At 72.6% G+C, this 112,952-nt stretch carries 104 protein-coding genes (1 of these 104 running past the window's edge); 46 read left to right on the top strand and 58 right to left on the bottom strand.

The genetic code is table 11. The annotated features are described in order from the left end of the window. The 4 genes from AB0C78_RS12370 to AB0C78_RS12355 form a co-directional block, all read right to left on the bottom strand. Window positions 1-605 carry the 5' end (the start) of a polysaccharide deacetylase family protein gene (locus AB0C78_RS12370; RefSeq protein ID WP_360745843.1) on the bottom strand. The gene continues 934 nt to the left of window position 1, outside the view, so the window shows 605 of its 1,539 coding nt (coding positions 1-605); it begins with the start codon at window positions 603-605; the stop codon falls past the left edge of the window. After that, complete coding sequence (locus tag AB0C78_RS12365; RefSeq protein ID WP_360745840.1) at window positions 598-1,956, bottom strand: glycosyltransferase; 1,359 nt, start codon at window positions 1,954-1,956, stop codon at window positions 598-600. The genes AB0C78_RS12370 and AB0C78_RS12365 overlap by 8 nt, the downstream gene beginning before the upstream one ends. Then, window positions 1,953-3,239: a nucleotide sugar dehydrogenase gene (locus tag AB0C78_RS12360; protein WP_360745837.1), complete on the bottom strand. Its 1,287-nt coding sequence runs from the start codon at window positions 3,237-3,239 to the stop codon at window positions 1,953-1,955. Before AB0C78_RS12360 ends, AB0C78_RS12365 begins: the two co-directional genes overlap by 4 nt. A 243-nt stretch (window positions 3,240-3,482) precedes the next feature. Then, a complete protein-coding gene (locus AB0C78_RS12355) occupies window positions 3,483-3,617 on the bottom strand; it encodes a hypothetical protein (protein ID WP_360745834.1) in 135 nt (44 codons plus the stop codon). A 210-nt stretch (window positions 3,618-3,827) separates the two neighbouring features. On the opposite strand from AB0C78_RS12355, the gene AB0C78_RS12350 reads away from it, so the two are divergent. Then, on the top strand, window positions 3,828-4,355 hold the full coding sequence (locus AB0C78_RS12350) for an NADAR family protein (RefSeq protein ID WP_360745831.1): 528 nt from the start codon (window positions 3,828-3,830) through the stop codon (window positions 4,353-4,355). Here the strand turns inward: AB0C78_RS12350 and AB0C78_RS12345 are convergent. Both AB0C78_RS12345 and AB0C78_RS12340 read right to left on the bottom strand, forming a co-directional pair. Beyond that, the gene (locus AB0C78_RS12345; protein WP_360745828.1) at window positions 4,345-6,459 is read right to left on the bottom strand and encodes a DUF1990 family protein; all 2,115 of its coding nucleotides are present in this window, start codon (window positions 6,457-6,459) and stop codon (window positions 4,345-4,347) included. The genes AB0C78_RS12350 and AB0C78_RS12345 overlap by 11 nt on opposite strands. An 84-nt stretch (window positions 6,460-6,543) precedes the next feature. Beyond that, window positions 6,544-7,326, bottom strand: coding sequence for an amidohydrolase family protein (locus AB0C78_RS12340; RefSeq protein WP_360745825.1), 783 nt, complete (start codon window positions 7,324-7,326; stop codon window positions 6,544-6,546). A 76-nt stretch (window positions 7,327-7,402) separates the two neighbouring features. Here AB0C78_RS12340 and AB0C78_RS12335 point away from each other — a divergent pair, with 76 nt between their 5' ends. After that, on the top strand, window positions 7,403-7,774 hold the full coding sequence (locus AB0C78_RS12335; protein ID WP_360745822.1) for a MerR family transcriptional regulator: 372 nt from the start codon (window positions 7,403-7,405) through the stop codon (window positions 7,772-7,774). 65 nt (window positions 7,775-7,839) lie between these two features. Then, on the top strand, window positions 7,840-8,244 hold the full coding sequence (locus tag AB0C78_RS12330; RefSeq protein ID WP_360745819.1) for a hypothetical protein: 405 nt from the start codon (window positions 7,840-7,842) through the stop codon (window positions 8,242-8,244). A gap of 132 nt (window positions 8,245-8,376) precedes the next feature. Here the strand turns inward: AB0C78_RS12330 and AB0C78_RS12325 are convergent, their stop codons facing one another. Beyond that, window positions 8,377-10,503, bottom strand: a complete 2,127-nt coding sequence (locus AB0C78_RS12325) for a germacradienol/geosmin synthase (RefSeq protein ID WP_360745816.1) — start codon at window positions 10,501-10,503, stop codon at window positions 8,377-8,379. A gap of 117 nt (window positions 10,504-10,620) precedes the next feature. On the opposite strand from AB0C78_RS12325, the gene AB0C78_RS12320 reads away from it, so the two are divergent. Both AB0C78_RS12320 and AB0C78_RS12315 read left to right on the top strand, forming a co-directional pair. Further along, window positions 10,621-10,995: a phage holin family protein gene (locus AB0C78_RS12320; RefSeq protein WP_151545085.1), complete on the top strand. Its 375-nt coding sequence runs from the start codon at window positions 10,621-10,623 to the stop codon at window positions 10,993-10,995. A gap of 31 nt (window positions 10,996-11,026) precedes the next feature. Then, window positions 11,027-11,908 carry a hypothetical protein gene (locus AB0C78_RS12315; protein WP_360745812.1) on the top strand — a complete coding sequence of 294 codons (882 nt, stop codon included), beginning with the start codon at window positions 11,027-11,029 and terminating at the stop codon, window positions 11,906-11,908. Between the two features lie 23 nt (window positions 11,909-11,931). Here the strand turns inward: AB0C78_RS12315 and AB0C78_RS12310 are convergent, their stop codons facing one another. Beyond that, window positions 11,932-12,648 (bottom strand): DUF2993 domain-containing protein, encoded by a 717-nt coding sequence (locus AB0C78_RS12310; protein WP_360745809.1) that lies wholly within the window; start codon window positions 12,646-12,648, stop codon window positions 11,932-11,934. 113 nt (window positions 12,649-12,761) lie between these two features. Here AB0C78_RS12310 and AB0C78_RS12305 point away from each other — a divergent pair, with 113 nt between their 5' ends. The 6 genes from AB0C78_RS12305 to AB0C78_RS12280 all read left to right on the top strand — a co-directional run bounded on the left by AB0C78_RS12305 (window position 12,762) and on the right by AB0C78_RS12280 (window position 21,237). Next, the gene (locus AB0C78_RS12305) at window positions 12,762-15,266 is read left to right on the top strand and encodes an FHA domain-containing protein (protein ID WP_360745806.1); all 2,505 of its coding nucleotides are present in this window, start codon (window positions 12,762-12,764) and stop codon (window positions 15,264-15,266) included. Between the two features lie 54 nt (window positions 15,267-15,320). Further along, window positions 15,321-15,833, top strand: a complete 513-nt coding sequence (locus tag AB0C78_RS12300; RefSeq protein ID WP_360745803.1) for a VOC family protein — start codon at window positions 15,321-15,323, stop codon at window positions 15,831-15,833. A 42-nt stretch (window positions 15,834-15,875) separates the two neighbouring features. Further along, window positions 15,876-16,427, top strand: coding sequence for a 2Fe-2S iron-sulfur cluster-binding protein (locus AB0C78_RS12295; RefSeq protein ID WP_360745800.1), 552 nt, complete (start codon window positions 15,876-15,878; stop codon window positions 16,425-16,427). Further along, on the top strand, window positions 16,424-17,398 hold the full coding sequence (locus AB0C78_RS12290) for a xanthine dehydrogenase family protein subunit M (RefSeq protein WP_360745797.1): 975 nt from the start codon (window positions 16,424-16,426) through the stop codon (window positions 17,396-17,398). The genes AB0C78_RS12295 and AB0C78_RS12290 overlap by 4 nt, the downstream gene beginning before the upstream one ends. Beyond that, window positions 17,395-19,452, top strand: a complete 2,058-nt coding sequence (locus AB0C78_RS12285) for a xanthine dehydrogenase family protein molybdopterin-binding subunit (RefSeq protein WP_360745794.1) — start codon at window positions 17,395-17,397, stop codon at window positions 19,450-19,452. The genes AB0C78_RS12290 and AB0C78_RS12285 overlap by 4 nt, the downstream gene beginning before the upstream one ends. 126 nt (window positions 19,453-19,578) lie before the next feature. Further along, window positions 19,579-21,237 (top strand): L-lactate permease, encoded by a 1,659-nt coding sequence (locus AB0C78_RS12280; protein WP_360745791.1) that lies wholly within the window; start codon window positions 19,579-19,581, stop codon window positions 21,235-21,237. A 6-nt stretch (window positions 21,238-21,243) separates the two neighbouring features. Here the strand turns inward: AB0C78_RS12280 and AB0C78_RS12275 are convergent, their stop codons facing one another. Further along, window positions 21,244-21,489 carry a DUF2630 family protein gene (locus AB0C78_RS12275; protein ID WP_360745788.1) on the bottom strand — a complete coding sequence of 82 codons (246 nt, stop codon included), beginning with the start codon at window positions 21,487-21,489 and terminating at the stop codon, window positions 21,244-21,246. A gap of 64 nt (window positions 21,490-21,553) precedes the next feature. Between AB0C78_RS12275 and AB0C78_RS12270 the strand changes: the two genes are divergently transcribed. Next, window positions 21,554-22,033 (top strand): STAS domain-containing protein, encoded by a 480-nt coding sequence (locus AB0C78_RS12270; RefSeq protein ID WP_360745785.1) that lies wholly within the window; start codon window positions 21,554-21,556, stop codon window positions 22,031-22,033. Between the two features lie 16 nt (window positions 22,034-22,049). On the opposite strand, the gene AB0C78_RS12265 is transcribed toward AB0C78_RS12270, so the two are convergent. The 5 genes from AB0C78_RS12265 to AB0C78_RS12245 form a co-directional block, all read right to left on the bottom strand. Further along, window positions 22,050-22,793 (bottom strand): arginase family protein, encoded by a 744-nt coding sequence (locus AB0C78_RS12265; protein WP_360745782.1) that lies wholly within the window; start codon window positions 22,791-22,793, stop codon window positions 22,050-22,052. Between the two features lie 61 nt (window positions 22,794-22,854). Beyond that, window positions 22,855-23,607, bottom strand: coding sequence for a succinate dehydrogenase/fumarate reductase iron-sulfur subunit (locus tag AB0C78_RS12260; protein WP_360745779.1), 753 nt, complete (start codon window positions 23,605-23,607; stop codon window positions 22,855-22,857). 2 nt (window positions 23,608-23,609) lie between these two features. Further along, complete coding sequence (locus AB0C78_RS12255) at window positions 23,610-25,547, bottom strand: fumarate reductase/succinate dehydrogenase flavoprotein subunit (protein WP_360745776.1); 1,938 nt, start codon at window positions 25,545-25,547, stop codon at window positions 23,610-23,612. A gap of 1 nt (window position 25,548) precedes the next feature. Further along, entirely contained in the window at window positions 25,549-26,238 is a 690-nt protein-coding gene (locus AB0C78_RS12250; RefSeq protein WP_360745773.1) for a succinate dehydrogenase cytochrome b subunit, read from the bottom strand. Between the two features lie 224 nt (window positions 26,239-26,462). Next, window positions 26,463-27,683 carry a SpoIIE family protein phosphatase gene (locus tag AB0C78_RS12245; protein ID WP_360745771.1) on the bottom strand — a complete coding sequence of 407 codons (1,221 nt, stop codon included), beginning with the start codon at window positions 27,681-27,683 and terminating at the stop codon, window positions 26,463-26,465. Between the two features lie 340 nt (window positions 27,684-28,023). Here AB0C78_RS12245 and AB0C78_RS12240 point away from each other — a divergent pair, with 340 nt between their 5' ends. After that, a complete protein-coding gene (locus tag AB0C78_RS12240) occupies window positions 28,024-29,715 on the top strand; it encodes an ABC transporter ATP-binding protein (protein WP_360745768.1) in 1,692 nt (563 codons plus the stop codon). A 57-nt stretch (window positions 29,716-29,772) separates the two neighbouring features. Continuing rightward, entirely contained in the window at window positions 29,773-31,500 is a 1,728-nt protein-coding gene (locus AB0C78_RS12235) for an ABC transporter ATP-binding protein (RefSeq protein ID WP_360745764.1), read from the top strand. A gap of 60 nt (window positions 31,501-31,560) precedes the next feature. Here AB0C78_RS12235 and AB0C78_RS12230 read toward each other — a convergent pair whose 3' ends face one another. Next, a complete protein-coding gene (locus tag AB0C78_RS12230) occupies window positions 31,561-33,642 on the bottom strand; it encodes a prolyl oligopeptidase family serine peptidase (RefSeq protein ID WP_360745761.1) in 2,082 nt (693 codons plus the stop codon). Between the two features lie 175 nt (window positions 33,643-33,817). Here AB0C78_RS12230 and AB0C78_RS12225 point away from each other — a divergent pair, with 175 nt between their 5' ends. From AB0C78_RS12225 to AB0C78_RS12210, 4 genes are all read left to right on the top strand, one after another. Continuing rightward, window positions 33,818-35,260: a protein kinase gene (locus AB0C78_RS12225; protein WP_360745758.1), complete on the top strand. Its 1,443-nt coding sequence runs from the start codon at window positions 33,818-33,820 to the stop codon at window positions 35,258-35,260. 82 nt (window positions 35,261-35,342) lie between these two features. Continuing rightward, complete coding sequence (gene mshB, locus AB0C78_RS12220; RefSeq protein ID WP_360745755.1) at window positions 35,343-36,242, top strand: N-acetyl-1-D-myo-inositol-2-amino-2-deoxy-alpha-D-glucopyranoside deacetylase; 900 nt, start codon at window positions 35,343-35,345, stop codon at window positions 36,240-36,242. Between the two features lie 21 nt (window positions 36,243-36,263). Then, window positions 36,264-36,770, top strand: coding sequence for a DUF6113 family protein (locus tag AB0C78_RS12215; protein WP_151541529.1), 507 nt, complete (start codon window positions 36,264-36,266; stop codon window positions 36,768-36,770). Between the two features lie 24 nt (window positions 36,771-36,794). Beyond that, window positions 36,795-37,307, top strand: coding sequence for a flavin reductase family protein (locus tag AB0C78_RS12210; protein ID WP_360745751.1), 513 nt, complete (start codon window positions 36,795-36,797; stop codon window positions 37,305-37,307). Between the two features lie 67 nt (window positions 37,308-37,374). On the opposite strand, the gene AB0C78_RS12205 is transcribed toward AB0C78_RS12210, so the two are convergent. From AB0C78_RS12205 to rocD, 4 genes are all read right to left on the bottom strand, one after another. Continuing rightward, window positions 37,375-38,991: a DHA2 family efflux MFS transporter permease subunit gene (locus AB0C78_RS12205; RefSeq protein ID WP_360745748.1), complete on the bottom strand. Its 1,617-nt coding sequence runs from the start codon at window positions 38,989-38,991 to the stop codon at window positions 37,375-37,377. Further along, window positions 38,988-39,638 (bottom strand): PadR family transcriptional regulator, encoded by a 651-nt coding sequence (locus AB0C78_RS12200; RefSeq protein ID WP_360745745.1) that lies wholly within the window; start codon window positions 39,636-39,638, stop codon window positions 38,988-38,990. Before AB0C78_RS12200 ends, AB0C78_RS12205 begins: the two co-directional genes overlap by 4 nt. Window positions 39,639-39,749: 111 nt before the next feature. After that, window positions 39,750-40,760, bottom strand: a complete 1,011-nt coding sequence (locus tag AB0C78_RS12195; RefSeq protein WP_360745743.1) for an LCP family protein — start codon at window positions 40,758-40,760, stop codon at window positions 39,750-39,752. Between the two features lie 76 nt (window positions 40,761-40,836). Next, window positions 40,837-42,030 carry an ornithine--oxo-acid transaminase gene (gene rocD, locus AB0C78_RS12190; protein ID WP_360745740.1) on the bottom strand — a complete coding sequence of 398 codons (1,194 nt, stop codon included), beginning with the start codon at window positions 42,028-42,030 and terminating at the stop codon, window positions 40,837-40,839. Between the two features lie 182 nt (window positions 42,031-42,212). Here rocD and AB0C78_RS12185 point away from each other — a divergent pair, with 182 nt between their 5' ends. The 4 genes from AB0C78_RS12185 (at window position 42,213) to AB0C78_RS12170 (ending at window position 46,791) form a co-directional block, all read left to right on the top strand. Continuing rightward, window positions 42,213-42,692 carry an Lrp/AsnC family transcriptional regulator gene (locus tag AB0C78_RS12185; RefSeq protein WP_151541524.1) on the top strand — a complete coding sequence of 160 codons (480 nt, stop codon included), beginning with the start codon at window positions 42,213-42,215 and terminating at the stop codon, window positions 42,690-42,692. A gap of 10 nt (window positions 42,693-42,702) precedes the next feature. Continuing rightward, entirely contained in the window at window positions 42,703-43,182 is a 480-nt protein-coding gene (rraA, locus tag AB0C78_RS12180; protein ID WP_360745738.1) for a ribonuclease E activity regulator RraA, read from the top strand. A gap of 155 nt (window positions 43,183-43,337) precedes the next feature. Further along, entirely contained in the window at window positions 43,338-45,401 is a 2,064-nt protein-coding gene (locus AB0C78_RS12175) for a M6 family metalloprotease domain-containing protein (RefSeq protein WP_360745735.1), read from the top strand. Between the two features lie 163 nt (window positions 45,402-45,564). Then, window positions 45,565-46,791 carry a hypothetical protein gene (locus tag AB0C78_RS12170; RefSeq protein WP_360745732.1) on the top strand — a complete coding sequence of 409 codons (1,227 nt, stop codon included), beginning with the start codon at window positions 45,565-45,567 and terminating at the stop codon, window positions 46,789-46,791. Window positions 46,792-46,847: 56 nt separating this feature from the next. On the opposite strand, the gene AB0C78_RS12165 is transcribed toward AB0C78_RS12170, so the two are convergent. From AB0C78_RS12165 to AB0C78_RS12140, 6 genes are all read right to left on the bottom strand, one after another. Further along, window positions 46,848-48,029, bottom strand: a complete 1,182-nt coding sequence (locus AB0C78_RS12165) for a Cmx/CmrA family chloramphenicol efflux MFS transporter (protein WP_360745729.1) — start codon at window positions 48,027-48,029, stop codon at window positions 46,848-46,850. Window positions 48,030-48,101: 72 nt separating this feature from the next. Then, on the bottom strand, window positions 48,102-48,677 hold the full coding sequence (locus AB0C78_RS12160) for a TetR/AcrR family transcriptional regulator (RefSeq protein ID WP_360745726.1): 576 nt from the start codon (window positions 48,675-48,677) through the stop codon (window positions 48,102-48,104). Between the two features lie 44 nt (window positions 48,678-48,721). Then, the gene (locus AB0C78_RS12155; protein WP_360745723.1) at window positions 48,722-52,741 is read right to left on the bottom strand and encodes an SAV_2336 N-terminal domain-related protein; all 4,020 of its coding nucleotides are present in this window, start codon (window positions 52,739-52,741) and stop codon (window positions 48,722-48,724) included. Next, a complete protein-coding gene (locus tag AB0C78_RS12150) occupies window positions 52,734-53,708 on the bottom strand; it encodes a MoxR family ATPase (protein ID WP_360745720.1) in 975 nt (324 codons plus the stop codon). The genes AB0C78_RS12155 and AB0C78_RS12150 overlap by 8 nt, the downstream gene beginning before the upstream one ends. Beyond that, window positions 53,708-55,378: a trypsin-like peptidase domain-containing protein gene (locus tag AB0C78_RS12145; RefSeq protein WP_360745717.1), complete on the bottom strand. Its 1,671-nt coding sequence runs from the start codon at window positions 55,376-55,378 to the stop codon at window positions 53,708-53,710. Before AB0C78_RS12145 ends, AB0C78_RS12150 begins: the two co-directional genes overlap by 1 nt. Further along, a complete protein-coding gene (locus AB0C78_RS12140; protein WP_360745714.1) occupies window positions 55,379-55,714 on the bottom strand; it encodes a CU044_2847 family protein in 336 nt (111 codons plus the stop codon). A gap of 112 nt (window positions 55,715-55,826) precedes the next feature. On the opposite strand from AB0C78_RS12140, the gene AB0C78_RS12135 reads away from it, so the two are divergent. After that, window positions 55,827-56,168, top strand: coding sequence for an MmcQ/YjbR family DNA-binding protein (locus AB0C78_RS12135; protein ID WP_360745711.1), 342 nt, complete (start codon window positions 55,827-55,829; stop codon window positions 56,166-56,168). Here the strand turns inward: AB0C78_RS12135 and AB0C78_RS12130 are convergent. After that, the gene (locus AB0C78_RS12130) at window positions 56,163-57,122 is read right to left on the bottom strand and encodes an alpha/beta hydrolase (RefSeq protein ID WP_360745708.1); all 960 of its coding nucleotides are present in this window, start codon (window positions 57,120-57,122) and stop codon (window positions 56,163-56,165) included. The two genes, AB0C78_RS12135 and AB0C78_RS12130, sit on opposite strands and share 6 nt — an antisense overlap. A gap of 86 nt (window positions 57,123-57,208) precedes the next feature. On the opposite strand from AB0C78_RS12130, the gene AB0C78_RS12125 reads away from it, so the two are divergent. Next, the gene (locus AB0C78_RS12125; protein WP_360745705.1) at window positions 57,209-57,754 is read left to right on the top strand and encodes a PadR family transcriptional regulator; all 546 of its coding nucleotides are present in this window, start codon (window positions 57,209-57,211) and stop codon (window positions 57,752-57,754) included. 14 nt (window positions 57,755-57,768) lie between these two features. Here the strand turns inward: AB0C78_RS12125 and AB0C78_RS12120 are convergent, their stop codons facing one another. From AB0C78_RS12120 to AB0C78_RS12100, 5 genes are all read right to left on the bottom strand, one after another. Beyond that, window positions 57,769-59,628 (bottom strand): endonuclease/exonuclease/phosphatase family protein, encoded by a 1,860-nt coding sequence (locus tag AB0C78_RS12120; protein ID WP_360745702.1) that lies wholly within the window; start codon window positions 59,626-59,628, stop codon window positions 57,769-57,771. Between the two features lie 84 nt (window positions 59,629-59,712). Further along, window positions 59,713-61,209, bottom strand: a complete 1,497-nt coding sequence (locus AB0C78_RS12115; protein ID WP_360745699.1) for a hypothetical protein — start codon at window positions 61,207-61,209, stop codon at window positions 59,713-59,715. 216 nt (window positions 61,210-61,425) lie between these two features. Next, complete coding sequence (locus tag AB0C78_RS12110; RefSeq protein WP_360745696.1) at window positions 61,426-63,204, bottom strand: serine/threonine-protein kinase; 1,779 nt, start codon at window positions 63,202-63,204, stop codon at window positions 61,426-61,428. Continuing rightward, window positions 63,201-63,596, bottom strand: coding sequence for a hypothetical protein (locus tag AB0C78_RS12105; RefSeq protein ID WP_360745693.1), 396 nt, complete (start codon window positions 63,594-63,596; stop codon window positions 63,201-63,203). The genes AB0C78_RS12110 and AB0C78_RS12105 overlap by 4 nt, the downstream gene beginning before the upstream one ends. A 428-nt stretch (window positions 63,597-64,024) precedes the next feature. After that, complete coding sequence (locus AB0C78_RS12100; protein ID WP_360745690.1) at window positions 64,025-64,615, bottom strand: hypothetical protein; 591 nt, start codon at window positions 64,613-64,615, stop codon at window positions 64,025-64,027. A 153-nt stretch (window positions 64,616-64,768) separates the two neighbouring features. Between AB0C78_RS12100 and AB0C78_RS12095 the strand changes: the two genes are divergently transcribed. Continuing rightward, complete coding sequence (locus AB0C78_RS12095) at window positions 64,769-65,722, top strand: zinc-binding dehydrogenase (protein WP_360745687.1); 954 nt, start codon at window positions 64,769-64,771, stop codon at window positions 65,720-65,722. On the opposite strand, the gene AB0C78_RS12090 is transcribed toward AB0C78_RS12095, so the two are convergent. After that, window positions 65,709-66,887 (bottom strand): alpha/beta fold hydrolase, encoded by a 1,179-nt coding sequence (locus tag AB0C78_RS12090; RefSeq protein ID WP_360745684.1) that lies wholly within the window; start codon window positions 66,885-66,887, stop codon window positions 65,709-65,711. The genes AB0C78_RS12095 and AB0C78_RS12090 overlap by 14 nt on opposite strands. Window positions 66,888-67,040: 153 nt before the next feature. On the opposite strand from AB0C78_RS12090, the gene AB0C78_RS12085 reads away from it, so the two are divergent. Next, the gene (locus AB0C78_RS12085) at window positions 67,041-68,945 is read left to right on the top strand and encodes a TNT domain-containing protein (protein ID WP_360745681.1); all 1,905 of its coding nucleotides are present in this window, start codon (window positions 67,041-67,043) and stop codon (window positions 68,943-68,945) included. A 13-nt stretch (window positions 68,946-68,958) separates the two neighbouring features. On the opposite strand, the gene AB0C78_RS12080 is transcribed toward AB0C78_RS12085, so the two are convergent. Both AB0C78_RS12080 and AB0C78_RS12075 read right to left on the bottom strand, forming a co-directional pair. Beyond that, entirely contained in the window at window positions 68,959-69,654 is a 696-nt protein-coding gene (locus tag AB0C78_RS12080) for a hypothetical protein (protein ID WP_360745678.1), read from the bottom strand. Between the two features lie 64 nt (window positions 69,655-69,718). Next, complete coding sequence (locus AB0C78_RS12075) at window positions 69,719-70,645, bottom strand: methyltransferase domain-containing protein (RefSeq protein WP_360745675.1); 927 nt, start codon at window positions 70,643-70,645, stop codon at window positions 69,719-69,721. Window positions 70,646-70,760: 115 nt separating this feature from the next. Here AB0C78_RS12075 and AB0C78_RS12070 point away from each other — a divergent pair, with 115 nt between their 5' ends. Beyond that, on the top strand, window positions 70,761-71,105 hold the full coding sequence (locus tag AB0C78_RS12070; protein WP_360745672.1) for a hypothetical protein: 345 nt from the start codon (window positions 70,761-70,763) through the stop codon (window positions 71,103-71,105). A gap of 64 nt (window positions 71,106-71,169) precedes the next feature. Then, window positions 71,170-72,042, top strand: coding sequence for a crotonase/enoyl-CoA hydratase family protein (locus tag AB0C78_RS12065; protein ID WP_360745669.1), 873 nt, complete (start codon window positions 71,170-71,172; stop codon window positions 72,040-72,042). Window positions 72,043-72,088: 46 nt separating this feature from the next. On the opposite strand, the gene AB0C78_RS12060 is transcribed toward AB0C78_RS12065, so the two are convergent. Together AB0C78_RS12060 and AB0C78_RS12055 are read right to left on the bottom strand one after the other, a co-directional pair. Beyond that, on the bottom strand, window positions 72,089-73,087 hold the full coding sequence (locus AB0C78_RS12060; RefSeq protein WP_360745666.1) for a CU044_5270 family protein: 999 nt from the start codon (window positions 73,085-73,087) through the stop codon (window positions 72,089-72,091). Then, window positions 73,084-73,704: an RNA polymerase sigma factor gene (locus AB0C78_RS12055; RefSeq protein WP_360745663.1), complete on the bottom strand. Its 621-nt coding sequence runs from the start codon at window positions 73,702-73,704 to the stop codon at window positions 73,084-73,086. Before AB0C78_RS12055 ends, AB0C78_RS12060 begins: the two co-directional genes overlap by 4 nt. A 291-nt stretch (window positions 73,705-73,995) precedes the next feature. Between AB0C78_RS12055 and AB0C78_RS12050 the strand changes: the two genes are divergently transcribed. Further along, window positions 73,996-74,880: a polysaccharide deacetylase family protein gene (locus AB0C78_RS12050; protein ID WP_360745660.1), complete on the top strand. Its 885-nt coding sequence runs from the start codon at window positions 73,996-73,998 to the stop codon at window positions 74,878-74,880. Window positions 74,881-74,911: 31 nt separating this feature from the next. Here AB0C78_RS12050 and AB0C78_RS12045 read toward each other — a convergent pair whose 3' ends face one another. After that, window positions 74,912-75,052 (bottom strand): hypothetical protein, encoded by a 141-nt coding sequence (locus tag AB0C78_RS12045; protein ID WP_360745657.1) that lies wholly within the window; start codon window positions 75,050-75,052, stop codon window positions 74,912-74,914. Between the two features lie 220 nt (window positions 75,053-75,272). On the opposite strand from AB0C78_RS12045, the gene fdxA reads away from it, so the two are divergent. The 7 genes from fdxA (at window position 75,273) to AB0C78_RS12010 (ending at window position 80,885) form a co-directional block, all read left to right on the top strand. Continuing rightward, entirely contained in the window at window positions 75,273-75,599 is a 327-nt protein-coding gene (gene fdxA / locus AB0C78_RS12040; protein ID WP_151545573.1) for a ferredoxin, read from the top strand. Between the two features lie 167 nt (window positions 75,600-75,766). After that, window positions 75,767-76,852: a succinyldiaminopimelate transaminase gene (gene dapC, locus AB0C78_RS12035; RefSeq protein ID WP_360745653.1), complete on the top strand. Its 1,086-nt coding sequence runs from the start codon at window positions 75,767-75,769 to the stop codon at window positions 76,850-76,852. A 269-nt stretch (window positions 76,853-77,121) separates the two neighbouring features. Continuing rightward, the gene (locus AB0C78_RS12030) at window positions 77,122-77,742 is read left to right on the top strand and encodes a DUF4178 domain-containing protein (protein ID WP_360745650.1); all 621 of its coding nucleotides are present in this window, start codon (window positions 77,122-77,124) and stop codon (window positions 77,740-77,742) included. Further along, complete coding sequence (locus AB0C78_RS12025; protein WP_151545570.1) at window positions 77,743-78,294, top strand: DUF2617 family protein; 552 nt, start codon at window positions 77,743-77,745, stop codon at window positions 78,292-78,294. Next, the gene (locus AB0C78_RS12020; protein ID WP_360745646.1) at window positions 78,291-78,725 is read left to right on the top strand and encodes a DUF4247 domain-containing protein; all 435 of its coding nucleotides are present in this window, start codon (window positions 78,291-78,293) and stop codon (window positions 78,723-78,725) included. The genes AB0C78_RS12025 and AB0C78_RS12020 overlap by 4 nt, the downstream gene beginning before the upstream one ends. Window positions 78,726-78,735: 10 nt before the next feature. Next, window positions 78,736-79,161 carry a DUF350 domain-containing protein gene (locus AB0C78_RS12015; protein ID WP_151545568.1) on the top strand — a complete coding sequence of 142 codons (426 nt, stop codon included), beginning with the start codon at window positions 78,736-78,738 and terminating at the stop codon, window positions 79,159-79,161. 197 nt (window positions 79,162-79,358) lie between these two features. Continuing rightward, window positions 79,359-80,885 (top strand): polyamine aminopropyltransferase, encoded by a 1,527-nt coding sequence (locus AB0C78_RS12010; RefSeq protein WP_360745643.1) that lies wholly within the window; start codon window positions 79,359-79,361, stop codon window positions 80,883-80,885. 9 nt (window positions 80,886-80,894) lie between these two features. Here AB0C78_RS12010 and AB0C78_RS12005 read toward each other — a convergent pair whose 3' ends face one another. After that, complete coding sequence (locus tag AB0C78_RS12005; RefSeq protein WP_360745640.1) at window positions 80,895-81,596, bottom strand: MerR family transcriptional regulator; 702 nt, start codon at window positions 81,594-81,596, stop codon at window positions 80,895-80,897. A 77-nt stretch (window positions 81,597-81,673) separates the two neighbouring features. Between AB0C78_RS12005 and AB0C78_RS12000 the strand changes: the two genes are divergently transcribed. Continuing rightward, window positions 81,674-82,816 (top strand): acyl-CoA dehydrogenase family protein, encoded by a 1,143-nt coding sequence (locus AB0C78_RS12000; protein WP_151545565.1) that lies wholly within the window; start codon window positions 81,674-81,676, stop codon window positions 82,814-82,816. A 108-nt stretch (window positions 82,817-82,924) separates the two neighbouring features. Here AB0C78_RS12000 and AB0C78_RS11995 read toward each other — a convergent pair whose 3' ends face one another. Continuing rightward, the gene (locus tag AB0C78_RS11995) at window positions 82,925-85,003 is read right to left on the bottom strand and encodes a restriction endonuclease (protein WP_360745636.1); all 2,079 of its coding nucleotides are present in this window, start codon (window positions 85,001-85,003) and stop codon (window positions 82,925-82,927) included. Between the two features lie 254 nt (window positions 85,004-85,257). Here AB0C78_RS11995 and AB0C78_RS11990 point away from each other — a divergent pair, with 254 nt between their 5' ends. Continuing rightward, entirely contained in the window at window positions 85,258-86,850 is a 1,593-nt protein-coding gene (locus AB0C78_RS11990) for a protein kinase (protein WP_360745633.1), read from the top strand. 15 nt (window positions 86,851-86,865) lie between these two features. On the opposite strand, the gene AB0C78_RS11985 is transcribed toward AB0C78_RS11990, so the two are convergent. Then, window positions 86,866-88,053, bottom strand: coding sequence for a family 1 glycosylhydrolase (locus AB0C78_RS11985; RefSeq protein ID WP_360745630.1), 1,188 nt, complete (start codon window positions 88,051-88,053; stop codon window positions 86,866-86,868). A gap of 101 nt (window positions 88,054-88,154) precedes the next feature. Between AB0C78_RS11985 and AB0C78_RS11980 the strand changes: the two genes are divergently transcribed. Both AB0C78_RS11980 and AB0C78_RS11975 read left to right on the top strand, forming a co-directional pair. Further along, window positions 88,155-89,678, top strand: a complete 1,524-nt coding sequence (locus AB0C78_RS11980) for a family 20 glycosylhydrolase (RefSeq protein WP_360745627.1) — start codon at window positions 88,155-88,157, stop codon at window positions 89,676-89,678. A gap of 19 nt (window positions 89,679-89,697) precedes the next feature. After that, window positions 89,698-90,270 carry a TetR/AcrR family transcriptional regulator gene (locus AB0C78_RS11975; protein WP_360745624.1) on the top strand — a complete coding sequence of 191 codons (573 nt, stop codon included), beginning with the start codon at window positions 89,698-89,700 and terminating at the stop codon, window positions 90,268-90,270. Window positions 90,271-90,284: 14 nt separating this feature from the next. Here the strand turns inward: AB0C78_RS11975 and AB0C78_RS11970 are convergent, their stop codons facing one another. Next, on the bottom strand, window positions 90,285-90,728 hold the full coding sequence (locus tag AB0C78_RS11970) for a YbaB/EbfC family nucleoid-associated protein (RefSeq protein WP_360745621.1): 444 nt from the start codon (window positions 90,726-90,728) through the stop codon (window positions 90,285-90,287). Between the two features lie 171 nt (window positions 90,729-90,899). On the opposite strand from AB0C78_RS11970, the gene AB0C78_RS11965 reads away from it, so the two are divergent. Further along, window positions 90,900-91,262, top strand: coding sequence for a hypothetical protein (locus AB0C78_RS11965; protein WP_151545558.1), 363 nt, complete (start codon window positions 90,900-90,902; stop codon window positions 91,260-91,262). Between the two features lie 39 nt (window positions 91,263-91,301). Further along, window positions 91,302-92,273 carry a hypothetical protein gene (locus AB0C78_RS11960; protein ID WP_360745617.1) on the top strand — a complete coding sequence of 324 codons (972 nt, stop codon included), beginning with the start codon at window positions 91,302-91,304 and terminating at the stop codon, window positions 92,271-92,273. 61 nt (window positions 92,274-92,334) lie between these two features. On the opposite strand, the gene AB0C78_RS11955 is transcribed toward AB0C78_RS11960, so the two are convergent. The 6 genes from AB0C78_RS11955 to AB0C78_RS11930 form a co-directional block, all read right to left on the bottom strand. Continuing rightward, window positions 92,335-92,718, bottom strand: coding sequence for a hypothetical protein (locus tag AB0C78_RS11955; RefSeq protein ID WP_360745614.1), 384 nt, complete (start codon window positions 92,716-92,718; stop codon window positions 92,335-92,337). A gap of 281 nt (window positions 92,719-92,999) precedes the next feature. Continuing rightward, window positions 93,000-93,530 (bottom strand): hypothetical protein, encoded by a 531-nt coding sequence (locus AB0C78_RS11950; RefSeq protein ID WP_360745611.1) that lies wholly within the window; start codon window positions 93,528-93,530, stop codon window positions 93,000-93,002. Between the two features lie 134 nt (window positions 93,531-93,664). Continuing rightward, window positions 93,665-94,372 (bottom strand): MBL fold metallo-hydrolase, encoded by a 708-nt coding sequence (locus AB0C78_RS11945; RefSeq protein WP_360745608.1) that lies wholly within the window; start codon window positions 94,370-94,372, stop codon window positions 93,665-93,667. Between the two features lie 110 nt (window positions 94,373-94,482). Continuing rightward, window positions 94,483-94,638 carry a hypothetical protein gene (locus AB0C78_RS11940; RefSeq protein WP_360745605.1) on the bottom strand — a complete coding sequence of 52 codons (156 nt, stop codon included), beginning with the start codon at window positions 94,636-94,638 and terminating at the stop codon, window positions 94,483-94,485. A gap of 180 nt (window positions 94,639-94,818) precedes the next feature. Next, window positions 94,819-95,703 carry a GPR1/FUN34/YaaH family transporter gene (locus tag AB0C78_RS11935; RefSeq protein WP_360745602.1) on the bottom strand — a complete coding sequence of 295 codons (885 nt, stop codon included), beginning with the start codon at window positions 95,701-95,703 and terminating at the stop codon, window positions 94,819-94,821. A 167-nt stretch (window positions 95,704-95,870) separates the two neighbouring features. Next, on the bottom strand, window positions 95,871-96,632 hold the full coding sequence (locus AB0C78_RS11930; RefSeq protein ID WP_360745599.1) for a polysaccharide deacetylase family protein: 762 nt from the start codon (window positions 96,630-96,632) through the stop codon (window positions 95,871-95,873). 64 nt (window positions 96,633-96,696) lie between these two features. On the opposite strand from AB0C78_RS11930, the gene AB0C78_RS11925 reads away from it, so the two are divergent. Then, the gene (locus AB0C78_RS11925; protein ID WP_360745596.1) at window positions 96,697-97,761 is read left to right on the top strand and encodes a hypothetical protein; all 1,065 of its coding nucleotides are present in this window, start codon (window positions 96,697-96,699) and stop codon (window positions 97,759-97,761) included. Here AB0C78_RS11925 and AB0C78_RS11920 read toward each other — a convergent pair. Further along, window positions 97,715-98,611, bottom strand: coding sequence for a DMT family transporter (locus tag AB0C78_RS11920; protein WP_360745593.1), 897 nt, complete (start codon window positions 98,609-98,611; stop codon window positions 97,715-97,717). The genes AB0C78_RS11925 and AB0C78_RS11920 overlap by 47 nt on opposite strands. After that, window positions 98,611-99,486 (bottom strand): DMT family transporter, encoded by an 876-nt coding sequence (locus tag AB0C78_RS11915; protein ID WP_360745590.1) that lies wholly within the window; start codon window positions 99,484-99,486, stop codon window positions 98,611-98,613. The genes AB0C78_RS11920 and AB0C78_RS11915 overlap by 1 nt, the downstream gene beginning before the upstream one ends. 261 nt (window positions 99,487-99,747) lie before the next feature. Here AB0C78_RS11915 and AB0C78_RS11910 point away from each other — a divergent pair, with 261 nt between their 5' ends. Further along, a complete protein-coding gene (locus tag AB0C78_RS11910; RefSeq protein ID WP_360745587.1) occupies window positions 99,748-101,100 on the top strand; it encodes a hypothetical protein in 1,353 nt (450 codons plus the stop codon). Between the two features lie 71 nt (window positions 101,101-101,171). Here AB0C78_RS11910 and sigJ read toward each other — a convergent pair whose 3' ends face one another. After that, entirely contained in the window at window positions 101,172-102,080 is a 909-nt protein-coding gene (gene sigJ, locus AB0C78_RS11905) for an RNA polymerase sigma factor SigJ (protein ID WP_360745584.1), read from the bottom strand. A 179-nt stretch (window positions 102,081-102,259) separates the two neighbouring features. On the opposite strand from sigJ, the gene AB0C78_RS11900 reads away from it, so the two are divergent. Both AB0C78_RS11900 and AB0C78_RS11895 read left to right on the top strand, forming a co-directional pair. Then, window positions 102,260-102,922 carry a hemerythrin domain-containing protein gene (locus AB0C78_RS11900; protein ID WP_360745581.1) on the top strand — a complete coding sequence of 221 codons (663 nt, stop codon included), beginning with the start codon at window positions 102,260-102,262 and terminating at the stop codon, window positions 102,920-102,922. 15 nt (window positions 102,923-102,937) lie between these two features. Next, entirely contained in the window at window positions 102,938-104,410 is a 1,473-nt protein-coding gene (locus AB0C78_RS11895; RefSeq protein WP_360745578.1) for an MFS transporter, read from the top strand. Here the strand turns inward: AB0C78_RS11895 and AB0C78_RS11890 are convergent. The 8 genes from AB0C78_RS11890 to AB0C78_RS11855 all read right to left on the bottom strand — a co-directional run bounded on the left by AB0C78_RS11890 (window position 104,403) and on the right by AB0C78_RS11855 (window position 112,834). After that, window positions 104,403-105,692: an MFS transporter gene (locus AB0C78_RS11890; protein WP_360745575.1), complete on the bottom strand. Its 1,290-nt coding sequence runs from the start codon at window positions 105,690-105,692 to the stop codon at window positions 104,403-104,405. The genes AB0C78_RS11895 and AB0C78_RS11890 overlap by 8 nt on opposite strands. Next, entirely contained in the window at window positions 105,671-106,849 is a 1,179-nt protein-coding gene (locus tag AB0C78_RS11885) for a glycosyltransferase family 4 protein (protein WP_360745572.1), read from the bottom strand. The genes AB0C78_RS11890 and AB0C78_RS11885 overlap by 22 nt, the downstream gene beginning before the upstream one ends. Before the next feature lie 347 nt (window positions 106,850-107,196). Continuing rightward, the gene (locus AB0C78_RS11880; RefSeq protein WP_360745569.1) at window positions 107,197-107,751 is read right to left on the bottom strand and encodes a hypothetical protein; all 555 of its coding nucleotides are present in this window, start codon (window positions 107,749-107,751) and stop codon (window positions 107,197-107,199) included. A 29-nt stretch (window positions 107,752-107,780) separates the two neighbouring features. Next, on the bottom strand, window positions 107,781-108,473 hold the full coding sequence (locus tag AB0C78_RS11875; RefSeq protein WP_360745566.1) for a hypothetical protein: 693 nt from the start codon (window positions 108,471-108,473) through the stop codon (window positions 107,781-107,783). Then, entirely contained in the window at window positions 108,470-108,796 is a 327-nt protein-coding gene (locus tag AB0C78_RS11870; RefSeq protein ID WP_360745564.1) for a hypothetical protein, read from the bottom strand. Before AB0C78_RS11870 ends, AB0C78_RS11875 begins: the two co-directional genes overlap by 4 nt. A gap of 335 nt (window positions 108,797-109,131) precedes the next feature. After that, the gene (locus tag AB0C78_RS11865) at window positions 109,132-109,722 is read right to left on the bottom strand and encodes a YbaB/EbfC family nucleoid-associated protein (protein ID WP_360745561.1); all 591 of its coding nucleotides are present in this window, start codon (window positions 109,720-109,722) and stop codon (window positions 109,132-109,134) included. Window positions 109,723-109,771: 49 nt separating this feature from the next. After that, window positions 109,772-110,950 carry a S8 family serine peptidase gene (locus AB0C78_RS11860; RefSeq protein ID WP_360745558.1) on the bottom strand — a complete coding sequence of 393 codons (1,179 nt, stop codon included), beginning with the start codon at window positions 110,948-110,950 and terminating at the stop codon, window positions 109,772-109,774. Window positions 110,951-112,390: 1,440 nt separating this feature from the next. Then, a complete protein-coding gene (locus AB0C78_RS11855) occupies window positions 112,391-112,834 on the bottom strand; it encodes a hypothetical protein (protein ID WP_360745555.1) in 444 nt (147 codons plus the stop codon). Window positions 112,835-112,952: the final 118 nt, after the last annotated feature.

Raw genomic sequence — 112,952 nt, 5'->3', positions numbered from 1 at the left:
CTGTGCGAGCCGAACTCCCAGCGCCCGGTCGCGGCGAGGTCGCGGACCTGCCGGGTGGACAGGTAGTACGACGGCGTCCCCGGCTGGACGATCTTGCCGGTGGTGAGGAACCCGGCCGCGGTGAAGCCGTGCGCCTTCAGCACCGGGTCGGCGGTCGTCCAGTCGGTGAGCTGCCCGTCGTCGAAGGTGATGAGCAGGGCGCGCCGCGGGAGGCGGACCGTCCGGTGCGCGAGCAGGTCCTCCACGTCCCGCAGCCGGACGGTCCGGAACCCGGCCGCCGCGAGCGCCGCCATGTGCTCGCCGAACAGCCGGCGCGTCAGCGTGCTGCCGGAGTGGTCGGTGTCGGACACCCCGTGGTAGGTCAGGACGAGCACCGACCCCGGGTACCGGGGGAGGCCCGCCGCCGTCCGGGCCGCCGCCGGGTCCAGCCGGACGGCGGGAGCCGCCTTCTGCCCCGGGTCGAACGGCCGGCTCAGCGTCACCCACGTCGTGAGCGCGAGGGCCAGCGCGCACAGGAACACCAGGCCGGTGAACGCCCGGAAGGCCCGGGTGGACCGGCCGGGCGGCGGCCGTTCCCAGGGCGCGGGCTCCTCCCGGTCAGCCATCGCTCGCCGCCGCGCTGTAGACGTGGATCGGGCGCGGCGCCGACGGGGGCGGCGACGCGTCCCGCGTACCCCACTTCCCGTCCCGGATCCGCGCCACCGCCCACAGCAGCTGCGGGGAGAACGCGACGTAGAAGAACGTCCCGACGAACGCGTAGATCCACATGCCGTCGTCGCGCAGCATCCGGTACGTCAGCGCGTACCCCATCGACACCAGGTACAGGCCGAGGAAGTAGATCATCGGGAAGCGGCCGCCCGCGAGCGGGACCGCCAGGCTGTACAGCACCACGATCGGGCTGAGCAGGCCCGCGATGGTCTGGACGGCGATGGACGGCAGCGCCCGCGCCCGGCTCCGCCACACGTGCGCGAGCAGCAGCGGCCCCTCCCGGCTCCACGACTTCTTCCACCGCAGCTGCTGCCGGAAGAACTTGCGGTACCGGTCGGGGGCGTCCGTCCACGCCTCCGCACGGGCGTCGTAGCGGGTCGTCCAGCCGGACTTGATGACCCGGTTGGTGAGCGCGCGGTCGTCGCCGTAGGTGCACTCGACGCCGAGGAACCGCTGGTGCTCCCAGGCGTCCAGCAGCGGCGCGATCGCCGCCCGCCGGTACGCGGCGAAGCAGCCCGAGCAGCAGGTGACCGCGCCCAGCACCGACTCGGCGCTCTTGAGCAGCTGGAACGACACGTAGTACCGGGCCGCCTGCATCCGCGTCAGCACGTTGCTCTCGGCGTTGCGGACGTAGGTGAGGCCGGAGATCGCGCCGACCTTCGGGTCCGCGAACCCCTGCACGAGCAGCCGGACGGAGCCGGGCGCCGGCATCGAGTCGGAGTCGACGAACACCAGGATCTCCGCGGACGTCGCCCGGATCCCGGCCGCCATCGCCGCGCGCTTGCCCTTGTTGGCGCCGAGGTCGACGCAGCGGACCCGGCCCTTCGGGTAGCGCGCGGCGGCCTCCCGCATGTGGTCCCAGGTGTCGTCGGTGGACCCGTCGTTCACCACGACGATCTCCAGCTTGCCGGCCGGGTAGTCCAGCCCGAGGCAGGAGTGGATCGTCCGGGCGACGGCCTCGCCCTCGTTGTAGGCGGGCACCACGATCGCGACGGACGGGGCGATGCCCGCGTCCCGCGGCGGCCGGTAGAACGCCGCGAGCACGAACCGGCTGATCACGTAGCTGCTGACCAGCACCGTGTAGGTGGGGAGGAGCAGGTCGCCGCGCATGTACGCGACCTTCACCCCGACGTGCCAGACGATGACGCCGCAGATCACGGCGACGCCGGCGAGGGCCCCGAGCGAGACCAGGCGGGCCCGCCAGGGCAGGCCGCCGAAGGGGACCGGCGACCCGCGGTGACGGCTCACAGCGCCACGCGCCGGGCCGGACCGGAGAAGCGGTACGTCGCGTCCAGCAGCAGCTGGTCCGCGCGCAGCCAGCCCAGGTCCAGGCCCTGGTGCGGGGTGTGCGCGATCACCAGGTCGGCGGGGCCGGGCTCGGCGCTCGCCAGCTTCGTCCCGCCCTCGGTGACCAGCTCGGGGACGCGCGGGTCGTGGTAGCGGACGGCGGCGCCCGCCGCCAGCAGCCCGTCGATGATCTCCAAGGCGGGCGACTCGCGCAGGTCCTCGACGTCCGGCTTGTACGCGACGCCGAGGACCAGCACGTCCGCGCCGGACAGGCCGCGTCCCTGGTCCGATAAGACCTGCCGGGCCCGCTCCACCACCTGCCCGGGCCGCATCGCGATCGCGTTCATCGCCGCCGACACCAGCGGCGTGTGCAGCCGGTCCCGCTTCAGCTGCCACAGCAGGTAGTGCGGGTCGCAGGGGATGCAGTGCCCGCCGGCCCCGGGGCCGGGGAAGAACGGCATGAAGCCGTACGGCTTCGTCGCGGCCGCCTCGATGACCTCCATCACGTCCAGCTCCAGCAGCCGGCTCGCGTCCGCGAACTCGTTGACCAGCGCGATGTTGACCGCCCGGAACGTGTTCTCCAGCAGTTTGGTCATCTCGGCCGCCTCCGCCGACGAGACGCCGTGCAGGTCGCCCGCGTACCGGCCGAGCAGCGCCATGGCCCGCGCCGCGCAGCGCGGCGTCACGCCCCCGACCACCCGCGGCACGTCCTCGTGCGGGTGCCGGTCGTTGCCCGGGTCGATGCGCTCCGGGCTGAACGCGACGAAGACGTCCGTCCCCACCCGGAGGCCGCGCGCCGACAGCGGCCGCACGAGCAGCTCCCGCGTCGACCCGACGTAGCTGGTCGAGGTGAGCACGATGGTCTGCCCGGCCCGCGCGTGCGCGGCGGCCGTGGCGCACGCCTCCGTCAGGGCGCCGAGGTCGGGGACGAGGTGCCGGTCGACGGGCGTCGGCACGCAGATGATCAGAGCGTCGGCGCGGGCCGCGTCGGCCGGGTCGGCGGTCACTGCGAGGCCGTCGCGCGCCGCCCGCAGCCGGCGGTGGTCGCTGTCCAGCAGGTCCACGCGGCCGGCGCGGATGGCCTCCAGCCGCCCGGGGTCCCGGTCGACGCCGAGCACCCGCAGCCCGGCGGCGTGGAAGGCGAGGGCGGTGGGCAGCCCGACGTAGCCGAGCCCGATGACGGCGACGTCGTAGGCGGATGAATCCGTGCGCCGGGCCCCGATGGGCGAAGCAGCGGAGGACATGGCTCAGTGATCTCCCCGTGTGAGCTCCGGTCCGATGGCCGGAGTCCATCAGCCGATGGCAAAGACGGGGTAAAGCGTCAACGGCAGGCGATTGACGAGGGACCGCACTTCAGCGGAGGTAATGTACGCCCGATGGCGGATGACGTCTCTCCACCAGTTAACGATCATGCGTGTGAGCAGGTGAAAAGAGCAGGACCCGCCCGGAACGCCGGGCGGGTCCTGGTCGCGGCCGAAACCGGCCGGTCAACGTGCGGCGAGGTCGTCCTCCGGGGCGCCCGTCTCCGCGTCCAGGGGGCGCTCGGAGTCGGTGTCCGCCGGGCGCCGCTCCGGCCACGAGTTGATCCGGGTGCGACGAGGGTTCGCCAGGGCGTTGTCCATTTCTACTGCTGTCCTCCCGTTGACGACGGCCCGCGATTCTCGGCATCCGGGCCGACCGAAATAAGGAGATCTTCCCCGATGACCCACCTGGTTTAGCAAAATGGTCTAGACCGCGAGGCCTGCACCCGCATAACGCTCCGCCCCGGTGCCGCATTCCGCCCGCCCGGAACCGGATGGCGCCCGGGGCCGGGCCCTGCCACCATCGTCGGCATGGACGTCCAGCAGCTCATCCGCCTCCACGACGAGGGCGCGCCGCCGAAGTACCTGTTCTTCTGGGGCCACCGGACGCCCGGTCCCGGCTACCTCAGCCAATGGTGGCCGTCGCCTTTCACCGTCGGCGGAGTGACGTATGCCACGGCGGAGCATTACATGATGGCGGAGAAGGCCCGCCTGTTCTCCGACGAGGAAACGGCCGCCGCCGTCATCGCGGCGCCCCACCCGGGCGCCGCCAAGGACCTCGGCCGCCGCGTCCGCGGCTTCGACGAGGACGCCTGGGTGGCCCGCCGTACGTCCATCGTCGTCGCCGGGAACCGGGCGAAGTTCGCGCAGAACGCCGAGCTGCGCGACTTCCTCGCCGGGACCCGCAACCGCGTCCTCGTGGAGGCCAGCCCCCTCGACCGCGTCTGGGGGATCGGCCTCGCCGCCGACGACCCGCGGGCGCAGAACCCCGCCGAATGGCAGGGCCAGAACCTGCTGGGCTTCGCGCTGATGACCGTCCGCGACTCCCTCACCGGCTGACGCCGGCGTCCGCGGTCCGCGCGCGCCCCCGCGCGGCGAGGGCCGCCCGGGTGAGGTCCGACATGCGGCGGCACGCCCGCCGCTGGTACTTGAGCTGGGTGGCCCGGCCGAACAGGACGAAGCCGAGGCGGACGAACGGGTCGCGGATCGCGGCGCGGTGCGAGAAGGCGCGCAGGCGGAACTCGACCTCCCCGGTGTCGAGCCACTTGCGCACCTCCTGGTCCATCTGGCCGCGCTCCAGGTGCCCTTCGAGCGTCCGGTAGTTCCAGCCCCACACGCGCACCTGCCGGCCGTCCTCCTCGACGACCGCGTCGACGACGTCGCCGACCCGGACGCCGAGGTGGAAGCGCAGCCCGAAGAACCTCGCCTCCAGCAGCATGTCGGCGCCGGGCTCGGGCGCGCCCGTCCGGTAGGCGCTGCGGATGATCCGCGGATCGGCGAACTCGTAGTCCCGGACGAGGCGCCGCGCGATCTCCCAGCTCCCGTCCGGCTCCGGCGGACCGGGGCGCTCCGGCGGGAGCGGCCGGCGGTGATCGTCGATGTGCCAGCCGGCGGGCCCGGCGTTCTCCGGCCGTTCCCGGGGCTCGAAGTTCACCGTCCGGTCCCGCAGCCCCTCGTAGCGCCGCTGGAGCCGGCGGTGTGCGCGCGGGCCTCTGCGCCGGGCGGTGTCCTTCCGGCGGCCCGTCTTCCTCACGCCCGCGCCACCGTCGATGTCGTGGACGGCGTCATAGGCGCGCCCCCGCACCTGCTGGAGGGGACCGGCGGGCCGCAGCCCCGGGATCGGGTGCCGCACCGGGTTGAAACGCACCGGCTCCCGGTCGTCGGTGCGCGCGGGCCCGGTCAGGACCAACTCCCCGAACCGCTCCCAAGGCCCGAGGCCCGTGGCCACGACCAGATCCAGCGTGATCGGGCCCTCCCCGGCGGCACGGGCCAGCGCCGCCGGGTCCGCCGGGACGGCGCGCCGGGCGAACGCGCCCAGCAGGACGTACCGGTCGCCCGCCGTGTACGGCAGCAGCGAACCGTAGAAGCCCGGCCCCCAGTGGTTCGCCGGACGGAGCAGGTGGCGGCCGGCCCGCCCGTGGCCCGTCGTGGCGAGCAGCAGCTCGGCGGTCGCCGGGTCGCCGTCCTCCGAGGGCTGCCGCCACCGCAACGCCAGCCCGAGGACGTCGGGGTACGGCGCCGGCAGGCCGATCGACCGCGACAGGCGCGCCAGGCCCCGCAGCTCCACCGCGTCGTCCAGCAGCGGTACGCCCCAGAAGCGCGAGGTGCCGGACAACCGCAGGACGGCGTCGAGGACGACCCCGCGCGGATGCAGCGGCCGGCCCCCGCGCGCCTTCGCCAGCGCCGTGAACGTCCGGGCGAGCGCGGCGGCCGCCGGCCGGGCCAGGTGGCGCCCGTCGACCCGGGAGTCCCCGGCGATCTCGGTGCGCTCGGTGAGGACTTCGACGTCCCCCGCCGTCCGGCCCCCGGCCATCTCGGCCACCCGGCGGCAGAAATGGGTCCACATGTGGAGCTGCATCTCCTTCGCCATGCCGACCCGGTCGTAGAGGACGTCCGCCAGCCGGTCGCCGCTCCGCGTCCACGACTCGATGGTGAACCACAGCCCGCCGTCCTCGGCGTCGCGCGCCCGGAACTCGATCTCGCCGGCCTCGACGTGCCCGCTCAGCGTCGCGAGCCGGAACGACCGCGGCGTGCGCTCCACCACCCGCACCGGGCAGTTCCACGGCCCCGGCATGTGGACGTCGTACTCGTCCCCGAGGTCGAGCCGGGGCGAGGCCCCGGAGATCTTGTCGAAGACCGCGAACTCGACCGGCGACGCGGCGTTGACGTCCGCGCGCAGCCGTTCCATCAGCCCGGACGCGTCCAGGTCGCCGCCCTCGATCCGGACCGTGTAGCGGCGCTGGTAGACGGGCCCGACCCCTTGCCGCAGCCCCTGGATGCGGTCTCCGCCGCGCGGCGGGATCCGCGCGGGGTCGAAGCCCGGCTCCGTCCGGAGCCGTTCCCGCTTCGCGGTGCGGGCCGTCCGGAGCCAGCGCCAGGCCGCGATGCCCGCCCCCGCCGGCCAGCGCGCCGTCCGCGCGCGCTGCCGCCATCGTCGCCGCACGGCGCCCCCCGGATGACTCGCGCCTCACCGTGTCTTCGCAGGTCACGCCCTACCCTCGGGGTCGCCGCCCAACCGGCTCCCGGCTCAGAGGCCGAGCAGCTCGGCGAGGGTGCCGCCGAGGACCCGGTCGCGGGTCTCGCCGGGCGGCGTGACGCGCTCGACGGTCATGCGCGCGAGCACGGGGTCGCCGTAGGGGGCGTCCGAGCCGAACAGGGTGCGGTCGGGGATCTCCGCGATCGCCACCCGCACCGCGAAGACGATGGGCGCCGTGGACAGCTCCAGGTACATGTTCGGCGTGTCGCGGACGAGCTCGATCGCGCGCATCCAGTGCGCCCCGCCGAGCTGGCTCACGACCAGCGGGACGCCCGGGTACCGGCAGGCGAGCCCCGCGAGCGTCTCCAGGTCGTCCGCCGTCGTCGGCGCCGAGCCGTGCACCACGACGGGCAGGCGATGGTCGCGGGCGGCCCGCAGCACCGGCTCGACGAGCGCCGCCCGTCCCGGCGGCGGCGTCAGCTCGCCGATGCCGTGCAGGCCGGCCGCCGCCACGTCCCGTTCCACCATCGCGGCGATCTCCTCGCCGCTCATGTCGAGCGGGACCGACAGGAACCCGATGAAGCGGTCCGGGTACGCCGCGAGGGCGGCGGCGTGCTCCGCCCACGCGACCTCGTACGACCCCAGCGCGTTCGCCTGCCCGCCGAGGCTCCTGCTCAGGACGTCCATCTCCCTCTGCAGCGACGCCAGGTCGGCGGCCCGCTCGGGATGCGGGCGCGTCGCGAACAGCACCGCCCGCCCGGCGCCGGCCTCGTCCAGCAGGGCGATGTGGTCCTCCACCGGATCGTGGACGTGCCCGTGCGCATCGATGATCATCTTTTCCTCCCGTGCGGAATAGGGCCCCACTGTCGGCCCTTGACACCGTTGGAAGGTCAAGACGAGGAGGTCGTCCGTGCTGATCGGAGAGCTGGCCCGGCGCACCGGGGTGAGCGAGCGGCTGATCCGCTACTACGAGGACCAGGGCCTGCTGGAGTCGCGGCGCCGCGCCAACGGCTACCGCGAGTACGGCGACGACGCCGAGCTGACGGTGGCCCGGATCCGCGCGTTCCTCGCCGCCGGCCTGCCCACCCGGTCGATCGCGCGCCTCCTGCCCTGCGCCGCCGGCGTCGACGCGCTGCGCCCCTGCCCCGGCACCCTGGAGGTGCTGCACGAGCGCCTCGAAGAACTGGACCGCCGCGCCGCCGAGATAGCCGAAGCCCGCGCCCTCCTCACCCGCACCATAACCCGCACCAAAGCCACCACCCCCGCCCCCGAAACCACCTGACAACACCCTCGACCGCCTCCGGTCACTCCCGAACACCCAGGCCTCCGATGCCTGATCGTGGTGCTGTGCCGAACTGGAGAGACCGCTATACGGCGAGCCCACTGTGGGTGTACGCGTTGACGACCGCCTTCTCACTGTCGGCGTACTTCGGGGTGATCGCCCTCGCCGCGGGCGAGTCCCTGCGGAAGTCGCTTGATCTCGCGCTGGTGGGCTGCGTCTTCGCGGCCATGCTGACCGCCGTCGCGGGGGCCGGCAGAGGGTGGGAGCGCCGGGTCGTCGGCAGGCGTCCCCGGGAGGCGCGGGTCTCCATGGCCGCCGCGTTCCGCACCGGGGAACTCCCGGACGACCCGGCGTTGCACGGGCCGCTCCTCGCGCTCATCGAGAGCCGGAGGGCGGCCTGGGAGCGGACGCGCCGGTGGTGGCCCGCGGTCCTGGTCCTCCTGCCCGCGGTGATCACGGCGGGTCTCTAGCTGAAAGCGTTCCAGCTGGGGGCGCTGCTCGTGATCCTGGTGCTGATCGTGTTCGTGACCCTGCCTCAGGAGCGGCGCCGGCGGAGGGCTAGGCGGAGGTTGGAGAGGGCGATCCGTGTGCGGGGGGGCGGGTCAGCCGGTGGTCGTCTCGAAGAGACAGAAGGCGGAGCCCCCTAGCGGGCGGGTGGGGGTGCGTTCGTTGTAGCGGGTCGTTTCGTGGTGCCATTTGAGGATGCCGGCCATCCAGTCGCGGAGTTCGGTGACGTAGGCGTCGAGGGCGGTGCGGGCCGCGTCGTCGAGGCCCAGGTCGGCGGCCAGCGCGGGCAGTTCGGCGGCGAGCTGCTCGAACTGGCGGCGGCGCGACGAAATGAGGTCGCTGACGATGGGGACGGCTTGGTCGCGGCCGCAGTCGAGGAAATGCTGCACGGCGAGGACGCCGTTGTTCAGCTCGCCCTCGTACTCGATCTCCTTCTGGTAGGAGAAGACGTCGTTGAGGAGGCAGGCGCAGTCCATCGCGGACGCGTCGAGTTCCTGGAGGGTGCGGGTCGCGAAGACCTCGGCGGGGATCTCGCGGGAAAGGCCGATGCGGGACAGCGCCATGGTGAGCTCGGAGCCGAAGGTGCGGCGGCGCATCTCGATGTAGTCGACGGGGTCGGGGATGCGGGACTGGACGTGGTTGTGCAGTTCCCACAGCCAGCTTTCGACCATGTCGTCAATGGTGGCGCGGAATTCGCAGCGGCCCGTGCGGGACATGGGCGACGCGGTGCGGTGCCACAAATCGGCGAGGCCGGTCTCGAACGGGTTCTCCGGGACGGGCGTCGGCCCGCAGTCCAGCGGCATGAAGCCGGGGATGCGGGCGCGGAACCGCTTCGCGCCCGCGAGGTCGCGGTCGCGGTTGAAGACGGCGGGGAAGTAGTCGTCGCCGAAGGTGCCCCAGGCCAGCCACTGGGTGGCGAGATCCAGGGACTCGGGCGGCGAGTCGGGGGCGAGGGACGCCGCGCAGACCGCGAAGTCGAAACCGGCGAGCTTCTCGGCCGTCCAGAGCGGGGCGGGATGCCGGGGGAGCGGGCCGAGCATGCCCATGGCGGCGCACCACGCGAGGACGTTCTCGCGGGCCCTTTCCCGGTGCGGGTTCACGCGGGCCTCGTACGGCAGGTCGAATTCCGGGAGGGGCGTCGGCCCGACCTTCTGGAACGGGACGTGAGGGCGGCTGAGCCGGACCGACTTGAGGAGGGCGGGGACGCGCGAGGCCGACGTTCCGCGGGACTTCTCGTTCATGTAGCGGCTCGACCGCAGGTGCCATTCGTGGCCGCCGGACTGCCAGTCCTGGAGGCCCTTGGCGTAGGCGGTGACGGCGGCCCTTTCGGCGGGGGTGAGCGCGTGCTCCTCGTAGAGCGGGGGCAGTTCGGTGAGGGCGGTGTTCTCGAACTGGCGCAGCCGCGAGGTCAGCAGGTCGTTGACGGTGTCGGCGGCCTGCTGCGCGCCGACGCCGAGGAAGTGCTCGACGACCAGGACGCAGTTGTTGATCTCGCCTTCGCGCTCCGTCTCGCGCTGGTAGGAGAAGATGTCGTTGCGCAGGTGGACGCCGTCGGCGAAGGCGTCCTTCAGCACCCGCAGCGGGCGGGTGCCGACGACGCGGGCGGGGACCTCCACGCCGGCGGCGTGCTCGACGAGGTCCGCCGACCAGGGGGCGCCGCCGACCTTGCGGCGCATCTGGACGTACTCGACGGGGTTCGGGACGCGTCCCGTGCTGATGTTGGACAGCTCCCACAGCGACTCGCGCAGCAGCGCGCCGGTGCTCTCGGCGAACCGGCACCGCCAGGCGACGGACCGGGCGGGGACGGTGCGGGCCCACAGGTCGATGAGGCCGCGCTCGACGGCGTTCTCCGGCTCGGGCGGGTCGAGCGACATGAAGGCGGGGAGCCGGTCGAGGTAGGCGCGGGCGCCGGCCTGGTCCTGCGGCTTCTTGAACACCTCGAGGAAGTGGTCGTCGAAGTAGAAGACCCAGACGTACCAGTCGGTGACGAGGTCGAGTTCGGCGCCGTCGCAGTCGGGGTGGGTGTAGGCGCACAGGAGGGCGTAGTCCATGGCGTCGAGCGCGGCCTCGTCCCAGATGTCGGGGGTGCCGGGGTCGCGGGCGTCGTCGAGCATGCCCATCTCGCGGGCCCAGGCGGTGCTGTGCGCGCGCGCCCGTTGCAGATGCGGGTTCAGCCGGGCCGGGTACGGGACGTAGAAGTCGGGCAGCTCGAACGGTTGCATCGTCCGGACACGCCTTCCTGCTCGGGGACGCTCCGCAACTTACAGCACGCATAAAGTTACTTACAGTGATAGTTTGCTCCCCGGAATCCTTCGCAACGCAACGGGTAAGCCGGGGTCATGGCAAAGTCGCGAGCCGCGGCGAAGATCGAGGACGATCCGGTGGAGCAGAACCTGGCGCTCGTCCGGCAGGTGATCGACGCCGCGCACCAGGAGATGCTGACCAAGGCGCGCAAGCGCGTGCCCGCGCTGCGGTTCGGCGCGCTCGCGGGGACGCTCGGCGTCCTCGCGACCGCGGCGACGTACCGGATGAACGTGCTGCTGCTGGAGAAGAAGCTGCCGCCGGAGCTGGCGTCGTTCGTCGCGGCGCTGGCGTACGGGGGCGGCGCGGGCGCCGCCGCGGTGGCGGCGTCGCGCAAGTGGAAGGGGCTGCCCGCGCCGCTGCCGACGGAGACGGCCCGGCAGGTCGCGGAGATCATCACCGACTCCGGCTGAGCGCCGCGCGGTCCCCGATTGACAGCGCGCCGTGATCGTCAGCAGACTCGGCGGAGTGCGCATCGGCGAGCTGACGGAGGTGCGGGCCGCGCGGCCGGAGGCGGTCGCCGAGGCGGCGGCGCGCCGGGTGCGGCTCCCGGCCCTGCCGGACCGTCCGGTGATCATCGCGGCGGACCATCCGGCCCGCGGCGCGCTCGCGGCGGGCGGCGACCCGGTCGCGATGGCCGACCGGCGCGACCTGCTGGAGCGGCTCTGCACGGCGCTGGAGCGCCCCGGCGTCGACGGCGTGCTCGGCACGCCCGACGTCATCGAGGACCTGACGCTGCTGGGCGTCCTCGACGGCAAGCTCGCGATCGGCTCGATGAACCGGGGCGGGCTCGCCGGGACGGCGTTCGAGATCGACGACCGGTTCACCGCCTACGACGCGGACGCGGTCGCGGCGTCCCGGCTGGACGGCGGCAAGATGCTGCTGCGGATCGACGACGGCGACCCGGCGACGGCGCGGACGCTGGAGGCGTGCGGGCGCGCGGTCACGGGCCTGGCGGGGCACCGGCTGATGGCGATGGTGGAGCCGTTCGTCGCGCACCGCGTCGACGGTCGCGTCCGCAACCTGCTGACGCCGGAGGCGATGATCCGCGCGGTGTCGGTCGCGTCCGGGCTCGGCGCCACGTCGGCGTACACGTGGCTGAAGGTGCCGGTCGTGCCGGGGATGGAGCGGGTCGTGGCGGCGACGACGCTGCCGCTGCTGCTGCTCGGCGGCGACATCGGCGACGACCCGCGCGCGGTCCTGGACGGGTGGCGCCGCGCGCTGCGGCTGCCCGGCGTGCGGGGCCTGGTCGCCGGCCGTTCCCTGCTCTACCCGCCGGACGGCGACGTCCGCGCCGCCGTCGACGCCGCCGTCGCCCTCCTCTGACGGCCGGCCGCCCTTCCTGCGGGTCAGGAGTCGCTGAACTTCACGTTGCGGCCGACCACGTGGAGGCCCACGCCGTTCGACGAGACCGTGACGCTCTGGAACGACAGGCCCATCGGCAGGCCGCTCACGGGGACGGTGAAGTCGAGGTCGTCGCCGATGTCCGAGCGCGAGAAGCCCTCGATCGACTGCGTCTTCACGACGATGCTGTTGCCCTGCTTGGTGACGGTCGCGGTCGCGGTGGCCTCGGTGATGCCGAGGTCCATCTTGGCCTTGACGAGGTTCTTCCCGGCGGCGGTCAGCACGAGGTCGGGGTTGTCGCTCGCGCTCGCGAGGTCCTTGAAGCTGACGAACGCCGTGCCGTCCACGGTGCCGAGCGTCCCGCTGCTGAATCCCGAATCGACCCGGACGTCCCGCGCGCGCACTTTGAGGTTCGTGATGCGCAAGGGGCCCTCGGTTATTCTGCTCGCCTCGAGCCGCACATCGCCGAAGTGACGGGACACGACCTGGGTGAGGAACGGGAATCCCTTGATCGTCACTTTCGGCGTCGCCGGGAATCCCTCCTTTTTGATCTGCACGGCCATCTCGTGCTGCGCGAACACCACGCCGCCGCGGTCCGCCGCCACGAGGAGCAGCGCGATCAGCAGAACGGCGCAGATCAGGACGGTCAGCCACCGTGGCCGCCCGCGCCGCGGAAGGCGTTCGACACGGGTGACGGCAGCCGCGCCCGGCGGATTCGCCATGGCGCTCACTCAATTCCGTCGCCCGGGCCGTGTCAATGGGACCGGTGTCCCGCCGGTACCGGGTCCGGAAAACGGGCCGCGACATTTCCGGGGCGAGGACTTACACTCCCCGCATGACGGCCGGTCCTTCCGCCGAATCGCTCGCCGCGCCCGTTCTCGTCGTCCGCACGCGGGACCGGGTGCACCGGCTGCGTCCCGGGGGCTCCTACCGCATCGGCCGCGACCCCGCGTCCGACATCGCGCTGGCGGACCCGCGCGTGTCCTGGTGGCACGCGGTGCTGCGGACGGGCCCGGACGGCTGGCTGATCGAGGACGTCGGCAGCAGCAACGGCACGTTCTGCCAGGGCGGACGCATCGAGCGGATGGAGATCGGCGGGCACCGGGAGTTCCTGCTCGGGCACTCCACCGAGGGCGAGAGCCTGGCCTGCTTCCCGGAGAGCCCGCCGCCGAGCCGCCGCCAGGTGTACCCGCCGCCCGCCGGGCGCGGGGCGCCGCCCGTCCAGTCGCCGGCGCCGCCCGGCCGCGGGCCGGGGAACGCGCCGGGGAGCCCGCGGCCGCCGTCGGGCACGGCGCCGCCGGTCCCGCAGCGCCCGCCGCTGCCCCGCACGGTGCCGCCGCCGCGGCCGGAACCGGCCGCGGCGTTCCGGCCGAGCGTCGACCGGCACCCGAGCCAGATCATCCGGGTCGCGCCGAAGACGCTGCGGATCGGCCGCGCCGCCGACAACGACATCGTCGTCCCGGACCTGGTGGTGTCGCGGCACCACGCGGAGCTGCGCAGCCTCGGCCCGGGACGGCACCGGATCGTCGACCTCGGCAGCCACAACGGCACCTACGTCAACGGCACCCGGGTCGAGTCGGCGGAGTTCACCGAGAGCGACCTGCTCGGCATCGGGCACGCGACGTTCCAGCTGGTCGGCGAGGAGCTGCGGGAGTACGTCGACACCGGCGACGTGTCGCTGTCGGTGGAGGACCTGATCGTCCGGACACCCGAGGGCAAGGTGATCCTCGACGGGGTCGGGTTCCCGATCCCGGAGCGGTCGCTGGTCGGGGTGATCGGGCCGTCCGGCGCGGGCAAGTCGACGCTGCTCGGCGCGGTCACCGGCACGCGCCCGGCGACGGAGGGCACCGTCCGCTACGACGGCCGCGACCTGTACGCCGACTACGACGAGCTGCGGCACCGCATCGGGCTCGTCCCGCAGGAGGACATCCTGCACACCCAGCTCGACACCCGCCAGGCGCTGCTGTTCGCAGCCGAGCTGCGGTTCCCCGGCGACACCCGCAAACGGGAGCGCGAGCAGCGGGTGGACGAGGTGCTCGGCGAGCTGGGCCTGACCGCGCACGCCTCGACCCGCATCGACCGGCTGTCGGGCGGGCAGCGCAAGCGGGTCAGCGTCGCGCTGGAGCTGCTGACCAAGCCGTCGCTGCTGTTCCTGGACGAGCCGACGTCCGGCCTCGACCCGGGCCTGGACAAGACGGTCATGGAGATGCTGGCGGAGCTGGCGCACGACGGCCGGACGGTCATCGTCGTCACGCACAGCGTCGCGAACCTGGACGCCTGCGACCGGCTGCTCGTGCTGGTCCCGGGCGGGCGCCTCGCCTACTACGGGCCGCCCGCCGAGGGGCTGGAGCACTTCGGGAAGAAGTCGTGGGCGGAGGTGTTCCAGGCGTTCGACCGGGAGCCGGGCCGGGACTGGGCGACCGAGTTCCGCGCCTCGCCGCGGCACGCCCGGTACGTGGAGAGCGGGCGGCAGGGCGGCGCCGTGCAGGCCGACACGTCGGTGCCCGCGCCGCCGCCGCGGCAGCAGTCCCGGTTCGCGCAGCTCAGCACGTTGTGCCGGCGCTACCTCGCGGTGATCGCGTCCGACCGCAGCTACCTGGTGCTGCTCGGGGTGATGCCGCTGATCCTCGGCGGGCTGAGCGCCGCGATCCCGGCGCCGAAGGGGCTGACGGGGCCGTCGCCGAACACCGACGCCGCGTCCAAGCTGATGGTGCTGGCGTTCGCGGCGTGCTTCGCGGGCACCGGCAACGCCGTCCGGGAGCTGGTCAAGGAGCGGACGATCTACAGCCGGGAGCGCGCGGCGGGGCTGTCGGCGGGCGTGTACCTGATGTCGAAGCTGCTGGTGCTCGGGGTGATCACGGCGCTGCAGGCGGTGGTGCTGGCACTGATCGGGACGATCGGGGTGAAGCTGCCGTCCTCCGGGACGTTCGCGCCGGTGCTGCCGGAGCTGATGCTGGCGATGGCGCTGCTCGGCGTGGTGTCGATGACGCTGGGGCTGCTGGTGTCGTCGTCGGTGAACAGCTCGGAGAAGACGCTGCCGCTGCTGATCGTGCTGTCGATGGGGCAGCTGGTGCTGTCCGGCGGGCTGGTGCGGCTGGCGGGCAAGCCGGGGCTGGAGCAGCTGGCGTGGCTGTCGCCGTCCCGCTGGGGGTTCGGCGCGGCCGCGGCGACCATCGACCTCGACTCGATCATGCCGCACGCGGGCGCCGCCGACCCGGCGTGGAAGCACACGGTGACCGCCTGGGGGATGGACCTCGGCATCGCGGCGGGTCTCGGCGTGCTGTTCTCCCTGCTGGCCTGGTACCGGCTGTACCGGCTGCGTCCCCGCCGACGCCGCTGATCACGTGACCGCCGCCACGGGTTGGGCCTGGTGGGGCGGGGCATTTCGAGCGGTATGAGCGTGAGGGGGATCGATCATGTCGGGGTGACCGTCCCGGACCTGGAGGCGGCCACCGCGTTCTTCGGCGCCGTGCTGGGGGCGCGGCCGCTGTACGACACGCTGCGCAGGGAGGACGGGCCGGTCGCCGGGCCGGAGACCGAGCGGCGCCTCGGCGTGCCGGCGGGCACCGAGGAGGTCGCGATGCGGATGCTGCGGCTGCCGAACGGCCCGGGCCTGGAGCTGTTCGAGTTCCGCGGCACCGAGCGCCGCCCGCCGGCGCTGCCGAGCGACTTCGGCTGGCAGCACGTCGCCTTCTACGTGGACGATCTGGACGAGGCGGCGCGCGGCGTGGCGGACGCCGGCGGGGTCCTGCTCGGCGAGCCGCAGCGGCTGCCCGGCCCCGAGGCCGGCGACCGCAACCGCTTCCAGTACGCGCGGACGCCGTGGGGCAGCACCTTCGAGCTGCTCACCTATCCCGATCCGCAGCCGTACGAGAAGGACGCCGGACAGCGTCGCTGGACCCCCTGACCGCCGCGACTGCCTGCGCGGATCCGGGGTAGGCCCCCGGGCATGGACAGCGAAGTCACCCCGGTACACACCGAGATCACGCTGGTCGTGAACGGGACCGAGCACCGGCTGCGCGTCGACACGCGCGCGTCGCTGCTGGACACCCTGCGCGAGGATCTCGGGCTGACCGGCTCGAAGAAGGGCTGCGACCACGGGCAGTGCGGGGCGTGCACCGTCCTGCTGGACGGCCGCCGGGCGAACGCGTGCCTGGCCCTCGCCGTCGCGCACGACGGCGCGGAGGTCGTCACCGTCGAGGGGCTCGCGCGGGACGGCCGGCTCAGCGCGCTCCAGGAGGCGTTCATCGAGCAGGACGGGTTCCAGTGCGGGTACTGCACGCCCGGGCAGCTCTGCTCGGCGACGGCCGTCCTCGACGAGGCGGACCGGGGCTGGCCCAGCGCGGTGACCGAGGACCTCAGCGCCGACCCCGTCCTCGACGACGACGAGATACGCGAGCGCATGAGCGGCAACCTGTGCCGGTGCGGCGCGTACATGGGCATCGTCAAGGCCGTCCGGGAGGCGGCGCGCAAGACCGAGACGGAAGAGGCCAGGGCATGAGGCCGTTCGTGTACGAGCGCGCCACGAGCGCCGACGAAGCCCTGCGGCTGCACGAGGACGGCGCCTTCTACCTGGGCGGCGGCACCAACCTCGTCGACCTGATGAGGCTCGGCGTCGAGGAGCCGGCGCGGCTCGTCGACGTGTCCCGCCTCCCGAACGGCGAGATCGAGCTGCGGCCCGACGGGAGCCTGCTCATCGGCGCCGCCGTCAGCAACAGCGACCTCGCCGCCGACCGGACGGTCCGCGAGAGCCATCCCATGCTGGCGCAGGCCGTGCTGGCGGGGGCGTCCGGGCAGATCCGCAACCTCGCGACGGTCGGCGGCAACCTGCTGCAGCGCACGCGCTGCTCCTACTTCCAGGACGCCGACAAACCGTGCAACAAGCGCAACCCGGGCAGCGGCTGCCCGGCCCGTGAGGGCGAGCACCACAACCTCGCGATCCTCGGCCATTCCGAGGCCTGCGTCGCCACGCACCCGTCCGACATGGCGGTGGCCCTCGCCGCGCTCGACGCCACCGTCCACGTCCAGGGCCGCGCCGGCGAGCGGACGATCCCGCTCCGCGAGCTGCACCGGCTGCCCGGCAACGAGCCGCAGCGCGACACCGTCCTGGAGAGCGGCGACCTCATCACGGCCGTGGAGGTGCCGCCGCTGGACATCCCGTCCCGGTACCGCAAGGTCCGCGAGCGCGCGTCGTTCGCGTTCGCGCTGGTGTCGATCGCGGCGGCGCTCGACGTCGAGGGCGGCACCGTCCGGGACGTGCGGATCGCGCTCGGCGGCGTCGCGCACAAGCCGTGGCGGGCGCTGCGCGCCGAGGAGGCGCTGCGCGGCGCCCCGGCGATCGGCGAGGAGTTCCAGCGCGCCGCCGAGGCCGAGCTGGACCTCGCCGAGCCGCTGCGCGACAACGCCTACAAGGTGCCGCTCGCGCGCAACCTGATCGTCCGGACGCTGACCGAGCTGGGGGAGCAGTCATGACCGACCGGCTGGAGAGCCGCGAGAAGGTCACCGGGGCGGCCCGCTACGCCTACGAGTACCCGCTGGAGAACCCGGCCTACGCCGCGGCCGTGCAGTCGACCATCGCCAAGGGCGAGATCACGGAGGTGCACGCGGACGCCGCGCTGCGGATCCCGGGCGTCCTGGCCGTCCTGTCCTGCGAGAACGCGCCGCACCTGCACGAGGTGCCGGACGCGGAGCTGGCGCTGTTCCAGTCCCGGACGGTCGCGTACCGGGGCCAGTTCGTCGCCGCCGTCATCGCCGAGACGCTCGACATCGCGCGGGAGGCGGCGCGGCACGTCCGCGTCGACTACGTGTCCGAACCGTTCGACGTGCGGCTCAGCGCGGACGACCCGCGCCTCTACAAGCCCGACAAGGTGAACCCGGTGTTCCCCGCCGACACCGAGCAGGGCGACCCGGAGGAGGCGTTCACCAACTCGGCCGTCCGGGTGGACGCGACGTACACGACCCCCGCCGAGCACAACAACCCGATGGAGCCGCACACGACCGCGGCCCAGTGGAACGACGACGGCACCCTCACGCTCTACGACTCCACGCAGGGCTCCTCGCCGACGCAGGAGACGATCGCGCAGGTGTTCGGCCTCGACCGGACGCACGTGCGCGTCATCGCCCCGCACGTCGGCGGCGGGTTCGGGTCCAAGGGCACGCCGCGCCCCAACGTCGTGCTCGCGGCGATGGCGGCGGGCGCGGTGGGCCGTCCGGTGAAGTTCGCGGTGCCGCGCCAGCAGATGTTCGCCACCACCGGCTACCGGACCCCGACGATCCAGCGGTTCCGGCTCGGCGCCGACGCCGACGGCACGCTGAACGCGATCGTCCACGAGGTGTTCGAGCAGTCCTCGACCGTCACCGAGTTCGCCGAGCAGACCGCCACCCCGACCCGCGTCGTGTACCGGGCGGCGAACCGCCGCACCTCGCACCGGCTCGCCCGCCTCGACGTCCCGACGCCGTCGTGGATGCGGGCGCCCGGCGAGACGCCCGGCATGTTCGCGCAGGAGTCGGCGATGGACGAGCTGGCGTTCGCGGCCGGCGTCGACCCCGTCGAGCTGCGGATCCGCAACGACACCGACACCGAGCCGGAGAGCGGGCTGCCGTTCAGCTCCCGCAACCTCGTCGCGTGCCTGCGCGAGGGCGCCGACCGGTTCGGCTGGGAGCACCGCGACCCCGCGCCCGGCGTCCGCTGGGAGGGCCGCAAGCTCGTCGGGATGGGCGTCGCCGCGTCCACGTACCCCGCCTACATGCGTCCCAACAAGGCGACGGCGCGCGCCGAGGAGGACGGCACGTTCACCGTCCGGATCGCCGCCGCCGACATCGGCACCGGCGCCCGCACCGCCCTCACGCTGATCGCCGCCGAGGCGCTCAAGGCCGACGCCGACCGGGTGACCGTCGAGATCGGCGACAGCGCGCTGCCGCAGGCGACCGTCGCGGGCGGCTCCGCCGGCACCGCGAGCTGGGGCACCGCCGTCGTCCGCGCGTGCGAGTCGCTGCGCGGCAAGATGAACGGCTCCGTCCCGCCCGGCGGGCTGGAGGCGTCCGCGGACACCGCCGCCGAGCTGGAGGGCCGCGACGCGTACGCCCGGCACGCCTTCGGCGCGCAGTTCAGCGAGGTCGAGGTGGACGCCGACACCGGCGAGGTCCGGGTCCGCCGGATGCTCGGCGTGTTCGCCGCCGGCCGGATCATCAACCCGAAGACCGCGCGGTCGCAGTTCATCGGCGGCATGACGATGGGCATCGGGATGGCGCTGATGGAGGAGAGCGTCATGGACCCGCGGTTCGGCGACTACGTCAACCGCGACCTCGCCCAGTACCACGTCCCGGCCTGCGCGGACGTCCGCGACATCGACGCGGCGTGGGTGGAGGAGGCCGACCCGCACCTGAACCCGATGGGGTCCAAGGGCATCGGCGAGATCGGCATCGTCGGCGCCGCCGCGTCCGTCGCGAACGCCGTGCACCACGCGACCGGCGTCCGCGTCCGCGACCTGCCGATCACCCCGGCCCGGCTGCTGCCGCTGCTCTGACTTCGGGCCGGCAGCCCTCCGGGAGGTGCTGACTGATTGAAAAGTTCACCATCAATGTGAGGCGGGACACACCACGGGGTATTGACGGTCCAACTCGGGGGCCGCTCCTAACCGCGAGGTGATCCCGTGTACCGACAGGTCCTCGATCCCGTCGCCGACTCGCTCGGCTGGAGTTCGCTGGTCGCCGCGCTGCCGCTGGCGGTGCTGTTCGTCCTGCTCGGGGCGCTGCGGATGCGCGCCTGGCTGGCGTCCCTGATCGCGCTGGCGGTCGCCCTGGCCGTGGCGATCTGGACGTACGGGATGCCGGCCGATCAGGCGTTCCTGGCCGGCAGCGAAGGCGCCGCGTTCGGCTTCTTCCCGATCCTGTGGATCGTCATCAACGCCCTCTGGGTCTACAACATCACCGTCGCGACCGGCCACTTCGACGTGCTGCGCCGGACGTTCGCGCAGGTCAGCGACGACCAGCGGCTGCAGGCGATCCTCATCGCGTTCTCCTTCGGCGCGCTGCTGGAAGCGCTTGCCGGGTTCGGCACCCCGGTCGCGGTCACCTCCGTGATGCTGATCGCGCTCGGCTTCCAGCCGCTGAAGGCCGCCGTCCTCGCGCTCACCGCCAACACCGCGCCCGTCGCGTTCGGCGCGATGGCCACGCCGATCCTCACCCTCGGCAAGGTCACCGGCCAGTCCAGCGACACGCTCGGCGCCATGGTCGGCCGGCAGACCCCGATCCTCGCCGTGTTCGTCCCGCTGATCCTGGTGCTGATCGTCGACGGCCGCCGCGGCGTCCGCGAGACGTGGCCGACCGCGCTGTTCTGCGGCGCCGCGTTCGGCGCCGCGCAGTACGTCACCGCCAACTTCATCTCGGTGCCGCTCGCCGACGTCGTCGCGTCGCTGGTGTCGGCCGCCGCGGTCGTCCTCGTCGTCCGGCTGCGCCGCCCGCACGCCCCGGCCCGCCCGGTCATCGCCGGCGGCGCCGCCGACGAGCCCACCCCCGAGTTCGCCGCCCGCGCCGGGCGCGGCGGCGCCCCCGGCGAGGCCCCGGCCGACTCGCGCGCCGACGTCGTCCGCGCCTACGCCCCCTACGCGATCATCATCGCGGTGTTCGTCGTCTGCCAGATCGACCAGGTCAAGAACTGGCTGAACGGCGCCACCCAGACGGTCGGCTGGCCCGGCCTGCACATCACGGCCGCGTCCGGCAAGCCGTCGACGCTGCCCACCTTCACCTTCAACTACTTCACCACGCCCGGAACCCAGATGCTCGTCGCGGGCCTCCTCACCATGATCGCGCTGCGCGTCGGCGCGGGCCGGGCGCTGCGCGCCTACGGCACGACGCTCGTCCAGCTCCGCTGGGCGATCGTCACCGTGATGGCCGTGCTGGCGCTCGCGTTCGTGATGAACGCCTCCGGCCAGACCGTCACGCTCGGCACCTGGATGGCCGGCGCCGGCGGCGCCTTCGCCGTGCTGTCCCCGGTCCTCGGCTGGCTCGGCACCGCCGTGACCGGCTCGGACACCTCGTCGAACTCCCTGTTCGGCGCCCTGCAGATCACCGCCGCGAACAAGGCCGACCTGTCGCCCGTGCTGATGGCCGCCACCAACAGCTCCGGCGGCGTCCTCGGGAAGATGGTGTCCCCGCAGAACCTCGCGATCGCCGCGGCCGCCGTCGGCCTGGACGGCCGCGAGGGCGACATCTTCCGCCGCGTCGTCCTGTGGAGCCTGCTGTTCCTGGCCGGCATGTGCGTGCTGTCCGGCCTGCAGTCCACGGACGTCCTGTCGTGGATGGTGCCGTAGCGGGCGCTACTGGCGGTAGCCCTCGACCTCGCTGGGCGGGCGCACGTGCGCGTCCTCCGGGTTCTGCCCCGCGTCGATCCTGGCGCGCCGCTGGCGCAGCAGATCCCAGCACTGGTCGAGGGCCACCTCCAGCTCCCGCAACCGCCGTCTCGTGTCCTCACCGGTGGTCTCGGAGCGTTCATGCGCCTGCCGGAGCGCGTGCTCCTCGTCGATGAACTCGTTGATCCGCTCCAGGATCGCCTTCTCGTCCATGAAAAGCCTCCCGATGACGGTTTTCCCGCGTGGTGGGGTCCACAAGGTGTCAACAGGTGAGATCGTGGCATATACGGGCGTGCCCGCGGTAGGCGGCGCCCCGGTCCCGAAGGGCGAGGAGCGGATGACGGTCTGGCGGATCACCGGCGGGGAGGGCGGTCCGGGCGGACCGCGCCCGGAGCGCACCGCTCCCCGCTACGACGTCGTCGAACTCGACACCCCGCTGCTGCGCATCGAGGGCGCCGCGGACGCCCCCTGGCTGCGCATGGCCGGCGAGGTGGACGTGTCCAACGCGGCCGACCTCACCCGCGCCCTGCGCGCCGCCCGCGCCCGGATCGACGGCGACCTGCACCTCGACCTCGCCGGCGTCGACTTCATCGACGTCGCGGGCCTGCGCACCCTCACCCTCGCGGCCCGCGACCTCGCCGGCCGCGACGGCCTGCTCGTCCTGCACTCGGTCACCGCGCACATCGACAAGCTCGTCCGGCTGATCGGCTGGGACGCCGTCCCCGGCCTCGAACTCCACTGCCGGCTGCGCCCCTGACCGGCGCCGGCCGGTGTCAGGCCAGGAGGGCGGCGAGGAGGCGGGCGCGGACGCCGTCGTCGCCCGGCCGCGGCGGGTGCCACGGGCAGGCGATGTCGACCGCGGCGACCCGGCCCGTGGCCTTCACCCGCTGGACCGCCGCGACGACCGCGTCGAAGGACGGCCCGCCGCCCACGGGGAACTTCAGCCCCGGCAGGTCGGCCTTGTCGACCACGTCCACGTCGACGTGCAGGACGAGCGGGCCGTCCGGCAGGTCGATGCCGTCCACAGGGCAGCGACGGACCCGCGACGACGCGAGGAACTCCGCCTCGGCCGGGTCGAGGTCGCGGGCGTCCACGAGGACGGCCCGCTCCTCCGGCAGCGGCCGCAGGCCCAGCCGCGACGACAGCAGTTCGGGGTGGTCGCCGAGGATCTGCCGCAGCGGCATCCCGCCGATGTACCCGGAGGTGCTGGTCTCCGGCGTCTGGACGTCTCCGTGCGCGTCGAACCACACGATCGAGGCGTCCACCCCGGCCCGCTGCACGCCCGCGAGGACGGCCTCGGAGACCAGGCAGTCGCCGGACACCACCGACGGGACCGTGCCGGCCGCGACCTGCGCGGCGACCTCGGCGGCGACCGGCTCGTACAGCGCGGCGATCCGCGTCCAGACGTCGCCCTCGGGAAACTCGCGGGCGACCGTGACCACCTCGGCCTCGGGGAGCGGGAACGTCGCGCCGGGCAGGCGCTCGTCCTGGTGGTAGGGGACAAGAGTGATCGTCATGCGCCCACATTAGAGCGGCCCCGCCCGGTACTCCGAGCGGGGCCGTGGCCTGCGAGGACGATCAGCGCTTCTTCCCGCCGGCGGTCGCCTTCAGGTAGTCGCGGTTCAGGTTCCCGATCACGTCGAGCGGGATGCCCTTCGGGCACGCGACCGTGCACTCGCCGGTGTTCGTGCAGCCGCCGAAGCCCTCGTCGTCGTGGGTGTCCAGCATCGACACGACGCGGTCCCAGCGCTCCGGCTGGCCCTGCGGCATCAGGCCGAGGTGGGTGACCTTCGCGCCGAGGAACAGCGACGCCGACCCGTTCGGGCAGGCCGCGACGCAGGCGCCGCAGCCGATGCACTCGGCGGCCTCGAACGCCCGGTCCGCGTCCGGCTTCGGGACGGGCGTGGAGTGCGCCTCCGGCGCGGTGCCGGTCGGCGCGGTGATGTAGCCGCCCGCCTGGATGATCCGGTCGAACGCGGACCGGTCCACCACGAGGTCCTTGACGACCGGGAACGCCCGGGCGCGCCACGGCTCGACGTCGATGACCTCGCCGTCCTTGAACTTGCGCATGTGCAGCTGGCAGGTGGTGGTGCGCTCCTCGGGGCCGTGCGGGGTCCCGTTGATGACCAGCGAGCACATGCCGCAGATGCCCTCGCGGCAGTCGTGGTCGAACGCCACCGGCTCCTCGCCGCCCGCGATGAGCTTCTCGTTGAGGACGTCCAGCATCTCCAGGAACGAGGCGTCCGGGGAGACGTCGTCGAGCTTGTACTCGACCATCTTCCCCTTGTCCTGGGGGCCGCTCTGGCGCCAGACGCGCAGTGTGAGCTTCATGATTACTTGTACGACCTCTGCGTCGGGTGGACGTATTCGAAGTTCAGTTCCTCCTTGTGGAGGACGGGCTGCTCGCCCTCGCCGGCCCACTCCCAGGCGGCGACGTAACCGAAGTTGTCGTCGTCGCGCTTGGCCTCGCCGTCCTCGTCCTGGCTCTCGGCGCGGAAGTGGCCGCCGCAGGACTCGGTGCGGTGCAGGGCGTCGATCACCATCAGCTCGGCGAGCTCGAAGAAGTCGGCGACGCGGCCGGCCTTCTCCAGCTGCTGGTTCAGCTCCTCGCCCTTGCCGGTGACCTTGACGCGCGTCCAGAACTCGTCCCGCAGCGCCGGGATGAGCTCCAGGGCCTTGCGCAGGCCCTCCTCGGTGCGCTCCATGCCGCAGTACTCCCACATGATGTGGCCGAGCTCGCGGTGGAAGGAGTCGACGGAGCGGTCCCCGTCGATCGACAGGAACCTCTCGATCCGGGAGGTGACCCGCTCCTCGGCCTCGGCGATCGCCTTCTCGTCGACGGGCGGGAGGGCGTTGCGGGCGATGTAGTCGTTGATGGTGTTCGGCAGCACGAAGTAGCCGTCGGCGAGGCCCTGCATCAGCGCGGACGCGCCGAGCCGGTTCGCGCCGTGGTCGGAGAAGTTCGCCTCGCCGATCACGAACAGGCCGGGGATCGTCGACTCCAGGTCGTAGTCGACCCACAGCCCGCCCATCGTGTAGTGCACGGCGGGGTAGATGCGCATCGGCGTGTCGTACGGGTTCTCGCCGGTGATGCGCTCGTACATCTCGAAGAGGTTGCCGTACTTGGCCTCGACCTTGTCGCGGCCGAGCCGCTCGATCGCGTCGGCGAAGTCGAGGTAGACGCCGAGGCCGCCGGGGCCGACGCCGCGTCCCTCGTCGCAGACGTTCTTCGCGGCGCGGGACGCGATGTCGCGGGGCACCAGGTTGCCGAAGGACGGGTAGATGCGCTCCAGGTAGTAGTCGCGCTCGTCCTCGGGGATGTCGTACGGCCGGCGGGTGTCGCCGGCCTTCTTCGGCACCCAGACGCGGCCGTCGTTGCGCAGCGACTCCGACATCAGCGTCAGCTTCGACTGGTGGTCGCCGCTGACCGGGATGCAGGTCGGGTGGATCTGGGTGTAGCACGGGTTGGCGAACAGGGCGCCGTGCCGGTGCGCGCGCCACGACGCGGTGACGTTCGAGCCCATCGCGTTGGTGGACAGGAAGTACACGTTGCCGTAGCCGCCGGACGCCAGCACGACCGCGTCGGCGGTGTAGTGCTTGATCTCGCCGTTGATCAGGTTGCGGACGACGACGCCGCGCGCCCGCCCGTTCTCCATGATCAGGTCGAGCATCTCGTGCCGCGGGTACAGCTCCACGTTCCCGGCGTCGACCTGCCGCATCAGCGCCTGGTAGGCGCCGAGGAGCAGCTGCTGGCCCGTCTGGCCGCGGGCGTAGAACGTGCGGGACACCTGCGTGCCGCCGAACGAGCGGTTGTCGAGCAGGCCGCCGTACTCGCGGGCGAACGGGACGCCCTGCGCGACGCACTGGTCGATGATCTGCCGGGAGATGTCGGCGAGCCGGTACACGTTCGACTCCCGGGATCGGAAGTCGCCGCCCTTCACCGTCTCGTAGAACAGCCGGTAGACGCTGTCGCCGTCGTTGCGGTAGTTCTTCGCGGCGTTGATGCCGCCCTGCGCGGCGATCGAGTGGGCGCGGCGCGGGCTGTCCTGGAAGCAGAACTGCTGGACGTGGTAGCCGGCCTCGCCGAGGGTGGCGCCGGCCGAGCCGCCCGCCAGCCCGGTGCCGATGATGATGATTTTCTTCTTGCGCTTGTTGGCCGGGTTGACCTGCTTGGCCTCGAACTTGCGCGTCGTCCAGCGGTCCTCGATCGGGCCCTTGGGCGCCTTGGCGTCGGCGATCGGCTCGCCGGACTTGTAGAAGCTGTCGCTCATGTCAGCTCACCCATCCGAAGGTGACGGAGATCGGGACGGCGATGAAGCCGAGGGTCACGACCCCGGCGACGCCGCCGGCGAGCACGCGCAGCGCGCCGTTGCTGCGGGGGCTGCGCAGGCCGAGGGTCTGGAACGCGCTCCAGATGCCGTGGTTGAGGTGCAGGCCGACCAGCAGGACCGCGAGGACGTACCAGACGGTGATGTACCAGCGGGAGCCGTCGAAGTCGGCGATGACCCGGTCGTAGGGGGTGGCGTCGGACCCCAGCGGGTTCACCGCGAAGAAGGTGAGGTCCAGGAGGTGCCAGATGATGAACAGCGCGACGACGATGCCGCCGTACCGCATCGTGTAGGTGGCGTAGCCCTGCGCGTGCGACTTCTTCCTCGACTGGTACTTCACCGGGCGGGCGTGCGCGGCGCGCTTGCCGAGCGAGATGGCCGACCACATGTGCAGGACGACCGACACGACGAGCACGATCTCCAGGATCGTCAGCAGCGTCCGGTGCGGGACGGCGGGCTCGCCCATCGTGCGCAGCCAGTGCGCGTAGTGGTCGAAGTCCCCCGCGCCGAGGAAGATCTTCAGGTTCCCGATCATGTGCGCGATCAGGAACAGCACCAGGATTGCGCCGGTCACGGCCATGACGGCCTTCTTGCCGACGGTCGATCGGTAGATCGCAGGTATCGCTATAGCCACGTCGCGAACGGTATGTCCAATTTGGACAAGAGCGCCAAGTCATCAGCGCACTCAATCCGATAGCCGCAGGCTATGAACCGAGCCGGGACGGGCCTCCCCGCCTCCCCGGCCGTTCATGATCGTGAGTGACTTCACAGCGCGTCCGGGAACCCGCCCGATCAGTGACGCAGGCGACATTGACCCACTGCCGCCGGTGTGCGGTCAGGACGCCGCTGTGGCCGCCGTCACACCGCCGTGGCCTCCCGCGACAGCAGCAGCACCGCCAGGTCGTCGGTCAGGGCGTCTCCGTTGAGGTTCTCCACCTCGGTCACCAGCTCGTCGATCAGCGACCGCCCGGTGACGCCCTTGCCGCGCGCCGCGCGCGCCAGCTCGACGAGCCCGTCGGTGCCGAGCCGGGCCGAGCCCGTCCCGACCCGCCCCTCGATCAGCCCGTCGGTGTAGAGCATCAGCCCCCACGACTCGCCGAGGTCGATCTCCGTCGTCGGCCACTCCGCGCCCGGCACCAGGCCGAGCGCCGGCCCGTGCGCGTACTCCGGCAGCGCCGCGACCTCGAAGCCGCCGTCGGGCCCGTCGCGGAACAGCAGCGGCGCCGGATGGCCGGCCAGGTGCATCCGCGCGGTCCGCCGCGACGGCGCGATCGTGATCATGCACAGCGTGGTGAAGATCTCCTCGCTGCGCCGCTCGTGCCCGAGCACCGTGTCGAGGGTGCCGAGCAGCTGCTCGCCGGTGTGCCCGGCCAGCACCAGCGTCCGCCACGCCATCCGCAGCTGCACGCCGAGCGCCGCCTCGTCCGGGCCGTGCCCGCACACGTCGCCGATCATCAGGTGGACGGCGCCGCCCTCGGTCTGCACCGTGTCGTAGAAGTCGCCGCCGAGCAGCGCCCGCCGCCGGCCCGGCCGGTAGCGGGTGTGGTGCCGCAGCGACGGGTCGTCGATCAGCGGGACGGGCAGCAGCCCGCGCTCCAGCCGCGCGTTCTCGCGGCCCAGGATGCGCGCCTCCACCAGCCGCCGCTCGGTCTCCTCCGACCGCTTGCGCTCGATGGCGTAGCGCACCGCGCGGGCCAGCAGCGGGCCGTCGACCTCCTGCTTGACCAGGTAGTCCTCGGCGCCGGCGGCGACCGCGCGGACGCCGAGGCCCGCGTCGTCCAGCCCGGTCAGCACCACCACCGCGGCCGTCCCGGACATGTCCAGCACCTGGCGCAGCCCGTCCAGCCGGTCGATCCCCGGCGCCGACAGGTCCACGATGATGCACTGGGTGCGGCGGGTCAGCCGGCGCCGCGCGGTCGGCAGGTCCGCCGCGACGGTGATCAGCGCGTCCAGGCCGCTGTCGCCGAGCATCTTCTCGACCATCAGCACGTCGGAGGGGTCGTCGTCGATGAGGAGCAGGTCGACCCTGTCCTCGGCCCCTGGCGTGAAGGGATGCGTCTGGTGACTGATAGTGCTCACTAAGCTTCCGGAAAAGTCGGGGCTGGCGACGGCACTGGCAACGGCCGGACCGTTCCGGTTATTCCTGCGCGGGGCAGGACGCCAGGGCCGGGCCGCACCGGGGGAGCGGCTTCTGCTTAGCCGCCGGAGTCCCGGCTCGAGGAGCGGGAGGGACCTCGCTCCGTGCCCTCCGACCTTAGCGTGTCCGCCCGTCCCCGCGCACCCCTGTGATCGTCCGCAGGGCGGGTCCCGGACGGTCCGGAAACCCCCTCCGGCGCGCCGGCCCGGCGGCCCCGGGGCGGGCCGCGCGCCCCGGAAAAATCGTTCGATCGCGGCGGGGCCCGCCGCATATCTTCGTTCGGTGAACCCGTTGCCGGAGAAAGATCCAGGCAGCCCCGACCACGGATCCCCCGCCCGGTACCTGCTGTGGCTGCTGCGCGCCGAATGGCGGGGCGTGCTGGTCGGCGCGCTGTTCGGCGTCGGCTGGATGCTCAGCCAGGCGCTGATGCCCGCCGCGATCGGCCGCGCCATCGGCGACGGCGTCGCCGGGCGCGACGACCGGGCGCTGCTCGTCTGGACGGGCGCGCTGCTCGCCCTCGGCGGCGTGCAGGCCGCGACGGGGATCCTCAGGCACCGGCGGGCGGTGTTCCTCTGGCTGTCGTCGGCCTATCGGACCGTCCAGATCGTCACCCGGCACGCGACGCGGCTCGGCGCGACGCTGCCGAAGCGGCTCGGCGCGGGCGAGGTCGTCAGCATCGGCCTGTCCGACGTCGCGCACCTCGGCGACGTCGTCGACATCGTGTGCCGCGGCTCCGGCGCCGTCGTCGCGATCGTCGTCGTCGCGGTCGTGCTGCTCGCCACCGCGCCGAAGCTCGGGCTGATCGTGCTGGTCGGCGTGCCGCTCGTGCTGCTGCTCGCCGCGCCGCTGCTGCGCCCGTTCCGCGAGCGCGAGGAGGCGCACCGCGAGCTCGTCGGCGAGCTGAACGGCCGCGCCACCGACCTCGTCGAGGGGCTGCGGATCCTGCGCGGCATCGGCGGGGAGCGGCTGTTCTCCGGCCGGTACCGGGGCCTGTCCGGCCGGGTCCGCGACGCGGGCGTCGCCGCGGCCCGCGCCGAGTCCCGGATCTCCGGCGCCGAGGTGCTCCTGCCCGGCCTGCTGATCGCCGCCGTGACCTGGGCCGGCGCGCACTACGTCGCGCGCGGCGAGATCGGCGTCGGCGACCTCGTGGCCTGCTACGGCTACGCGGTGTTCCTGATCGTCCCGCTGCGCACGATCGGCGAGGCCGCCGGCAAGATCACCAAGGGGCTGGTGGCGGCGCGGCGGGTCGTCCGGCTGCTCGACCTCGCCCCGGACCCGGACGGCGGCACCGCCCGCCCGGCCGGGCCCGCCGAGCTCGTCGACATCGCGTCCGGCCTGGTGGTGCGGCCCGGGCGGGTCACCGCGATCGCCGCCGCGCAGCCGCGCGACGCGCAGGCCATCGCCGACCGGCTCGGCCGGTACGCGCCCGGCGACGTCGACTTCGCCGGCGTGCCGCTGCGCGAGGTCGCGGGGCTGCGCCGCCGCGTGCTGGTCGCGGTCAACGAGGACCGGCTGTTCTCCGGCACCCTCGCCGAGGCCCTCGCGCCGCCCGGCACGCCGCCGGCCGTCCTGGACGCGGCGCTGCGCGCGGCGTCCGCCGAGGACATCGCCGCCGCGTCCGGCCTGGACCGGCACGTCGCCGAGGCGGGACGGGAGTTCTCCGGCGGGCAGCGGCAGCGGCTCCGGCTCGCCCGGGCGCTCGCCGCCGACCCCGAGGTGCTGGTCCTCGTGGAGCCGACCAGCGCCGTCGACGCGCACACCGAGGCGCGCATCGCCGAACGGCTCGGCGAGGCCCGCGCCGGCCGCACCACGGTCGTGTGCACGACCAGCCCGCTGATGCTGGACCGCGCCGCGCACGTCGCGTTCGTCGAGGACGGCCGGGTCGTCGCGGAGGGCACCCACCGCGACCTGCTGCGGGCCGAGCCGCGCTACGCCGCGGCCGTCACCCGCGGCGAGGCGCCCGCGCGCCGCTGACCCGGCCGCGATACCGAACCACAGGACCATCAGGACCGCAGTACGGAAGGGCACGACGTGAGCACCGAGATCCTGCCGGTCGCGGAGCCCGCGCAGGTGCGGGCGTACGCGCGGCGCGTCGCCCTGCGGCATCCCCGCGCCCTCGCCGGCACGCTGGCGCTGCACGGGCTCGCCGCGGTCGCCGGCCTCGTCGCGCCCCGGCTGCTCGGCGAGCTGGTCGAGGGCGTCCGCGACGGGACCGCCCACATCGACACCACCGCGCTCGCCATCGCCGGCTTCGTGATCGTCCAGGGCGTGCTGACCCGGTACGCCTACTTCACCTCCGCGCGGCTCGGCCAGCGCGTCCTCGCCGAGCTGCGCGAGGAGTTCGTCGACCGGCTGCTCGGGCTGCCGCTGTCGGCGGTCGAGCGGGCCGGCACCGGCGACCTCGTCACCCGCGCGTCCCGCGACGTCGACACGCTCGGCTCGTCGCTGCGCGAGGCGGTCCCGGAGACCCTCGTCGCGATCGTCGTCGGCGCGTTCACCTTCGGCGCGCTGCTGCTCAACGGCCCGCTGGTCGCGCTGCCGTGCCTGGTGTCCGTCCCGATCCTGTGGGGCGTGATGCGCTGGTACCTGCCGCGCTGCCGGGACGGCTACCTGCGCGAGAACGCCTCCTGGGCGCTGATCGCCGACGGCCTCGCCGAGACCGTGCACGGCGCCCGGACCGTCGAGGCGTTCGGCCTCGCCGACCGCCGGCGGGCCCGCGGCGACGCCGACATCGCCCGCAGCTACGCCGCCGAGCGGTACACGCTGCGGCTGCGGACGGTGCTGTTCCCCGTCGCCGAGTTCGGGTTCGTGCTGCCGGTCGCGACGACGCTGCTGTTCGGCGGCCTGTTCTACGCGCACGGGATGGCCTCGCTCGCGCAGGTGACCGCCGCGACCCTGTACGTCCAGCAGCTGATCGAACCGGTCGACATGCTGCTGTCCAAGCTGGACGAGCTGCAGCTCGGCGGCGCGTCCCTGGCCCGGCTGCTCGGCGTCGGGAACGTCCCGGCGGACCGGGAGCCGGGCGAGCGGCGCCCGGACGGCGAGCGGCTCAACGCGCGGGACGTCCGCTACTCCTACCGGACGGGCCGCGACGTCCTGCACGGCGTCGACCTCGACCTGCGGCCGGGCGAGCGGCTGGCGATGGTCGGGCCGAGCGGCGCCGGGAAGTCCACGCTGGGCCGCCTGCTCGCCGGGATCGACGGCCCGCGCTCCGGCGCGGTCACGGTCGGCTCGGACGCCCCCGTCCCGCTGGTCGAGCTGCCCCTCGACGACCTGCGCGGCCACGTCGCGCTCGTCACGCAGGAGCACCACGTGTTCCGCGGCACGCTCCGCGAGAACCTGGCGATGGCCCGCCCGGACGCGTCCGACGCCCGGATGCGCGACGTCCTCGCGACCGTCGACTGGGACGGCCCCGGCCTGGACGCCGAGGTCGGCGAGGGCGGCGCGACGCTGTCGCCCGCGCAGGCGCAGCAGCTCGCGCTGGCCCGGCTCGTCCTCGCGGACCCGCACACGCTGGTGCTGGACGAGGCGACGTCGCTGCTCGACCCGCGGGCCGCCCGCCGGCTGGAGAGCACGCTCGCCGCCGTGCTGGACGGCCGGACCGTCGTCGCGATCGCGCACCGGCTGCACACCGCGCACGACGCCGACCGCGTCGCGGTCGTGGAGGACGGCCGCATCACCGAGCTCGGCACCCACGACGAGCTCCTGGCCCAGAACGGCTCATACGCCGCCCTCTGGACGTCGTGGCACGGCCCGTAGACGATCAATCGCGGCGTGCCGCCCCCATGGCATCGCTCATGAGGGCGGCACGCCGCGCACTCAACGGGCCAGGGCCGTCTTGAGGTACTCGACCTGGACCAGGAGGAGGTTCTCCGCCACGACCTCCTGCGGGGTCATGTGGGTGACGCCGGACAGCGGCAGGACGGTGTGCGGGCGGCCGGCGGCCAGCAGCGCCGACGACAGCCGCAGCGTGTGCGCGGCGACCACGTTGTCGTCGGCGAGCCCGTGGATGATCATCAGCGGGCGCTTCAGGTCGCCGGCCATCTCGATCAGCGAGTTCGCGGCGTAGGACTCCGGCTCCTCGTCGGGGTGGCCGAGGTACCGCTCGGTGTAGTGGGTGTCGTACAGCCGCCAGTCGGTGACGGGCGCGCCCGCGATGCCCGCGTGGAACACGTCCGGGCGGCGCAGCACGGCGAGGGCCGCCAGCCAGCCGCCGAACGACCAGCCGCGGATGCCGACCCGGTCCAGGTCGAGCGCCGCCGGATGCAGCCGCGCCGCCTCGATCAGCGCGGTGATCTGGTCCTCCAGCACCGGCTCGACGAAGTCGCCGCGGACCGCGCGGTCCCAGACCGGGCCGCGGCCCGGCGTGCCGCGGCCGTCCGCGATCACCACGGCGAAGCCCTGGTCGGCGAGCCACTGCGCCTCGCAGTACGCCCGCTGGACGGCCAGCACCCGCTGCGCGTGCGGGCCGCCGTAGGGGTCCATCAGGACGGGCAGCCGCCCGTCGCCCGGCTTCCAGCCGGTCGGCAGCACCACGGCGGTGCGGATCTCGCGGTCCCCGGCGCGCAGCAGCTCGACCCGCGGCGTGATCACCGGCGTCTCGGCGAGCGACGCGACCGGGTGGATCCCGGACGGCTCGCGCACCTCGACCTCGGTGCCCGGACGGTCCAGCCGCGATCCCGTGACGACCGTCACACCGGCGGCCCGCACCCCGCCGAACACGCCCTGCCCGTCGGTCAGCCGGACGATCTCCCCCGCGTCGTAGGAGTAGAGGTGCACCTCCGTGGGCTCCTCCGACGCGGTGAACAGGATCGACTCGCCCTCCACGCCGAGGATCGAGCGGATCTGCAGGCCGCCCGGCGTGACGGGCTTGCCGCCGATCGTGATGCGGCGCGTGTCGGTCTCGCGGTCCTCGGTGACCCACACCAGGTCGCCCGTCCCCGTGTGCGCGGGCAGGCCGGGGACGATGTCGGTCCACACCGGGTCGTGCTCGTTGTGCACCAGCGACGTCTCCCCGTTGGACGGGTCGACCCGCAGCACCCGCTGGGACCGCTGGTCGCGCGGCTGCACCACGATCAGCAGGCCGTGCCGGTCCCACGACGCGGTGACGACGTAGGGGAACATGCCGCGGTCCCACGCGACGCCGGTCCGGCCGCCGTCCACCTTCAGCAGGACCAGCGACACGATCGCGTTCGGCGTGCCCGCCGCCGGGTAGGCGATCTCGGCGGGCGTCCGGTCGGGGTTGGCGGGGTCGGCGATGTGCCAGCGCTGCACGGGCGTCTCGTCCACCCGGGCGACGAGCAGGGTCCCGCCGTCCGGCGACCACCAATGGCCGCGCATCCGGCCCATCTCCTCGGCCGCGACGAACTCGGCGAGCCCGTAGGAGATCTGCTCCGACTCCGGCTGCACGACGGCCCGGTCGTCCGAGCCGTCGATCTCGATCACCCGCAGCGTCCGCCCGGACACGTAGGCGACGCGGCGGCCCGCCGGGTCGGGGCGCGGGTCGAACACGGGCGCCTGCGCGGGCAGTTCCCGGACCTGCCCGCTTTCGAGGTCGGCGACGTAGAGCCGCCCGCCCAGGGTGAACACGGCCTGCCGCATCTCGCGGTCGGTGGCGTACCCGACGATGCCGCCGGCCTGCTCGCGCGCGCGCTCGCGGCGGGCCCGCTCCTCGGCGGGCAGGTTCTCCTCGCCCGGCACGTCCAGCGCGGCCGGGTCGGCGACGAGGCGCTCCTCGCCGGTGCCGGTGTCCAGCGTCCACAGGCAGGTCACCGGATCGTCGCCCGCCCTCGTGCGCAGGAAGATCACGCGCGTCCCGTCCGGCGCGATCTGGAAGGCGCGCGGGACGCCGAGGGTGAAACGGCGGGTGCGGGCGCTCTGCCGCGGATAGCTGATGCTCATGGCATCCGAGTCTGCCAGCCCGCGAGCCTCCCCGAACGGCGGCGCGGCGCCCGTGCCTGCCCCTATGATTCCGGGCGGTCATCGCGGCCGGGGAACGGCCCTTGGGCATGGCCCCGCTCGCGTAAGCTCAAGACCTCCCCAAGCTTTTGTCTCGCGGGCGTTGAAGGAGTGGTCCATGCCGGAGCTGCAGCCGGGCGATCCCCGGCGGCTGGGCTCGTACGAGATCGTCGAACGGCTCGGCGAGGGCGGCCAGGGGGTCGTCTACGCGGGCGTCGACGCCTCGGGTAACAGGGCCGCCATCAAGCTGCTGCGCGCCGACCTGTCCGCCGACGCCGGCGCGCGCAACCGGTTCGTCCGCGAGGCGCAGGCCGCCAAGCAGGTCGCCCGGTTCTGCACCGCGCAGGTGCTGGAGGCCGACGTCGCCGGCGACCAGCCCTACATCGCCAGCGAGTACGTGCCGGGCCCGTCGCTGTACAAGCAGGTCACCGAGACCGGGCCGATCACCGGCGCGGCGCTGGACCGGCTCGCGATCGGCACCGCGACCGCGCTGGTCGCGATCCACCAGGCCGGCATCGTGCACCGCGACTTCAAGCCGCACAACGTCATCATGGCCCCGGACGGCCCCCGGGTGATCGACTTCGGCATCGCGCGGGCGCTGGACACCGGCCAGACCAACGCCACCAAGGCGATCGGCACCCCGTCCTACATGGCCCCCGAGCAGGTGGCGGGCGCCACCCTCACCGAGGCCGTGGACGTGTGGGCGTGGGCGACCACGATGGTGTTCGCCGCGACCGGGCACCCGCCGTTCGGCGACGACACCGTCGTCGCGGTGATCAACCGGGTGATGAACGAGCCGCCGTACCTGGAGGGCGTGCCCGCCGACCTGCGCCGCCTCGTCGCGGCGTGCCTGGTGAAGGAGCCGCAGCGGCGGCCCACCGCGCAGCAGCTGATGATGGCGCTGATCGGCAGCGGGCCGGGCGGCGCCGGCCAGACCCGGATGGACGACCCCGCGCAGGCGACCACGATGCTCGCGGAGGGCTCCACGCTCGCCGCCGGCGCGGGCGCCGCCGCCGCGTTCGGCGCCGCGCAGGCCGGGCCGCACGGCGGGCAGACGCAGCGGGTGTCGCCGGCGAACTACACCGGCACGCTGCCGCCCGTCCAGCAGCCGCCGTACCGGGGCGGCGGCCGGCACACCGGCTACGACGACTTCGAGCCGGAGCGCCGGTCCAAGTGGCCGATCTTCGCGGGGATCGCGGCGATCGCCGTGCTGGCGCTGGTCGTGGGCCTGTTCATGGCGAACCGCGGCGACAACGAGTCCCCGAACCCGGGGTCGTCCCCGACGGTCTCGGACTCCACGTCGGCCTCCGACAGCCCGACCAGCGAGGAGCCGACGACGGAGCGGCCCACGTACACCCGCCCGACGCGTCCCACGCACACGGCGCCCACCCGCATCCCGACCACTGAGGCCCCGACCAGCGAGCCTCCGACGAGCGAGCCCCCGACCAGCGAGCCCCCGACGTCGCACACGCCGACCACGAACCCGACGCACACCTCCGGTGGCGGCACCGGAGGCGGCGGCACCGGTGGCGGCGGTGGCGGCGGCGACGGCTCCGGCTGACGGGCGCCCGCCCGCACGGCCGGGGGCCGCCCGGGCAGGGCGGTCATCGCCGTGCCCGCGACCCCTGAGTAGGCTCGTGACCATGAAGGAGCCGCGGATCCTGTTCGTCCATGCCCATCCGGACGACGAGTCCATCGGGACCGGGGCGACCATGGCCAAGTACGCCGCCGAGGGCGCCCACGTCTGTCTCGTCACCTGCACGCTGGGCGAGGAGGGCGAGGTCATCCCCGATGAGCTGCGCCATCTGGCCTCCGACAAGGAGGACCGCCTCGGCGAGTACCGGATCGGGGAGATGGCGGAGGCGGCCGCGGCGCTCGGCGTGCGCGACCACCGCTACCTCGGCGGTCCCGGCCGGTGGCGCGACTCGGGCATGATGGGCACCGCCACCAACGACGACCCGCGCAGCTTCTGGCAGGCCGACGTCGACGAGGCCGGCGCGGAGCTCGCGAAGATCATCCGGGACGTCCGGCCGCACGTCATCGTCACCTACGACGAGCGCGGCAACTACGGCCACCCCGACCACATCCAGGCGCACCGCGTCGCCTGGCGGGCGTTCGAGCTGGCCGCCGACCCGTCCTTCGAGGACGGGCAGGAGCCGTGGCGGGCCAGGAAGTTCTACGCCTACGCCACCCCGCGGACCGTGCTGGCGCGGGCGATCGCGGTGATGCGCGAGGCGAAGCTGCCGTTCGCGCGGGTCGCCGGGCTGGACGAGCTGGGCTCCGGTGTGCCGGACGGGCAGGTCACCACGGTCGTGGACGCCCGCGCGCACCTGCCCGCCAAGCTGGCGGCGCTGCGCGCGCACCGCACCCAGATCACGGTGGCGCCGGAGGCGGCCGGGCCGTTCTTCGCGCTGTCGAACAACCTCGGGCAGCAGGCGTTCGGCACCGAGTACTTCATCCTGCAGGCGGGCGAGCTCGGCCCGGTCGGCCCCGGCCGCCGCGAGACCGACCTGTTCGCCGGTCTGGACGACGCGGACGCCTGACCGGCTGGATACGCTGAGGCCGTGGACGAGGACGACGAGGCACGGGTGAGCCTGGCCAAGGACGATCTCCCGCCCGGCGCGGCGGGCGGCGCGTCCGCGGCCGGCGGCGCGGGCGGCCGCGCCGAGAGCCCGCTGGACGCGCTGGTGACGGGCGCGGCGTACGCGGCGCTCGGGCTGCTCGGCGGGGTGTTCGGCCTGGTCGGCTCGTACGCCCAGGAGTGGACGGCCGGGGACGTGCCGGTCACCTCGATCGTGCTGGTGCCGCTGGTGTACGCGATGACGCGGCTGGCCGGCTGGGGGATGGGCGGCAAGATCGGCGCGGCGGTGCCGGCGGTGGTGTGGGGCGTCGCGGTGATCGTGATGTCGATGCAGCGGCCGGAGGGGGATCTGGTCGTTCCGGGAACGCTCGCGGGGTATGTGTACATCGTCGGCGGCATGGTGGCCGCCGGAATCGCGGTGGCGCGGGTCCCGTCGCCCGGCCCGGCGGGGCAGTGGCTCACCGGGAGGGCGGCGCGCACCCGCGGGTAGGGGGATCGCTAGGGTGTGCGCTTCGTGAGCGGCGATCGTGTGGACCCGAGCGTGGATCCGGGGCTCTTCCGGCGGGTGGCGGGCAGGTTCGCGACGGGCGTCGCGATCGTGACGAGCGTGGTGGACGGCGCCGACCACGCGATGACGGTGAACGCGTTCGCGTCGGTGTCGCTGGACCCGCTGCTGGTGATGTTCTGCCCGGAGAAGATCGCGCGCTTCCACGACCTGGCGCTGGACGCCGGCGAGTGGGCGGTGTCGGTGCTGGGCGAGCAGATGCGGGACGCCTCGCAGTGGTTCGCGACCCGCGGCCGGATGCTCGACGGCCAGCTGCAGGGCTGGGACCACGTCCGCGGCCCGGTCACCGGCGCCGCGATCTTCACGGGCGCCGTCGCCGCCCTGGAGTGCCGCACGCACGCCGTCCACGACGCGGGCGACCACAGCATCGTCGTCGGCGAGGTCCTGAGCCTGCACGTCCCGTCCCCGGACGCGAAGCCCCTGATCTTCTACGGCGGCGAATACCACCGCCTCGACCGTTGAGACGCGGCGAGCCGCCGTCATGGCAGGGGCCACGACGGCGGCTCGCCGCATGTGGAACGCGGTCCGGTCAGCCCTTCACGGTGGCGGGGGCGGGGTCCGCGGCGCCCGTGGCGGGCGTGGAGCGGTAGCCCTTCACGCCGAAGCAGGCGGCGGCGCTGGCCAGGACGACGGCGATCGGGAGGATCATCGTCGGCTTCATCGCGTGCACGAACCCGTGCGAGAACACCTGTCCGGCGACCTGCTGGACCTGGTGCACCACGCTCTGCGGGACGCCCGGCGGCAGCTTCTGCTGGGTGCCGGTCTGGCCCGCGCCGACCTCCAGGCCGCCCTTGGCGGCGCCGGCGAAGCCCTTGACGAAGCCGGGCCGCACGTCCGGCGGGAGGGCCGCCGCGCGGGTCGCGGCCTCGTCCTTGAGCGACGAGGCGAGCTGGTTCTGCAGGACGGCGCCGACCGCGGCGCTGCCGAGGACCGAGCCGATCTGCCGGACGGTGTTGTTCACGCCGGACGCGGCGCCGGCGAGCCGGGGCGGCACGTTGCGGGTCGCCTCGGTGGCCATCGGCGCGAACACGCCGCCGATGCCGAACCCGGCGACGACGAGAGCCGGGATGAACGCGGTCCAACTCGTCCCGACCTCGGCGACGAGCACCAGCCACAGCATGCCGATCGCGTAGAGGGTGAGGCCGCCCATCAGGATGAACTTGCCGCCGATGCGGTCCGACAGCTTCCCGGCGACGGGCGCGAGGAACATCGACACCACCGAGGACGGCGCCATGACGAGGCCGGCCTTGAGGGCGCTGAAGCCGAGCACCGACTGCATGTAGATCGTCATCGGCAGGAACATGCCGATCATGCCGATGGAGACGGCGGCGCCGACGAAGTTGAGGATCGTGAAGTTGCGGTCGCGGAACAGCGAGAACGGCACCAGCGGCTCGCGGTCCTGCTGCGTCCGCTGGTAGAGGTAGAAGACCACGAAGAGGCCGAGGCCGGCGGCGATGAGCCCCCAGATGCCCTCGTTCCAGTCGTACTTCTGGCCCTCGGTCAGCGCGAACGTCAGGCAGAACAGCCCGGCGGAGGCGAGCGCGACGCCGGCGATGTCGAAGCGGTGCTTCACGGTGGGGATGTGCGCGGGCAGGATCGGCACGGCCATCGCCAGCACGATGATGCCGATCGGCAGGTTCACGAAGAAGATCCACCGCCAGTCGAGGCTGGTGACCAGCAGGCCGCCGATGGTCGGCCCGGCGATGGTGGACACGCCCGCGACGGCGCCCCAGACGCCGAGCGCGGTGCCGCGCCGCTCCGCCGGGAACACGCTGATGATCATCGACATGGTCTGCGGCATCAGCAGCGCGGCGCCGAGGCCCTGCACGGCGCGGGCCGCGATCAGCTGGGCCGGGTCCTGCGAGATGCCGCACGCGAGGCTGGACAGGGTGAACAGCGCCACGCCGGCGATGAACAGGTTCTTCTTGCCCCACAGGTCGCCGAGGCGGCCGGCGGTGATGAGCAGGACGGCCAGCACCAGGATGTAGGCGTTGACCACCCAGAGCACCTCGTCCAGCGAGGCGTCCAGCTTGTCGATCATGCTCGGGATCGCGATGTTCACGATCGTCAGGTCGAGCAGCGTCATGAAGAAGCCCAGGGAGAGCGTCAGCAGGATCGCCCATGGGTTCCCGCGCCACTTGCTCATGGTGCCCCCTTGTCGTTGTGGCGTGCGTGGTGGTCGGTGAGGTGCCCGTGCTGGTCGGGCGGGTGGCAGGAGGTCACCCCGGTGTCGTCGGCCCAGGTGAGCCGCCCGGACTCCAGGTCGTCGGCCAGGTTCTGGACGAACTCCAGTTCGCCGCGGAACCGGTCGATCGCCCATTCCTGGTCGAGGAGCTTGTAGCGCTCCAGGCCGCGCTTGCGCAGCGAGTCGTTGATCGTCCGGTGGCCGACGAGCATCGCCTCCAGCGCGATGGCGCGGGTGCGCAGCTGCCGGGCGACCTCGGCTTCGGGCAGCAGGTTGATGAACGCCAGGCCCGTGCCGAACAGCGGGAACTCCTCGACGGGCTTGGCGAGCAGCTCGGCGAGGCGGATGTGCGCGGCGTCGCGCCCGGCGCTGGTGACCGCGTAGACGGTCCGCTCCGGGCGGCGGCCCTCGCGGGCCGTCTCCAGCGGTTCGATCAGGCCGGCCGACGCGAGCCGCTCCACCGAGTGGTAGAGCGAGCCGTGCGTGACCTTGACGGCCTGGTCGTAGGCGTAGTCGCGGATCCGCTGCTGCATCTCGTACGGGTGCATGGGCCCGCCGCACAGCATGCGCAGCACGGTCAGCGCGAGCGGTGTGAGGGGTCGGGACAAGGTGCGACCTTCTTGGTCGAAATCGATTAGTCCACTTAGACTAATCCATCCAGACCTCTGTCGTCACATTGTTTTGATGCCCGACTTATCCGTACAGGTCACAACAGGTTTCTAGCGGACGGTACCGACAGAGTTCGCGGCGCCGTTGCGGGCCACGAAGTCGCCGACCCGGTCGCTCCGCACGTCGGCGAACAGCTCGGCGCCCGCGGCCTTGTCCAGCAGCACCACGCTCTGCCCGCCCCGCGACGCGAACCGGTCGACCGGCGCCGTCAGGTACTCCATCAGCGGCGTCTTCAGCAGCCGCGCGGCCAGCCCGCGCAGCGTGCCCGCCGTCACCGAGTCGTCCACGGTCACCGAGTGCGTCGCCGCCCGGATGAACCGGTCGATCTTCAGCGGGTTGCGGGTGTCGAGCGCCCTGTCGGCCAGCGCGTGCAGGAACGCCTGCTGTCGCTTGATCCGGTCGAGGTCGCCGCCGGGCAGGTTCCAGCGCTGCCGGACGAAGTCGAGCGCCTGCACACCGTCCAGGTGCTGGTGCCCGGCGGGCCAGACCCGGTTGTGCATCGGGTCGTAGGTGCGCTTCTCGACCGTCACGTCCACGCCGCCGAGCGCGTCGGTCATCTTCACGAACCCGCCGAAGTCCAGCGCCGCGTAGTGGTCGACGCGCACGCTCGTGAGCTGCTCGACCGTCCGGATCAGCAGCTTCGGGCCGCCGTAGGAGAACGCCGCGTTGATCTTCCCGTTGCCGTGCCCGGGGATCGGCACCCAGCTGTCCCGCGGCAGCGCGATCACCGACACCCGGCCGTCCCGCCCGGACAGGTGCACCAGCATGATCGTGTCGGACCGGGCGCCCATCGACGGCATGTCCGAGCGCCGGTCCGACCCGATCAGCAGCCAGTTCTCGCCGCGGCCCGTCGACACCGGGCGGCCGCTGCGCTCCGGCATCGCGCCCTTGATCCGCTTCACGCCGTCGTTGTAGGCGTTCTCCAGCAGGTAGGCGCCGCCGCCGAGCAGCACCAGCGCGCCGGCCGCCAGCACACCGCAGCCGATGAGCACCCGCCGCCGTCGGCGGCCGGGCCGCTTCTCCTGCTCGGTGGCGTCCTGCGCGGGCGGCTTCTGGTGCATGCGCACACCCTCCCGCCGGACGCGGCGCGCCCGTCGCGGACAGGCGGATCGCGGGTAACTCTTTACCGCGCGGGGCTCAGCCCTTGAGGGCCGCCTCCAGCTGGTCGAGCGCCCAGTCGAGGTCCTCCTTCTCGACGACCAGGGGCGGAGCGAGTCGCAGCGTCGTCTCGTGCGTCTCCTTGGCGAGCACGCCGAGCTCCATCAGCCGCTCGCTGACCGGACGCGCCCGGCCGTGCAGCTCGACGCCCGCCCACAGGCCGCGGCCGCGCACCTCGCGGACGAGGTCGCCGGGGAGCCGGCCGAGCCGGTCGTGCATGTGCGCGCCGAGCGCGCGGGACCGCTCCTGGTACTCGCCGGTCCGCAGCATCGCGATCACCTCGCGGCCGATCGCGCAGGCCAGCGGGTTGCCGCCGAACGTGGAGCCGTGCTGGCCCGGCTTGAACACCCCGAGCACGTCCCGGTCGGCGACGACGGCCGACACCGGCATGATGCCGCCGCCGAGCGCCTTGCCGAGGATGTAGACGTCGGGAACGACGTCCTCGTGCTCGACGGCGAACGTGGTGCCGGTGCGGCCGAGGCCCGACTGGATCTCGTCGGCGATCATCAGCGTGCCGTTGGCGCTGCACAGCTCCCGCACCGCGCGCAGGAACCCGCTCGGCGGGACGTTCACGCCGGCCTCGCCCTGGATCGGCTCGATCAGCACGCCGACGGTCGAGGCGTCCATGGCCGCCTTCAGCGCGTCGACGTCCCCGTACGGGACGGTCCGGAACCCCGGCGTGTAGGGGCCGTAGGAGTCCTTGGCGTCGGGGTCGGTGGAGAAGCTGACGATCGTGGTCGTGCGGCCGTGGAAGTTCCCCTCGAACGTGATGATGTTCGCCTCCCCGGCGGGGACGCCCTTGACCTCGTAGCCCCACTTGCGGGCGGTCTTCAGGGCCGTCTCGACGGCCTCGGCGCCGCTGTTCATCGGCAGGACCATGTCCTTGCCGCACAGCTCGGCGAGCTCGGTGACGAACGGCCCGAACTGGTCGTGGTCGAACGCGCGGCTGACCAGCGTGACCCGCTCGAGCTGCCGCCGCGCGGCCGCGACGAGGCGCGGGTTGCGGTGCCCGAAGTTGACCGCGGAGTAGGCCGCCAGCATGTCCAGGTAGCGGCGGCCCTCGACGTCGGTGAGCCAGGCGCCCTCGGCGCCGGCGACGACGATCGGGAGGGGGTGGTAGTTGTGCGCGCTGTGCTCCTCGGACATCGCCCGCAGCTGTTCGGTCGCCGTCACGACGCTCCTTTACGCGTTCGGGTCCGGCCGGTCGGGCCGGGCATCGCCGGGACACCGGGCGGGGACCCGGTGCCGAGTGGGAGGGGGCCGGACGCGGCGGGTGGCCGCTCGGTCCATATCCAGCGTATGTTCGGGGGTTACCGGCGACCAATGACGAAAACCGACTTTGGGGGTGCTGTTTGTTGCGTCTTGACGAGCTGGACCGTCGAATCGTTGCGCGGCTCCTGGAGGACGGCCGCGCCTCGTACGCGCAGATCGGCGACAAGGTGGGGCTGTCCGCGCCCGCGGTGAAGCGGCGCGTCGACCGGCTCCGCGCGGACGGCGTGATCAACGGGTTCGCCGCGGTTGTGGACCCGGCCGCGCTCGGCTGGACGACCGAGGCGTTCATCGAGATCTTCTGCACCGGCGCGACGTCCCCGGAGGAGATCTACTCCAGCGTGCGCGGCCATCCGGAGGTGGTGGCGGCGTACACGATCAGCGGGGACGCGAGCGCGCTGGTGCACGTCCGGGCCCGCGACATCCAGCATCTGGAGCAGGCCCTCGAACGGCTGCGCCGCGAGGACAACATCACGGCGACGAAGACCGCGATCGTGCTGTCCCGGCTGATCGGCCGCCCGATCGACGCCCCGTCCGGCGGGCCCGCCCCGGTTACCGGGCAGTAGGCTGCCGGGCATGGACTTCGCGACCGCTGACCTCATCGACGACTTCGGGGACGAGCTGCGCAGCTGCGAGACGCAGTTCCGGCAGTACGGGGGCCGCGCGGCGTTCGCGGGACCGGTGTCGACGGTGCGCTGCCACCGCGACAACGGGCTCGTCAAGCGGCTGCTGAACACGCCGGGCGAGGGCCGGGTGCTGGTCGTGGACGGCGCGGGGTCGCTGGCGTCCGCGCTGATGGGCGACATGATCGCGGCGTCCGCGGTGGCGCACGGCTGGGCCGGCGTGGTGATCAACGGGGCCGTCCGCGACGTGCGGGCGCTGCGCGGGCTCGACCTCGGCGTGAAGGCGCTCGGCTCCAACCCGCGCAAGAGCGCGAAGGACGGCGCCGGCGAGGTGGACGCGCCGGTGACGTTCGGCGGGGTGGAGTTCAGCGCGGGCGACTGGCTCTACAGCGACGAGGACGGCATCGTCGTCGCGACGCGCTCGCTGCTGTAAGGACCATCGTCGCAGAACGAACCTGTAGCGCCTGGTGCGGAACCGGCCACGGCGTGACATGCCAGGGCGAACGCCGCAAGATCGTATAAGTAGGCCGTAGCGCGCCGGAACGGTGCTCCTTACGTTCTCAGTGACCCACCTGAGACAGGGGAGACATGCGCGCCAAGAAGACGCTGCTGGTGCCCGTGACGGCGACGGTGCTGCTCGCGGGCCTCGCGGCCGTGCCGGCCGCCGCGCAGACCACGCCTCCGATCCCGAAGCCCACCGCGAACCCCTGGCAGATGCGGCACTGGCCGCAGACGCAGCCGTGGCAGCGGAGCCAGCCGTCCGCCCGCACGTACGCGGCCGGCGGCCCGCGCCCCATCGACCCGCAGAACTACGAGCTCCCCGACACGATGACCTGGGACGACTACGCCTCGGTCCCCGGCACGTCGTGGGCCGACCCGTCCCACCAGGGCTCGATCAAGAACTTCAAGGGCGCGGTCGTCCTGGTCGACTACCCGAACCAGCCGTTCGTGGTCACGCAGCCGAAGAACTCCACCATCTTCGGCAACCCGAACACCGTCGGCGACGTCCCGCGCGACCAGGTCGCCAAGTTCTACCAGGACTTCCTCAACAAGCCCGAGGCGCTCAACCACGGCCACACGCTGCACGAGTACTGGATGGAGGACTCGGGCGGCCGCTACGGCGTGGACCTCACCGCGTTCGGCGCCTACCGGATGCCCGCCAAGGACCACGAGTACGGCGTCGACGGCATGCAGGGCGGCACCGGCTGCCCCGCCGGCGACACGTGCAACCGCGACCTGCGCACGGACGCGCGCGCCGCGTGGATCGCCGACGTCGGCGAGGAGACCGCGAAGAAGTTCGACTTCGTCTTCTTCCTCAGCGCCGGGCAGGACGAGTCGTCCACCTGGCAGGAGTTCGGGCAGATGAAGTTCCAGACGAAGGAGGACGTCCCGGCCGAGTGGGGGCCGGGCGACCCGGGCCTGCCGAACTGGGTGAAGACCCGGTACGTGGACTGGACGTCCTGGCAGGCGGGCGCGACGATCTGGCCGAACGCGGTCACCGGCAGCTCCACGCAGGCGGAGAGCTCCGGGATGGCCGTGTTCGCGCACGAGTTCAGCCACATCCTCGGCATCGGCGACAACTACAACAACCCGTACGGGGTGCCGCCGCGCCGCGCGTACAGCGGGCCGTGGGACATGCTGAGCCGCGGCAGCTTCAACGGCCCGGGCGGCCCGCACAGCCGGTGGACGATCCCGGCGGTGAGCGGCGCGTCCATGGGCGCTGAGCACATGCTGCGCAACAAGCTGAAGCTCGGCATCGTCGACGCCGGCAAGGTGCTGCAGCTGAACCGGGACACGCTCCCGCAGGACGGCACGGTCGTCGCGACCATCACGGCGCGGTCCGCCGAGCCGAGCGAGGGTGGCCTCGCGGGCGTCAACCTCGCGCTCGGCACGGGCGGCGACAAGGAGCCGGCCTGCGACACCGGCACGGACCCCCTGTGCGACGGCGGCAAGTTCGACAACTACACCCTCGAGGTCGTCGACCGGATGGGCATGGACTCGTTCACGCCCGACTCCGGTGTCCTGCTGGCGAAGACCAAGAACCAGGACCGGGCGCCGTTCATCTGGGTCCAGGACGCGAACCCGCAGGACATCGACAAGACCGACTTCGTCCTGCCGGACGGCACGCCGCAGAAGATGACGATCGGCGACTACCGCCAGCTGTCGGACGCGCTGTTCCACGCCGGGACGGGCTCGGGCAGCGAGTTCGAGTACGTCGACCAGGCGAACCGGCTGCACTTCTACGTGCTGAACCTCAGGCGCGACAAGAACGGCGTCCTGTCGTACACGGTCGCGATTCGGTCGCTGGACGGCGCCGGGACGCAGCGCCGCGCCGTCAAGGTCGACTCGGGCAGCGCCGAGCCGGCCGGGTCCGGCTGGGCGAAGTGCACGATGCGCGTCGGCAACCACGGCAAGGGCGGCTCCGGCGTCTACGGCTCCGACGTCTTCCGGCTGAAGGCGACGGTGGACGGCGGCGGCTGGACGACCTGGCTGCCGAACGAGCTGGCCACCGCGAAGAACGGGCAGAGCACGGACGTCGTCGTGTGGGCGAAGGCCGGGCCGGACGCCCGGCGCAAGGCGAAGCTGACGCTGACCGGCACGTCCGAGAGCGACCCCTCCAAGTCCGACTACGGCACCTGCCGCCTCCCTTGACCCGGCGGTCCGCCGCGCTTGCCCGCCCGGGCGGACGTCCGGGCGGGCGTGCGGGTTCACACGGCCGATGTAATGGTCATTTGCCTTTCCGTCGACGGCGCGCGGGGTTTTCCGCGAGACGGCGCCGGAAAGGACGGCGGTCGTGATGATCAAGAAACGGAGAGTGAGCGGGCGGCGGCCGGCCGTCACCGCGCTGGCGGCCGGCGTCCCGCTGGCCGCGCTGGTGGCGTCCGTCCCCGCCGTCGTCCAGCCCGGGCCCGCGGCGGCCTCGACCTCGGCGCGGGACGCGGCGCCGCGCAAGGCGGACTTCGGCCTGCGCCGCGGCGCGAGCCTCGACCGTCCGCTGCGCGCGCTCGGGGAGGAGCTGACCAGGAGCGGCGTCCAGGCGCTCATCAACGGTTCGGGGCAGCGCCACCTCACCGGCGGCTGCGCCGCGGCGGCCAAGGTGCCCGCCGGGTCGCGCACCTACTGCTTCGACAAGGCGGACTCGGCGACCCGCAAGTGGTACCCGCAGGGCGTCACGACCGTCTCGGACGCCGCGGTGGACGGCCGATGGGGCGCCGGCCGCCCGATCGTCGTGTCCTGGCACAACGACGGCGCCGTCCGGCTCACGTTCGTGAACCCGGACCGGCACACCTACCGGCACGTCCTGCTCGTCTACCCGGCGCTGCGGCACGGGACGGTCTCCTACGGCGACATCGACCTGCACGCCGGCGGCATCGCCTGGTTCGGCGACAAGCTGTACGTCGCCGACACCCGCGCGGGCCTGCGCGAGTTCGACATGCGGCAGATCTTCGACCTCGGCCGCAGCCGGAACGGGTCGACCGGGCACGCGGAGTGGGTCGGCCTGCACGGCGGCAAGTACTACGGGCACGGCTACCGGTACGTCATGCCGCAGACGGGCAGCTGGCAGTACGCGCACGGCTGGGCCGGCGCCAGGTGCGCGGGCCACGGCGCGCCGCGCGTGTCGTGGATGTCGGTCGACCGCACGACCCGCGGCCCGTCGCTCATCGCGGGCGAGTACTGCAAGGAGAAGGAGCCGCAGGGGCGCGTCGCGACGTGGCCGCTGCGCAACGGTACTGGCCTGGTCGCCGGGTCCGGTGGCGTCGCGTACCCGAACTGGGTCGCGAGCCTTCCCGGCGACCGCGTGCAGGGCGGCGTCCGGGCCCACGGCCACTGGTGGTTCACGCAGAGCCACGGCTCCAAGCGCGGCACGATGCTCCAGGCCGACCAGCGCGGGCACGGCTGGCGGAACCGGTCCGTGCGGACGATCTCCTACGGTCCCGAAGACCTGAGCTGCTACCGCGCCCAGCACCGCGTCTGGACGCTCGCCGAGTACCCGGGCAAGCGCGCTCTCTGGGGCCTGCCCGCCCCGCAGTGCCGCTGGTAGACGACGCCACACGACGGGCCGGCGCGGACGCACCGCGCCGGCCCGTCCCGTCCCGTTCACGCGTCGACGGTGGCCCGTGCCTCGCTCTCCCGGCGGACGGGGCGGCGCTCCCGTCCCAGGGCCACGACGGCGAGGGCGGCGACGCCCAGCCCGGCGCCGATCCACGCGGTGGAGGAGTACCCGGCGCCCGCGTCCAGCGCCAGCCCGCCGAGCCAGGGCCCGGCGGTGATGCCCACGTTGAACGCCGAGGTGCTCGTCGCCGCGACCAGCGTCCGGGACGCGTCCGACAGCGCGAACACCCGCGAGTTGAGCGCCGGATTGATCGCGAACCCGAACAGGCCCAGCAGGAACACCAGGATCGTGGCGGGGACGGGCGAGCCCAGCGTCAGCGCCAGCGCGACGCACACCGCCACCAGCCCGGCGATCCCGCCGTACAGCGTCCCCATGGGGCGGGTGTCGGCGATCCGGCCGCCGAACGCGATCCCGACCAGCGAACCCGCCCCGTACTGCGCGAGCACGGCCGGGACCCACCGCTCCGGGATGCCCGTCGTGTCCTCCAGCATCGCGCCGAGATAGCCGAAGATCACCAGCAGTGCGCCGGTCGCCAGCGACGTCGTCGCGTAGGACAGCCACAGCCGCCGCCTGGCCATCGCCCGCAGCTCGTCCCGCAGCGGCGGCGCGGCCTCGTCGGGGCGCCCGCCCTTGACCGTCGCCGCGACCCCGGCCATCGCCGCGAGCGACATCGCCGCGACCGCCCAGAACACCGACCGCCAGCCGAAATGCTGCCCGAGGACGGTCCCGGCGGGCAGCCCGAGGACGGTGGCGAGGGTGAGGCCGCCCGCGACGATCCCCATCGCGCGGCCCCGCGCGTTCGCCGGCACCAGCCCGATCGCGGCCGCCGCGGCGACCGCCCAGAACCCCGCGTACACGAACGCCGCGGCCACCCGCGTCGCGAACAGCACCCCGTACCCGGGCGTCAGCGCGCCCGCCGCGTGCATGAGCGCGAACAGCGCCAGGAACGCCAGCAGCGACCGGCGGTGCGGCCACCGCAGCGTGAGGACGGCCAGCACGGGCGCGCCCACCAGCATCCCGACGGCGAACGCCGAGATCAGCAGCCCCGCGTCCGGCACGGACACGCCGAGGTCCGCCGACATCTGCGGCAGCAGCCCGGCCAGCATCATCTCCGACGTGCCCTGGGCGAAGATCGCCAGGCCCAGGACGTAGACGGCCAGCGGCATCGGTCACCTCCATATTGGATCGAACAGTTCAAAACTTGGCCGTGCAAAAGGCGGGCCGGCCGCCGGCCCGCCTCAGACCGCCGTCATGGCCGTGTCGGCGATCGCCTGCAGCGTCCGCTCGTCCGCGCCGCCGCGCGCCGCGACCCGCATCCCGCTGATCGCCGCCACCACGAAGTGCGCCAGCGCGCCCGCGTCCTTGCCCGCGTCGATCTCCCCGGACCGCTGTCCGGACTCGATCGCCGCCCGCAGCGCCGCCAGCCGCGTATCCAGGTCCTTGCGCAGCAGCCCGGCGACGTCCTCGTCGCGCGGCGCCAGCTCGATCATCGAGTTCACCACCAGGCAGCCGACCGGATCGTCCGCCGGCGCCGTCACGGCCCACCCCAGCACCGTCCGCAGCCGTTCCCGGACGGGGCGCGCCGCGTCCTCCAGCACCTCCACGATGTTCGCCGTCCTGATCTCCATGTACAGCGTCAGCGCGCGCGTGAACAGGTCGTGCTTGCTGCTGAAGGTGTTGTAGATGCTGCTGCGCCCGAGCCCCGTCGCCGCGCACAGCTCCTGCGTCGACGTCGCCTCGTACCCGCTCTCCCAGAAGGCCCGCATGGCGGCCTCCACCGCCCGCTCCTCCTCGAACTGCCTCGGCCTCGCCATGCCGCGACCCTAACACGTTATGGACAGCTCGATCCAATACCCTTTTAAGGGACCTCCGCGACCTGGACGATGACGTGGTCGGCGCCCTGCCCGAGCGCACCCCGCCCCGGGATCGCGCGCCCGTCGGCGCCGGCCACGCCCATGCGCAGGTTCGCGAACCCCGGCTGCCCGAGCACGAGCAGCGGGTCCGGCTCGTCCCCGACGCGCACGTCCGTCCGGGCGATCACGAGGTGCAGCCGCGGCTCCGGCGGGCCGAGATGCTCGTGGATCGGGAGGAACGTCTCCGTGTCCAGCATGTCCTGGTCGTCGACGACCAGGAACACGTCCCGCCGCTGCCGCTCCTCGTCGTCCAGCCGCCGCGCCAGCCCGTACACCAGGTCCCTGGCCTGCGTGGACGTGGTCGCGTACGTGCCCGCCGGCGCCGGCTGCGCGCCGGGCCCGAACAGCACCGACTCGCGCAGCCCACCGCCCGGGTCGATCACGTAGAGCAGCGCGTCCTCGTCTCGACGGAGCGCTTGGACCAGAAGGCGCAGCACGTTCGTCTTCCCGGTGCCCGCATTCCCGTAGACGGCCAGGTGCGGGCGGATCCCGAAGTCCAGCGCGACCGTTTCCCGCGCTTCGCCCTGCACCCCGATCGGGATGTGCCCGCCTGAGGCCATCCCGAGCTCGTCCCGTCGGATGCGCTCTGGCAGCCCACCGCTTCTCGGTGGCTCGGCCTCAGGCTGGTCGTCCCTGGGCCGTTCCGGCGCGTCGCTGATGAAGCGGGACAGGTCGGCCTCGGACGGCAGAGGGGCGGGAGTGAACGGGCGGGGATCACCGCGCCCGGTGGAGAGGTAGGCCGTGCCGGGGCCGGAGAAGGGAAGGCTCGCCCGCCCGAGGACGCTCTGGAGCACGGCAGGCGGCAGGCGGTTCGCGACGATCCGCCAGTCGAGGAGCGGCAGGAACCGGTCCCAGATCGTGCTGCTCTCGACGGTGGACGACGCGAGGATCACGTGCACGCCGAGGGCCGCGCCGCGCTGTGCGAGCTGGAGGAGCGTTTCGCCCACCTCCCGTTTGCTGGACGGGAACGTCAGCGAGACGTCCACCATGACGACCAGGTGCGGCAGATCCTCGGGCGACGCGTGGCGCCTGCGCGTGTCCAGTTCGGCCACGAGGAAGTCGAGGAAATCTTGAAGCGCGCGCGGCCTGCCCAGCAGTTCCTCGCCGGAGCCGACGACGTGCGGAAGGCCGGAGTATTGCTCGCCCAGCGGATGTTGTCCTAGGCCGGCGAAGCCGAACACCATGTGGGAGGGCGAGTATTTGGCGGCGAGCGCGAGTGCGATCACTCGCAGGACGTGCCGCCGGGCGTCGGCGTCGCCCACGACCAGACCCGAGGTGCCGGCCACGAGGTCGAGGCAAGGCGCGGTGAAGGCGTCGCCATCGGGGCCATGCCCGATGCACGGCGTCCTGGGCGTCGAGATGGGCAGTCTCCACGCGTTGGAGAACGCGGCCCCCTGCCCGGCCCCGTTCAGCTCCAGGACGTCGTCCACTGCGGAGAGCCGAGGTGGCGAGGCGGGAGCGTTGTCCTCCTCGGGCGGCGCGGGCTCGTCGGGCCAGGGCAGGCGGGATGGGCGCGGGCCGCGCCGGCGCATGCGCTCGACGATCGGGTCGGTGTCGGTGAGCGCGATGCGGGCTGGCCGGAAGGTCGTGGTCCCCGCGCCGGTCGCGAGGGTGGCCGAGTCGTCGCCGTCCCGTCCGGGGACGGTGATCCGCCATCGCGGTGAGAACAGCAGATCGACCTCGTCCGGCGAACAGAGGACGAACCGGATTCCTTGGGCGGGACCCTTGTCGCACAGGCGGAACAGGGGTTCGCGCAGTTCGGGGCGCGCGTCGAGGAGAGGGCCGGCGTTGTCGAGGACCACGACGAGGACGGGGAAGGCGCGGGCGTCCGGAGCGGCGTCGTGGTCGCCGGATTTCTGGATCCCCCGCCGGTACAGCAGCGTCCGGCGGCGGAGCCGCTCGGTCTCCAGCGCGGTGAGCAGCCGGGGGAACAGCGGAGAGTCGATCGACGTGCTGTGGACCGCGGTGATGACGTGCGGGAGGCCGCCCAGCCCGACGAAGGACGCGCCGCCGGAGCAGTCGGCGAACGCCAGGGTGGCCGTGGCGGGGGAGTGGCTGAGGACGAGGCTGAACAGCAGCGTGCGGAGGACGCGGTCGCGTCCGGCGCGCGGACCGACGATCACGCCGTGGGGGGAGTCGGGGCCGTCGCGCAGGACGTCGACCCAGACCGTCGCGCCGGTGCCGTCGACGCCCACGGCGGTGGGGTGCGGGGGGCGGTCCCAGCCGTCGCCGATCAGGTCGTCGAGGGGCGTGCCGAGGACGTCCAGCAGGTCCGGGGCGGCGGGCGGCGCGGCGGGCGGCGCGGCGGACGGCGCGGTGGACGGGGCCGGGGCGGACGGGGCCGGGGCGGGCGGCCTGAGGGCGGTGCGGGTCTCGTGGGGGATGAGGGCGAAGTGGTCGGTGTCGGCGGTCAGGGTCAGGGGGCCGTCCGTGGCGGCGAGGAGGGCGCGGAAGGTCTCGGCGGTGCGGCCGGCGCGGCGCTCGATCTCGGCGGAGACGGCTTCGAGGACGCGGCGGGTGTGCTGCGCCTCCGGGCGCGGGAGGGTGTCGAGGAGGGCCTCGCGGGCGCCTGGGACGAACTCGTAGCGGACGTCGTCCAGCGGCCGCAGCAGGCCGCTGAGCAGGACCTCGGCGAGCCGGCCCGGGTCGGAGCCGCCGAGGACGCCGTGCTGGATGAGCCGCATCACCGGCAGGGACGGGACGGAGACGGCGACGTGGGCGGCGAGTTCGGCGGCGTCGGGTGAGGCGGTGCGCAGGAAGCGGCGGACGCGTTCGGCGACGGGGACGTCGCGCGGTGCGGGGGCCGGCCCGGACGGGCCGGACGGCAGCGACGCGATCGCGGCGGGCTGCGGGCCCGCGCCGGAGACGAGCCGCGCCCAGGCGCCGAACCAGCGCGGCGCGACCTCCAGGACGGGGACGGGGACGCCGGGCGGCGGGGCGCCGTCGAGCGGGGTGAAGCGGAGGGCGGTGTTCGGGCCGCCCGGCCGGGGCAGGACGGCGCGGCCGGGCGTGGTGGGGGCGGCGGTGCGGCGCCAGAGGCTCTCGGCGAGGGGCTGGAGGATCGCGGTGGGGCCGGTCTCGGCCCAGCGGCGGACGGCGGGCGCGGCGCGCCCGTTCCACCAGTGCGGTCCGGAGCAGTCGCTGAGGAGGAGGACGGCGTGCCGCCCGGAGGCGTCCTGGATGGTGCCGGGGGCGCGCGGGGGTGCGCCGGGAGCGGGTGAGATTCCGCCGGTGGCGTCGAGGTAGGCGACGCCGACGTTCTGGAACGCGCCCTGCCGCAGGAGCACCTCGGTCAGCTCGCGGGCGAGGGGCCGCCACAGCCGCATGGTGGGGCCGGTGTCGACGACGAGGGTGAGCGTCAGCCAGCGTTCGGACTCGGGGACAAGGACGGGCGTCCACAGGCGGGTGTCGGCGATGCGGTCGGCGGTGGCGGCCTCGTCGAGTTCGCGGCGGTGCCGGGACGGGACGCGCCGTTTGACGGGCCGGAGCGCGCGCTGCACACCGAGCGGGTCGGACAGCATCGGCGCCGTCGGGACGAGGACCTCCGAGGCCGTGCCTGCGGACGGTGCGGTGCCGGCGGACGGTGCGGTGCCGGCGGCGGGACGGGGGTGCAGCGCGGAGCGGGGCTCCGGGGCGGGCTCCGGCGGTGGCGGCGCGATCTCGCCGTCGTCGGGTTCGGCCTTTGGTGCTGCGTCCTCCTCCGCCTGGGGCGGGGCCGGGGCGCCGGTCGCCGGCTCGTCCTGCGCGGGGCCGATGTGGCAGGCGAGCCAGAGCATCTCGCTCAGCTCGCGCGCGTCCGGCGCGTCGTGCGGCGAGACGGCGGCGAGAACGTCCCGCAGCCGGTCGAGCCCCGGCAGAGGGGGCGCCTGCCCGGTCTTCCGGGGAATGTCGCGCGGTCGGCGCGGCGGCTCGCCCGAGGGCCGCCGCCCGCCGCCGGCGCCGGGGTCCCGGCGCCCGTCACTCATCGTCGATCGGGCCCGCGAGCTGCCTCATGAGGCGGTCGGCGAGGGCGTCGCGGTCCTCGTCGCCGGCGTGCCGGCACAGGTAGACGGCGTTGAGGAGCTGGTCGGTGGCGAGGGTGCCGGACGCGGACCGCTCGAAGAACCGGCGGACGAGGTCGTCGCTCCGGTCGGCGAGGTCGCCGAGGTGCTCGCGGACGATCGCGGACAGCTCGGCCTCGTCGGCGGGCCGGCGGAGCTCGACGGTGACGCAGCGGCGCAGGAACGCGGGCGGGAACTCGCGCTCGCCGTTGCTGGTCATCACCACGAGCGGGAACGCGTGGCAGCGGACGGTCCCGGCGGTGACGGTCACCCGGTCGCCGGGGCCGTCGGCGGTCATGACGTCGGCGGCCGGGTCGGCGCGCCGCGCCAGCTCGGGGATGTCGTACTCGCCCTTCTCGAAGATGGTGAGCAGGTCGTTGGGCAGGTCGATGTCGCTCTTGTCGATCTCGTCGACGAGCAGGACGCGGGGCCGCGCGTAGGGGAGCAGCGCGGTGCCGAGCGGGCCGAGCCGGATGTAGCGGCCGATGTCCTCGTCGGACGCGGGCGCGTCGCCGTCGCGTGCCGCGTAGAGGCGGGTCAGCGGGTCGTACTGGTACAGGCCGTCGCGGAGCGTGGTGCGGCTGGTGATGGGCCAGTGCAGGACGGGCCCGAGGCCGAGCTCGTGCGCGACCGCGTAGGCGAGCGTCGACTTGCCGGTGCCGGGCGGTCCGGTCACCAGCAGCGGCCGCCGCAGGTACAGGGCGGCGTTGACCTGCTGGACGGCGTCGTCCGACGGCCGGTACGTGGTGGCCTGGTGCGTGTTCCCGGAATCGCCGGCCGGCGGCGGCAGCACCGGCCCGCCGTCGAACGCGCGCCACGGCGGGGGCGGCGGCAGCCGGTCGATGCCGTCGTGCCGGCTTCGGCTACCGGTGTAGAGCAGCCAGTCGGGCATCATTCCTCCATGGCGAGCCGGGGGTCGGCGGGCAGCCGGGACGGGTCGTCCCACAGCAGGGTGAGGTCGCGGCCGCAGTGCGGGGTGTCCTTCGGGGCGAGCAGGGCGTCCCGGCGCAGGCCGAGCGCGATGTGCGGGAGCTCCTCGGGGCGGGCGTCGCGGACGGCGGCGGCCAGCGCCTCGCCGAGGCGGTGCCCGTGGCAGTCGCCGTGGGCGGGTTCGTTGCAGGTGGTCCGCGACCACAGCATCACGGGGACGCCGTTGCCGAGCGCGGCGGCGAGCCGCGCCTTGGACGGCGCGGTCTTGTAGACGAGGGCGCAGTGGTCGGGGTTGGCCTCCAGCCAGTCCTGGAAGGCGGCGGCGGTGCGGCCGTCGTCGCACTCGATCAGCCGCGGGTCGGTGCGGCCGCGCTCCGCGAGCAGCCGCCACCGCCGGTGGGCCTGGTCGCGCCGGATCGAGCCGGGCCGCAGCCGCTTCACGTCCCGCACGACCAGCGGGTACCGCCGCATCGGCGTCCGGTCCTCGACGTCGATGTACCAGCGCTCGAACGGCTTGCCGAGCCAGCCCTCCGGCACCGCGAACTCGATCATCCAGCGGCCGCCGACGAGGGCGCGGCTCGCGCGGGCCACCGCGTCCTGGACGGCGCCGCGCACCTTGCCCTCGGGGACGCGGACGGTGGCCTGCGACGTCTGGTCGGCCTCGCTGAACCAGGTGTGGACGGTGAGGTCGTACTCCTTGGGGAAGGTGGCGTGCTCCAGCCGGACGATGACCGACGCCGGCGCCTGCGCGTCCGGCGCGGGCTCGGCGGCGGGGAGGTGCCGCCGCAGCCAGGCGGCGAAGCCCTGCCGCCGCGGCTCGGGCAGGCCCCCGCCGAGCGCGCCGAGGTAGCGGGCGAGCCGGTCCTCCGGGAAGCCTTCGGCGACGTACCGGACGGACGCCCACGCGGAGCCGAACCGTTCGCGGGGCCGGCGGCCGACGACCCGTTCGAGGTCGGCGGCGAGCGGGTCGCCGAACGGGACGCCGTCGAGGAGCCGCCGCAGCTCCCGCCGGGCGTCGGCGGTCAGCCAGCGCAGCGGCAGGACGTCGTCGAGGTCCTCCCAGTAGGCGCGGATCCGGGACAGCGGGAGCATCCAGCCGAGGCCGGCCCGGCCGTCGCGCAGCTCGGCGTTGGTCACCATGCCGATGACCCCGCCGGTCGCGATGTCGTACACGGCCGACCCGCTGAACCCCTTCTCCAGCGGGACGCCCTGGACGGTCCGTATCTCCCACCATTCGTTGCGGGTCAGCAGGTGCGGGCCGGTCGTGACGGTGGCGTGCCGCTCGTTGCCGTCCTTGCGGGAGGGGAACCCGTACACGCCGAACTCCCGGCCGCCCGCGGCGAGCGCGTCCACGTCGGCGGGGTCGGCCAGGGCCGCCGGCTCGTACGGGACGGGTTCGGCGAGCTCCAGCACCGCGACGTCGCCGAGGCCGCCCGCGCCGCGCCAGCCGCCGGACGCGACGACCCGGGCGGGCAGGTCCTCGGCGAGGCCGGGAAGGCCGACGCGCGGATCGTCCTGCCCGGCGACGGTGTGCGCGCAGGTCAGCAGCCGGGTCGGGGTGACGAGGAAGGCGGCGCCGAGCTTCCCGCCGGCGGGGGTGCCGACCCAGGCGCGCCACTGCCAGTCGCCCACCTACTCCTCCCCGGCGGCGGCCTTCGGCTCGCCCCAGGTCATCTTGACCTTCAGGTGGCCCTCCAGGGCGGTCCTCGCGATGACGGCGCCGGCGGCGGCGTTCAGCTTCACCCCGAACTCCAGCTCGACCGCGTCGGGCTTGAGGTCGCCGCCGCGCAGCGCGGCGAGCGCCGCCTCCGCCGCGTCGCGGACCTGCTGGAACGAGTCCTCGAACTTGGCGGTGGCCTTGCCGATCAGGTCGCCGCCGCGGGAGACCTCCGCCATGCCGGGCTCGTCGTCGTCGGTCTCGACGACGATGCTGCCGTGCTCGGTCTGCCAGCGCACCAGTTCGTTCACGTTCCCCGCCCCTCGACGTCCGGCGTCGCGCCGCCCCGCCAATGTAACAAGATCATCAAGCGCGGGCCGGGCGACGGTGATACTTTCCCGGCGATGGCCACGGGAGGACAACGTGATCACGGTCGATCAGGTGCGGGCGCTGGCGCTGACGCTGCCCCGCACGTCGGAGCACCTCATCAGGGACCGCGTGAAGTTCCGCGTCGGCTCGATCGTCTACGTGGCGTTCTCGCGGGACGAGACGGTGATGGGGTTCGCGTTCCCGAAGGAGGAGCGGGCGGCGCTGGTCGCGTCCGAGCCGGGCAAATTCCGGTTGCCCGGGGAGTCGGACCTGCGGTTCAACTGGGTCGAGGCGTGGACGGCGGCGCTCGACGAGCCCGAGATGTGCGAGCTCGTCATGGACGCGTGGCGGATGGTCGTCCCGAAGAAGGTCGCCGCCGCCCGCCTCGGCTCATGAGGTGGGCGCAGGGCTGAGCGCGGTGCGGAGCGCCGCGAGCCAGTGCTGCGTCGTGCGCCGGGCCAGGCCGGTGCCCGGCGCGGACGCCTCGAACAGGTGCCACGCGCCCGGCACGTCCTTCACCTCCACCGGGACGCCCGCCTCCATCAGCCGCCGCGCGTAGTCCAGGCCCTCGTCGCGCAGCGGGTCGAGACCGCAGGTCAGGACGTAGGCGGGCGGCAGGCCGGACAGGTCGTCCGCCCGGGCCGGGGCCGCGTAGGGGGAGACGTCGCCGCCGCGCGGGAGGTAGCCGTCCCACATGGCGCGCATCTTGGCGCGGTTGGTGAGGCGCGGGTCGGTGATCCGGTGCGCGGACGGGGTGGCGAGCCGGTCGTCCAGGCACGGGATCAGCAGGGTCTGGAACGCGATGGCGGGGCCGCCGCGGTCGCGGGCCGCGAGGCACAGCGCGGCGGACAGGCAGCCGCCCGCCGACGCGCCCGCCACCGCGATCCGCGCAGGGTCGGCGCCGAGGGCGGTGGCGTTCGTGGCGAGCCAGCACAGCACGGCGTAGCAGTCCTCGAAGCCGGCGGGGAACGGGTGCTCCGGCACGAGCCGGTAGTGGACGTTCACGACGAGCGAGCCCGTCTCGGTGCAGACGCTGCGGGCCATCGGGCTGGGACCGTCCAGCTCGCCGTAGCTGAACCCGCCGCCGTGGATGTAGAGGACGGCGGGCAGCGGGCCGGGCGCCGCGCCTGCGGGGCGCAGGATCTGCACGGGGACGTCGTTGCCGTCCGGGCCGGGGACGATCGTCTCCTCGATGAGGACGGAACCGTCGTCCGCGCGCATTAGCGGCGCCATCAGCGCCCTGAACCCGGCGCGCGTCGCCTCGATGTCGGCGAGCGGGTCGTCCGGCCTCGGGGCCATCCCGGCGAGGATCCCGGCGAGTTCGGGGTGGACGTTCATGCGCGCTCCCATGGTCTCAGTGATACCGTCTCAACGGTATGAACGATATGGTCTCACTGAGACGGTGTCAACCGCCGTCGGACCCGGGGGAGGGGCGCATGGAGGAACCCGGCGTGCAGGCCTGCGCGGTGCTCGGGCTGATCGCCCGGCACGGGCCGATGACGCCGTACGAGCTGAAGGCGCGCGTCGAGGAGAGCGTCGAGCCGTTCTGGCCGATCCCGCACGCGCAGCTCTACCGGATCCCCGCCCGCCTCGCCGAGGACGGCCTGCTCCGCGAGGAGACCGAGGAGGGCGGGCGCCGCCGCCGCGTCTTCCACCTCACCGCCGCCGGCCGCGCCGCGCTCCGCCGCTGGCTCGCCGACCCCGGCGGCCCGCAGATCGAGACCCGCGACCCGGCGCAGCTGAAGCTGTTCTTCGCCGACCTCGGCGACCCCGGCGACGTCGTCGCGCTAGCCCGCGAGCAGGCCGCGCTGCACCGCCGCTGGCTCGCGGACTACCGCGCGCGCCGCGCCGCCCTCGACCCGTCCGACGAGGTCAGGCTGACCTCACGGGCCCGCATCCTCAAGCTCGGCATCCTGCACGAGCAGGCCTACGTGGAGTTCTGGGAGCACCTCGCCGAGCACCCCGACGACCTCGACCTCTAGCGAGATGCCGCGCCTCATCCCGCGTCGAGCGTGACCGCGATCGGGCGGTGGTCGGAGTAGTCGACCGGCTCGTTCGCCTGGTCGCGCCCCGTCAGTCCCGGCGTGACGAGCACCTGGTCGATCTGCTGGTCGGGACGCGGCGCGGCGGGGAACGTCGCGAACGGCCGCGCGGCGGCGAGCGCGTCGGTCAGCCCGGAGCCCAGCAGCACTTTCCACGGCGCGCTGCCCGGTTCCAGGTTCATATCGCCCGCCATCACGACCTGCCTGCCGTCGCGCCCAGCCTCCCGGGCCAACCGGGCGAGCTGCTCGGCCTGCCCGAGGTCCTTCCAGCCGTCCGGCGGCTGGGTGTGCGTCGCGATCACCGTGAGGTCGCGGCCCTTCCACCGCAGCCCCACCCGCAGCGCCTCCGCGCCGGTCGGGCCGCCCTTCACCAGCGGCGTGTTCCGGACGGACGTGACCGGCAGGTCGGTGAGCACCGCGTCGCCCCACACCTCGTCCCCGGCGGGCGCCCAGATCGCGCGCAGGCCGAGCCGCTCGGAGATCAGCCGCAGCGAGTCGCGGCCGCCGTTCAGCATCCACCCCCGGTCCACCTCGCTGAGCACCACGACGTGCGGGCGCAGCCGCCGGAGCGCGTCCGCCTGGTCGGTGACGGTCATCGTCCCGTCCAGGCCGTAGCCCATCCGCAGGTTGTACGCGGCGAGCCGCAGGCCGCCGTCGTCCACCGGCCGCCACTCCGGGCCGGTGTCCCGCCACAGCGGCACGGCCGCGACCGCGACGACGGCGACCACCGCCGCGCCCGCCGCCCACGCGTCGATGCCCTTTGGCTCCGTGGTGCGGGGCGCCCGGAGGGCCAGCGCCGCTGTCCCGAGCGCGGTCACCACCGGGACCCAGCGGTTCGGCGTGCCAAGGTCGTAGGCGGAGTAGTACGCGAACATCAGCACGACGAACAGCAGCCAGCCGCCCGCCATCGCCGTCCCGCGCCTGCCCGGACGGTCCGGCCCCGGGGTGCGCGCAGCCCAGCCGAGGCAGCCCGCCAGCGCGAGCTGCCCGAGGACCTGCGCGCCGACCGTCCAGCCCGGCGCGACGCCGTGCACGCCATCGATCGTCGCGCGTCCCGCCGCGAACCCGAGCGCCGACAGCACGAGCCCGGCCGCCGGGACCAGCGGATGCCGCGTCCAGAACCGGGGACGCGCCGCCACCGCCACCGACAGCACCGCCACCGCCGCGATCAGCGCCGCGGCGACCCCGCCGGACCAGCCCGCGCTCGCCTGCGCGTGGCCGGGGTTGCCGGTGTAGACGCCCCAGAGCAGCACCGACAGCCCGGCTGCCAACCAAGCCCGGGGCGCCGCCGGCTCCCCGTCCGCGTCCCTGTGCCGGGCCAGCGTGACGGCGAACAGCGCGAGATAGACCAGCAGCGGGATCCACGGCACGACGCCCGCCCGCCACACGAGGTCGATGCCCTCGACGGCCGCCTGCAACGCCGTCGCCACGGCGAGCCCGGCCGCGAAACCGGTCATCGCAGGCGCGGTGTCCCGCGCGGTCATCGCGGTCGCGACCAGCCAGACCAGCCCGGCGAGCAGCCCGACACTCGCGGTGTAGAGCTGCGGGTCGCCGCCGTCCGTGGCCTGCAGCACGATCCGCGCGACGATCAGCACCGCGCCGCCGCCGAGCGCCAGCCGCCGCGCCGGGACCAGCCGCGCCAGCGGCACCGTGAGGAACGCGGCGACGAACCACGACAGCGCGTACGCGCCCATCACCTCCGCCGGCGTCTCGCCCGCGCTGCCGACCAGCGTGATCAGCGACGGCAGGAAGACGCGCAGCACGTCGGTCAGGACCAGGACGCCGGACAGCACGTCGAGCCGGATGCGCGGCACGGGGCCTCCCTCAGCCAGAATGTGAAGGAGTCTCACGTATAGCCCGGTCCGGCGCAATACCCGCGACGATCTTCGTCCGGCCGGTCACGCCCCGGCCGGCTGGACCTCCGCGTCCTCCGGCTCCGCGGGCGCCGCCTCTGGCCCCGCCTCCCCGGTCCTCCTGCGCCCCCACGCCAGCGCCGCCGCGAAGCACGCGAACGGCACCGCGGGCAGCATGTACCGGTAGTCGAAGTCCACCGTGACCGGCGGCACCGCCAGCAGCGTCACCGCCGCCGCCCACAGCAGCGCGATCTCCTTGCGCCCCCGCCGCCGGAACAACCCCGCGAGCCCCGCCAGCAGCACCGCGCCGAGCATCGTCCCCCGCACGAAAACGTGCTTCTGATAAGCCCGCAGCCAGCCCGCGAACGGATCGACGATATGCGTCCTCCCCGCCCCGTGCTCGTAATCACGGACCACCGATACCCGGTCCCCGCCCCCGACCAGCGGCAGCGGCTTCTCCCCCTGCGCCCACGGCCGCGTCGGGAAGTGATACCGCGCCTCCGTCCCGACGGTCGGATAACGGTGCCGCTTCCACGAGAACGTCCGGACGAAAAAATCGTAGGAAACGGTCTTCACGTAATCGAGCGGCTGCGTCCGGATCGCCCACAGGGCGAATTCCTGCGCCTGCTCATTGGTCTTCTCGTCGAACGGCTTCCCGTTCGTCCACCCCGTCGGCGAGTTCTCCACCCAGATCTGGTGCGACGCCGCGGGACGGCCGTCCGGCGACCCGTACGGGCACAGATGCGCCAGCTCCGCCGGCGGCGTGTGCCTGTCGCAGTCCGCGAACGTCGACGTCCGCCCCCACAGGAAGATTCCGTCCACCCCGGACATCCCGAACCGCCCGTAGTCGGAGTGGAACCACACCGCGTACCCGCCCAGCGGCAGCACGAACGCCGCCGCCAGCGCCGCGAACGACGTCCACCGCGCCCGCCGCAGCAGCAGGTACAGCAGCGCGATCACGAACAGCGGCACCCCCACCGTCCGGGTGACCGACGCGACCCCCAGCAGCGCCCCCACCAGCCCGGCCCGCCGCCACCCGCTCGCCCCCGGCCGCGCCAGCAGCAGCAACGCCCCCAGGATCAGCACCGTGAACACCGTGTCCGACAGGACCAGATGCTCCAGCTCCGCCTGGTAGGCGTCCAGCAGCAACGGCGCGACGGCCAGAGCCGCCACCCACCGCCGCACCCCGAAGTTCCGGACCAGCGCCACGTACCCCACGACCGCGATCCCCACGATCGCCGCATGCTGGATCGCCGTCACCAGCCCCAGGCTGTGGAACGGCTTCAACGCCCAAAGGAACAGTCCGTAACCGGACGGCCGCAGCGGGTGCGGGAACGGATCGTCCGCGATCCGCAGGAAGTCGAAGCTGTCGTTGAAGTACAGCGCCGGCGGGAACCCCAGCACCACCAAGACCCGCAGCGCGATCCCCGCCGCCAGCAGCGCCGAGAACAGCCGGTTGCCCGCCACCGCGGCACGCACCGGCCCGACCCTCAGGCGGCCGAAAAAAGCGGAGAGCACCACCAGGACCCCAACTGTCGACAACGGCGCCACGATAGCGCCTGCCCCCCGCACCCCCCACAACGATCACCACCACCCAGACCAGCCCCAAGACCTCCCGCCACCCCCCGACCCCCACCCCGATCCGCCCTGCTCACCGCCATGCCCTGGCGCACCAGTAGCCGCGACGGCCTCCTCACCACCAGCGGAGCCGAGGCCGACGTCACCGCCTTCGGCGCGCTGAAGCCCTCCCCTGACCCGTCACCCGTCCAACACCTGGATCACCGGCAGCCTCCCTTGCGTGAACGCCCCCGCCGCCTCCGGCGAGACGGGCTTGTCGTTCTGCGTCGTCCGCATCATCTTGACCGGCGCGTAGGGCGTCACCAAGTACTTTCCGGGCGCAAGCAGATCCTGATCAGGGAGGACGAGCGTTCGGGTTTCGGTCCATCTGCTCTGGAACGCGCATTCTGACGGCACGAAGGGTTGGGATTCCCCGGTCACCTTCCTCGCGGCGGGTAGATAGACGCCGTCTGCCTTCTTCGGGAGTTCCTTCGCCTTCGCCGGTGGGACGCGGTAGAACGCAATGAAGCCTTCGTTCTTGAGGCCGAGTTGCTCGGACGCTTCGCCGATGCCGAAGTTGTAGGCGTTGGTTTTGGGGAGTTCGCCTTCCTTCCCTAGGCACTGACGTCGACCGCCAGGGAGGTAGTAGGCGCCGCCCACAGTGCGCGCTCGGAACTGGAAGACCATCCGCACTTCGGTTCCCGGCTTTGCTCTCGCGGGTGTGACGGAGATCTTTATGTCGATGTACGGAGTCTCGGCTGCGGGCATGTTCGGTTGACCGAGAAGGACTCCCGGCCGGGTGAAGGCGGCGTGGACGGCGCCGTGGCTCTCTCCGCCGACGCCGGGTCCAGGCCAGAAGTACCAGGCGGCCGCCACGGCACCGGCTCCCACGGCGGCGATGCCCGCGGCGCCCTTCGTGCCACCCACCTTGGTGAGCATGCCCTTGGAGGTCGAGGCACCGGCCTTCGCTGTGAGATCCGCCGATGCCGTTCCCTGCAGGTAACCCGCTGCGGCATGACTCGCTGCCCCCGCTGCCCCCGAGGCCGCCGCGCCCACCCCCGTGGACGAAGCACCGTGAGCGAGGAGGGATCCGCCGAGCACGGCGAGCGGGATCGCGGTTCCCGCTGCCGCAGCCACCGCGCCGAGCGCGATGATCCCTCGCCGCTCCCAATCCGGCCCGTATTCATGGACGGCGAGCGCTTCGAGTTCGCTGACGAACTCGTGCGCGTTCCAAGCGCGCTCTGCGGGACTCTTCGCCAGACCGTGCTTCACGAGTGGACGCAGCGCCTCAGGTACCTGGTCCAGAGGCACGGGCGCAGTGGTGTGCTGCGCTCGGAGCGCTTCCAAGGTCGTCCCCTGGAAGGGCTTCTCACCGGTCACGCATTCCACGAACACGCAGGTGGCCGCGTAGAGGTCCGTCGCCGGAGTGGCGGGCTGGCCCTCCCACTGCTCGGGTGCCATGTAGGCGGGCGTTCCGGCGTGGTCTCCCTGTCCGGTCAGGACGGCGATGCCGAAGTCGATCAGCTTGCTCTGCCCGTCGTCCTGGACGAGCACGTTCGCCGGTTTGTAGTCGCGATGGACGACGCCGACCGCGTGCGCCGCCGCCAGCCCCAGGAGCGAGCCCTTCAGCATCGTCAGCGCGGCTTCCGGCGCGAGCGGCTCACCGTGGTCGTCCAGCACGCGCCGCAGGGACCGTCCGGGAACCGCTTCGAGGATGATCGCGGCTCCCTGCGGCGACTCCACGTAGTAGAACAGCCGCGCCACATGCGGATCGACGACCCGCCGGAGGAGGTCCGCCTCGCTCCGGAAGGTATCTCTGGCGACGGTGTTCCCGAGAAGATCGCCGGCCAGATACTTGATCGCGACGGCCGGCCCGCCCGTCTGGTGGCGAGCCAGTACGACCGTCCCCTGGGCTCCCGTGCCGAGCCGCTCGATCTCGATATAGCCCGGGAGGTTCCAGCCGATCGGAGAGCCCGTCACTGGCTCGTGGTGGTCTGGATCTCGTCGACGATGAGCGGCGTCGGCTCCGAAGCGTGCTGCTGCTGCGGCAGGTCGCCCTCATTGCCCTGGCAGTCGGCGCCCTCGCAGGTCCAGCGGACGGACCAGGAGATCGTGGCGGTGATGTGGTAGGAGCCGCCGGGCTGCGAGGCGGACGACCGCTGGTAGATGTAGTCGCAGGTCTTCACGTACCCGTCACCTGCGTTCTCCCCGGCCGCCACTGCGCCGCCCCCGCCGCCGCACGTCTTGGTGGCCTCGCCCAGGTTCCAAATGACCGATACGGGAGTCGCCACCGCTTGGACGGTCTGCTGGCCGGCCGAAACCTTGTCCGTCTTGACCACCTTGAAGCCCTTCACCCACAGTGAGGTCTTCATTCGCACATACGTCCTGCCCCTGGGGGTCGTACGGACCCTGATGATCGGGAAAATGGCGGTGGTCAGGGCCTCTTCTACAAGGGCCTGTGTGTTGGCAGGGGCAGGGGCCACCGGGGCGTTTCCTCCCGGCACGGGCAGGACGCCAATGGCCTGGTTGGGGTTCAGCCCTTCGGGCGGAGGCGGAGCCACGGGGCCCGAGTCGCCGCCGGACCCGCCGCCCGAACCACCGCCCCCTCCTGAACCTCCGGGTGTGGTGGAGGTGGGATTGCAGACCAGCTTTCCCGATGGACTCACCCAGCACGTGGATGCTTGGGCGGAGAGCGTTACGAGGAACGGGGCGAGCAGGGTCGTTGCCGCTAGGGCGCCGGTGAGGGTGCGGCGGGCGGCAGGGGTGCGGACGGACATCGTGTGTCCTTTGCTGCGGGAGGTCAGCATGTGCGGTCCCGGGTGGTGGCGGCGACCTTCCAGGTACCCGAGTCGTACTGGACGGTCGTCCGGTAGATGTAGGCGCCGCCTGGCCCTCCGCCCGTCCGTTTGCCCGTCTTGGCCGAGTAGCGGTAGCCGGCGAGGGTGTTGACGCAGTCGATGACGTAGACCTTGGTGCCGTCTTTCGACTGGGCGTAGACACGCGGGTTGAGGGTGTTCGTGAAGCGCCAGATCTCGCCTTTGGCCTTGGTGGACTCGATGTCCTTGGTCAGTTGGGCGAGGAGGGGGTCCATCGCGACGGCGGGGAGGGGGGTGGGGTCGTTGGTGGCGTAGGCCTGTTTGTAGGCGGCCTGGTAGGCGCGGTAGCGGTCGAGGACCGTCTTGTAGAGCTGCGCGGTCGGCACGGCGGACGGGGCGGGCGCGGTGGCGGCGGGGGCGGCGCCGGTGGTGTCGAAGGTGCCTTCGGGTTTGAGGGCGCCGGACGACGGGTGGGACGAGCCGCAGCCCGTGAGGACGGCGAGGGGGACGGCGGCGAGGGGGATCGCGGCGCGGCGGAGCCGTGGCGGGGAGGAACGAACCAACCGGGCGCGCATCGCCATCCCTGAGCGGCAGCCGACAACGGGGCGGAATACGCGCGAAAGCTTACAGAGATGGGTGTGACGAGAAAAGGGATTCGTTGCGGCCGGTTGACCTCGATCATGGTTGAGGTTGCAGGCTGGTGGGACGAACCGTGAACGGAGGGTGCTGTGCGTGCGGTGTGGCTGAGGGAGTTCGGTGGTCCGGAGGTGCTGGTTCCGGGGGAGGCGCCGGATCCGGTGCCGGGGGACGGGCAGGTGCTGATCGCGGTGGAGTACGCGAATGTCACCTTCGTGGAGACGCAGATGCGGGCCGGGAACGGGCCGCAGCCGTTCGCGCCGCGGCTTCCGATGATCCCGGGGAACGGGGTCGGCGGGACGGTGGCGGCGGTGGGGCCGGGGGCCGATCCGGGGCTGGCCGGGCGGCGGGTCGTCAGCTCGATGAACGGCAGCGGCGGGTACGCGGAGCTGGCGGTGGTGGACGCGAGGGGCCTGTTCGAGGTGCCGGACGGGTTGAAGTTGGACGATGCGGTCGCGCTGCTGGCCGATGGCCGGACGGCGACGCTGATGATGCGGGCGGCGCGTCCGGTGAAGGGGGAGCGGGTGCTGGTGGAGGCGGCCGCGGGCGGGGTCGGGACGCTGCTCGTCCAGCTCGCGAAGGCGGCGGGCGCGGTGGTGGTCGCGGCGGCCGGCGGGCCGCACAAGACGGAGACGGCGCTGCGGTTGGGTGCGGACGAGGCGGTCGACTACCGGGAGCCGGGTTGGAGCGAGCGGACGGGCCCGGTGGACGTGGTGTTCGACGGGGTCGGCGGGGACGTGGCGCGGGAGGCGTTCACGCTGCTCAGGCCGGGTGGCCGGATGGTCAGTTTCGGGTTGGCGAGCGGGGAGTGGGCGGACGTCCCGCAGGAGGCGGCGGAGGCGCGGCGGGTGGCGTTGATCCGGCCGAAGCCGTCGCCGGAGGAGATGCGGGACGCGACGCGGAGCGCGCTGCGGGAGGCGGCGGCGGGACGGCTGCGTCCGGTGATCGGGCAGCGGTTCCCGCTCCAGAACGCGGCGGACGCGCACGCCGCGATCCAGTCCCGCGCGACGACGGGGAAGACGCTGCTGGAGGTCAGCGGACTTTAGCGAGGAAGGCGCGCAGGGCGGTCTCGTAGGCGGACGGGTCGACGTTCCACGCCTCGGTGTGGTCGCCCTGCGCGGTGATGTGGGTGACCATGCCGGGCGGGGCGGTCCGGGCGAAGGTGAAGGCGGGGCCGTTGGCGACGGTGGCGTCGTCGGCGGTGGTGAACAGCAGGGTCGGGGTCCGCAGCTTGGGGGCGTAGCGGCGCTGGTCGTAGTCCTTCAGGTCGATGCCGATGCGCCGTTCGAGGACGGTCTTGGCGAGGCTGGTGACGAACGGCGGCAGGTGGCGGGCGTCGCCCTGCTTGTCGAGGGTGGCGTTCCAGTCCATGACGGGGGAGTCGAGGACGACGCCGCGGACGAACGACGGGTCGTGCCGCAGCGTCGTCATCACCATCGCGCCGCCCATCGACCATCCGTACAGGACGACTCCGGTGGCGCCGTTCGCGCGCGCGTACGAGACGGCGGACGCGACGTCGTTCCATTCGGTGTCGCCCAGGTGGTTCTTGTGGTCGCGGGACTTGGGCGCGCCGACGTCGTTGCGGTACGCGATCGACAGCATGGGCAGGCCGAGGCCGTGGACGGTCCGCATGGCGCGGAACGTCTCGGCCTTGTCGGCGTTGCGTCCGTGCACGGCGATGACCCAGGTGTTCTTGGGCGACGAGCCGGGCAGCAGCCACGCGGGCATGGCGCCGAGCTTGGACGGATAGGTGACGTCCTTGAAGTCGAGCCCGAGCGCCGAGTGCGGGTCGCCGGAGTACACCCAGTGGTCGATGCCGGCCGCGGCGCCCTTGACGAGCGTCCCGTGGGACACCGACTCGACCTTCCGGACGACGTGGTCCTCGCCGCCGCCGACGACGGGGCCGAGCAGGGCGCGGCCGCCGTGCTTCCAGACCAGCGCCCAGGTGCCGGGGCGCTCCGTCTCGGGTTCGCGGGGGAGCGTGACGGTGCCGTCCGACGCGTCCTCGATGGTGAACGGGTACTCGGCGGTGTGGTCGACCTCGGTGGCGACGCCGGCGAAGTACCAGCCGACGCCGCCGACCGCCGCGCACAGCAGCACGGCGACCGCGGCGATCGTCGCCATCAGGGTGCGGGCACGGCGGCGGCGCCGCGCGCCGGCCGGCCGGCCGGGCGGCGCGGGGATCGCTGATTCGGGGGCATCGGTGGACACGACATGGACGTTAGCCCACGTCCGGGTGGGCTCCGGGCGCCTCGACGGCCATGCCCCCGAGCGTCCGTGACGCCGGGTCCCGCCGCAATGGACCGATCCGTGCGGTTAACCTGCCGCTCAGGTTCCATCGGGATCACATGAGGGGACGCGCGGGTGACGGGGCAGAGCGAGCGGATCGCGGAGATCGAGGAGCGGATCGTCCGGTTTTCGCGGCAGACCGCGCCGCCGCGCTGGCGCCGCATCGACCTGCGGTGCGCGGCGACCGTGGTGGCGAGCGACGTGACGCTGACGATGCTGACCGGCGAGAACGCGGTGGTGCCCGCCGAGGTCGTCCCGGACGAGCTGTCCGCGCTGCTGGTGGAGCTGCGGCGCGCGCACTACCTGTCGGAGCAGGGCACCTGGTTCTCGATGCTGGCGATCGTCGAGCCCGCCGCGGCGCTGTTCCTGTACAACGACGAGTTCGATCCGGAGTGGGACCCTCCCGCGCCGGTGGAGGCGTGGCGCCGCGACCAGATCGTGATGCCGCGGGACGGCGCGAACGTGCCGGGCTGGCTGCGCGACCGGATGGACGGCCGGGAGCCGTCCGAGCCCGCCCAGCGGCCCGCGCCGTCCCCGCTGGACCCGGTCGAGCAGATGGAGCTGCTGACCGGGCCGTTCACGGTGCTGGTCGCCGACCACGCGCCGCCGTTCTGGGAGCGGATCACGGGCCACTACCAGGCGGTCGGCGGGCATGTGGAGTTCCCGCCGATGGCGCTGCGGAAGGCGGACGGGTCCACCGCGTCCTGGGCGCCGCCCGCCGCCGCGGCCGGGCTGCTCGACCGGCTGCGCGCCGGGACGCACGCGTTCCAGGGCTCCACCTGGTCCCGGATCGACGTCGAGGTCGTGTACGGGGACGGCGCCGTCCGGTGCCGCGCGCGCTTCACCCATGACGAGGAGCCCCGCTGGGAGTCCGAGCCGTCGGCGGACGACGTCCGGCGCGAGCTGGAGCGGCTCCCACGCCGCGACGTCCCGGAGTGGATGGCGCGGCGCCTCGGCCCGGCGCCCGTCGCGCCGCCCCCGCCGACGCGCTTCGAGAGCCCCGTCCGCAAGGCCCGCGTGTTCGACCGGGCCGGGACGGACGGCGGCCCGCCCGAGGTGTCGCGCCCGCCCGTCCCGCCGGACGAGGCCGAGCGGGTCGTCCGGTATCTGGAGGACGCGCCGACCGTCATGGCGGCCCGCTCCAGCGCCCCCGACCTGCTCGACCCGTCGCGCGGCGAGCGCGTCCCGCTGACGTTCCACACCGACGGCGCGTGGGTGTGGTCGGGCGCGGTCGGCTACTACCTGCGCGAGCACGGCGTCCCGCCGGAGCCCGACCTCGTCGCGCACATCCGCGCGCACCGGTTCGCGGTCCCGGCCGTTGGCGACGACGCGATGGACGCCGCGAGCGCCGCCGCGATGGGACGCACCGCGCCGCGAGGCGTCCGGGTGGAACCGGAGCCGGAGCAGTGGCTCGCGCTCCTGCAGAACCGCCTGGACGCCCTCCAGGTCGACCGTGCCCGCTACCGGCTCCGCGGCGAGGAGGAGGGGGCGTGGTGCCTCGTCCAGGAGAAGGCGGGCTGGACGGTCTTCCACCTCGACGGCGGTGAACGGACCCGCCAGGCCGCCTTCGAGGACGGGGAACAGGCCGCTGCATACCTTCTCGGCAGCCTCCTCATGGTGGTGCCGCAGCAGCAGACCGTCGAGATCCCGAAGATCCAGCCGCTTAAAGGGGAGCCCCCGCTCTCTCTCCTGCGCGACCGTCAGATCACCGAGCTTCCCGCAGGGACCGAGGTGGACCGCTACGGAGGACACGGCGGGAACACCGCCTACGCCGCGCGCACACCGTTCCCCCAACGTTCGCTGCCCGCCGACTGGCAGGAACGCGAGTACCACGTGTACCGGCTACTGCGCCCCTTGCAGGCCCTCACCGGTACCGCGGTCCCGTGGTTCGAGCAGCCCGGCGGCGGCACGGCGTACGTGTTCGAACGCTCGATCGCCTACCTCCTGGCCGACGGCACCCTCCTAGAGGTCCACGACTAGACCCCACAAAGATTCAGGCGGCGCCGATGGCGGCGACGAGGCCCAGGGCCAGGGTCAGGTCGAGGTGGATGAACGTCTCCAGCTTCGCGCCCGGCGGGACGTCCGGGTCCGCGGCGATCTCGTCGAGGACGGCGAGGGCGGCCGGGCTGTCCAGGTCGTTGCCGAGCGCCGCCTCCGCCTTGCGGGCGTAGTCGCGGTCCATCGGCCGGCCCGGGCTGCGCGCCCAGCCGGCGACCAGGCTCCGCCACGCCTCCAGCCGCGCGGCGGCGGTCATGAACCGGGACGCCGTCAGCTCGAGCGGGTCGCGGTACGGCACCTCCAGCATCGCCAGGCGCGCCGCGAGCGCGTCCATGCTCGCGTTCGCCATGACGGAGTACCAGTCGCCGCTCTCGTGCGGGACGAGCATCCAGGGCGCGTCGACGTCGACGTTCGTCGACGAGGCGATGTAGAGGTCGGCGTCCGGCGGCGGCGCGTCCCAGTCGAGGAGCTCGAACGGCGCGATGTTGTAGTCCGTCCAGTCGCGGTCGTGGACCGACAGGTCCGGCGAGCAGGCCACCGGGACCTCGCGCCCGGCGCGCTCGCCGACCCGCCGCAGCAGGTCGGCGACCACGAGCGCGCGGTGCCCGGCCCCTTCGAGGACCTGGACGCGCAGGACCCGCCCCGGCGGGACCTCTTCGGCCTGCCCGGTGCGATGGTCGTAGAGGCGCATGCCCCCAACCCTAAGCAACCCGCGCGAACCGCCCGCCTTCCGGCCCCCGGTCGGCCGCGTCGCGTCAGCGGGCCGACCCGTCGGGCGCCCCGGCTTGGGCGGGCGCAGGGCCCGGCGTGGCGCCCGGCGTGGCGCCCGGTGTGGGGCCGGCCGCGGGCGCGGGGCCCTGCGGCGCGGGCGGCGGCGGTTCGGGCGCGGACGCGGCCGACGGGTTCGGCGGGACGGGCGGGGCCTCGGGCATGGGCGGGGCGTCCGGCTTGCGGACGGCGGCGAACCGCAGCCGCACGTAGTCGGCGACCCAGCCGGACTCGCGGCGCAGCGCCGGCGCGGCGAGGTCGTTCACCCGGGTGAGGAGCGGCTCGACCAGCTCCGGCGGGACGTCGGCGAGGGCGCGGGCGGCGTAGGCGCGGACCCAGTCGGCGGCGCCGTTCGGCCCCTCGGTCATCTGGCTCGGCCGTTCGGCGTGCTCCAGCAGCCGCAGCGTGAAGCCGGCCTCCTCCAGCTTCGTCGCGTACTCGGCCGGGCTCGGGAAGTACCAGGGCAGCTCGGGCTCGCCGAGGCCGAAGACGCGCCAGGCGGTCTGCATCGCGGCGACCAGCTCGGCGCAGTTGCCCTCGCCGCCGAGCTCGCCGACGAACCGGCCGCCGGGCCGCAGCGCCGCGTGCACCTGCGCGATCACCGCGTCCGGGTCGCGGGTCATCCAGTGCAGCGCGGCGTTGGAGGCGACGGCGTCGCAGGCGTCGGTGATGGTGAAGGTGTGCGCGTCGCCCAGCATGAAGGAGATGCCCGGGTTCAGCGCGCTCGCCTGGGCGACCATGTCCGGGTTTCCGTCGATGCCCAGCACCTCGGCTCCCCGGGCGGCGATCTCCGCGCTGAACGCGCCGGTGCCGCAGCCGAGGTCGATGATCCGTTCGCCGGGCTGCGGGTCGAGCAGGTCGACCAAGGGCGCGCCGTGCGCGGAGACGTACCCGAAGGCGGAGTCGTACGTCACGGCCCAATTCACTGTCGTAATTTATCGGACATGGCATCGGCGGGTGCGCGGTTCCCCCCGCCCGGGGCCGCCGGGTGACCTGCGTCACCGCGGCGCGTCCCGTATCGTCCGGGCCATGGGGAAGCCCGATGTCGTGCGGATCGTCGGCGCCGAGCGGCCGGACGGCCTCGCGCTGCGCACCGCCGGGCTCGTCGAGCACGGGCTGCCGGAGCTGAGCGCGGACGGCCTGCCGCCCTACCTCGGCCAGGGCTGGGCGCGCGTCCTCGGCGAGGCGGCGCGCGTGTTCGCCGCGTCCCGCGATCAACCGATGGAGCTGACGCTGCCGCCGGGCGTGCCGGTCCGGCTGCGGCCGGACCGGAACGGCGGGATCATGCTCCTGCCGCCCGAAGGGCACGAGGGCGGCCTGGACGAGTGGCGCCGCGACGTGGTCCTGCGCATGTTCCCGGAGGCCCGGGTCTGACGCGCCCCCGCCGGAGTTCCTAGAATCGCATTCGGAAATCCGCCGGCGCGAGAAGGGGACGCACGTGGCCTACGCCGAGATCGAGTACGAGGTTCAGGACGGGATCGCCACGGTCACCCTGAACCGCCCCGACAAGATGAACGCCTACACGTTCACCATGCGCAACGAGATGCTCGACGTCTTCGACCGCATCGACGCCGACGACGACGTCCGCGCCGTCGTGGTGACGGGCGCGGGCCGGGCGTTCTGCGCGGGCGCCGACCTCAGCGGCGGCGGCGACACCTTCGACAAGGAGAGGTCGAAGGACATGTTCGCCGGCGAGGACGACGTGCTGGAGGACGGTACCCCGCGCGACGGCGGCGGAACGGTCGCGCTGCGCATCGCGCGCTGCCTCAAGCCCGTCATCGGCGCGTTCAACGGCGCGGCGGTCGGCGTCGGCGTGACGATGACGCTGCCGATGGACGTGCGGCTGGCCAGCGAGAAGGCGAAGTTCGGGTTCGTGTTCGCGCGCCGCGGCATCGTCACCGAGGCCGCGTCGAGCTGGTTCCTGCCGCGCCTGGTCGGGATCGCGCAGGCGATGGAGTGGGCCGCGACCGGCCGCGTGTTCGACGCGCAGGAGGCGCTCGCCGGCCGCCTCGTCTCCCGCGTGTACGCGCCCGACGAGCTGCTCCCCGCCGCGTACGCGCTGGCCCGCGAGATCGCCGACAACACCTCCGCGGTGTCGGTCGCGACGATCCGCCGCCTCATGTGGTCGGGCCTGTCGGCGCCGTCCCCGTGGGACGCGCACGCCGCCGACTCCCGCCTGATGGCCGAGCTGGGCGGCGGCGCCGACGCCATCGAGGGCGTCACCTCGTTCCTGGAGAAGCGTCCCGCCGCGTTCCCGATGCGCGTCAGCAAGGACCTGCCCCAGAACCTCCCGGACTGGCCCGTCCGCTGACCCGGCCGGTGCGCCGTCCTCACGGGCGAGGGCGGCGCACCGCACGTCAGGGCCGCTGCCCCGGGCGGTCGACGATCGCGGTCGCCTCGACCGCCTGCTCGTTCATGACGGTCCCGGCACGGATGATCTCGGGGCCCCGCTTGCCGGGGAGCGTCGGGAGCCGCCTGTCCTTGACCGTGACGATCCGCGTCCCGCGGTAGTCGTAGGTGCCGTTCGCCAGCACGAACTCCTCGCGCGTCCCGTCGGGGCCCGTGCGGGAGACGGTGATGCCGGGACGTCCGAGCGCGTCCTTCGTTCCCTCCTTCACCTGCACGCCCGGGATCCGGGCCAGTGCCCGGAAGATGGTCGCGCGCCGTGACTGCGGTGTGGACGGCCCTTGCCCGAGGAAGTCCACGAGCCGGCCGAACACCCACTGGTTCCGGCCGTCCTGGGTGGTGAAGAGCCGCCCGTGGCCCTCGGCGTTGTAGGACTCCGCGCGCCGGTCGATCGCCGCCAGCAGCGCGGACGCGTCGTCCGGCAGGGCGCGCAGATAGTCGTACCACTGCGCGGGTGAACGCTCCTCGCTGTCACCGTCCCGCTCCACACTCGTGATCTCGAGGTGTGGCCTCTTGCCCGGGACGCCGCTGTACCGGGCGGATTTCCGGCCGTCGAACCGTACCCAGCTCTCCATGTGCCGCATGAACGAGGGGGCGCCCTTCTGGCCCGCCTGGTACGTCCTGGTGTAGACCCACTGGTTCGGTGCCGGGCGGTGGTCGGGCCGTCCCGCGACGGTCTTCGCGGCCCGCTCCAGCACCTGCGTCGCGCTCACCGGACGCGCGGCGATCGGCGGCGGCGCCGGGTCGCCGCGGTCCATCACGACCGCCGCCGCGGCGGCCGCCCCGGCCACCGCGACCCCGGCGGCCACACCGACCCGCCACGCCGGAGCCCGGAACCGGGACCGGCCCCGCGCCTCCCGGACCAGCCGCTCCCGGCCGGGCGCCAGCCGGTCGCGGCCCGGCTCGGGCACCCCCGCCCGGAACGCGCGGACTTCCTCGAGGTCGTTCATTCCCCCGCCCCTTCCTCGATCTCCGTCGGATCGGCGCCGCCGAGCGCCTCCCGGACCTTCCGGCGCGCCCGGTGCAGCCGGGACCGCACCGTCCCGACCGGGATCGACAGCGCCTCGGCGACCTGCTCGTAGGACAGGTCCGCCCACGCGACCAGCAGCAGAGCGTCCCGGTCGCCGCGCGACAGCTCCGCCAGGGCCCCGGCCAGCGGCCGGGACGCGGCCGCCGCGCTCACCCGCGCGTCCACCCGGTCCATGGCGTCGGCCACCGGGTCGGTGCCGGTGCGGGCCAGCGCCCGCAGCATCCGCGTCTCCGACCTGCGGTGCTTGCCGATCAGGTTCGCCGCGATCCCGTACAGCCACGGCCGCGCGTCCCGGCGGGACAGGTCGTAGCGGCCGCGCCGCCGGAACGCGGCCAGGAACGTCTCGGCGACGACGTCGTCGGCGGCCTGCTCGCCGAGCCGGCGCGCGACGTACCGGTGGACGGCCGGCGCGTGCCGGTCGTAGAGCGCCGCGAAGTCCTCGGGGCGGTGCCGGGACCGCTCGATGAGGCGCGCGTCGTCCTCCGGCGGTTCGGCGGGGGCGCCCGGCGGTGCCGGGGCGCGTGGGCTGACGGTCATACGGCTCCGTCCTCTGCGGTCCGCCGTGCGGGACGCCGCACGGTCATCCGTCATCACCCGCAGGGCCGCCGGGAGTTCACGGCCGCCGGGAAGTGCCGGTGGAGGAACCGGAGGGCGACACTTCCCTCACCCGGGGTGGCGCCGGGGGCCGCTCCCGGCCGCATGATGGGGACTGCGTCCCCCGTCGCGCCCCCCAAGGACGATCTCGACAATGCGGACCTTGGTGACGTGTGTTGCGAGTGAGGCGCAGGGTAAGAAGCCGCCCGAGGCAACACGTTACGGGGGTGCGTGGTGCGGATCAGGAATTTCGCCATCGTCGCGGCCGGTCTCCTGCTCGTCTCGGGATGCGGCCACGCGGAGAAGAAGCAGGCGCGGACGGCCGGCCACCAGATCGCGGCGGGGAAGAAGGCGCGGACGGCGCCGCGCCCGCAGCGGCCGCCGGCCCAGCGGAAGATCGACTGCGATCGGACCAAGTGCGTCGCGCTCACGTTCGACGACGGCCCGGGCCCGTACACCGACGGGCTCCTCGATGTGCTGAAGCAGCAGGGCGTGCGCGCCACGTTCTTCCTCCTCGGGCAGAACGCCCGCGCCTTCCCGGCGGCCGTGCGCCGCGAGGTGATGGAGGGCCACGAGATCGGCGACCACAGCTGGGACCATCCGCAGCTCACCACGCTGTCGCTCGCGGCCGTCAAGTCGCAGATCCAGCGCACCCAGGACGCGATCACCAGGGCGTCCGGCGGGGTGAAGCCGACGATCATGCGCCCGCCGTACGGCGCGACGAACAGGCGCGTCGGGCAGACCATCGGGATGCCGCTGATCCTGTGGAGCGTCGACACCGAGGACTGGCGCTACCTGAACACCGCCCGCGACACCCGGGTCGGGATCAAGGAGCCGCAGCCCGGCGGCATCATCCTGTTCCACGACATCCACAAGCCGAGCGTGAAGGCGATCCCGGCGGTCATCGCGGGGCTGAAGAAGCGCGGCTTCACGTTCGTCACGGTGTCGGAGCTGTTCCAGAACCGGCAGTTGAAGCCCGGCCAGACCTACTCCGAGCTGATGCCGCCCAAGACCGCGTCGCCGGCCCCGGTCACCGCGAGCCCGCCGCCGGCCGGCTCGCCGGCCGGACCGGCGCCGAGCAGGTCCGGCTCCCGGCCCCAGCAGGCCGAAGGCCACTGACGCCCGGCCTCGCCGCCCGGCCCCGACGCCGTCAGGCTCCGCGGCGCTTCGGCGGGGGCATCGGCGGGACGACCTTGCCCGCCACCACGATGTCCTCGGGCACCTCGACCAGTTCGCCGTTGCGGCGGCGCACCTGGAGCGTCTTGTTGGACCAGGATTCGAGTACGCCCACCACGTCGCTGTACTCTCCCGTTGGCAGACGACGGCGCAGCGAGACCCGCTGACCCACGTCCGCGCTACTGATGGACACCACCAGGCGCGCGGCAAAGCGGCCAGACATGTGAGGACCCCCATGTCGAATCGACTGCGCGGTGGTGGCCATACTATTCACAGCGAGCTTGCGGTGAGCCGTGACGTGCGGCGGGGCCGGAAACCCGAGAGGAGTCACTGACGTGACCTACGTCATTGCGCAGCCCTGCGTGGACCTGCTCGACAAGGCATGCATCGAGGAGTGCCCGGTCGACTGCATCTACGAAGGGAAGCGTCAGCTCTACATCCACCCGGACGAGTGCGTCGACTGCGGTGCGTGCGAGCCGGTTTGCCCGGTTGAGGCCATCTACTACGAGGACGACGTCCCCGACCAGTGGAAGGACTTCTACAAGGTGAACGTGGAGTTCTTCGACGACCTGGGCTCGCCCGGCGGCGCCTCCAAGGTGGGCAAGATCGACAAGGACCACCCGATCGTCGCGGCGCTGCCCCCGCAGAGCCAGGAAGACTGATAGCGGGCTGAAACCGGCCGGTACGGCGGGTCGCGACCTTTTGGGAGCGTCCCGGCGACGGTCATGTGCGGTTCAACGCATCCGGGCCGTGGTCTGCCGCACTCCGCGGAAGGCCACGGCCCTGCTGATTCGGGGCGCCCGCGCGTCCCGCCGAGGAGGGCTGGGTCTTGTTCACGCTGCCGGACTTTCCGTGGGATCGGCTGGAGCCGTACAAGAAGCGCGCGGCCGAGCATCCGGACGGCATCGTCGACCTGTCCGTCGGCACGCCCGTGGACCCGACGCCCGACGCCGTCCGCAAGGCGCTCGCCGAGGCGTCCGACGCGCCCGGCTACCCCGCCACCTACGGCACGCCCGAGCTGCGCGAGTCGGTCGCCGGCTGGCTGCGCCGCCGCGCGGGCGTGACCGGCGCCGACCCGGCCGCGGTGCTGCCCGTCATCGGTACGAAGGAGCTGGTGGCGTGGCTGCCGACGCTGCTCGGCGCCGGTCCCGGCGACAAGGTCGTCTTCCCCGAGCTCGCGTACCCGACCTACGACGTGGGCGCCCGGCTGGCCGGCGCTGAGCCGGTCGCGACGGACGGCCTGCTCAAGCTCGGCCCGGTCCGCCCGAAGATCGTGTGGGTGAACTCGCCGTCCAACCCGACCGGGAAGGTGCTGCCCGCCGAGCACCTGCGCAAGGTCGTCGCGTGGGCGCGCGACCGCGGCGCGATCGTGGTCAGCGACGAGTGCTACCTGGAGTTCGGCTGGGACGAGGAGCGCCCGCCCGTCTCGATCCTGCACCCGGACGTGTGCGGCGGTTCCCACGAGGGCCTGCTCGCGGTGAACTCGCTGTCCAAGCGCTCCAACATGGCGGGCTACCGCGCCGGGTTCGTCACCGGCGACCCCGCGATCGTGAAGCGGCTGCTGGAGGTCCGCAAGCACGCGGGCATGATCGTCCCGGCGCCGGTGCAGGCGGCGATGGTCGCGGCGTTCGACGACGACGGGCACGCCGACGAGCAGCGCGCCCGGTACGCGCGGCGCCGCGCCGGCCTGCGCGCCGCGTTCGAGAAGCACGGTTTCCGCATCGACCACTCCGAGGCGTCGCTGTACCTGTGGGCGACGCGGGACGAGCCGTGCTGGGAGACCGTCGGGCACCTGGCGTCGCTCGGCATCCTCGTCGGGCCCGGCGAGTTCTACGGGACGGCCGGCGCCCGGCACGTCCGGATCGCGTTCACCGCCACGGACGAGCGCGTCGCCGCCGCCGTCGCCCGCCTCTGACGCTCCGCGCTCCCGGACGGGCGCTCCGCGCTCCCGGACGGGCGCTCCGCGCTCCCGGACGGGCGCTCCGCGCTCCCGGACGGGCGCTCCGCGTCCGGGAACCGTGGTTCCCCGTACTTCCGGATCCCGGGCCCGCCACCGCGGGTCCGGGTTTTCCGTATGAAACCGAATGTTCCGTCATTACGTCTGATCGCGATATGGGCGTAAGCGGCCACAGTCGGTAGGATCCGCTGGTCTCCGCCCTCCGGGATCGCCGAATCAATGGAGGTATGTCCGTGAATGGGACCGTGCTGGCGCTCGTGCTGGCACTGATCGTCCTCGTGGTCGCGCTGGTCGTGGTGCTCGTCGTGGTGCTGTCGCGGCGCAGGCCGGCGCCGCCCGCGCCCGCGGCGCCCCGCGACCCGTTCGCCCCCGAGCAGAGCGTCGCCGGCGACCCCCGCACGCTGAAGGCCGGCGACATGGTCGAGTACCTCGGCACCCGCTACTTCGTGCGCGGCTCGCTGCGGCTGCGCGAGGGCGGCTTCACCTGGTCCGAGCACCTCCTCGACGCCGACACCATCGAGGGCCAGAAGGTGTGGCTGTCGGTCGAGGAGGACCCCGACCTCGAGGTCGTCTTCTGGACCGAGTACGACATCGGCGACCTGCGCCCCGGCGACCGCACCGTCACCGTCGAGGGCGTCGAGTACCGCCGCGACGAGCACGGCACCGCCGACTACACCAGCGAGGGCACGACCGGCGTCGGCGTCCAGGGCCGCGTCGAGTACGTCGACTACGAGGGCCCGCGCGGCCGGTACCTGTCGTTCGAGCAGTACGGCGGCGGCCAGTGGGAGGCCGGGCTCGGCGAGCGCGTGCCGGACGGCACCATGACCATCTATCCGGGCAGCGGCTGAATGCGGACCGTCCTCGACACCCCCTACCGGGACGCGCGCGCCGACGGGCTGTCGTTCGCGCTCGGCCTGCCGCCGCTGGACGCGCTCGCCGTCCTGCCGGTGGAGCGCGGCGGGCTGACCGTCCAGCTCCGCCTGCTCGGCGCGTCCCACCAGGTGATCGCCGGGCCGCTCAGCGAGACGGTGGCGTGCCTGCCGGAGGACGGCGGCGAGCCGCTGCCGGGCAGCGCCGCCACGACGCTGCCGGGCTGGTCCTACGACTTCACCGCGACGACGGCCGTGCACGCCGACGACGCGGCGTTCGCCCGCGCCGTCGACGCGGTCTGCGCGCGGCTCGCGGACCGCGGCGACGCGCTGACCGGCGCGTTCCCCGGATCCCGGCACGCCGTCACCGCCCTCGCGCTGGAGCACGCCGGCCCGGACGGCGCGGCCGCCGGCGGCACCGGCGCGGAGCACCCCGAACCGCGGGCCGGGATCGGCTGGCGGACCTGGCACGCCTACCCCCAGACCCGGGAGATCGTCATGACGCGGAGCCGGTTGGTGAGACCTACATGAACAGCACGCACCGGGCGGCGGCCGGCGGGGCCGCCGCCGTCCTGCTGGCCGTGACGCTCGGCGGCTGCGGCGACTCGCAGCAGTCGTGGATCGGCAAGAAGTACCACAAGATCGGTTACAACACGTTCCAGGCGTCGCAGCCCCCGCGGACGGTCGCGTCGGCGATCAACCGCAAGTTCAAGGCGATCGACCGGGTCGACGACCTCGCGACGTACGGCAACAACGGCGGGGTGTTCCTGCGCTACCCGAAGCTGGTCGTCGGCGTGACGCCGTACGGGAGCGGCAGCCACATCACCATCGACAAGCCGTCCGGCGGCTACAACCGCTACTACTCCCATGTCGGCCACCGCTGGAGCGCGCCCGGCAGCGGCGGCTGGAACAAGCACGGCATCGCGTCCTTCCGCGGCGGCGGTCCAGGGTCGGGCAAATGAGGAGCAACGGATGAACGACATGGCTCATGACATCGGCGCGACCTTCGCCTACGGCGCGGTCGGCATCGCGCTGATGGCGATCGGCTACCTGGTGGTGGAGGTGACGACGCCCGGCCGCCTCGGCCACCAGATCTGGGGCGAGGGCAACAAGGGCGCCGCCCTGCTGCTCGGCGAGAAGCTCCTCGGCATCGGCGCGATCGTCACCACCGCGATCGTCACCAGCGACAACGACCTGAGCGACGGGCTGATCGACACCGCCGTGTACGGTGCGATCGGCATCGTGCTGATGGTGGTGGCGTTCTACTTCCTCGACCTGATCACGCCGGGCAAGCTCGGCGCGACGCTCGTCAACGGCGACGCGATCCACCCGGCGGGCTGGGTCGTCGCCGCCGCCGACATCGCCGTCGCCGCGATCGTGGCCGGGGCGGTCTCCTGACCTCCCGCGACACCGGCGAAGCGCCTCCGCCGCCCGCCGCGGCGGAGGCGCCCGCCGTCCCTGACACCCCCGCGACCGGCTCCGCCGCCGCCGTTGACGCCCCGGACGCCCCCGCGACCGACTCCGACTCCGGCTCCGACGCCGACTCCGGGCACGGGCCCGGCGGCGGGGCGGGGCGGCTGGGCGCGCCCGCGCGGGTGGCGCGGGCCCTGGTCCTCGCGGCCGTGTTCACCTGCGCGGCCTGCGGCCTGGTTTACGAGCTGGCGCTCGTCGCGCTCGGCAGCTACCTGGTCGGCGACTCGGTCACCCAGGCGTCGATCGTGCTGTCCGTCATGGTCTTCGCGATGGGCATCGGGTCGCTGCTGGCCAAGCCGCTGCAGAAGCACGCCGCCGCCGCGTTCGCCATCGTCGAGGGCGCGCTCGCGCTGGTCGGCGGCCTGTCGGTGCTCGCGCTGTACGCGGCGTTCTCCTGGCTCGACCTGTACGTCCCGGCGCTCGTGGTGGTCTCGTTCGCGGTCGGCGCGCTGATCGGCGCGGAGATCCCGCTGCTGATGACGCTGCTGCAGAGGATCCGCAAGCAGGACGCGGGCAGCGCCGTCGCCGACCTGTTCGCCGCCGACTACGTGGGCGCGCTGATCGGCGGGCTCGCCTTCCCGTTCTTCCTGCTCCCGACGTTCGGCCACATCAAGGGCGCGCTGCTGGTCGGCGTCGTGAACGCGGTCGCCGGCGTCGCGGTGGTGCTGTGGCTGTTCCGCCGGCGGCTCGGGCGCCTCGCGCGGGTCGGGATCGGCCTCGGCATGGTGGCGGTCCTCGCCGTCCTCGGGACGACGTACGCGCTGTCCGACCGGATCGAGGTGACGGCGCGGCAGGCGCTCTTCCAGGACCCGATCGCGCTCGCGAAGGACACCCCGTACCAGGAGATCGTGATCACCCGGAAGATCACCCTCGCGGGCACCACCGACCTGCGCCTGTTCCTGAACGGCGACCTGCAGTTCTCCTCGGTGGACGAGTACCGGTACCACGAGTCGCTCGTCCACCCGCTGATGTCCGGACCGCACGGGAACGTCCTGATCCTCGGCGGCGGCGACGGGCTGGCGATGCGCGAAGTGCTGCGCTACCCGGACGTCCGCAGCGCGACGCTGGTCGAGCTCGACCCGGAGATGCTGCACCTCGCCCGCACCTACGGGCCGCTGGTCGCGCTCAACCACCGCTCCTTCGAGGACCCCCGCGCGCACACCGTGAACGCCGACGCGTTCACCTGGCTGCGCGGCCAGACCCGCCGGTTCGACGCCGTCATCGTGGACATGCCCGACCCCGACGACGTCCCGACCGCGAAGCTGTACTCCGTCGAGTTCTACGGCCTGGTCAAGCGGGTCCTCGCGCCCGGCGGGCGGATGGTCGTGCAGTCCGGGTCGCCGTACTTCGCGCCGAAGTCGTTCTGGAGCATCGAGAAGTCGATCGCCGCCGCCGGCCTCGCGACGACCCCGTACCACGTGGACGTGCCGAGCTTCGGCGACTGGGGCTTCACCCTCGCCTCGGCGGGCGGGACGCCGCCCGCGCTCGCGCTGTCCCCGGACGCGCCGCCGCTGCGCTTCCTCGACGCGTCCGTCCTGCAGGCCGCGTCCGTCTTCCCCAAGGACCGCCGCTCCCGCGACGTCGGCGTCAACACGCTCGTCCACCCCCGCCTCGTCCAGTACGAGGGCCAGGAGTGGAAGGACTCCTGACCGGCCGGGTCAGCGGTCGGTGGAGGTGCGGATGGCCTTGTCCACCGCGTGCTGGAACGACGAGACGAGCGACTGGATCATCAGCGGCTTGAGCTTGCCGGCCAGTTCCATCAGCCGGTCGCGGTGCTCGGGGGAGCGGCCGCTCTCCCGGTAGGGGCGGACGACGGTGTCCTGGAACACCTGCTGGAGCTCGGCAGCCAGCGCGGTGGTGTGGCGTTCGACGGCCTCGTGCGAGGCGACCAGGGTGTCCAGCGGCATGGGGAGCGCAGCGAGCTCGGCGCTGATGCCGAGGAGCGCGGGCATGATGACGCGGACGCCGTCCGGCGCGACGTGCTCGACGACGCCGAGCGCTTCGAGGCGCTTGAGGGTGTCGTCGTCGAGGTGCCGCCCGGCGCGGCGGTCCAGCTCGTGCCGGTCGACGTCCTCGGGGCGTTCCGGCGCCCACGGCGACAGCAGCGCCCGCTGCAGCGCGAGGTCCTCGGCGGGCGCGTCGAGCGGGATCTTCCGCAGGTGCTTCTCGATCGCGGCGAGGGTCAGGCCGAGCGACTGGAGCTCCCGGACGAGTTCGAGCCGCGCGAGATGGTCGGGGCCGTAGAGGCCCGTCCGTCCGCGCAGCCGGGGCGGGGGCAGCAGGCCGCGTCCGGCGTAGAAGCGCACGGTGCGGACGGTGACTCCCGCGCGCGCGGCCAGCTCGTCCACGGTGAGATCCATAGCCGCTCCTTTGACGTGACAGTGCCAGTGTTACATTAATCGTGTATCAGCACGCACTTACCGAGGGAGACCGCCGGATGGCACGGGAGATCTTCACCGCGGAGCACGAGGCGTTCCGCGACATGGTCCGCGCCTTCATCGAGAAGGAGATCGCGCCGTACCACGAGCAGTGGGAGAAGGACGGCGTCGTCTCCCGCGACGTGTGGCTGGCCGCCGGCCGGCAGGGGCTGCTCGGCATCGACATGCCCGAGGAGTTCGGCGGCGGCGGCAACCCCGACTACCGCTACTACGTGATCCTCAACGAGGAGTTCGCGAAGGCGGGCGTGCACGGCCCCGGCTTCTCGGTGCACAACGACATCAACGGCGGCTACCTGCGCCAGCTCTGCACTCCCGAGCAGCAGGCGCGCTGGTTCCCGGGCTACTGCTCCGGCGAGATCATCACCGGCATCGCGATGACCGAGCCCGCCGCCGGCTCCGACCTGCAGGGCATCAAGACCACCGCGATCAAGGACGGCGACCACTACGTCCTGAACGGCTCCAAGACGTTCATCTCCAACGGCATCCTGTCCGACCTGGTGATCGTCGTGGCCAAGACCGACCCGTCCGCCGGCGCGAAGGGCGTCAGCCTCCTCGCCGTCGAGCGCGGCATGGAGGGCTTCGAGCGCGGCCGCAACCTCGACAAGGTCGGCATGCACGCGCAGGACACCGCGGAGCTGTTCTTCGACAACGTCCGCGTCCCGAAGGAGAACCTCCTCGGCGAGGAGGGCATGGGCTTCATCTACCTGATGACGAACCTGGCCCGCGAGCGGCTGTCCATCGGCGCCACCGCGATGGCCGCCGCCGAGTCGGCGTTCGAGCAGACCCTCGAGTACTGCAAGACCCGCGAGGCGTTCGGCCGCCCGATCGGCAAGTTCCAGCACAACCGGTTCACGCTCGCCGAGATGAAGACCGAGCTGACCGTCAGCCGCTCCTTCACCGACGAGTGCATCGTCAAGGAGGGCAAGGGCGAGCTGAGCGTCGACGAGGCCGCGATGCTCAAGTACTGGAACACCGAGCTGCTCAAGCGGGTCGTGGACCGCTGCCTCCAGCTCCACGGCGGCTACGGCTACATGATGGAGTACCCCATCGCGAAGGCCTACCAGGACGTCCGCATCCAGACGATCTTCGGCGGCACCACCGAGATCATGAAGGAGATCATCGGCCGCGGCCTCGGCGTCTGACCCCACCCCCCTCCCGCCCCTTCCGGTCGTCATTCCGGCCGGTGCAACGCTCGCTCGGACTGGACGGGGACGCGCTGTGCGCGTCCCCGTCGGACCCCGGCAGTGTCGTCAGTCGATGACGACGCCGTGGTCGCGGGCCAGCCCGGCCAGGCCATCGGCGTAGCCTTGGCCCACGGCGCGGAGCCGCCAGCCGCCCTGTCGGCGATAGAGCTCCGCGCAGACCAGCACCGTCTCGGTGGTGGCGTCCGCCGCGAGGGCGTGGGCGGCGCCGTTCCGCTCCGTCACCGTGAGCCGGACCGCCCCGGGAGACCCGCTCGTCACGAGCAGAACGGTGAAGACATCGGTCGGCAGACGGGCCAGGTCCACGCGGACCTGATTGGTCGCGGTGTCCAAGCTGACCGCACCGTCCGCGGAGGCGGGCTGGTTGTAGAAGACGAAGTCGGCATCGGAACGGACCTTGCGGTCGTGTCCCAGTAGCAGAGCGCACGGGTCGTTCTCGCCGGCAGCCATCGCGAAGTCGCACACCAGCGCTTGTGAAGAGATCTTGACGTTCTCGCCGGCACGGAGCGGGGCGGGCGGCGCGGGGGCATCCGCCGTATCGGGGGTCGGGTCGCGCCAGCCGTCCGGTGCTTGGATTCGAGCCTCGACCCCGGCGTGCTCCTTGAGCAGATAGAGCAGGTTGGCGCCGTCGAGGAGTTCGATGGGCTTGTTCTTCGCGAAATCGAAGGAGGCTTGGCCGTAACCGCTGGTCGTCACGAGGATGCCTTTGGACGCGCCTTCGTTCTGCAACGTCCCGTAGAGGTCGCGGACGGCTGAGACCCCGACGGTGTTCCGGTAGCGCTTCGCCTGGATCACGACCTTCCCGCCCATGATCGGGCGCGGGTCGTAGGCGACGCAGTCGACCCCGCCGTCGCGGGACGGCCGGGTCTGTCGAGTCTCCAGCCCCATCCTGGTGAACAGGTTCTGGATCAGTCCCTCGAACTCCGTAGGGGTCATGTCGAGGAGGTTCGGGCGGTCGTCGAGGTCCCCGAGGACGTCGGTCTCCTCCACGAACCGGGGATCGACCATGCTGAACTCCAGCACCGGCCGTACCGGCGCGAGTTCGGCGGTGTTCCGCGAGACGCCCGCTCCCAGGTGCTTCAGGCAGGCGGCGGGATCCACCTGCGCGAGATCGAGTTCGGAGAAGGCCTCCTTGGTCGTCCGCAGGGTCAGCAGGCAAGGACGCACGGGACGGCCCGTCGCCGCATCGATGGTGTCGACCATGCCGTTGAAGACGATGGCCGCGACGTGGCCGACAGCGTCGGCCTTGAACAGGTCACGGACGACGCGCAGGGCGACCTGGCTGACGACGGACGTGTACTGGGCCTTGACCTGCGCGGCCGCGCGCTTGGTCTCGGTGACGGAGTCCGAGGTCTTGACGTACCTGTAGGTCTTGACCGTCGGGACCACGTCGATGGTCGGCAGATCGTACTCGACGACGAGCTGGGCCGATTCGGGGACGTAGGCCAGCCGCCACTTCGAGGGGAAGCCATCGGGGTAGGAGACGGTGTTGAGGACAAGGTCGAAGTAGGCGACGACGGCATCGGGCCGCCCTCCGGCGAGCTCCCGCTTGAACGCGTCGACGTCGGCGTGCTGGCGCCGCGCTCGTTCCTCGGACACGCGCGTCCGCTGTGCGTGTTCCTGCTGAAGGCGGCCCAAGGCGGCTTGACGAGCCTGTTCTCGCTGGGCGTGCTCGGTGCAGGCCCGTTGGTAGTTCGCCTGCCCCTGCCGGACCTGTTCCTCGTATCGGGCCCCGCCGAACAGCTTCGACAGTCCCGTCGGCGGGGGCGGCATGAACGCTTCGGGCCGCGGTGGAGGCTCGGGTCGGCCCGCCGGCCCCGGATCGAACGGCTTGAGGTCCGGCTTCTCCTTGAGGCGTTCGAGGTCGAAGCGGGTGTTGAGACTGAGGCCCGAGACCAGAATGGAGTCCAATTCGTCGAGGCGTTGGGCGAGGCGCTCGTTCATCGCCGCCACTTCGGCCACCCGGGATTCGACGTAGAGGCGTTTGCGCTCTTTCTCGTCCGCGGCTTGTGCGCGCTTATAGGCGGCCTCCGCTCTGGCCGCCTCCCGCTGCGCCGCCGCCTCCGCCCGCCGCCGAGCCGCCGCCGCGCTTTCGGCCTCGCGCTGCATCCGCGCGACCGCGGCCATGAATCCCTGACGCCTCGCCATTCACCTCACCCGTCGATGACGACCTCAAGACCCGCACCGTTCCTTCTCGTCAAGATTAGGCGTCAACCTTGCGGATTGAGGAACTTCTTGCCTGATCAGGCCAGATCCGCTCGGAGCGGTCGCGTGGTCGATGCGCGAGCGCGGGTGGTCGGTTCGTCAACGCCCGGCCCTTCTGTTGAGGCCGGTGGAATCCAGACTCGCTCGGTGACGCGGGACCTATATCGTTCTGGGTCATGTCGGACGGGGTGGCTCGGGTTCTGGGTGGGCGGTACCGGGTCGTGGAGCGGCTCGGGCGGGGCGGCATGGGGGCCGTGTGGCGCGCCCGGGACGACCTGCTCGGACGCGACGTCGCGGTCAAGGAGATCCTGCTCCCGCACGGCCTGGACGAGGCGGAGCTCGCGGCGGCGCGCGGGCGGTCGCTGCGCGAGGCGCGGGCCGCCGCTCAGGTCCGGCACCCGGCGGTGGTCACGATCCATGACGTCGTGATCGAGGACGGGCACCCGTGGATCGTCATGGAGCTGGTGCGGGCCCCGTCGCTGGAGGGGCGGCTGCGGGCGTCCGGGCCGCTGGCGGTCGCCGAGGCCGCGCGGGTCGGTGCCGCGCTGGCGGGCGCACTCGCCGCCGTCCACGCGCGCGGCATCGTCCACCGGGATCTCAAGCCCGCCAACGTGCTCCTCGCCGACGACGGCGAGGTGGTGCTGACCGACTTCGGCATCGCGGTGATCGAGGGCGACGCGCGCTTCACCCGGTCGGGGCTGCTGATCGGCACGCCCGGGTTCATGGCGCCGGAGCGGCTGGCCGGGGAGCCCGCCGGCCCGGCGTCCGACCTGTGGTCGCTCGGGGCGGTGCTGTACGCCGCCGTCGAGGGACGCCGCGCGTTCGAGGGGTCCGCTCCGGCGGTCGTCGACGCGGCGGTGCTGGCCGGGACGCCCGCGCCGCAGCGCCGCTCCGGCCCGCTCGAACCGCTGATCACGGCGCTGCTCGCCCGCGCGCCGGGGGACCGTCCGGACGCCTCGTCGGCCGCCGCCCGGCTCACCGCCATCGCGGAGACGGCCGGGGACGCGGCCGGGCCGCTTCCGCAGCCTCCTGCCGAGCGTGCCGAGGCACCCGTGACCGTCAAGGCGACCGTGACCGTCCCGGCCGGAACGGAGGGCACCGGCGACGCGGCCGCTCGGCAGGCCGGTGCGGTCCCCGCCTGGCTGCGCGACCCGGACCACGCCAGCCCGCGGGACGCGCCGCCGTCCGCGCCGAAATGGCTGCCGGGCATCGCCCTCGCCGTCGTCCTGGTCACCGGCGGCCTCATCGCGTGGGGCATCAGCGCGGCCGACGGTCGCGGGAAGACCGTCAGGCCCGTCGCCGACCCGTGCTCGCTGCTGACGGGGCCGCAGCTGTCCTCGCTGGGGCTCGCGCCGCTCGGGGCGGCCAGTACCTCCGATCCGGAACCGACCCCGACCGAGCGCGGCGCGAGCCCGAACCTGGTCTGCGAGTGGAACCGGTCCGGCAGCGCGTCGGCGGGGACGCCCTCGTTCGGGACGGCGCCCCTCACGCTCGATCTGACCACTTACAGCGATGTCCCCGCCGCGTCCGCGGGCTACAACCTCCGCCATTTCAGCCCCACCATCACGACGGACTTCTTCGAGAGCGCCCGCATCGGCGACGAGTCGTCCGCCGCCGCGGACGGCCGGACCACCCCGTCGACGATCACCGTGGTGTTCCGGGTCGGCAGGACGGTCGTCTCGGTGGTGACCCGCGATTTCGCCGACCGGGACACGGCTCTGCGCGCGGCCGGGTGGGCGGGCGCCGCGCTCGCCCGCGCCGCCCGCTAAAGGGCCCGGGCGGCGTCAGGCGGGGATCTCGGCGGTGCGGGCGAGGCCGCCGAGCCAGCGGGCGGACGGTTTGGGGGTGCGGGCGAACGTGCGGCGGTCGACGGCGATGAGGCCGAAGGTCGGCTCGTAGGAGCCCCACTCGTAGTTGTCGAGCGCGCTCCAGTGCAGGTAGCCGCGCACGTCGACGCCGTCGCGCATGGCGGCGGCGAGGCCCCGCAGCGCGCCGGTCGTGTAGTCGATGCGGCGGGCGTCGTCGGCGGTGGCGATGCCGTTCTCGGTGACGATGATCGGGACGGACGGGCCGACGATCCCGGCGGTGTGCCGGACGGCCTCGCCGAGCGCCTCCGGGTAGTACTCCCAGCCCATGATGGTCTTCTCCGCGCCGTCCGGGACGGGCAGCGGGCCGTCCTCGGCGACCTTCGTCCGGCTGTAGGACTGCACGCCGATCCAGTCGTCGCCGCGGGCGGCCTCGATGAAGCGGTCCTCGCGCGGCCAGGCGTGGGCGCGGCAGGCGTCCTCGGCGCCGGGGGATGCCGGCTGGTACACCTGGTTGGCGATCGTCCAGCCGACCGCGGTGCCGGGGAGCAGGCGGTGCAGGACGTCCCGGGCCGCGTGATGGGCCGCGATCAGGCCTTCGGCGACGGCCTCGTCGGGTTCGAGCCGGGCGTAGTCGGCGCCGGGGTTGCGGCGGACGGCCTGCATGAGCGCGGCCATGTTGGGCTCGTTGACGGTGACGACATGGCGGACGCGGCCGTCCAGGATCGGCGCGACGGTCTCCACATAGCGGACGAACAGGTCGGCGGCGTCCGCCGCGGCGAACCCGCCCGCCTTCGCGAACCAGAGCGGGGACGTGAAGTGGTGCAGCGTCACGACAGGTTCGAGGCCGCGTTCCCGCGCGCCCTCGATCATCCGCCGGTAGTGGGCGAGCGCGGCGCGGGAGATCTCGCCGCGCGCCGGTTCGATCCGGGCCCATTCGACGCTGAAGCGGTAGGCGTTGAAGCCGAGGCCGGCGAGCAGATCCATGTCCTCGCGCCAGCGGTGGTAGCCGTCGGCGGCGTCGCCGCTGGGCTCGCGGACCAGCGTGCCGGACGCGTGCTCGAACGCCCACCAGTCGCTCGCGGTGTTGCCGCCCTCGATCTGGTGCGCCGCCGTGGAGGCGCCCATCAGGAAGCCGCGGGGGAGGGCGAATGCGTCTGCCGGCATGCTCGGCCTTTCGGTTCGGGGGGTGGAACGCGAAAACCATACATCGATCGGATTTCATGGTAGCGTCCGACCCGCCCGACGAACCCGGCCGAGGAGGCAGCGTGATCCCAGCGCCCGTCCGCCAGCGGACGACGGAAGGCATGTGCCGCACCGACCGCCCCTGGCGGATCCGCGCCGGCGACCCGTCCCTCGACGGGACGGTGAGCGTCCTCGCCCCGCACCTGCGCACCGGGACCGGGGCCGACGCTGGCGAGATCGTCCTCACCCTGGACGACGTGCCGCTCAAGCCCGGCGCGATCGGCGTGCAGCCGTCCGCCGACGCCGACGAGTGCTACCGCCTCACCGTCGAACCCGGCCGCATCACCTGCGCGGCCCGCACCCCGCAGGGCGCGTTCCGGGCCGGCGTCACCGCGCTGCACCTGCTGGCGGAGGCACCGGAGACGCCGTGCCGCGTCATCGACGACGCGCCCCGGTACGCCTGGCGCGGCCTCATGGTCGACCCCGCCCGCCACTTCCTCGCCCCGGACGACCTGCGCCGCCTCATCGACCTCGCCGCCCTCTACAAGCTGAACGTCCTGCACCTGCACCTCACCGACAACGAGGGCTGGCGGCTGCACATCGCGACCCGTCCCGCCCTCACCGCCGGGACCCCGCACTACACCGCCGACGAGTACACCGGCCTCCAGGAGTACGCCGCCGCGCGGCATGTCACCGTCGTCCCCGAGATCGACCTGCCCGGGCACAGCGCCGCCGCGCTGCGCGCCTACCCCGACCTCGGCACGCTCCCGCGCCCCTCCTGGTACCCGGCGGACGCGCCGTTCCCCGCGCCCCTCGACCCCGCCGACCCGCACACCCGCGCGTTCATCGTCGACGTCCTCGCGGAGACGGCCCGGCTCACCGCCGGCACGTTCGTCCACTTCGGCGGCGACGAGGCGCTCGGCGCGGACGAGGCGTCGTTCACCGAGGCCGTCCGCCTCGCCCGCGAGGCGCTGCGCGTCGCCGGCAAGCGGCCCCTCGGCTGGCAGGAGTCGTCCCGCGCCGGCATCGCGCCTGGCGACATCGCCCAGTTCTGGGTGGACGTCCCGATGATGGACCTCCCGCAGACCCAGGAGGAGCTGGACGCGCGCCCCGACCTGCTCGCCGCCGGCCACACCCTCGCCCGCACCAAGGCACTGACCAGATTCTTCGCGCCGGCCGACGGGGACCTCGACCGGATCGTCCGCGGCGGCGGCCGGGTCCTGCTGTCCCCGCAGTCGCACCTCTACCTCGACCGGCCCTACGACCCGGCGATCGTCCCGCCCGACCAGGCCGAGGCCGGCGCCCGGCTCGGCTTCGCGTACCGGCCCCGCGACGTCCGGTACGCCGCGTCCTGGGACCCGGCCTCCTGCGGGGTGCCGCCCGAGCAGATCGCGGGCATCGAGGCCACCCTCTTCGCGGAGGACTTCCAGGGCTTCGACGACCACACGGCCCTGCTCCTGCCGCGCCTGCCCGGCGTCGCCGAGGCCGCCTGGTCGCCGTCGCCGCCCTCCTGGGAGGAGTACCGGGGACGCCTCGCGCGCCAGTCCGTCCTGTGGCGGGACCGCGGCCTGACCGCCCTCCGTTCGACCGAGATCGACTGGCATTGACCTCGGTAAGGTGAGGACCATGGCGAAACGCGGCCCCTACCGCAAGGGCGAGGCGAAGCGGGCCGAGATCCTCCGGGCCGCGCTGGAGATCTTCGCCGACGAGGGCTACCGGGGCACGTCGCTGCGCAAGGTCGCCGCCCGCTGCGACCTCAGCCTCCCCGGGATCATGCACTACTTCGAGTCCAAGGAGGACCTGCTCACACAGGTCCTGCGGGTCCGCGACGAGACCGAGCGGGCCCGCCACCCCGAGTTCGACCTCGTCGAGGACACCCTCGACGTCATGCGCCAGGGCATGCGCACCCCCGGCCTCGTCGAGCTGTTCGTCTCCATGGCCGCGTCCGCCGGCGACCCCGACCACCCCGCGCACGACTTCTTCCCCCGCCGCTACGAGGTCCTCCGCAAGGCCGCCGTCGAGCACCTCCAGAAGGCCATGGACGAGGGGACGATCCGCACCGACGTCCCCGCCGAACGCCTCGCCGTCCTGCTCCTCGCCGTCGCGGACGGCATCCAGCTGCAGTGGCTCGCCGACCGGTCCATCGACATGCAGCAGCCCCTCGCCGACGTCCTGAACCTCCTCCGCACCCCCGGCTGACGCCCCCTGAGGGATCAAGGGAAGGTACGGCGGACCTCGTTGAGGTCGTCGTGATGCTCGGCGAACCGGCGTCGCGTCGCGTCGCCGATCGCGTCGACGTCCGCAAGGACCGCCTCGGTGTCCACTTTCGCCGGCAGCCCGGTCGCCGCCATCAGCTCGTCCACCATCTCCTGCACACGGTTCCGCGCGTCGTCCTGCGCGGAACCGATCGCCTCGATCAGCGCCTCGGAGAGGGACTCGCTGTCCATCCGCATCGCCCGCGGGTTGAGCGCGATCCGCTTGATCCGCCCGGACGCGTCGACCGCCGCCCTGACCAGCCCGTCCGCGGCCTCGCCGGTGGCCGTCATCGCCGCCATCTCCTCCGTCGACGCGGAGAGCCGGCCGAGCGCGTCGTCCGCCTGCGCGGCCAGCCGCTCCACGTCCTCGGGGCGGAAACGCGCGGGGTCGAAGTCGAACATCGCAATCCTTTCGCCGGGTGCCGTCCGTACGCCGATCCGACCAATCGAAGATGTCCGCCCGGAGAATGAGCAGCCAATTGTTCATGTTGAACGACTGACGCGGGAAGGAAAGATCATCCGCGCGGGGGAATTGCTTGTCGGCCGCCGCCGCGGTGCGGTAGCAAAGGGGACATGGCACCTGGTGGGCAGGAGAAGTACGTCACTTCCCAGGGCATCGACAGGACTCGGCGGCAGGTGCTGACCGAGGCCAAGCCCCTGTTCCGCGGCATCCGCGACGAGGTGGACGACACCGACGTCGGCGGCGTCGCGTTCGGCGTGGTCGGGCTGGCGTTCCTCGCGGACGCCTACGCGGCGGTGCAGAACGACATGCGGCGTTTCATGAATGACGCCATGGAAGTGATGGATGAATGGGCCGAAGCCCTTGAGGACATCGAACGCGTATGGCGTGCGGCCGAGGACTACAGCACTCCGAAGGTCGTCCAGGGACCGGGCGGGCGGGACGTGCATATCACCGGCCCCGCCGTTTACCAATGAGCCGGGCCGACGCGTCCCGCCGGATGAAGGAAGATTGAGATGACCACTCCCAACCAGCCGCCCGACCCCCGCATCAACTGGGGCCGCCCGCCGGCCACCCCGTCGAACCCGGCTACCCCGGCCACTCCGCCGACTCCGGCCGGGCCGGCGAGCCCGGCCGCGCCGCCGCGGCCGTCCGTTCCGCCGCGCCCGGCCGCGCCGTTCCGCCCGGCCGCGCCGCCGAGGCCGGTCCCGCCCCGGCCCACCGTCCCGCCGCGTCCGACGGTCCCGCCCGCGGCGACGGCGGCCGCGAAGCCCCCGCCGGGCGGCGCGACCGCGCTGGTCGAGGACGCGCTCAAGAGCTGGCGGCAGGTGGCCCGCAAGGAGCCCCTCATCATCATCGCGATCGTCACGGCGGCGGTGGGCGTGGCGAACGTCCCCGGCATGTACCAGGCGGCGTCGAACTGGCGCGCGCGGATCTCCGGCGACCTCGACAAGCCGGCCAACCAGACGATGCGCGGGCTCCAGACCGACTCCGGCAAGGACTGGATCGCCGACGACCAGGAGGCGTTCGCTCAAGCCGTGGACGAGTTCATCCGCCAGCTGGAGACCTGCCGCAAGTACGCCGAGGCGTGCGGCGGCGCGGTGGAGAGCGTCGCCAAGGCGTACACCTCGTACTGGACGGCGCTCGGCGACATGGCCGTCGCCATCCTGCTCGCCTTCCTGACGCTGTGGGCGCTGCAGCGGGTGCCGTACCCGCCGACCAGCATCGGCGCGCGGATCGCGGCGACCACGCTGGCGCTCGCCGTCATCGCGGCGGTCGGCAACCTGGTGTACGGCTTGACGCAGTTCCTGAGCGCGGCCAAGAACATCATGTCGACGCTGCTCGCGGGCGGCGCGGTGCTGCAGCTGCGGAACCTCAAGCCGTCCGGGGCGTCGGCCATCGAGTTCAAGGACGCGAAGATCAACTGGTCGCCCCCGTCCACCTACAAGGAACCCCGCCGCACCTCCCCGACCCCGTACGGCCGCTGACCTGTGGCGTGTTGCCCTTACACGGCCCCGCATAAGGGCAACACGCCACGAGCCAACGGCTCTAGTCCAGCTTCGCGAGCTTGTCGACATAGCCGGTCCACCAGTGGCGCGCGTCGACGACCGCGGCTCGCTGCTCGGCGGACAGGTCGGTGAGCAGGAGCGCGTCCATCCGTTCGAGCACCTCGGCGGCCTCTCTGCGCAGCTCGGCGTGCAGCCTGTCGGACTGGCCGGCCACCTCGCGGACGACGCGAGGGTCGGGCCGCTCGCTCGGCGGCCCGGGCGCCGGCGCTCCCCGCCCCGCTCCGGCGGCGGCGAACTCGCCGGTGCTCACGGCCCGCGCGGCCGCCGCCGACGACCACCGGTTGGCCTCCCGCAGCCGCTCCATGTGCCTCTCGATCATCTCCTCCAGCTCGGCCGGCAGTTCGGCGGAAGTGCTCTCGGACACGCTGACCCTTCAGCTCGCAGCCGTGTGCTCGCACCGCGGCCCGGCTCCGGCCCGCGGCGGCTCGCCGTCATCGCCCACACCGCCGGCGCGATGTGACCGATTTCCGCCGGCTCGGGGGAACCCGTAAAAGAATGATCTTGAAGTGTGGCGCCGGACGCACCATCGAGCGGCACGGGCTTGGAATCGGCGTGAACGACTCCACCACCCCACCCCAGTAAGCCCCCGAGCAAACCGCCTTCGCGCCGGGAGACCGACTGGTTCGCCGGGCACCGCTCAGTGCGTCAGTGGCGGTGATCTCTCGGGTCTCTGACGCAGTCGGACCCCACGCTCATGACGATCCGGTTCGCGTCATGCAGGGCCTCGACTCTGAAGCCGTAGCCGTACCCGTAACGGTAATTCGCAGCATGACCAGCAAGTTCCGTGATCTTCCTGCCGCCGGTCGCGGGCCGGAAGGAAGAGATCTTCCAACGGGACTGCTCCGCATAGACCTTCAACCGCATGAGCGCCGGTACCGCCTTGTCCGGCGGGATGCCGTCGATGGTGGAGAAGGACGCGATGTTGTACGGGCTGGATTCCCCGTCCTTGAAGTCCATGACATCGAACTGGTCGCAGGGGGCGGGCCCTCCGGTGGGCGCCGTGGCGGGCTTTCCGGCGTCCAGGACGTCAACGACCTTGGAGAAGAAGGCGTCGAGCCCGTCCGACAACTTCTTCTCGTCGGCGACTTTCAAGCTCGCCTCCTCATGGGAATGCGTGCACGCGGAGGCGGCGCAGACCAGCGCGAGGGCGGCAATGAAGGGCGCGAAACGCTTCATGATGCCCTGGCGCTCGCCCTGATCGGCGCTTCGACGTCCGGGGCGGTCTTACCGGCGGTGAGGAGCGCGCCGCTGTTCACTGCGGGGACGCCGCTTCCGCCGGGCTGCGTCATCGGGCGTCCCTCCGGTGTAGGTCAGGCCTTTTTGACCGCTTCGGCGACGTCGGCCGGGGAGGTCTCCCAGGGGGTGCCGTGGCCGGGCAGCACCCAGGACGCCTCCAGGCCGGCGATCCGGTCGAGGGACGCGAGCGCCTCGTCCGGGTCGTCGGTGAACGGCGCGGGCTGCGGGCCGGCGCGGCCCGTGAGGACGTGCCGGGTGGTCAGGGCGTCGCCGACGAAGAGCGCGCCGGCGGCCGGGACGTGCACCCCCACGCTGCCGGGGGAGTGGCCGGGCATGCCGACGATCACCGGGCTGCCGGGCAGGTCCAGGACGTCGCCGTCGCCGATCTCGGTCACCTCGGCGACGTGCCGGGTGCGCAGGCCGTTCTTGCTGATCGAGTAGCCGAGGAACCCGAGCGTCGGGCCGATGCGCATGGGGCCGAACGGGGTCTTGGGCTTCTCGCCGGTGCGGGCGCGCGCGGCGTCGGCGGAGTGCACGTACACCGGGACGCCGTGCTCGCGGCGCAGGCGCTCGGCGAAGCCGATGTGGTCGGAGTCGCCGTGGGTGAGGACGAGTCCGCGGAGGTCGTCGGCGGACTTGCCGAGGGTCTGGAGCTCGCGCTGCAGGTCGCGCCAGTGGCCGGGCAGGCCCGCGTCGATGAGCGTGATGCCGTCGGGGGTGTCGACGAGGTAGCAGGCGACCAGGTCGTTGCCGAGACGGTGCAGGTTGGGCGCGAGGCGCATGGCTCTCCCGGGGGACGCGGAGTAATGACGGCTAAGCTATTTGCCGGGTTGGCTACTGTCAATAGCTTTTGCGGCCGCGCAGGACGCCTGCCGTGGGAAAGCCCGGGAGTTCAGATGTAGGCGTGCTGCGTGCGGACGTGCTCGCGGAGGGCGTGCAGTTCCAGCAGGGCCTCTTCGCAGTGGTCGCAGACCCACACCCCGCTGGGGACGGCGAGCTTCCGCTTGGCCGCGTCGTCCCGCGCGCAGGCCAGGTGGTAGGCCTGCACGGCCCGTCGCCACGTCCTCCGAAACGCCGATCGCATCCCGCTCCCTCCAAGCGCCGGTGGAATGACGCCCAGGATAGGCGAGCGGAAACGTAAAACTTCCGTGAGCTGGGTAAAGTCTCATTCCATGTCCGTGCCCCGGCCCCTTGCTCGGGGACGGGGCGCGGCACGGAGTGCCGGGGATCACTGACCGATCTTGACGCCCGGCTCGCCGTAGCGGTACTCCAGTTGACGCCCGGCACGGCGTAGCGGAACGTTCTGGCCTCCGCGGAACGCGAAGAGCGGCAGGATCGTCCGTCCGTAGCTGTTCTCGAGCATCAGCGCGGCCGCCGTGTACACGGCTATCGCCGCCGAGACGACGAACAGCCAGCCTCCGACGCGGATGGGCCAGGTCGAGCCCGCCCAGAATCCCGCGGCGGTGAACCCCGCTCCCGCGGCGAGCGGCCACAGGACCGCGGACATCGCCAGGTTCTTGCCCATCGCGGCCAGCGCGCCGACTCCGGTGATCACGCAGAGCGCGATGAACCAGAAGGCGAATCCCTGGTTGACCGCCCCGATCCGGGGCGCCAGCGCCAGCGGGTAGGCCCCCACGGCGACGAGCAGGAACAGCAGGCCCCAGCCGATCCAGAACGCGCCCCACATGCCGTGCATGGCGGTGGCGAGGCCGTCCCGGGCCCGGTAGGACCACATGCCGGCGAGGAACTGGGCCAGTCCCCCGAAGGTCAGCGCGAACGGGAACAGGACGAGCGGCGTGAGCGCCGTGCCGTACCAGTTCGCCTGCCAGGCGCCGACCATCATGGTCGCGCCGGCGAACCCGAACAGTCCGAGGATCGACGGCGCCGCGATCGGCGTCAGGGAGATCCGCGTACGGTCCTCCCAGAGAGCGAACTGCTCGCGCTCCATCGCCCCCTCCCGGGGTGCCGCGGACGCGGCGGGTGCGCCCCTGCCGGCGGGCATGTCGTGCGCGGGCATGTCATGCGCGGGGACGTCGTGCCCCGGGCCCGTCATCGGCGTGCCCTCGCCGGGAGCCGGCGAGTCCCTTCCCGTGGACCTTCTTCGATCCCTCATGACATCTCCTCCCCCATAGGAGAATCTCCCTCACCGTCTTGTAACCGTGAATCAGGAGGTGAAACGCACAAAACGGGCAAACGTGACGCCGGGTAATGCCGTCCACATACCTGCGGCGCCCAGGGGCAGAAGAGACCGTGTGACAGGGGTGCCGAGGGATACGGCGGTCAGGCCGGGATCCCGTGATCGCGCAGCGGGCCGACGGTGAGCCCGGCGGCGCGGCACACCCCCACCACGTTCGGCAGCGCCCCCAGCGACGACTTCCACGCACCCGGCGCGGACGTGACGTCGCTGTCGTGCAGCAGCAGCGTCGCCCCGCCGACGAGGCCGGGCGACAGTGCCGCCAGCACCGACTCGGGCGTCGCGGACGCCGTCCAGTCCCGCCCCCACGCCGACCACAGGATCGGCCGCAGCCCGTTGCGGCGCGCCGCCAGCAGGGCCTCCGCGCTCAGCGCCCCGTACGGCGGCCGGTACCAGCGGGGCCGCACCCCGCACACCGCCTCGACGGTCCGGACCGTCCGGGCGATCTCCGCCGCGACCCGCCCCGGCCGGGTGAGCAGGGCGTTGTCGTGGTTCCAGCCGTGCACGCCGAGCTCGTGGCCCTCGGCCGCGATGCGCCGCCCGACGTCCGGGTGGCGGCGCAGCATCGAGCCGAGCACGAAGAACGTCGCGCGGCAGCCGAGCCGGGCCAGCTCGTCGAGGAACAGCGGTGTGGACGCGCCGTCCGGGCCGTCGTCCAGCGTCAGCGCGACGTGGTCCGGGAAGCCGCGGCCGGCGATCCGGGGCGTCCAGCGGCGGACCGGCGCGAGCCAGGTCGCCGCGGGCAGGGCGTGCGCCGTCAGCGCCGCGCCGACTCCGGCGACGGGACCGGCCACCGCGGCGGGGACGCGGCGCGCCCGGAACCGCGGCGCCCGGAAATGTGTGTGCACATGACCATCTTGCACAGGGGGGTCCCATCTAATGGGCAAGCGACTCTTAATTCTCACAGCGGGCATGGGGGCGGGGCACGACGCGGTCGCCGGCGAGCTGGAACGGCGGGTCGCCCCGCACGGCGTCGAGGTCTCCGTGATCGACGTCCTGGACCTCGTCCCGCTGCGGCTGGGCCGCGCCCTGCGCCGCGCCTACGCGGGCGCGATCCGGTCCGCGCCGTGGCTCTACGCCGCGATCTACCGGACGTTCTTCGTGTCCCGGCGGCCCGGGCCGCTGCGCCCGCCGCCCCCGTCGCCGCTGACCGCGCTGATCGCCGCGCGGCTCCACCACCGCGTCCGCGAGCTGCCGCCGGACGCGGTCGTGTCGACCTTCCACGTCGCCGCGCAGGCCGCCGGGCGGCTGCGCCGGGCCGGGGGACTGGACGCGCCGTCCCTTGTGCTGCTCACCGACTTCGCCGTCCACCGGATGTGGCTGCATCCCGGCAACGACCGCTACCTGTGCACGGACAAGGCGGCGGCGCGGGCGGTGACGGCCGCGACGGGACGTCCCGCGAGCATGTGCGCGCCGCTCGTGCCGCCGGAGTTCCGCCGCCCGGACGCCCGGGACGGCCGGGCGCGGCTCCGCAAGGCGTCCGGGGCGGGGGCGGACGAGCGGGTCGTGCTGATCTCGGCGGGCGCGTGGGGCGTCGGGCGGGTGGTGGAGGCGGCGGGCGTGCTGTCGGCGTCCGGACGGTACCGGCCGGTCGTGCTGTGCGGCCGGAACGGGCGCCTGCGCCGCCGCATCCTCGGCGCCGGGCTCGCCCCCGCCCTCGGCTGGCGCGACGACGTCGCGCAGCTGATGGCGGGCGCGTACGCGCTGGTCGACAACGCCGCCGGGATGACGTGCCGGGAGGCGTTCGCGTGCGGGCTGCCGGTGATCTCCTACCGGCCGATCCCCGGGCACGGCCGCGACGGGGCGCGGGCCATGGCGCGCGGCGGCCTCAGCGTCTACGCGCACTCGCCCGCCGAGCTGCTGGAGGCGCTGGACCGGCTGGAGGACGGCGCGCTGCGCCGCACCCGCGCCGCCCGGGTCGACGCGCTGTTCAGCGCCGAACCCGCCGAGCGTGCCGTGTGTGCGGCGCTCGGCTGACGGTGTGCTGCTCGTGCAGCACGGGGGAGCGGGCGATCCCGATGCTGCCGACGAGGATCAGCGCGATGCCGGCGAGCTCCAGCACGACCCAGCCGCCGGTGCGGATGTGCTCGTCGAACAGGCCGATGCCGAGGCAGATGCTCGCGACCGGGTCGGTCACCGTCAGCGCGGGCTGCACCACGACGAGGGTGCCGCTGGCCAGCGCCATCTGCAGCAGGATCAGGCTGGCGACGCCCGTCGCGACCATCGCGTACAGCTCCCAGGACGCGAAGGCGGCGCCGAGCCCGGAGTCGGTGATGATCTGCGTGGCCGTCTTCATGTAGGCGGCGGTCAGCGCGAACCCCAGCGACGTCGTCACGCCCAGCAGGACGGCGCGCAGCGGCCCGCTGAAGATCCAGGCCGCCGCGATCAGGCCGGCGGCGAGGCCCGCCGTCACGCCGGTGGCGACCGCCCAGCCGACCGGCCCGGGACGTCCCGGCCCCTCCGACGGCGAGGCGGCGGTGAGCAGCGCCGCGAGCCCGGCGGTGAGCGCGCCGACCGCCGCCCACGGCACCTTGCCGAAGGCCCCGGGCACCAGCCAGCCGAGCAGCAGCATGGTGAACGGCAGCTCGGCCGCCAGCAGCGGCTGGACGAGCGCCAGCCCCGCCCGGTCCAGCGCCGCGGCCTGCAGCAGGAACGCGGCGATGAGCGCGCCGATCCCGCCGAGCCAGGCGGGCTTGCGCAGCAGGTCGACGATCAGCGACGGCCGGAACGTGTGCTCGTCGGGCGCGCCCTTGGCGACCTGCCGCTGCAGCACCGACGCGAGCGCGTTGGCGGCGGCGGCGAGGACCGCGAACAGGACCGAGAGCATCAGGCCTCCACCCCGTTCTCGCGCGCGTCCGCGCGGTCACCGGGCTTGCCCAGGTAAGGGGAGCGGCCGAGGACGACGATCCCGGCGACCATGGCCGCGAGCCCGATCGCCTCCAGCGCCAAGCTGCCCACCGACACCCGGAGCCGCTCCCCGAACACGACGATGCTCAGCGCGATGCCGGTGAGCGGCTCGGCCGCCGTCGTCGCGGGCAGCGAGATCCGCAGCGGCGCCGCGTCGAACGCGCTCTGCGAGAACAGCAGCGCGGTCGCCCCGATGAGCACCAGCGCGTAGGGCTGCCAGTCCTTGGCGGCCTGCCAGATCCCCTGGTCGAACAGCAGCAGGACGCTGCGGGTCAGCGCGTCCTGCAGCCCGTACAGCAGGCCCGCCGCGCAGGCCAGGGTGATCGCGCGGACCCGCAGGTCGCGGTGCTGGCCGGCGATCGTCAGCAGCCCGACCAGGCCGATCACCACGGCGCCGGCGATCCAGCGCGGCGACCAGGTGCTCGGCTCGCCGCCGCCGTGCGGCTCCCCGATCGTCAGGAACAGCGCGACGCCCGCCGTGAACAGCACCGCGCCCTGCCACTCCGCGCGGCCGAGCCGCTCCCGGTAGATCAGGTGCGCGGCCACCAGCGCGAAGATCAGGTTGCTCGCCAGCAGCGGCTCGACCTCGGCGATGTCGGCCATGTTCAGCGCGATCGCGAACAGCACCTGACCGATGATCATCGTGCCGATGCCGGCCAGCCAGAGCCGGCTGCGCAGCAGGTGCAGCAGCAGCCGCGGGTGCAGCATCTCCTCCAGCGGCTCCCGGTAGGCGGCATGCTGCTGGGCGACGAAGCCGAGTCCGGTGAACGCGGCCGCCACCACGGCGAAGATCATCCCGAGAAGGCTCATAGTGGTCGGGCGATCCGCGCCCGGCGCCTCCGGGCCGCGAGTGATCGCGATGACCCCCTACCCAGGCACGTCGCCCCGAATCGGCACCGGCGGGCGGCCGGTGCCGCGGCGGGGAGCGCTGCGGTCGCGGCGGGGCGGCGGGGCGGCGGGGACGGCGGGGCGGCGGGGCGGCCGGATCCGGTCGCGGCCATTCCACAAACCGACCGGACGGTATGTACTTGCGGCACGTCCGACCCGGGGAGCCCCATGCGCGTCCGTGCCCTCGCCGCCCTCACCGCCACCGCGCTCGCCGCGCTGCTGCCGGGCGGGACCGCCCGCGCCGCCGGCACCCCCGGCACCCCCGGCGACCAGCCGCTGCCGGGCTACACGATCCAGAACCCGCCCCTCGCATCCGTCCAGGTGCACGGCGCCCCGTCCACGGTCATGCAGGGCGTCCACCGGCATGCCGCCTACGACATCGAGGTGCCACCGCACTGGAACGGGCGGCTGGCCATGTACGCGCACGGCTACGCCGGGCAGGGCAAGGTGCTGACGGTCGGCCCGCCGCCGTTCGGGCTGCGCCAGCGGCTCCTCGACCAGGGCTACGCATGGGCCGCGTCGTCCTACTACGACAACGGCTACGACGTGCGGGCGGGCGTCACCGGCACCCGCGACCTCGCCGACCTGTTCGCCGCCAGGGTCGGACGGCCCCGGCAGCGGATCATCCTCGGCGTGTCCATGGGCGGGCACATCATCGGCCGCTCGATCGAGCAGTACCCCGGCTACTACGCCGGCGCGCTGCCGATGTGCGGCGTCCTCGGCGACGACGCCCTGTTCGACTACTTCCTCGACTACAACCTCGTCGCGCAGGACCTGTCCGGTGTCCGGGAGTACCCGGTGACGGCCGGCTACCCGGCCACGACCGTCCCGAAGATCGAGCAGGCGCTCGGGCTGGCCGGGCTGACCCCCGGCGGCCCCGACACCACCAACGCGCGCGGCGGGCAGTTCCGCTCGATCATGATCGAGCGGACGGGCGGCCCGCGGCCCGGCGCCGAGCAGGCGTTCGCGCTCTGGAAGGACTTCCCCTTCACCCTCGCGACCCCGCCCGCGCCCGGCGCCACGCTCGCCGAGGACCCGGGCCAGGTCGCGACCAACCTGTTCACCCGGTACGCGCCGAACACCCCGGTCGACGTCAACGGCACCGTCCAGCGGGTGCCCGTGGCGAATCCGGCCGCCCGGGTCTCGCACCGGCTGTCGCAGGTCCCGCTGATCGACGGGCGCCCGGACGTCCCCGTCCTGACCCTGCACGGGCTCGGCGACATGTTCGTGCCGTTCTCCATGGAGGAGGACTACGCGGCGGAGACCGCCCGCAGCCACCGGTCGGGGCTGCTCGTTCAGCGGGCGATCCGCACCGCGCAGCACTGCGAGTTCTCCGCCGCCGAGGCCGGCGCCGCCTGGGACGACCTGGTCCGCTGGGTCGACACGGGCCGCCGCCCGGCCGGCGACGTCACGACGAGGCCGTCCGTGGTCGCCCGCCCCGACTACGGCTGCCGGTTCAGTGACCCCGCCGCCTACGCCGCCGGGACCGGCACCCGCCGCCTGTTCCCCGCCTGCCCGTAGCGGCCCCCGCGTCCCATGGCCTGGAGCGGGGACGGTCCGCCGCCGCGGCCCCCGGCGGCGGACCGCGTCTCTCAGCGGTGGTCGTCGATGTGGGTGAGCTTGTCCGGGTTGGTGACCGCGTAGATGCCGCGGATCCGGTCGCCCTCCGGATCGAGGTCGAGGACCATCACGCCGAACGGCGCGTCGCCGTTGTCGAACAGCACCGCGGACGGGTCGCCGTTGACGGTGCGGTACCGGACGTCCAGCGGCCACCGCTCCCGCCCGGTGCCGCCGGTGATCGTGCGGGCGACCCGGTCGGCGCCGTGGATCGGGCGCAGCGCCGCCGGCCGCGCCTTGCCGCCGCCGTCGGTCCACAGCGTCACGTCCGGCGCCAGCATCTCCATCAGGTCCTGGATGTCGCCGCCGAGCGCCGCCCGCAGGAACCGCTCCGTCACCTGCCGCTGCACCTTCGGGTCCGCCTGGTAGCGGGGACGGCGCGCGTGCACGTGCTCGCGGGCCCGGTGCGCCAGCTGCCGGACGGCCGACGGGCTGCGGTCCAGGATCGCAGCGATCTCCGTGTGCGCGTACCCGAACACCTCGTGCAGCACGAACACGGCCCGCTCCAGCGGCGTCAGCGTCTCCAGCACGACCAGCAGCGCCATCGACACCGCCTCGGTCCGCTCCGCCGACTCCTCCGCGCCCGCGTCGCTGACCAGCGGCTCCGGCAGCCACGGCCCCACGTACGTCTCGCGGCGGCGGCTGATCACCGCCTGCCGCGCCAGCGCGGTGTTCACCGCGATCCGCACCAGGTACGCCCGCGGGTTCTCGATGTCCTCCGCGCCGCCTGCGCCGTGCCGGGCCGCCCACGCCAGCCACGCGTCCTGCAGGACGTCCTCGGTGTCGGCGACGCTCCCGAGCATGTTGTAGACGACCGAGAACAGCAGCTCCCGGTGATCGGCGAACACCCGCGTCGCGGTGTCCTCGGCGGTGCCTTCGGGCATGGGTCGACCTCCTGTGCGCTCACCCCCTAGAGGGACCGCGCCCCCCGAAGTGTGACATCGGTTCCCGCACTGTGATGTGGGCCTCATCTCGGCCGCCCGGTGTCACACTCGCCGCCCCGGCGTCCCTCTTTGCTCCCGAGACCGGGCCGAATCCCGGCACGACACAAGGGGGCCACCTCATGAGCCGCACCACCGAACCGGGCACGGGGACGCGATCCGTCCCGCCCGAGCGGATCGACGTCTCGTTCATGTACGCCGTCCACGACGCCTTCCAGCGCGACCTCGACCGGCTCATCGCCATGGCCGAGGCCGGGGACGTCCCCGGACCCGCGCTCCGCGCCGGCTGGGACCGCTTCAGCACGTTCCTGCACGTCCACCACACCGCCGAGGACACGCACCTGTGGCCCGTCCTGCAGGACCGGGTCGCCGACACCGCCGTCCTCGAGCAGATGGAGGACGAGCACAACGCGCTCGACGGGCTGCTGGACGGCGTAGAAGCGGCGATCAACGCGTCCGCACCCGCCGAGGTCCTCGCCGCGCGCGCGGCGGAACTCGCGCAGGGCCTCACCGCGCACTGCGACCACGAGGAGGAGCTGGCGCTGCCGCTCGTCCAGAAACTGCTGACCAAGAAGGAATGGGACGCGTTCGGCGCCGAGCAGCGCGACAAGCTCGGCATGAGCGGCGCCGCGACCTTCTTCCCCTGGCTGCTCGACGGAGCCGAGGACGAGACGCGCCGCAAGGTCCTCGGCGTCGTCCCGCCGCCCGTCCGGCTGCTGTACCGCGCCCTCTGGCGCCCCCGCTACGAACGCGCGCCCCGCTGGCAGATGCCGGCGAGCGCCTGAAACCTGGAGACCACCATGGCGACAACGGACGCCCGTCCGTCCTTCCTCGCGACCGGGCGCGGCAAGATCACCCTGACGCTGCTGTGCGCGATCGCGTTCCTGGACTTCATCGACGCCTCGATCGTCAACGTGGCGCTGCCCGCGATGCGCAAGGACCTGGACTTCTCCGTCCAGGACCTGCAGTGGGTGCCGTCCGGATACCTGCTCACCTACGGCGGCTTCATGCTGCTCGGCGGACGCCTCGCCGACCTGCTCGGCCGCCGCCGCATCGTCGTCGCCGGGACCGTCCTGTTCTCGCTGTCGTCGGTGACCGGCGGCCTCGCGCAGAGCTCGGGGATGCTGGTCGGCGCCCGGTTCGCGCAGGGCATCGGCGCGGCGCTGATGCTGCCCGGCACCCTGTCCATCCTCACCACGATGTTCAAGGAGGGCGGCGACCGCGGCAAGGCGCTCGGCGTGTGGGGCGGCGTCGCCGGCGGCGCGTCCGCCGCGGGCGTGCTGCTCGGCGGGCTGCTCACCGACGGCCCCGGCTGGCGCTGGGTGATGCTGGTGAACGTCCCGGTCTGCGTGATCGTGATCGCGGGGCTGTTCCTGCTGGTCGAGGGCGACCGGCGGAGCGCCCGCCTCGCGAACTTCGACCTGCTCGGCGCCGTCCTCGTCACCACCGGGATGCTGCTGCTCGTCTACACGATCGTCAAGGCGCCGGACGCCGGCTGGGGCGCGGCCCGGACCGTCGGCGGCCTCGCCGGCGCCGCGGTGATCCTGCTGGCGTTCCTGCTCAACGAGCAGCGCGGCCGCAACCCGCTGCTGCCCCTGTCGATCTTCCGGATCCGCGGGCTCGGCGCCGCCGACGTCGCGATGCTGGTGGCCGTCGCCGGGATCGGCTCGATGTTCTTCTTCCTCAGCCTGTACATGGAGAACGTCCTCGGCTACTCGCCGATGAAGACCGGCTCGGCCTACCTGCCGCTCTGCTTCGGCGTCGGCATCGCCGCCGGGATCTCGTCCCAGCTGCTCGCCCGGATCGGCACCCGCCCGGTGATGGTCGCCGGGCTGCTGATCGCGGGCGGCGGCGTCTACTGGCTGTCCCGCATCCCGGTGGACGGCGCGTACCTCACCGACCTGCTGCCCGGCCTAATGATCGCCTCGCTCGGGCTCGGCCTGGCGTTCGTGTCGATCACCACCGCCGCCAACGCCAACGTCGCCCCGGACAAGGCGGGCATCGCCGCCGCGCTGCTCAACGCCTCGCAGCAGCTCGGCGGCGCGCTCGGCCTCGCGATCTTCTCCGCGCTGGCCACCGCCCGCACCGACGACCTCGTCGCCGACCGCAGGCCGATGCCGGACGCGCTGACCGGCGGGTTCTCCCGCGCCCTGCTCGCCTGCAGCATCTTCCTCGCCGCCGCCGCGGTCGTCGCGCTGCGGGCCGCCAACACCCGCGGCGAGGCGGAGCAGCCGCTGCAGGACGCGCCGTCCGAGCCCGTCCCGGTCAAGTAGCGGCGGGCTCCCGCGCCTTCGGGGCGCGGATCAGGAAGGTCCCGGCCAGCACCACCAGGCCGGACAGCATCAGCACGAACTGGGCCGGGACCATGCCGAGCGGGTGCCCGCCGGCCTCCTTCAGGAGGTCGGCGGCGCCGCCCGCCAGCAGCGCCGCCAGCGCCAGCCCGAACCGCAGCACCGCGTGGAACGCGGTGAGCGCCAGGTTCCGGTCCACCCCGCCGAGGCTCTCCTGCAGGTACGTGATCCCGCCGACCAGCGCGCTCGTCGCCGCCGCGCCGAACAGCACCGCCCCGGCGAACGACCACGACTTGGACGCCAGCCCGCCCATCGACGCGATCACCACGCCCTGCGCGGCCGTCGCCACACGGACCTGCGTCAGCAGGCTCCCCGTCTTGCGGTGCAGGACCAGCAGCCCGATGATCGCCCCCACCCCGAAGCACACCACCAGTGCGCCGAACCCGATCTGCCCGGCGTTGATCACGCCCTTCACGAACACGACGCCCAGCGAGAACAGCGCGCCCAGGCCCAGCGCCACCACCGCGATCCCCGGCAGGACGCTCCGCACCACCCGCAGCTTCAGCGCGTTGAAGAAGCCGTGCTTCTCGCCCGCCTCCCGCTCGTCCCGCTCCATCGCCAGCTTCTCGCCCGGCCCCGGCCCGAGGTCCGGGATCCCGCGCACCGCCAGCCACGACGCCAGGTACGTCAGCGCGTCCAGCCAGAACACCAGGACGTACCGCCAGTGGCCGCCCCACCCGGCCTGCTCCGATATCCACAGGATCAGCCCGAACATCCCCGCGCCGAACGGGATCATCCCGTACGACGTCGCCATCGTGATGCCGTTCGCCAGCTCCAGCGTCCCGGTGTCGTGGTCGTTCTTCCCCTCCTCCCGGCCCTCCCCGATCAGGAACGGGACCGCCGCGTCCCGGGCCGGCAGGAACATCAGCCCCACGACCTCGATCATGAAGGCCCAGAAGTACACCCACCACAGCCCCGCCACCACCGGCAGCGCGACGGCCATCCCCACCCTGACCAGGTCGGATGTCAGCATCACGCTGCGCCGCCGCCACCGCGTCACGATCCGCGCGGCGACCGGCGCGCCCAGCGCGGACGGCAGCAGCCGCAGCACCAGCACCCCGCCCACCGCCGTCGTCGACCCGCTCAGCTCCAGGACGAAGTACATGAGCGCGAGCGTGCCCATCCAGTCGCCGAGCGCCGACACCGTCTGCCCGATGATCAGCCGCCGGAAGTCCGGCCGGGTCAGCCGCTCCTTGACTGCCATACGGGTTCCATCCACGGGATCCGGGGCCGGGGCGTGGTCCGATCGTGGGCCGGGCCGTCGTTGAGCAGCGCCGCGAGCCGCGCCGCTGCGGCGTCCCAGCTCCACCGCCCGCGCGCCCACTCCCGCCCGGCCACGCCCATCGCGGCCGCGCGTCCGGGCTCCGCCAGCAGCCGGTGCAGCGCGAGCGCCAGCTCGTCCGGCCCGGACGCGTCGACCAGCACGCCCGTCCGCCCGTCCACCAGAGCCTCCGGGCTGCCGCCCGACCTTCCGACCACCACGGGCACTCCCGCCGCCGACGCCTCCAGCACCGACAGCCCGAGCCCCTCGGTCTGGAGCCCGCGCCGGTCGTCCCGGCACGGCAGCGTGAACACGTCCGCGGCCGCGTAGTAGTAGGGCAGGTCCGCCGGGGTCACCGTGCCGGTCAGCGTGACCGTCCCGCCCGCCTCCCGCGCCTGCTCCGCGAGCCGCCGCCGCATCGGCCCGTCCCCGACGATCACCAGCCGCGCGTCCGGCCTTCTGCGAACCACGTCCCGCCAAGACCGCAGCAGCACATCGTGCCCTTTCCTGCGCACCAGCCGCCCCACGCTCAGCACCACCGGCCCATCACCCAGCCCGTGCCGCCGCCGCACCCGCGCCCCGTCCAGCCCAGGCCGGAACCGCCCCGTATCGACCGCGCCCGCCATCTGCACCAGCCGAGCCCGCTCACCGACCAATTCCCTCACCCCGGGAAGCGTCCCCTTACTGAGATAAGTGAGCACGTCGAACGACCGCGCCGCGTTCCGCAGCGCGGCCCGCGTCGGCGGCGCCCGAAACCACCCGAGCTCCTGCCCATGCGTCGACCCGACAATGCGCCCCACTCCCGCGGCCCGCACCAGCGGCGCGTACAGCCCGAACGGCGCCACGGCCGTGATCCACGCCGCGTCGACCCCGTACGTGGCGACGAGCCGCCGCACCCCCCGAACCAGCAGGTACCCCCGCCTTCGCACGACGGGGAAGTCCACCCCCGCATCGAAGCCCGCCGCCCCCGCCCGCGCCGGCGCGACGACCACCACCCGGTCGGCGGGCAGCCGCCGCACCAGCTCCCACGTGAACGTCTGGACCCCGCCCGGCTCCGGGGGAAAGTGCCCACTGAGCACCAGAGTCCGAGGTATCTCCATGCGATCCCAACTGCCCGCCCAGCGCCCCCCCAACCGACGTTCGGTGAACCATCCGCCGAAACGAAGCTCGTCGTTGGCTCGGTCGGCCAGGTCACGGCGAGCGCAGGCTGCCCCACCGCCGGGCGGTGCGCCGCGCAACTTTCATTGGGGAACCACTTCGGGAACGATCGAGCGTGACAGGGCTGCCTCGGCTCACAAGCCACCCTCTTCGTCGACCAACGGGTCCTCGGTCCGGCCGGAACTTGTTCTCCGTGCTCAGGCTGGAGGCAAGGGATGTTCTCTTCCGGTGATGGCCTTCACCGCCCATTTCTCTTGCGTCAGTCGAGATGGCGAGTACAGAGAAGCCATCAATGCTGCCGTGTTTTCCGCAGGTTCTTCAAAACTTCCTTGGCCAGAAGAGTTGCGTTCGCCGTCACGTCCGGGCCAATGCTCGGGCTGGATCCGTCCGATCCAGGTGTGTAGGAAACCGTGAACTCAAGGTTTGCGTCCCTCGCATAGACATCGATCGAACCGTTAGCCGGCGACGGGTGAGGAGAAACGAGATCCTCGCCTCTGACGAATGCCTCGTTTCCGATTCCGTGCAGTTCTCGGCACGTCACTCCACGGCAGGCTGAACGGCCGAACTTGAAGTCTCTTGCTGCGGAATCGGTGCCGCCGTTCTTCTTGGCATGAAAGACCTCCGCCAACCTCAACGAGGGGCCTGTTGGTGCGCTATTCCAGTCGCACACCCACTGTTTGTCGCCAGAGCGTGCACTTGGTGGTCGCGATGGCAGGGGCGATGCACCATTACCCACATATCTTTCGAGCGACGAAGCCCCGATCAGTGTGCATGCATCGACCACGTCGGGATAATTTTGGTCATGACCACGGGAAACTGTGTCGCAGCCCGTCGCGAGCAGCAACGTCAGACCTATCGTGGCTATGCCTGCTCTCATTGGGGCTTCCATGCGTGCAGATCGAGCAGCCCATCCGTCGGCTTGGGCAGCGGTCGAATGGCATTGATGTTCCTCACGGCCACGCTCAACGCGTTGGTGTAGCCCTTATTCGCTTCGATGGCGGCATTGATCAGGTTGGTGATATTATCGGCGAACTCGGAGAGCAGTGAAGTGAAATGGTTCATGACGAGGGCTAACGAGGCGCCGTCGGTCGGCCCGGCCATGGCCACCTCCAGTACCACCTTCCAGTCACTGAGCAGCCCGCCACCGAAGTCCAGCAAGCTCTGGGCGCATTTTGAAATGAACGTTATACCGTCTTTGTATGCATCTATCACGGCTGAATACATTTGGCTGGTCGCGTCCAGAGCGCCTTGGAGCGCGATTACGTTGCCGGTGATCGTCCCCTTGACATCGGTCGCGTAGGAGTTGAATCCGCCTGCAGCGCCGCCTGCCCACCTGGCTTGTACCTGGCTGTGTGCACGCGAGATTCCCTCATACGAGTCACTCATGGACCGAATGGCATTCTCCCATTCCGTCACCGCACGCTGAATGTTGCCGGGATGCCCGATCATGTTCCGTACCATGTTCAGGGCATCCAGAGCTTTGTGGTGGTTGGTTATCTTAGCGGCTTTCTGTACTGTAGCGGCATCGTGATGAGGAAAAGGAGCCGGCTGATCCAGTGTCGTCATTTCGGCATGTCCCGTAGCATGTCTCGCAGCATGTCGATGCTCTTGTGCTCCGCATGGCCGTAATTTGCGGCCACGAGCTCCAGCGCGTATGTCATCAGATCCAGATTCGCCACCCCCTGGTCTATCTGCTGCCAGGCGTGATCGACACCTGCGTTGTATTTCGAAAATACATTCGTCATTTTTCCTATGACGCCGAGGTCGTCTGGACCTATTTTGGCGTTCGCCAGTGTGTTCGTGATGCCGCGCCAACTCTGACTGGCCGTGCTCAGATACTTTGTCGCTTCACGGAGAGACTGCCTTTGCACACTGTACTCATCTGCCATGTGCAGATCTCCTTCCTTGCGGATCGGGAGGCGTCGTCGACGTGTTGCGAGAAGCACGGTCAAGTGATTCTCGTGCTGCCTGCTCTGCGGTATTGATCGCGCTGACGAGCTCTTTGGCGAAAGTTTCTGCGTCACAGCGGCGTATCTGCTGTGGATCGAGGCGTATTGCTCGAAGTCGAGCCATTATGTCCACTTCGACGACGCCCAGCCCGCCTCTTATCTCGGCCGCGAATTTCGCGCTTGAGCCTTGGTGGGCCTTGGCTGCCGCCTTTCGGGTCTCTGTTTGCAGTGAGTCGACGAGGTTTCCGAGTGCTCGGACTTTCTCTGCGATCTCGTCACTGATCGACATGGTCCTGGCCGACCTCGATCTCCAACAAAAGTGACGCTGCCCAGTCTTCGGCCGCCTTCGAGCGCGCCTGCGAGATTGCTGACATTATGCGAGTGGAAATTAATTTCGACTGCTCGTGTTTGAGCAGGTGAGGGGATACGTGCAACTGGAGTATGGAGCCGTTGCCGTCAACCGTCACCATGACCCCATTTCTATTGCTTCCGCCAGTGTACTGTCGACTCGATGCCTGCTCAAGCGTGAGAGCCAATTTGTTCTGCTGAACCTCGAGAAATTTCTGGTTCTCATCGACCTTTAGTGAGACTTCGATGAGGTCGGATGTCGTCGGCTCGGATGACAGCGCTTCTTTTGTAGACGAGGGCGCGGTCCTGTATGGCGTCATGGGTGGCACTAATAGGCGCGCTTCAGGCGCAGGAGAGCCTTTAGTGGGAGTCTCCGGCGGATGGTCTTGGCCGTCAACAACATGCTTACGATGATAGGCTGCTGCTCGCTTGCGCTCTTGAATTTCCTGGGCTGTCCGCGGAGCTTTGGGGACACTGACGTTCAGTTGATCCTTCAAACTGCTATCGTCTTTGCTCATTGAAAGTCCCCTTTGTGTTGAAAGTGGCGTCGCCGGGATGGTGTCGTTCTCAATTGGCCGATCCGCGCCGACGGAGATAAAAGATAGATATGGCGAGTGCCATTACTGTAACAAGAAAGAGAATTGTGAAGATGGTGATATTCCCGTCCACCCTGTGGTTTCCTTCTTTTTTTCCCCGCTCCTTTGAACGTGTGGTGGACGGGATCGCGGCTCTGTGCTCGGTCGCCTTTGCGGTAAACGATGCGTAGACAGGGTTAGGAGCGGTCTCCGGGACGTCAGCGGTCAGAGCCTTGTAGGGGATCAGGGCGCCGTAGCCGGTCTTGTTGTCCCAGCCCTTGGGGCCCACGTCTCTGGCGGTGGCCAGCATGCGCTGGACGATTTCGCGGCCTGACATGGTAGGGAAGTGGGATCTGAGTAAGGCCGCCACACCGGAGGTCAGGGCTGCTGCGGAACTCGTTCCGTTGACATCCGGAGTAAAAACCCCGGCCTTGCCTATGGAGCCCACCGAGACGCCGGGTGCCGCAAGCATGACGTTGGATCCGGGTGTTGATTTGTTCCAGGGGGCGAGGTGGGCGTCGACCGCGCCGACCGTGAGGACTCCGGGACAGTTCGCCGGGGAGTACGATGATTCGTAGAAAGGTGTGTTTCCGGCCCCTGCGACGATGATCGCGTCGTGTTGGATGGCATACCTGATCGCAGCGCGAAGCTCCATCGGGCATGTGGGCGCAGGGATGCCCTGCGACATGTTGATCACTTTTGCGCCGTGGTCCACCGCGTAGCGAATGGCCTTGTCGTAGCCGGTGGTCGGTACAACGACGGGAAGGATGCGGCTCTTCGGAGCGACGCCGACCATCCCACTGCCGGAGCCTTGGGCGGCGATGAGGGCGGCCATGCCCGTTCCGTGCCCGCCCAGGTTCTTATCCGAGTCGACACGGCCGTCGCCTGTCGAGGTGCCGTTGGTTGCCTCTCCTGGCAGCACCACTCCCCTGAGTTCCGGAAGCCTCGCCTCTACGCCAGAGTCGATCAGACCTACTGTGACGCCGTCCCCTTGGGTGAGCGGCCACACCTTTTGCTGCAGTTGCCAGGCATCAAACCACCACTCTTGTGAGCGCGGGCCCGGCAGGGCCTGGGCCGAAGGGGCATCGAGCAAAAGAAGAGCCAGCGCCGCCGCCGTCGCGAGAAGCAGCCTCGTGAGATGAAGCGTCCGGGGAAGAGGACCTGCTGTCATGTTCTGTGGTCCTCGTCTCCTCGGTCAGGCCTGCCGAGCACCCGCGGTGAAACTTGTGTCTCGTCCGTCCAGAGGTCGCTGCCCTCGAGCAAGGCGACGTCTCTTGTCCGTTCTCCGCTCCTGCCGGCGCCGCCCACGCCGCCGGTCATGGGGAAACCGCCGACGGTGCCGGCCTGACGTGCCTCGACAGCCGAAGCGCCAGCCTCGCCGCCAGCACGCAGCGTGCCGTTGCGAAGCACTCCATCGGGGGCCATTTGTCTTGGTCCGGTTGCTGGCCCAGAGGACGGGAGCGCCTCCGAGCCGGAAGTTCCCAGCCCCCTGAACTTGTTTCCGCCTATGACGCCGCTCGGCGAAATGCCGCCGCTCGCGCCGCCTGGGAGTGGCCGCATTGTCAGCGGACTCGGTGATTCCCCCACCTCCGGAAGGTGAGGAAGGCCGCGGCCGGGAGCTGGAGGACGTCCGCCGTTTCCGTCCGGTGGGCGTGCGGTACCGCCCCCTGGACCGGGTACGAGTGGTCCGGGAGTCAGGGGACCTCGGCCGTCGCCGCCCGGGCCGGTTATCTCAGGGAGTCCCGGCGAGCTTCCAGGGTGTAGTTGCCCTCCGCGGGGCGAGCCCGCCAGTTCCGACGGAGCACTGGCAGGAGCGTGACCCGGTGTGCTCGGTGGCTGTGTGGAGGGAGACCCGACTGTTGTAGGACCCGAGGGATGTCCCGAGGACAGTCTGGGCGAGGGCGCCGTTGCGCTACCTCCGTGGCCGCCCGCCCAAGGGCCGGTGGACGGAAGACCCGTGCCGGACCCCTGCCCGCCGAGTTCCGCGCCTCCGCCGGACCCTGTACGGCCGGGGCCGCTGCTATAGGGCGTATCGCCGAAATCGGGCCTCTGGTCGAGGGTGAGGGTGGAGGGGATTTGGTTGAAGGCTGAGGCGAGGGAGGTGTTGGTTTTCGCCAGGGCCTCTTGGGCGGCTTTCGTGTCGGCGGGGGAGGCGGCGGCTTCGCCGATGAGGCCTGGCAGAGCGCCTGCGGGGCCGGACGGTGGGGGGAGCTGCGGCGGGTTTCGGAGGGCGGCGGCGCCGCTGGACATGGCGGTGCCGAACTGGGCGCTCGCCTTGGCGAGCGTGGCGGCGTTCTCGGTGAGCTGCTTGATCTCGGACGTGCCGGCCTGCTGGGCGTCCCCGTCCCAGATCTGGTTCAGGCGCTTGGTGTGCTGGCCGAGGCGCTGTTCCAAGTCTTGCAGGGCGCTCTGCAGTTTGGTGTACGCCTGCTGGAGCCCTTCGAGGTCGGCCGGTTTGGCGTTCGCGAAGAAGGACTTGATGGTCAGGTAGTCGTACTGGGCCGGGTCACCGTGGCCGAGGGAGCCGGGCCGGATGCCACGCTCGTACGGATGGAGGGTCAAAGCCGCCGGCCTCCTGTCGGTTCAACGGTCGCTCGATACGGTGTCACGGCTACCAAGGAGCCACGTTCGTCGGCGTCGGAGTCTGAGAAGCCGCCTTTGCTCCTTCTTCTGCCTTGCCGTAGGTCTTCGCGGAGTTCTCTACCTGGCCCGCTATCGCACTGGCGACCTGCACGTACTGGTCGAGGACGTCGAGCATGTTGGTGTGGGCGGTGTTGACTTTGGACGCGAGCTGTTGCGCCACGTCCCAGTCGCCGACCTGGTGCACCTGGATTTTGAGCGCTTGGACGGCCTGTTCCACGGCCTTGATGTCGTTGCGCATCTCGTCGGTGACCTTGAGGAGCTCGCGGCGGCGGACCTCGTACTTGCCTGCGCCTCGGGACGGGGGGCTCGTGGCCGGTGGCGTGGTGGGGGAGCTGGTGGCGGGGCCGGCCGGGGGAGTGCCGTGGGGGTAGAGGAGCTGGGTGAGGTCGTCGGAGGGGTCTTTGGGAGGCATGGGCGGTCCTTGGGGGTCAGGAGCTCCACATGGCGGTGTTCTGGCGTTCGGCGCCGAGGTGGATGTCGTGGGATTCGCCGATGACCTTGCTCATGCCGGAGACGGCGGTGGCCATGCG

It is taken from the genome of Actinomadura sp. NPDC048394 (assembly GCF_040651755.1).
Classification (GTDB): domain Bacteria; phylum Actinomycetota; class Actinomycetes; order Streptosporangiales; family Streptosporangiaceae; genus Spirillospora; species Spirillospora montaniterrae.
Note: the sequence above shows the minus strand (reverse complement) of the source record. Positions and strands in the feature narration are given on the sequence as shown.

What these genes read in the sequence shown, in the direction of transcription:
- AB0C78_RS12105 (WP_360745693.1), bottom strand. Translation starts at nt 63,596, where the DNA reads ATGAAGACCTCACTGTGGGTGAAGGGCTTCAAGGTGGTCAAGACGGAC.
- AB0C78_RS11950 (WP_360745611.1), bottom strand. Translation starts at nt 93,530, where the DNA reads ATGAAGCGTTTCGCGCCCTTCATTGCCGCCCTCGCGCTGGTCTGCGCC.
- AB0C78_RS12025 (WP_151545570.1), top strand. Translation starts at nt 77,743, where the DNA reads ATGCGGACCGTCCTCGACACCCCCTACCGGGACGCGCGCGCCGACGGG.
- AB0C78_RS12285 (WP_360745794.1), top strand. Translation starts at nt 17,395, where the DNA reads ATGACCGACCGGCTGGAGAGCCGCGAGAAGGTCACCGGGGCGGCCCGC.
- AB0C78_RS12155 (WP_360745723.1), bottom strand. Translation starts at nt 52,741, where the DNA reads ATGAGTGACGGGCGCCGGGACCCCGGCGCCGGCGGCGGGCGGCGGCCC.
- AB0C78_RS12195 (WP_360745743.1), bottom strand. Translation starts at nt 40,760, where the DNA reads ATGCACCAGAAGCCGCCCGCGCAGGACGCCACCGAGCAGGAGAAGCGG.
- AB0C78_RS12265 (WP_360745782.1), bottom strand. Translation starts at nt 22,793, where the DNA reads ATGACGATCACTCTTGTCCCCTACCACCAGGACGAGCGCCTGCCCGGC.
- AB0C78_RS12350 (WP_360745831.1), top strand. Translation starts at nt 3,828, where the DNA reads ATGGACGTCCAGCAGCTCATCCGCCTCCACGACGAGGGCGCGCCGCCG.
- AB0C78_RS12295 (WP_360745800.1), top strand. Translation starts at nt 15,876, where the DNA reads ATGGACAGCGAAGTCACCCCGGTACACACCGAGATCACGCTGGTCGTG.
- AB0C78_RS11855 (WP_360745555.1), bottom strand. Translation starts at nt 112,834, where the DNA reads ATGCCTCCCAAAGACCCCTCCGACGACCTCACCCAGCTCCTCTACCCC.
- AB0C78_RS11895 (WP_360745578.1), top strand. Translation starts at nt 102,938, where the DNA reads ATGGCGACAACGGACGCCCGTCCGTCCTTCCTCGCGACCGGGCGCGGC.
- AB0C78_RS11965 (WP_151545558.1), top strand. Translation starts at nt 90,900, where the DNA reads ATGGCACCTGGTGGGCAGGAGAAGTACGTCACTTCCCAGGGCATCGAC.
- AB0C78_RS12175 (WP_360745735.1), top strand. Translation starts at nt 43,338, where the DNA reads ATGCGCGCCAAGAAGACGCTGCTGGTGCCCGTGACGGCGACGGTGCTG.
- AB0C78_RS12310 (WP_360745809.1), bottom strand. Translation starts at nt 12,648, where the DNA reads ATGGCGAATCCGCCGGGCGCGGCTGCCGTCACCCGTGTCGAACGCCTT.
- sigJ (WP_360745584.1), bottom strand. Translation starts at nt 102,080, where the DNA reads ATGCCCGAAGGCACCGCCGAGGACACCGCGACGCGGGTGTTCGCCGAT.
- AB0C78_RS12225 (WP_360745758.1), top strand. Translation starts at nt 33,818, where the DNA reads ATGCCGGAGCTGCAGCCGGGCGATCCCCGGCGGCTGGGCTCGTACGAG.
- AB0C78_RS12030 (WP_360745650.1), top strand. Translation starts at nt 77,122, where the DNA reads ATGTCCGTGAATGGGACCGTGCTGGCGCTCGTGCTGGCACTGATCGTC.
- AB0C78_RS11960 (WP_360745617.1), top strand. Translation starts at nt 91,302, where the DNA reads ATGACCACTCCCAACCAGCCGCCCGACCCCCGCATCAACTGGGGCCGC.
- AB0C78_RS11945 (WP_360745608.1), bottom strand. Translation starts at nt 94,372, where the DNA reads ATGCGCCTCGCGCCCAACCTGCACCGTCTCGGCAACGACCTGGTCGCC.
- AB0C78_RS12070 (WP_360745672.1), top strand. Translation starts at nt 70,761, where the DNA reads ATGGGGAAGCCCGATGTCGTGCGGATCGTCGGCGCCGAGCGGCCGGAC.
- AB0C78_RS11990 (WP_360745633.1), top strand. Translation starts at nt 85,258, where the DNA reads ATGTCGGACGGGGTGGCTCGGGTTCTGGGTGGGCGGTACCGGGTCGTG.
- AB0C78_RS12260 (WP_360745779.1), bottom strand. Translation starts at nt 23,607, where the DNA reads ATGAAGCTCACACTGCGCGTCTGGCGCCAGAGCGGCCCCCAGGACAAG.
- AB0C78_RS12360 (WP_360745837.1), bottom strand. Translation starts at nt 3,239, where the DNA reads ATGTCCTCCGCTGCTTCGCCCATCGGGGCCCGGCGCACGGATTCATCC.
- AB0C78_RS12005 (WP_360745640.1), bottom strand. Translation starts at nt 81,596, where the DNA reads ATGGATCTCACCGTGGACGAGCTGGCCGCGCGCGCGGGAGTCACCGTC.
- AB0C78_RS12000 (WP_151545565.1), top strand. Translation starts at nt 81,674, where the DNA reads ATGGCACGGGAGATCTTCACCGCGGAGCACGAGGCGTTCCGCGACATG.
- mshB (WP_360745755.1), top strand. Translation starts at nt 35,343, where the DNA reads ATGAAGGAGCCGCGGATCCTGTTCGTCCATGCCCATCCGGACGACGAG.
- AB0C78_RS12100 (WP_360745690.1), bottom strand. Translation starts at nt 64,615, where the DNA reads ATGCGCGCCCGGTTGGTTCGTTCCTCCCCGCCACGGCTCCGCCGCGCC.
- AB0C78_RS12205 (WP_360745748.1), bottom strand. Translation starts at nt 38,991, where the DNA reads ATGAGCAAGTGGCGCGGGAACCCATGGGCGATCCTGCTGACGCTCTCC.
- AB0C78_RS11910 (WP_360745587.1), top strand. Translation starts at nt 99,748, where the DNA reads ATGCGCGTCCGTGCCCTCGCCGCCCTCACCGCCACCGCGCTCGCCGCG.
- AB0C78_RS12255 (WP_360745776.1), bottom strand. Translation starts at nt 25,547, where the DNA reads ATGAGCGACAGCTTCTACAAGTCCGGCGAGCCGATCGCCGACGCCAAG.
- AB0C78_RS12275 (WP_360745788.1), bottom strand. Translation starts at nt 21,489, where the DNA reads ATGGACGAGAAGGCGATCCTGGAGCGGATCAACGAGTTCATCGACGAG.
- AB0C78_RS12355 (WP_360745834.1), bottom strand. Translation starts at nt 3,617, where the DNA reads ATGGACAACGCCCTGGCGAACCCTCGTCGCACCCGGATCAACTCGTGG.
- AB0C78_RS12150 (WP_360745720.1), bottom strand. Translation starts at nt 53,708, where the DNA reads ATGCCCGACTGGCTGCTCTACACCGGTAGCCGAAGCCGGCACGACGGC.
- AB0C78_RS12125 (WP_360745705.1), top strand. Translation starts at nt 57,209, where the DNA reads ATGGAGGAACCCGGCGTGCAGGCCTGCGCGGTGCTCGGGCTGATCGCC.
- AB0C78_RS12130 (WP_360745708.1), bottom strand. Translation starts at nt 57,122, where the DNA reads ATGGGAGCGCGCATGAACGTCCACCCCGAACTCGCCGGGATCCTCGCC.
- AB0C78_RS11985 (WP_360745630.1), bottom strand. Translation starts at nt 88,053, where the DNA reads ATGCCGGCAGACGCATTCGCCCTCCCCCGCGGCTTCCTGATGGGCGCC.
- AB0C78_RS12015 (WP_151545568.1), top strand. Translation starts at nt 78,736, where the DNA reads ATGAACGACATGGCTCATGACATCGGCGCGACCTTCGCCTACGGCGCG.
- AB0C78_RS11915 (WP_360745590.1), bottom strand. Translation starts at nt 99,486, where the DNA reads ATGATCTTCGCCGTGGTGGCGGCCGCGTTCACCGGACTCGGCTTCGTC.
- AB0C78_RS12340 (WP_360745825.1), bottom strand. Translation starts at nt 7,326, where the DNA reads ATGATCATCGATGCGCACGGGCACGTCCACGATCCGGTGGAGGACCAC.
- AB0C78_RS12020 (WP_360745646.1), top strand. Translation starts at nt 78,291, where the DNA reads ATGAACAGCACGCACCGGGCGGCGGCCGGCGGGGCCGCCGCCGTCCTG.
- AB0C78_RS11970 (WP_360745621.1), bottom strand. Translation starts at nt 90,728, where the DNA reads ATGTTCGACTTCGACCCCGCGCGTTTCCGCCCCGAGGACGTGGAGCGG.
- AB0C78_RS12300 (WP_360745803.1), top strand. Translation starts at nt 15,321, where the DNA reads ATGAGCGTGAGGGGGATCGATCATGTCGGGGTGACCGTCCCGGACCTG.
- AB0C78_RS11900 (WP_360745581.1), top strand. Translation starts at nt 102,260, where the DNA reads ATGAGCCGCACCACCGAACCGGGCACGGGGACGCGATCCGTCCCGCCC.
- AB0C78_RS12055 (WP_360745663.1), bottom strand. Translation starts at nt 73,704, where the DNA reads ATGACCGTCAGCCCACGCGCCCCGGCACCGCCGGGCGCCCCCGCCGAA.
- AB0C78_RS11925 (WP_360745596.1), top strand. Translation starts at nt 96,697, where the DNA reads ATGGGGGCGGGGCACGACGCGGTCGCCGGCGAGCTGGAACGGCGGGTC.
- AB0C78_RS12290 (WP_360745797.1), top strand. Translation starts at nt 16,424, where the DNA reads ATGAGGCCGTTCGTGTACGAGCGCGCCACGAGCGCCGACGAAGCCCTG.
- AB0C78_RS11865 (WP_360745561.1), bottom strand. Translation starts at nt 109,722, where the DNA reads ATGAGCAAAGACGATAGCAGTTTGAAGGATCAACTGAACGTCAGTGTC.
- AB0C78_RS12320 (WP_151545085.1), top strand. Translation starts at nt 10,621, where the DNA reads ATGGCAAAGTCGCGAGCCGCGGCGAAGATCGAGGACGATCCGGTGGAG.
- AB0C78_RS11860 (WP_360745558.1), bottom strand. Translation starts at nt 110,950, where the DNA reads ATGACAGCAGGTCCTCTTCCCCGGACGCTTCATCTCACGAGGCTGCTT.
- AB0C78_RS12230 (WP_360745761.1), bottom strand. Translation starts at nt 33,642, where the DNA reads ATGAGCATCAGCTATCCGCGGCAGAGCGCCCGCACCCGCCGTTTCACC.
- AB0C78_RS12060 (WP_360745666.1), bottom strand. Translation starts at nt 73,087, where the DNA reads ATGAACGACCTCGAGGAAGTCCGCGCGTTCCGGGCGGGGGTGCCCGAG.
- AB0C78_RS12325 (WP_360745816.1), bottom strand. Translation starts at nt 10,503, where the DNA reads ATGCAACCGTTCGAGCTGCCCGACTTCTACGTCCCGTACCCGGCCCGG.
- AB0C78_RS11885 (WP_360745572.1), bottom strand. Translation starts at nt 106,849, where the DNA reads ATGGAGATACCTCGGACTCTGGTGCTCAGTGGGCACTTTCCCCCGGAG.
- AB0C78_RS12160 (WP_360745726.1), bottom strand. Translation starts at nt 48,677, where the DNA reads ATGGCGAGGCCGAGGCAGTTCGAGGAGGAGCGGGCGGTGGAGGCCGCC.
- AB0C78_RS11920 (WP_360745593.1), bottom strand. Translation starts at nt 98,611, where the DNA reads ATGCTCTCGGTCCTGTTCGCGGTCCTCGCCGCCGCCGCCAACGCGCTC.
- AB0C78_RS12165 (WP_360745729.1), bottom strand. Translation starts at nt 48,029, where the DNA reads ATGCCGCTGGCCGTCTACGTCCTGGGCCTGGCGATCTTCGCCCAGGGC.
- AB0C78_RS12305 (WP_360745806.1), top strand. Translation starts at nt 12,762, where the DNA reads ATGACGGCCGGTCCTTCCGCCGAATCGCTCGCCGCGCCCGTTCTCGTC.
- AB0C78_RS12080 (WP_360745678.1), bottom strand. Translation starts at nt 69,654, where the DNA reads ATGCGCCTCTACGACCATCGCACCGGGCAGGCCGAAGAGGTCCCGCCG.
- AB0C78_RS11995 (WP_360745636.1), bottom strand. Translation starts at nt 85,003, where the DNA reads ATGGCCGCGGTCGCGCGGATGCAGCGCGAGGCCGAAAGCGCGGCGGCG.
- AB0C78_RS11890 (WP_360745575.1), bottom strand. Translation starts at nt 105,692, where the DNA reads ATGGCAGTCAAGGAGCGGCTGACCCGGCCGGACTTCCGGCGGCTGATC.
- AB0C78_RS11870 (WP_360745564.1), bottom strand. Translation starts at nt 108,796, where the DNA reads ATGGCAGATGAGTACAGTGTGCAAAGGCAGTCTCTCCGTGAAGCGACA.
- AB0C78_RS11935 (WP_360745602.1), bottom strand. Translation starts at nt 95,703, where the DNA reads ATGAGGGATCGAAGAAGGTCCACGGGAAGGGACTCGCCGGCTCCCGGC.
- AB0C78_RS11975 (WP_360745624.1), top strand. Translation starts at nt 89,698, where the DNA reads ATGGCGAAACGCGGCCCCTACCGCAAGGGCGAGGCGAAGCGGGCCGAG.
- AB0C78_RS11875 (WP_360745566.1), bottom strand. Translation starts at nt 108,473, where the DNA reads ATGACGACACTGGATCAGCCGGCTCCTTTTCCTCATCACGATGCCGCT.
- rraA (WP_360745738.1), top strand. Translation starts at nt 42,703, where the DNA reads ATGGACTTCGCGACCGCTGACCTCATCGACGACTTCGGGGACGAGCTG.